Genomic DNA, 85,909 nt, shown 5'->3' with positions numbered 1-85,909 from the left:
CATCTCGAAGCGTGAAGAACGGCCGCCTCCGCTGTCCCGGAAAGAACCGCAGATCAGCAGGTCAGGTGACCAGCGAGGTTAAACAACAAGCTCAGAGATCTGGCGCCTGAGTTCTTCGGCCGTCCTTTCCGGGGAACCCCCGGCAACGATCTCCTCCAGGTTCTCGCGGAGCACGGCACACTCACGGCGGAACCCTGGCACCTGGCTGGCCTCGACTTGCAGGTCGGCGCCGGCCAGGACCGGAAAGAACTGCGCTCCCAGTGCACGGACCACCTCCGAGCCCCACACCGTGGTACGCCAGCGCTCGAATCCAGCCAGATCAGAGCATCCCTCCGGAACGTCCAAGATCTGTCTCTTGCCGTCCGCATCAACGACGAAAACATCCACCGACAAAACTCATGGTCGAAGTGGATCACAGTCGTCGAGCGGCGGTCCAGGTAATTCATCCCCCCTGGGCCAGGAGATCGGCGCATCGGTCGGCGCCTCCACGGGATCGCTCTCGCGGACGGTCGGCAAGAGGTCGCCGCCGCACTGACCCACCTGTTCGGAAACGCCCGGTGCACAGCTTGCGGGACGGACTCCTGAGTGGCTGACCGGGTGGGCTACTCCTAGGGCCTGCTGCGAAAGTAGATCAAGGACTTCCTTCGGGAAATGCCTGATCCGTCCAGCCTCGCGACAGTCCGAGATGGCCTGATCGCAAGGCCTCGCGCTGGTTGGCCACCCAGAGCTCCACCTGGTCGGCAGAGTCCGTGACGGACTGGTCCGTGCTGTCGATCAGGTGGGTGGACCATCGTCGGTCACTGGCGGTCCAGGCGGTCCAGCGGTCCCAGGACATTTCGGGCCAGCTGTCGTCGGTGATGACGTTGGGCCGGTACCGAGGGTCCTTGGCGTGCTCGCGGTGCCAGTCGGCCCAGCCGAGAAAGGCTTCGACAGCCGGGGTGTCCCACCGGCCCGGATCGCGTTCGGTGAGCCTGCGGCGCCGGATCTCGTCCGACACGTCGACCAGACACACCGCGATTCCCTCCAGCAGCGGTGCCGAAGGAACGGCCAGGACTTCACCGAGCGGAGACTGGCCGGTCAGCAGCAGATCGAGTCCGCGCCGCTGGTACTCCAGCGCACGGCACACCCACATCTCGGTCGTTCGGTTCCGCCAGATCCGGTCCGCGTCGTCCGGAACACCGAGTTCGTCGAAGTCGTGCACGACGATCCCGCCGAGCCGTTCACCCATGGCGCGGGCGATGGTGGTCTTCCCGGAGCAACTGGAACCCGTCAGTTTGAACAGCACCCGGCCAGAGTGGCAGGTCGCCGCAGGACATTCCATGTGTTTCCCGGCGCATCTCGGCTCCGCACCGTCCTGCTCACAGCCATTCGTTGATGGCCGCGACCAGGACCGTCACCTCGTAGCGCACGGCGAGCTTGTCGTACCGTGTCGCCACCGCACGGCGCCGTTTCAGGCGGTTGATCCCGCATTCCATCGCGTTGCGCTGCCGGTCCCAGGGACCGTACCGCTCGGGGACGTCTAGGGTCTGTGTGATGTCGTGATCAGTCGGCGGTCTTCAGGAGGTCGTCGATTCAGATCATTGCGGCGCGGAGGTGAACGCCTGCGAGATAGCTCTCGGGGGACTTGTCGTAGCGCACGACGCCGTCGGTCGCGCCCTCGACGTACCTCCGAGGACCGCCACGCCCCGTCCCCCGAGCCCGGCGTCCAGCCCCCTGCGCTCGGCCCTGCGGGCACGCGCGCGCCCGCCGCCACCTCGACGCACACATCACACGGCCCTTGTGCGACGAACACCCACATCACATTTCTGCAACTGTTCAGAAGGTTCCCCGCTGTTAGCCCAGCGCCCTGCTTGGCTGGGCCAGCACGGCGAACTCCCGTGGTGTAGTCCCTCGTTCACTGTCGCCCCGGCCCGCCGCTGGGCCGCGATTAAGGAACTCCATGCGATCACGCGCATTCTCCGTCCTCCTTGCCACGGCCGCACTGGTCGGTGGCGTGACACTTGGCGCAACACCGGCCCAGGCAGCAGGGGAAGACTGCCCGTCCGATTTCGTGTGCCTCTACGAAGACACTGGTTACAACGGTCTCAGGCACGACTTCCGGGGCAGGCTGGGCGCCATCCAGTTGAACGCGGTCCTGAACGGGATGGCGAACGATCGGACGTCCTCCATCGTCAACAACACCAACCTGGTCGAGCGCTTCTACCAGAACTACGACCAGGGCGGGAAATACATCAAGCTGTACCCCGGATGGGCCGCAGCCGACCTGCGGAGGGTGACGATCTACAACGCAGACGGCTCCTACTTCGGCGTAAACACCTTCAACGATCGCATCTCCTCGTTCAACGGGTCGTACAACTAGGGCCCGTGTGATGCCGTGATCAACTGCTGGGTTCTGGCCTGTTCGAGGCGTGGAATCCGGTACGACTGTGGTCGTGACGCGTAGGCAACTCACTCATGCCCAGTGGAAGTTCATCGAGCCGTATCTGCCGATTGGTAGGTACGGGCCGTATCCGGAGCGGTTGCGGCAGCAGTTCGAGGGGGTGATCTGGCGGTTCCGCTCCAGTGGGCAGTGGCGGGAGATGCCTGCCGAGTTCGGGCCCTGGGCCACCGTCTACGGACGCTTCCGCGTCTGGCGGGACGCCGGTGTGTTCACGGCCCTGCTGGAGGGCCTGATCGCCGAGGGTGCCCGGGCGGGAAGAACGGACTTGTCGCTGGTCAGCGTGGACTCCACCACGGTCCGCGCCCACCACGACGCCGCGGGGATGCAGGTCAGCAAGCACCTCATGAAGGCCCTGGAAGAAGCCGGGCAGGAGCAGGAGACAGCCCGGCAAAAGGGGGCGGCGCGGAGGAACAGAACGGACAGGACGAACGCCGGCCTAGGCCGTGTTTGAGATTGCGGCCTGGCAGGCGAGCAGCCGTCGGCTCGGGGTCGTGCCCCGGATGGGCCCAGGCCCGGTATGAGGTGCGATGCACGGCAGCACTCTTGCCTCCAGACTTTTGGTTGATCTTCACTCGAAAGAGTGAAGATCAACGGCCGGGCTCGGGCGCGGGCTGTACCAGCGGCCACCATGGGCTGGACCGCCGGGCGCGGTCGGTGCGCGCCCGGGGGGAACCGGCGGCTGCCCGCCAAGGTGCGGCAGGCCCCGGCGGATGCCTGCGCGCGGCCCGGCCGGTGCCCACCGAAAGGGACTGCGGCCGGTACCCCGCCTCTCGCATGGGACGGCCAAGTCCTCCTGGAAGGACACCGCTATGACCATGACCCCGACGCGCTCGACCCATCCCGTCCCGGGTGTGGATCCGCGCACCGGACAGGTCGGATTCCGCCTCGACCTGCCCTCCCCGGAGGGGGCTCGCATCGAGGTCGCTGTCAGCTTCGCCCCCGGCGCTCCCGACACCGGGTTCGGCAGCGAATGGGCCCTCGAACTGACCACCTACGACAGCGCGACGGGCATCCTCACCACACGTTCCGGCACGACCGAGCGCATCGGCGCGGACGGCTGGCCCACCAACGGGACGCGCGGGGTGCGGGTGACGCCGGCCGCCGACGAGGCGGGCGCCTACCAGGTGGCGTACCCGGACGGGATGGTCGAGGTCCTCGCCCCGGTCCAGGGCGCCGGCGTGCTGCTGCCCAGGCAGATCGGCCCCGGTGACCAGGGGCTGCGGTTCACCTACCGCCCCCACGGCCAGGGCCACGCCCTGCACGAGATCACCCGCGGCTCCCGTCCGGTGCTGCGCCTGGACCGGGCGCCCGGCAAGGTCACCATCACCTACCCCGACGACCAGGCGGCGGTCTTCACGCTCAACCTGGACAGCGACGGCCGTATCGCCGAGGTCACCTCCCCCTGGCCCGACGAGCCGCAGCGGCGGTTCGGCTACGTGAAATCTGGTGCCGTCTCCAGGATCACCACCCTCACCCGCACCGGCGCCTCCCGCGACAGCACCACCTCGTACGAGTACGAGCTCGCCACCCCGGGCGGGGCCTCGCCCCGGGCGCTGACCAGCCGCGAGGAGGAGAAGGGAGACGGTGGACAGGCCGTGACCGTGACGCGGTACAGCTACACCGAGCCGGGCTACAGCGGCCCCGGCGCACCAGTACAGACCCAGCCCGCTGACACCTTCCCGCCCATCGGCGACACCTCCTACACCTACGGCTCGACGGTCGTCGAAACGCGCGACCTCACGACAGCCCGCGGCAAGCTGACCCAGACGGTGACGGTGACCCGGCGCTACGACCACCTCCACCGCACGGTCCTGGAAGAGACCACCGGCGCCCACGCTGGCGTGCCCCGCGTCGTCAACCGCTACCTGCCGCCGCCGGCCAACGAGGTCATCACGACCGAGACGTGGACCCGCGGCACCGAGACCGAGAGCCAGGAGACGACACGCCGCTTCGACCCCCACGGCAACCTGTTGGAGGAACGGACATCCCACGCGGTCACCAGGTACGACTACGACTACGACGATGCGGACGGCTTCCCGCGCCTCAAGAGCAAGACCGAGATCCTGGACCCCAACGCAACTCGCAACACCGCCCAGTGAGGCGCCGGCCCGCCGCCGAAGTTCCCTCTACCGGCGGCGGGCCGCTCCCGCCGCGAGCCCAGCCCGCACGGGACGCCTCGTCCATCCCACCGCCACCACAGCGGTGCGCACAGCTGGCACCAGCGCCGCTCACAGCCACTCGTTGATCGCGGCCACCATGACGACGGCCTCGAACCGCACCGCGAGCTTGTCGAAGCGCGTCGCCAGGGCCCGGTTGCGTTTGAGGCGGCCGATCGCGCACTCCACCGCGTGACGGGCCTTGTAGTCCTCCCGGTCGAAGGCCGGCGGGCGGCCACCCGAACGGCCCCGCCGCCGACGGTTGCGGACCTGATCGGCCGGCTCGGCGATCGTGCACCGGATCCCACGCCTGCGCAGATACGCGCGGTTGGCCGCCGACGAGTACGCCCTGTCCGCCCGCACCAGCACCGGAGTCCGGCGCGGCCGGCCCGCCCCCAGGCGCGGCACCCGGATCGCCTCCAGCACCGGCACGAACAACGGACTGTCACCACGCTGACCCGCCGTCACCAACAACGACAACGGCCTCTGGCCCTGCTCACAGGCCAGGTGAATCTTCGTGCCGAACCCGCCCCGCGAGCGGCCCAGCCCGTGATCCTCCGGCTCACGGACCACACCGCCCGGCGGCTCCTTCTGCCCGGCCCCGTCCCGGCGGGCACCGGCCGCGTGCTGATGAGCCCGGCAGACCGTCGAGTCGACACTCACTTCCCACCTGATGAGCCCCGCCGCATCCGCACGCGCCTGCAACAACGTCAACACCCGCGCCCACACCCCCTGGCGCTGCCACCTGCGGAACAGCCCGTACACCGTCTGCCAAGGCCCGTACCCAGGCGGCAGGTCACGCCATGGAGCACCGGTCCGGACCCGCCACCGCACCCCATCCACCAACCGCCGCCGACTGCTCGACCTGCGCCGCACCCCAGCTGCAGGCAATACCGACTCCAGCACTGACCACTGCTCATCCGAGAGATCCCCGCGCCCCACGGCACGATCATCACGCCTCAGCCGACCCGGCGGATCGGAACCTGAAACGGCCTATGCCCTTCGGGAGCTCCAGCGGCACTCCGTCGACAACCAGGAGCGGACCTGGACATCGACTTCACCAAGCTCGACTCGCAGGACCAGACCACCACCCCCGAGGGGTAGCGCACGTGCTCTGGGGCGGCCGACGCCGGGCCTGATCGGCGTCGGCCACCCCAGCGAGGCGATGACCGTCAGACCCGGTTCGCCAGCCAGCCGAAGATGAACTTTTCGTTCTGGTCCCGGGATTCGGCGATCTCGATGTACCGCGCGCCCTGCAGGCTGGAGATCGCCTTGAGCAGCACCGTCTCGCCCAGTGGCTTCCGCTTGTCGATGAAAGCCCTGAGTGCCGTGACGGTCTTCGGGCCGATCGCGCCGTCCACGGTCATGTCCGGGTAGTCGGCCTGCTGCTGGTTCAGGGCGTTGAGGCTGCGCTGCAGGAACTTCGCCGCCGTCCCAATACCCATGTTGACGCCGGTGTCGAACAGCTTCAGGGCAAGCGGCTGGGACACCTCGGCGATGGCCTCCAGCCGCAGCGGCTTCCAGTAGCGGTCGAGGTAAATGGTCTTGGCAGTCTCCAGCGGGAGATCCGACATCGCGCCCGTGTACCCCTCCTTCCTGGCCACCGCCTCGGTGATGCCGTAGGCGGCACGGTCCCCGGAAGCGGCCTCCAGCTTCACCGTGGACTCAAACGCATCGTCGAACGCACTCATCACGAACTCCTCTTCACGCCTATGCACCGTGGACCGGATGCACCGAACCGACGCTAGTGATCACCAGAGCCGTATGCCGCAGGCGACATCGACTCCCACTCGAAGGAGTGACCACGCACTGTCCGCGCCCGAGACGGACACCCCGGGCGCCGGACATCCGCATCGGGTACGCCCGCTGCAGCCACCTCACCCAGGAGTTGCAGTCGCAGCTCCGTGGGCTGGACTCAGCAGCCGCGCGGATCCGGAACCTAAAACACGCCCTAGCCAGGGCGTGCCAGCCCGGGTCCGCCACCGTATCCCGTCGATCAGCTGCCGACGCGTCCACGTGCGAGGCCTCCCGGCTTCTTCCCCGTCGGCAGCAACGGCTCCAGCCGAGCCCACTGCCGGTCCGTCAGATCCCCTCGCGGCCACTCCATGGTCATCGCAACTCAAGATCCACTTTCGCAACAGACCCTGGTACTCCAGCCGCGGATCGTGATCGCGCTGAACCTGTGCCAGGCTGGGGATACAGTGCAGGGCTGGTGCGCCGGGGGGATCCCGGCCGCATCAGCCCTGTGCCGTGTGCGGATCGGCTCAGCCGAAGATGTGGATGTTCTCGTCGACCCAGTTGCGCAGGGTCAGCGGCGCCATGCCGGTGATCTGCTCGACGGACTCGAAGATGTTCCAGTCCCAGGCGGCGGACTGGCGCTTGAGTTCGAGCAGGGCCGCGAGGCGCGGGCCGCCCCAGCCGAGGCGGTCGAACTCCGCCTGGGTCTCGGCAGTTGTACGCTCGACGACCTTGACCTCTTGGCCGAGTGCCTCACCAATGATCTCGCCCTGCCGCTGCGGGCTGAGCGCCTCGCCGCCGGTCAGGGTGTAGGCCTGGCCCTCGTGACCAGAGGTGGTGAGCACTTTGGCCGCGACCGCGGCGATGTCGCGCGGGTGGATCATGGCGGAGACGGGGTCGCCCTCGGTCACGTACATGGTCCGCTCCTTGCCGATGGTGTCGGCGTAGCCGTGGAGGTAAACCATGAAGGTGCCAGGGCGCAGGATCGTCCAGTCGAGGCCGGACTCCTGGATGACCAGCTCGCCGGCACGGTGGCCGGAGGTGAGTGGGTCGGTGGCGCCGAAGCCGACACCGCTGGTGGAGAGCTTGACCATGTGTCGCACTCCGGCCTGGCGGGCGGCGGCGACAAGGGTGGCCTCCTGGACTGGGCCTTCGGGGCCGTAGCCCGGCGGGACGACGAAGACCCGGTCAACGCCCGTGAGAGCCGCGGGCAGGGTCTCTGGCTTGTCGAAGTCCCCGGCGACGACCTCGACGCCGGTGGGGAAGTTCGCCTTCCCTGGCGATCGGGTCATAGCCCGCACCGGCACGCCGTCGGCGGCGAGTTGGGCGATGAGTTCGCTGCCGACGTTGCCGGTGGCGCCAGTAACCAAGATCATGCGTGTCTCTCCTTGTCAGGGATGTGCTGCACTGTGGACACAGTGCAGGGAGGCCACTCCTCGAGTGGTGCGTCAGGAGGTGCCGCGAGCGGGCGAGCCGGAGTCGGCGGCCAGGGACTCGTCCGGCTTGGTCGGCGCGGGCCGGCCGACGAGCTTGACGTCCTTGAGGAACAGCGAGGCCACGAGTCCGATTACGGCTATCGGGACGACCGTGTAGAAGACGACTCGCATGGAGTCCGCGTAGACACTGGTGAGTTCGAGCCACAGTGGGATCACCGGGTCAAGGGCGCGGCGCTGCGACAGGATGAAGAGCGCCATGGCGATGACCGTTCCGGCGGCGAGGCCGAGGTTGACCGGGGAGCTCCAGGCGTACTTGACGCCGGCCCAGCTGGTGAGGAGGTTGAGGCCGACGATCGCCAGGACGAGAAGGATCACTCCCGCGTAGTCGATGTGTGCCTGTCGGCGGGCGGGCAGGTCCAGCGTCGAGGAGAGGACCACAAGGACTGAGGTAACCAGTAGTGACCCAGGCGAACTGGTAGAGGCCGCCCAGGTCGCTGACCATACGGGGCAATACCGTCGCGAGGATCCGGGTGTCGAGTAGGGAGAGGAAGACCGCGACCATCAGGGTCAGCACGACCGCGTTGGTCTTGGCCGGCAAGGCCGGTGCGGGTGCGTCGACGGCAGGCCCGGACGAGCGGGAAGCCATGAGGAGTCCTTGTAATCGAGGAGCAGCGCCGCGGTGCGGCGAATCGCCCGGAGTGGGAGTACGCGTAACGAACTCGGTGAAGAACACTGCTCGCTTCAGCAGTGGAGATGGGTGGTCGGATCCTGTGTCCGACTCCGGCCTTCATCGGCCCTCTCAACCGTCGATCAGTCCTCAACGGACTTGCTGATCGCGGTCCTTCGCAGGTCGCTTAGCCCTCGCCACTCCCTTTGTGTCGATTACAGACGCCGAACACGCTAGCGGAGGGTGCGGGAACCGCGCAACCTTGATCACGTCGATGCAGCGACCACGTCAGGGGAGCCGGGCGACCTTGCCCGCCTGGAGCTCCAGGCGGGCACGTGCCTCATGCGACCGCCCATGCCCCTCACCGCGCAGATCGTTCCCGCACCTCGTGCGGGCCGGACCGCAAGGGCGAACCGGTCCGCTTCGGCCGGCTCGCCCGGGTCCGCCGGCGGATCGAAGCGGTCGTCGGCGCCGTGAAGAGCCGGCTCGGCGTGGAACAGCACCCGGCGCCCGCACCGGGGCCGGCGTCTTCGCCCGCACGGGGTCGACGGCCACTCGCCCTCGCTACCGCGATCCGGTACGGCCACTCGCCCTCGCTACCGCGATCCGGTACGGCCACTCGCTCTCGCTACCCTGATCCGGTACGGCCGGGCCACCGGCGCCACGATCGAGCGACCACACCTCGCCCACGGCCACCGAGGTCCTCGGACTCGTTCCCCTACGGAGTGCTCCCCGGGCGGGCCTTGCTCATCTTCGCGGCCCTGGCCTGCGCCCAGCGCAGCAGCAGGACCGCAACCACGACCGCCATCAGGGCGGCCTTGCCGACCGGCACGATCGCCCCGCCGCGCAGCGCGGAGGAGAACATCGGCGTCAGCGCCGCCACCCCCACGGCGGGCCCGGCCGCGTACCAGGCGGCGAACAGCAGCGGGCCCGTCCCGCCGCCCGCGCCCTGGGCCGGGGAGAACATCAGGTCCTTGCGCAGCACCCCGCGGCAGGCGTTCACCAGCCCCGCCGCTACCAGGGCCGGTGCGGCAACCGGTGCGAGCCAGGCTGCCGGGCCCGCGCCCGCTGCGAGCAGCGCCCCGGCGCAGGCCAGCCCCAGCAGCACCCCGGCCAGCGTCGGAACGATCGCATGACGCAGCATCAGAGCGGCAAACGGATACGGTGACCAGGAGGCCCGCCGGACATCGTCCGTCTCGATCCGGGCCGGCTCCAGGAACTGTGCGACGGCCAGGTAGCCGAACACCAGCGAGACGGCGGTGGCCAGCCAGGCCAACCCGCCCGTGGCGCCGTGCGCGAGGACGGCGCAGAGCAGTGCGGGAACCGCCAGCGCCGCCGCGCGACCCAGCCGGGCGGGGGAGCGCAGCAGGGCGAGGGTGTCCCGCCACGGCACCACCAGCCAGGCCCGCCGGGGCGCAGGCAGCCGGACCCGGCGTTGCCGGGCGCTGCCGTTGGCGCTGTTCACCGCCAGCCGCGCGCTGCGCAGCTCGACCGTCCGGAGCGCGGCCAGCACCCCGGCGCCTGTCCTGGCCCGTTCCCGCAGCCGGGCCAGTGGCACCGTCGAAGCGGCCCGGTCGGCGAGTACCAGGGCGGCACCGGTCGACGCCAGCAGGAGTGCGGCGGCCACCCAGCTGCCCGCCGAAGCGGCCGGGGTCGGCGCCAGTGCGGCGATCGCGGCCCAGCCCCACGGCCCCGACCACATTTCCACCAGCTCCAACCAGTGCACCGGGTGACCGGCGACGGCCAGTGCGCTCTGCCCCGCCAGCGCGATGATCAACACTGTGAGATACGGGGTGAGCCGGCGCACCCAGCGGGCGGCGCGGTCGCCGCGCTCCACCACCAACGCGGCGCAGGTTGCCAGAAGCGGCACGCAGAACCCTCCGAGCAGGCACCAGCCGAGTGCGGCCGGCAGGCCGGCCCGGACGGTCAGCCCGAGCGCGACCATGCCGCCGACCGCCGCCACCAGGCCGGGGAACGCGGCCACGGTGCAGGACAGCCAGAACCACGGCCGGAGGACCGGGCGGGGCCGGACGGGGTGGACCAGCAGCCAGTCGGCCGCCGCCCGGGGTGGCACCACCGGGCCGCGCCACAGGCCGTCCCGGACCAGCAGGAGGAAGGTGAGCAGCCCGGCCGCGGTGATGCCGGCGGGCATTGCGGCGAGCAGGTCGCCGCCGTGGCCGGTGTAGTCGGCGCCCATGGACGCCTGCAGGAACAGGCCGAGGCTGGGTACGCCGCCCCAGATGATCAGGATGAGTACCACGCAGTAGACGGCGAAGCCGACCGACTTGGCGCGGTTGCGTCGGTGGGGGGCACGCAGGGCGCGTAGCAGGGCGAGTGTCTCGTCGGTCCAGTCGTCGTCGTCCGTCCAGGCCTCGACGGCGGGGCCGGCCTCCGGGTGGGCGGTGGTCACCGGGCACCCGCCGAGTCCGCGGCGGTGCGGGCCGCGTACTCCGCCGCCAGTACCTTGCGGGTCGCGCCCTGCTTCAGGATCCTGCCGTCCTCCAGCACCACGACCCGGTCGGCCACGTCCAGGGCGAGGTCGGTATGGTGGGTGACCAGCAACACCCCGACACCGTCGGCCAGTTCTGCCCTGAGGAGGTCGGCGAGGTGTCGGCGGGCGTCCGGGTCCAGGCGCTGCTCGGGCTCGTCCAGCAGCAGCAGATCGCGCGGGCGCACCAGCGCGCAGGCCAGCAGCAGGGCCTGCATCTGCCCGGAGGAGAGGGCGGAGGGCAGTGCGTCGGCCCGGGCCGTGAGCATCCGGTCGGCCAGTACCCGGGAGACCCAGTCGGGCGCATCGGCGACCCCGTGCGCAACCGCGACCAGAAGCAGGTGCTCACGGACGGTCAGGTCGGGGTAACAGGCGACGGTGTCGCCGACCACCGCCACCCGGGCCCGGACCCGGGGGTCGTTCTCGTCCATCGGGATGCCGTCGAAGAACACGGTGCCCTTGCTGGGTACGTCGCGTCCGGCCGCGACCCTGAGCAGGGTCGACTTGCCCGATCCGTTGTGTCCGAGCAGCGCCACGCACTCTCCGGCGGCCAGCGACAGGCTCACGGGGTGCAGCACCTCCCGCTCGCCGTACGAGCGGGTGACGCCGGTCAGCTGCAGCAGGGGCTTGCGGGCTACGGCACGCGGTTCGGCGGCGTTCTTGGCCATGGGGGAGGGCGCCTCTCGACGGGGTGTCCTGCCACAGTACCGATCCGTCCTCGGCCACCCGGGTGAGGGTGGCGCCGGCCGGTTCCGGTGGGAACGCAGGGGGCGGGACGGTGCCGGGCGAGGCCTCGGCGGCTACGGCGGGTTCGGAACGCGGTGGACGGGGCAGCGGTGGAGGGGGTACGTGAGGGGTAGGGCCGCGGTCAGTCCGACGGCTGGGCCGTGAGCGCCGTGCCGGTCCGGGTGCGCAGGTGAACGGCTGTACGACCCGTGCGGGAGGTCGTCACCAGCCCGGCGCCGCGCAGCGCGCCGAGGTGCTGGGAGACGGCGCCGGGCGTCACGCCCAGGCGGGCGGCGAGGTCGGGGGTGCTCAGCGGTTCGCCGAGTTCGGCGAGCAGGGCGGCGCGGGTGCGACCGAGGACGGCGGCGAGGCCGGCGGAGCTCGCCCGGGGCTGCTCCCAGAGCAGCCCGACACCGGGGACCGGGTAGCGGATGGAGGCGGCCGCGAGCGGGGAGTAGTCGACGATGACGTCGGGCCAGCCGAAGACGGACGGCATCAGCACCAGCCCGTGCCCGCCTGCCTCGACCGTCCACACCGCCCCCGAGCGGCGGCGCCCCTGGACGACCAACTCGCCCTCCCGCCAGACCACATCGGTGTGCAGCTGCGCGAAGAGCCCCTCCACCCCGCCGTCCACCAGCGCGACCGCCCGCCGACCCAGGTCCGCCTCCAGCACCGCCCGCATCCTCCCCCAGTGCGGGGCCACCAGCCGGACGTGGAAGCGCGTCAGCGCATCGGCAACCCGTCCCAACAGCACGGCCGGCCCCGGCAGTTCCCCGGCCCGGGCACCCAGCGCGGCAGCGCACTCCGCCGCGACGTACGCCGGGTCCGCCGCCCGCAGGCCCGCCAGCTCGGTATCGAACGCCGGCAGGCGCTCCTGCGGTACCGGGAACAGGAACGACGGCAGGCAGCCTTCGAGCAGTGTCCGCAGCAACGGCAACTCCGGCTCCTCTGCCAACACCCGCTGCGCCTCGCGTACCCACGGCCGGTGCACCTCGTGCCCGCCGACGCCGAGAGCTGCCCGCACCCCGAGCACCGTCTCGGCCAGCGGCGACACCGCGAGCCGCACCCGCGCCACCTCGGCCGCCGAGAGCCGGATCCCCACCGCCACGCCCGCCCCACCCTCTGATCGTTTAGCTGTGACTGAACGATAGTCGGCCCGGGCCACCGTCCCACAGGCTGCCCGCCATGGAGTTCATCACCTCGTACGACGGAACCGCGCTCGCCTTTCGTACCCTCGGCGACGGCCCGCCGCTGCTCTGCCTCCCAGGCGGCCCCGGCCGCGCCGCCGAATACCTCGGCGACCTCGGCGGCCTGTCCGCTCACCGCACCCTGATCCTGCCCGACACCCGCGGCACCGGCGCCTCCGCGACGGCCACCGACCCGGCCACCTACCGGGTCGACCGCCTGGTGGCCGACGTCGAGGCGCTGCGCCGGCATCTCGGCCTGGACCGCGTCGACCTGCTCGGCCACTCCGCAGGCGGCGGCCTGGCGATGCTCTACGCCGCCGCCCACCCCGACCGCCTGACCAGCCTGACCCTGGTCGACCCGTCCTACGCCGCCGTCGGACTACCCTCCGACACGGGCGCGGAGAAGGTGATCGCCTCCCGCGCGGCCGAACCCTGGCACACCGAGGCCGTGGCGGCGCACCGGCACATGATGACCGCGAACACCTTTGCCGAGGCCGCGCCGTACCGCCTCGCCTTCGAGCCGCTGATGTACGGCCGCTGGGACGACGCCGCCCGCGCCCACGCCGCCGCCGACCCCGCCCAGCGGGCGCTGCCCGTCAGCGAGCACTACTACAAGGACTACACACCCGACACCGGGGAACTCCGGCGCCGCCTCGGCGCCCTGCCCTGCCCGGTGCTGCTCCTCGTCGGCGAGGTGGACCTGTGGCCCACCGCCGAGTCCGCCGCCGACGCCGCGTCACTCTTCCCGGAGGTGCGGCTCGCCGTCCAGCCGGGCGCCGGCCACTACCCCTGGCTGGACGACCCGCAGGCGTTCACGGCAGCGGTAGAGGGCTTCCTCTCCAGGGTCGGCTGACAGCGCGCTCCGAGCAGCGTGCCACCGCCCTTCGAATCGAACAGCGACAGTCCAGGATGCTGTCGGACGTGCTGGACAACTGATGTCCGATATCTCGGGCCCTGTCTCAACTTGTGGGCTCTGCCGTTGGTTGAGGGGTCTTGGCTGATTGATCACGGTGATAGGAGGCCGGAGTCGGCCCGGGAGGGCGCCGGGCAGGGCACCCAAAACCCTCGGTCCGCTACGTTCCCGGAATCGAGATAGGCATGGTGGTCTCCGTGGACGCACACACCCACTTCCACCTGCTCGACCGGGCCGGTGAGACCCACCCCCTGCTCGCCGGGCAGATCGAGCTCGAAGGGTCCCAGAGCCTGCGCCTGGACTGGGACCCCGGCGGGCGCGGGGAGGACACCGTGATCATGCCGACGGGGAAGTCCCCGCTCGGCTGACCCCCGCGGGCGCGGGGGGATGGTTTCGAAAGGAGTCGATGAATCGCGGGCTGTCCACGTCCTGCGGCGATGCCTAGTAACGTTACCGGGTGCGTTGGCTCCTCCCAACGCCTCTGCACGCCGGGGCCGGCCCGGTGCTGTGGCCGTGGCAGCCAGGCCGCAGCAACCTACTGTCGCTGGTCCGCTCTGAGGATTGAGATCCGGACAGGAGAGCAGCACGTGAGCACAGCGCATGCCGGCCCGGGTGACTACAGTCGGGTGCCGAATCCGGAGCAGGCCCTGAAGTATGCGATTCAGCATATTGCGGGTGACCGCGTCGAGATCGTCGAGGGAGTCATCACCCCCGTTCACCGTCATGGGCTCACGAGAGCGCTGTCGATCTGATCCGCGAGCAGATCGGGCCCCGCATGCGCGAACTCGGCCTCCGTGCCGGCTCCGGGAACCTCGACCTGCCCGGTACGGAGAACTTCTACGTGCCGGACCTCGCGGTGGTACCCGCCGAGCTGGCGAAGACGGAGGGAGCCCTCCTCCCGGACCAGACCGTACTCGTCGTCGAGGTGACATCACCGTCGAACGGTGAAACCGACAGAACCGCCAAACGGCGGCGCTACTCGCAGTTCGGCGCTCCCGTCTACCTCCTGGTCGACCGGCAGGAACGCACCTGCACCCTGTTCTCCCAGCCGGGCCGGCTCGGCTACACGCGGGTCGAAGGACCTCACCCCTTCGGAACCTTCCTGCAACTCCCGGCCCCGCTGAGCCTCGAACTCGACACAGCCGGCTTTTGAGCACGGCCGTCACACTCCCCCCCCACGCCCCCGAAGGGACAGCAGGGGCGTGCCCGACAGCGACGGCCCCGCAGACTGACCCCCGCCTGCGCGGGGAGGACTGGCTGTTTCGCGACCCACGACTTCCGAAGGATCTTCGTCACCGGCACAACGCTCAACGGCCTTCCGCCGCACATCGGCCAAGTCATCTGCGGGCACAAGAACATCAACACGACGATGGGCTACAACACCATCTACCCAACCCAAGTCATCGAAGCACACCGGGCATTCATCGGTCGCCGCCGCAACTGGCGGACCTGCCCGACCAGAAGCTGTGACCACAGGGCTCGACGAACCGCTCGACGACGCATCGGCCGGCACCGCGCGGACTTGATCGCCGATACCTATGGCTTGATCAGGATCTTGACCAGGGGACCGTTGATATGCGGCATGTGGTTGCAGTGGTGGTGCGTCACCTATTTTCAGTGGCCGGTGTTCTGGTTGGTGCTGGTCGGAGCCATGAACCCGCTGAACTAACCCGGCTGCAGCGGGCCAAGAAGCCCTGGGACGACGGCAACGTCTTCCACCACGCCCAGTCGATGACCCTGACCTCCTGGCCGCACACGCAGAGCGATGTCGACCATCCGGTAAGCAGACGATATCGGGATGAAAGGTGTGAGTAAAGAGCTTAAAGTGACGACTTACCCGATCGCGGTTGGCCGGCCGGGCACCCTCGCAGGGGCCGGAGCGGGTTCGACGGACCGGGGGCGGCGTTCCCAGGTGTAGGCAGGTTTGTCGGGGTGTTCTCGTACTGATGCTGACTTTTGCTGACCTCGACTGACGGGCGGTCAGGTGAGATCCATCGTGTGCGGGCGCGCCGACCGCTGCGGCGGTCGGGCCGACCCCGACTGCACCAGGACCCTGGAGGCGATCGGCGCCGGCGCCACCCACCTCTTCAACGCCATGCCCGACATCGCTCACCGCACCCCCGGCCGGATCGTGGCCCTGCTCTAGGACGAGCGGGTCACCGTCGAGCTGATCAATGATGGCGTCCACCTCCACCTTCCGTGCTTGACCTCGCCTACGGCACCGCCGGCGCGCGACACCCAGTAGCTGTTGCGCCACGTCGGTGGGCCATTGGGTCTCCGTAGTCCAATGCGCGCCGACCAGGTGGGGGTCGGTCAGGGCGGCGTAGCTGATTGGCGCAGTTGACGTCCGGCACGAGCAGGGTGCCCGGTCACCGCACAGTGACCGGGCACCGAAGGGCGGCAATCAGCCCCAGTGGATCACGAGGTGCGGTTGGTTCGAACAGCGGCCGTTCCGAGGGGGTTGGCCGCAGCGGCCAAGGCCAGCGAGGACGGGCCCTGTTCCACGATGCCGAGAACGACGGCACCCAGAACGCAGGTGTAGAAGGCCGCCCACAGGAGCCACGGCGACCTGGTGGGTCTGCGGCCGGAGCCGTTCGGGATGGATGAGCTACTGTCGTCGTTCACGGGTGCCCTCCTGATCGAAGCACGGATGGACCCCGCGAGGAGGAGCTCGGCGGCTTGGCTTTCCTAGGGCGCGGCCGACGAGCCTCCTCCTCGATCGAGGCACGGGCAGGCTACAGCCGCCCTCGCGAACGAGCACGTTCGAGATTCGTTCGCTGATGCCCATGTCGAGCAGCCGTTCGGTCTGGGCGTCCGAGAGCCACCCGGATCCGCTGCGGTGAAACAGGATCGAGGCCTGTTGGACGGGTTGGCGGGTCCACCCAAGAGGACTTTTGTCGTGAGCTCGGGTGGCCCCGGGCTACCGACTTCTTCATCAGCTACTCACCTGCTGCCGAACGCTGGGCCTCCTGGATCGCCTGGACCCCTGGACGAGACCAGGCACCAGGCCTCTCCCTCGGGCATGGGACTTCGAGCTCGGCGCCAACTTCGTCGCTTCACGGTCAGCTGTGTGACCGAGTCCGCCGTCGCTATCGCGCAACCACGAGCGCGCCCGCCATGGGCGGATGGAGTGGCAGGCCGTGCCGCGCGCCGATTCGGACGGTGTTGAGCGGCGGCCGGAAACCGTCCCGGGGAGCACCTCACCCTCCTCGACCTGGCGAACCGGCAAGAAGATCTAGTTGGTCCTGTGCGCCACTGTCGACATCCCACGCCACTGGCGCCTCGAGCGCGAACCTACCCACGTCTCCACCTCGGAGTGTTTTCGTCAGCACACGGCAGTGCCGAACGGGGCTCCTCCTGTGGCTCGGGCTCGGTCGCATACCACCATGCCGACGGGACCATGCGTCGGAGCCCGAGCTGCCGATAGCGGTGCCGGATCTCGCGGTCGGGAGAGCACGGTGAGGTTTGAGTCCCGGCTTCACGCCCCGCCGGTCGGCGAGACCGGGAAGAAACCGGGGCGGCCCCCGCCAGGGCCGGTGAAGCGGTACGTCGTGGCGGAGGACAGCACGCTGCTCGGCGGGTCGCCGTTCTCGATGACGATGGCCTGGCCGGGGAAGGTCAGCATGTCCTGGTAGAAGTGGTCGACGACATTCGAGGTGATGTCGACGTCCTCCCCTACCGGTTCGCGGTAGGTGACCACTGGGGAGTCGAGGACGACGAAGCCGGGGTGGGGCAAGTCCCCACCGAGGCAGTACCGGGCGAGGGCGGTGGTGAACGCCGAGTGCAGGACCGAGCGCACGCCCTGGCCACGGCCGGATCGGGGTCGGCTGCCGGCCCTGACGTCCATGCCGTACTGGTCGTACTCGGCGAACTCGACAGAGGGAACGGACCAGGCCTCCAGCGTCCGCCTCAGGACAACGTCGAACCCGGAGAGCACCCGGGCGGGAATGTGGCTGGCGGGCCGCTGGGACCGGACTGCGCCTGTACCGTTGAGCTTGAACCTTCGATCGTCCAATTCCTCGATACGGGAGTGGAGTTCGAGCTCGCGCTCGGCGGTCGAGCGGGCCGACAGAAGTTCGTTCATGTGAGTCCGCAAAGGCGCGAGGTGCTCCTCGGCCCTGGAGATCTCGGTGTCGAGCTCTCTGGCCCGCAGGAGCAGGACGCCCCTTCGTCCGACGAGCTCGTCCAACTGGGACCGCAGGTCGGCGATGGTCGGGAGGAGGTCGGCAAGGAGTGAGCCGGTCTTGGCGGCTTCGGCGTCGACGGCCGCGTGAAGCTGGGTCGTCTCCTGCTCTCCGTGGCCGTGGTGCTGGTGTTGGGGTTCGGCACCGCAGAAGACGCAGGTGTCGACACGGAAGTAGCCGAGGATACTGCCGGCTTCGCCTACCATCGCGAGGCGGTCGAGGTCGGAGCGGTATTGCTGTTCCAGCAGCCCGAACCGGGTGAGCAAGTCGTGCACCTCAGCCAGGCGGGACTCGACGGCGGCTAGCTCCTGCGCGGCATTCATGCGATCGGAGACCGCGCCGACGTGCCGGTCGGTGATCACCCGCAGGGAACGGGACTGGCCGTCGATGGTGGCCTGGATCCGCGTCAGCCGTTCGCGCAGTTGGGAAGCGTTCTCCCGGGTCGTCAGCTTCGCAGAGAGTTCGAGGACGATCTGGTCGAGGAGCCCGATCTGGCCCTTGTGGACCCGGCGCTGTTCGGCGTTCGGCCCGGTGTCGACCACCGGGTCGTCCTCGCCGGTCAGCAGGTACTTCATCACCGAGGCGGCAGCGGTCTTGCCGTTCGCTGCGTTCGACCGCAGGACGGGGGAGAGCGGGTCGCCCATGCGGGTTTCGGTCACCAGGGACAGGTGCACGAGGTCGGTGAGGGACAGTCCGCGGGTACCGCCGGCATCGTTCTTGCGGATTCGGGCGTCGGCATAACCGAGCTCGGCGAGGAGTACGGCGGAGAGGCTGCGCGAGCTACCGGCGCGGTGGACCGCGGTCAGTTCCCGGTCGGACCTCCGGGTGACCAGGTCGCGCAGGTCCTCGTAGTGGACGGCGACGGTGCCGGCGCCCGGTCGCCGGACCAGGGTGATCGGCGCCCCATCCGGCAACCGCAGTCCGAGGAGGATCTGGCTGTAGCCCTCGGCTTCGGGGATGAGGGGCAGGCGCGCACCACCAAGCATGTACTCGATGGACTCGACGATGAAGGACTTGCCGGTGTCGGACGCGCCGTAGATGACGGTGAGTTCGGGGCCGAAGGCCACGTGTGCGTTGGGCTTTCCGGAGCCCGCGTACGTCAGGTGGGTCAGTCGCAGATCAGCCACGGTGGACCTCGGGGGGTAGGGGCGTCTCGGCGGGGCGGTTGAGCAGCGCACGGGTGGCAGCCCGCACGTCGGCGCCGGGCGCGTACTGGTGGACGACCCATTCGGCGCGCTCGCGCAGGCGCTCGACGTAGGGGGCTTCGAGGAGTTCGACGAACGCGGGCCCCCGCTCCGTCGCGCGGTAGACGAGGCCGTCGTCCGCGGGCTCCAGCCGGGCCAGCTCGGCGCGGATCAGGACGAGCAGAGCCTGCTCCAGCAGGCCTCGCTTCACGCCTAGTTCGCCGGACCGGGCGGGCAGGTCAGGGTGAAGGCTCGGCGGGCCGTCGAACTCTCCGCTGTGCAGCAGCGCGTAGTCGAGGAGGGTGATCTGGGCGAGGTCCAGGGGCTCGGGATGGCTCTCGGCGAGCAGGACCAGTGCGCGCATCCCGACCTCGAGGGGGCTGTTCAGCGGATTCACGCGGCACCTCCGCGACACCAGATCAAGCGGTCTGCGTTCGCCAGGTGGTGGCAGACCCCCTTGCGGTCCAATGGCCGCACGAACTCGGTGAGGATCGTCTTGGTGAGCTCGATGTTCCCGGAGGCGGCCAGGACCGCCTGCATACGGTCGTACCCGAACTGGAACCTGCCCGCCGCGACCTCGACCACGATGTCGTGGACGTCGTCGAGGACGGCGTCGAAGTGCCCGGCCGAGGTCGAGTCGCGGGCGAACAGACGCAGCGATTCCGCGCTGTAGAAGGCCTCTCGCTGCCTGCGCAGGTGATCGCGCGCCTCGTCGTGTTCGGCGACACGCTCAAGGGTGTCGGCCTGCTCGCCCCAGAGCTCTCCATAGGCCCGCACCAACTGCTGGATGTAGCGGGCCTCTATGGGGGTGTGGGCGTCAGGCGGAAGCATCCTCCGTGGACGCGGTGCCGGGGGTTGAGGGAAGCGCACCGCCCAGTGCGGGGTTGTCTGGTGCAACGACAACATGTCGTCCATGTCGAGGGTGGTGAACATGGAGAAGTCCGTGGCTTCGGCGAGTTCCTCGAGTTCGCGCCGCTTCCCGGGGGTGAGCGAGGTGATGACGGGATCGCGGGTGGAAGCCAGTTCTTTGAGGAACTCGGCTCGGGCCTCGGACCGCTTGGACAACCGCCGGACCAGGCTGGGGCTGATGATGGGCGCGACGAAGACGTACTTCTGGGGCACGGTGAAGTACCCGCCCACCACCGAAGCGAACATCTTGCGCATCTCGGGAGCGGCTTTCGACCACGTCAGGGCTTCCCCATAGTGCTTGCACTGGTAGTTGTGCCAGGCTCCCTCGAGCCCGTACGGGGTCAGGTAGCCGGCGACATCGACTCCGTGATCCCCGGAACCGCCGTGCCGTTGCACTGCGACGTACTTCGTCGTCAGGGCTGGGACCCACTCCTTGACGAACTCCTCGAACTCGTCGGGATCGTACGAGAAGACGATCTTCTTCGGGGATGGTACGGCGTGGGTTCTCAGCCAGGGACCGGTGAGGGTCAGGGGCGGCGGGTCGCTGTCGTCCGCCCCGATGGCGACACCGTCAGACACTTCTCCCAGCCCCCCGAGTCCCCTGTGCCCGTGACCAGTCGATCACTCGGGGTCAAGTGATATCACTGCTACCCCCGACGAGAGAAGAGTACGAACCAGGTCTGACCATACTGACGCATGGTCATGTCCATGCTGGGTGGCTCCGAAGAGTCGATGTCGCCCCGGTATGGGGGGTCTGCTGCCTCGTGGCGGTCCTGCGGTCATTCGGTGCGTTGTCGTCGCCAGTGGTCATCGGCGGCAGGCCACGTGGCGAGGCGGGCCTCGGCGGCTACGAGGCGAAGGTGGGCAGCGACGACCCGGCCGGATCCGTTGCGAGGCCGCGGTGGCGGGCCTTCCACTCCGTGCTGCAACGCCCGAGCTGCATCGCGCCGTACTCGCGGATGCGTCGGATGCTGACGTTTCGCCGACTGTGGATCGTCCGGCGAGTCTCTGGCCTTCGAAGAACCGGGAAACGAGTGGTATGTGGTGGAACTTCATCGGCCGATCCGGTGAGGAGATCGCACAAGCACGGAATGACTGGGAAAAGGGGTTTCGCGTCGGTGAAGTACACGGCTGCGACGGTGCTCGACTGCGGGCGCCGGAGCTCCCCGGCATCCCGCTGAAGGCCCGCGGGCAGGTGCGCTGACCTGGGAAGATGCATCGAAGGAAGCATCTGTTCCCGTCGCTGCCGACTGGACCGTTCCGGCATCGGAAGGGCAATGGCAGAACGAGTTCCGCTGCCCGCGCCTGTCTCCTCGGGGGGCAAGGCGCGGGGCGTGTCGATTCTCAGGTCTACGCGCGTTTCGCAAGGCCTGCTCGTATCGATGCTGACCTTTTGCTGACTTTTCTGACTGATCGTCAGTGACGGGTCGGCCTGGAAGGCCACCTCTTGATCAAGCCGGCCTCGCCGTGTTCGGGCTGGGCCACGATCATGTTGCTGATCCGACGGCCTGCGTTGGGTTGCAGAAGCGACACACAGTGCCCCGATGGGCGCGCGCTGCACAGGGAGGGGGGCGGCTTCCTGTCTTCGAACCGTGAGCGCCTTTTCGCGACAGCGAGGATCGGTCGTTGCCACTGAGGTTCGATTGGTTGGGCTTGAGGCAGTACCTGAGCGGCGGGACGGGACATGGTTCGTCTACCAGGTGATGAGGGCGTAGCAAGGGCCGCCGTTAGCGGTGGAGGAGGCGGCGGCACCGGCAGTGCCGGCGGAGCCCGCCTGGTTTCCGGGGCTGGGGTCGGGTCCGCCTCCATGGCCGCCGGTGCCACCCGCGCCACCGGCGCCGCCCACCCCCGCCCCGGCGGGCAGTGTGATCATTTCCGTGCCTGGTGCGCCGCCCGCTCCGGCGCTCCCGCCCGCTGCGCCGCTGCTGCCTGCTCCGCCGTCGCCGACGCGACCCTCGAAGCCGGTACCGCCGGCAGTCGCAGTGGTGCTGTTCGCTCCGGTTGTGCCGGTCTGGCCCGCCGGGCCGGCTTCCGCCGCGAGTTCTTCCCCGCTGAAGCACTCGCCTTCTTCTCCGCCGACACCGCCGCCACCCGGTTTACCGCCGGTTGCACTGGTGCCGCCGAGGCCGCCCACCCCGCCCCTCGTTCCTCCTGCGCGCTCGCCGCGCTCACCCCCACTGCCAGCCGCCCCGGGCGACGCGCTCCCCCCGGAGTCGCCCGCAAGGGCGGTCACGAGAAAACTCTGGTTGTCGGTGATCTCTGTGCGGATGGAGTCCGTGCCGGCGGCGCTGCCGCCGGTCCCGCTAACTGATCGTTTCAGTATGAGATGTGGGAAAAGTGGGGTCATTCGGTGTGGTGATGGTCATTCCGTTTGGTGTTTGGGTGTCTTGGCGCGGATCAGGGTGTCGTCGGTGGCGGGGTGGGCGAGGAGTTCAGCGGCCGGGCGGAAGCCGGCGAGCACGATGGCGAGGTGGCGGCGCCAGACACCGGGTACCTGGGCCTCGGTGTCGTCGATGAGGACGCGCAGCGCGAGGAGGCTCGCGTAGACGTCGGTGCGGGTGATTTCCTCGCGCACCCGGCCGGTGCGCTTGGCGCGGGTGAGGAGGTCGTCGACCAGGCCGAGCAGTTCCGCTCGGCGTTCGTCGGCCTCCGGGGGGATGGCCGCCCACAGGCGGGTGAGCCAGCCGTGGCGGACGGCCAGCACTGTGCCGGTGTCCCAGAGTGCCTGTTCCAGGGCCCGGTCGTCCGGCTGCTGTTCGGCCGCGCGGCGGAAGCAGTCGAGGATCGAGTCGAGGATCTCGTCGCTGAGCGCGGCGAGCAGGGACTCCTTGGTGGGGAAGCGGCGGTAGAGGGTGCCCATGCCGACGCCGGCGCGGGCGGCGATCTCCTCGACGCCGGCGTCGGGGCCGAGTTCGGCGAAGACCTCCCACGCGGCCCGCAGCAGCTTCTCCCGGTTCTGTGCCGCGTCGCGGCGCAGGGCCTTGGGCTTGGCAGGTGCGGGCCGGTGGGGGGTGGTCATCGCGGGGTCCGGTCCTTGTGCTCGGTCACCGGTCCACCATGGTGAGCCGGGGTGATCCCACGCTGTGGTCGCTCCGGCGGCGCCGGGCCGTCGGGATGGCGAGGGACGCGGCGGCGGCGAGCCCGGCGCTGATGGTCAGGAACCAGAAGGTACTGGTGTACCCAGAGTCCTGGGGGAACGGGTGGGTGGCCGTGACCCCGGAAGACAGGATACTGGCCGCCACCGCGCTGCCGATCGCGCCGCCGATGGTGCGGATGTTGGCGTTCATGCCGCTGGCCGCGCCGGTCTGGGCCGGGGGAACGGCCTCGACGACGATGGCGGACATGGCGGAGAAGGCGAGTCCGAGGCCGACGCCGATCAGGGCCGAAGCGGTGTAGATCTGCCAGGCGTGGTCGTGCTGCAGGGCGAGCATCGCGAACGGGGCGATGGTGATCAGGCTGCCGGCGATCAGTACGCGCTTGGAGCCGTAGCGGGCGGCGAGCTTGCCGGCCAGGACGCCGAGGGCGAACATGCCGCCCGTCATCGGCAGCATGTAGATCCCGGACTGGGTCACACTCGCGGTGAAGCCGTAGCCGGCCAGGTGCTCGGGCGTCTGGACCAGTTGCGGCAGGAAGGTCATCGAGGTGTACATCCCGATGCCGAAAAGCAGCGCGACCAGGTTCGTGGTCCAGACGGCCGGGATACGCATCACCCGCATGTCGATCAGAGGGGCGTCCGAACGCAGTTCGGTCACGATCCAGTAGCCGGCGAAGACCACTGCGGCGGCGAACAGACCCATGATCCGCAGGGAACCCCAGCCCCACTTCTGTCCCTCGCTGACGGCGAGCAGCAGGGCAACCAGCCAGACGGAGAGCAGCAGTCCGGCGCGCCAGTCGATCCGTCCGGGGACGCGCACGGGGGACTCGGGGACGAACAGGTAGGTGGCGATCGCTGCGGCGCAGATGAGGATCATCGGCGCCCAGAACAGCCAGTGGTAGTCCATGTGGTCGACGATTGGCCCGGCCAGGATCAGGCCGAGCCCGGCGCCGACGGCGGTCAGTGCGGCCGTGACGCCGACGGCGCTGCGGACCTTGTCGGGCGGGAACTCGTCGCGGATGATGCCGAACGCGAGCGGCACTACGGCACCGCCCGTGCCCTGGATGACCCGCGCGACGATCATCAGTCCGACGGAGTGGGAAGCGCCGGCCAGCGCGGACCCGGCGGCCAGGGCGACGAGCGTGACGATGAGCATCCGCTCCTTCCCGACCTTGTCGCCGATCCGGGCCAGGATCGGGGTCGCCACGGATGCGGACAGCAGGTAGCCGGTCATCAGCCAGGTCGCGGTGTCCTGGGTGGTGTGCAGGCGCTCCATCAGGGTCGGCAGGACCGGGACCACCAGTGATTGCAGCAGGGAGAACGCGCCGACGCCGAGCAACAGCACGGCGAAGGTCAGGTTGTAGTGGGGGCGTGAGGTGCTTGTTCGGGGCATGGGGGGCTCCAGCGGAACACGTAAGCGGAGATTTGATTCCGCATTCGAGCGTAGCAGAAGCGGAGAATGTGCTCCGCATAGCCGATTCGTGCTCGACTCGCACGCGGACCGGGTCCCGGCGGGGCGCCCGGCACGTCGCAGCACCCCGCGGGCAGGCCGCGTTGGGTGGCGCGGCCCCGCGATGGCGTGCGCAACGGGGGGTGCCGGGGGGAGGTCCGGCCCAAGCCGCGGCGGAGGCTGCGGCTGCCCCGCCGTGGGACCGAAGGGCTGCCTCGTCGGGCATTCGGGGGACTGCAGCCCGCGCATCAGGGGGTACCGCGCGACTGTGCGACCGAACGAGAGACCCGGGTGCTTTCTGCAGCCGCCGCAGGCAGATGATGCTGCAGGCGAGTTGGAGCAGACCCTGATGGGCCTCGGCCAGATACTGGTAGCGGATCCGAAGGCGCCTGAACTGGTGGAGTTGGCCCCTCGCCCGTGCCCGCCCCGCTGGCGGCAGGCCGTCGCTACGGAACAACCCACGATCTGGGCCGCAGGCAACACCGGTCCGGAGGGGGTACAGGATGCCGGCGAGGGCCGCCCGGTTTGGAGCCTGCAGTCGCCCCGGATAGCGCCGGCGCCGCTCGGGAGCCGGCGGCAGCATCGGAGCCACCCGCTCCCACAGATCGCCCGGAACAAGATCAGCACGCATCCGGGCACCCTGTCGACCAAGATCCCCCAAGCGCGAGGCCTAGGGCGTGTTTCAAAAGCCCGCTTCGAGTGAGCGGTCAGTCGGCAGCGAGGATGTCGGAAAGACTCACGGCGGGGCGGCCAAGCATGTCTGTCAGCGCGCGCTGTTGGCGCTCGGTCAAGGAGGCAACGAAGATCACTGCGTCAGCGTTGGCCTGGTCACAGGCCTGAGCCACCTCGCGGACCTTTCCGTAGCTCAGCAGAGTCCGCGAGGAGTAGGGCAGACCCATCTTCTGGACCCCGCCGTCCGAGACGCCCCGTCGTTGCACCATCTGCACGACGACCCGGGCGCCGCGCGCTGCCAGTTCTGTGGCCGCCGACGCCATGAGCGTTTCGAAGTCCTTCTGTTTCGCAGAGAAGTAGCCAACCAGGACAACATCGGCGCCCACGGCCGTGAATCGGAACGCCTGGCGCTGGGCCGGCTCCGACGGCACACGGCGAGCCAGGCGCCGGTCGCGCCTTCGGGGCTGATGCATGCGCCACAGGCTAAATGCCTGGCTACCTGCAGCGGTACCGCGTTTCTCGCTGACCGCGCTTGGCGAGCAAGGTCAGAGCCACTCGTTGATGACGGCGATCGTTACGGTGGCCTCGTAGCGGACGGCGAGCTTGTCGTATCTCGTGGCCACCGCCCGGTGGCGCTTGAGGCGATTGATCCCGTACTCGACCGCGTGGCGCTCGCGGTAGTCGGCCTTGTCGAACTTCGGCGGACGGCCGCCGCGGGCGCCCAGCTTCTTGCGGTTGCGGATCTGGTCGGACTTCTCCGGAATCGTGCAGCGGATACCGCGTTTGCGCAGGTAGTCGCGGTTGGCCCGGGATGGCGTCCCGCCGAGTGGTGTAGCAGGGATCTTGACGTAACCCCTGGTCATAAAGGAGCCATCGCGCAACTCTCCGAGTAGGCATGCTCGTTGAGTGAGAGGTGCGCGATGGCCTTGTCCCAGTCTGACCTACTCCGCCTCATGGAGTCACTGCGTACGGCAGACGGAATCGAGTTGATCAGGACCCTCGCCCAGCGGCTCCTGCAGGAGCTGATCGAGGCCGAGGCGACCGCCCGGATCGGCGCCGAGCCGGGCGAGCACACCGCGGACCGCACCACCTGGCGCAACGGCCACCGCGACAAGACGCTCACCACGCAGGCCGGCGACCTGGAGCCCGCCATCCCCAAGGTCCGCACCGGCAGCTTCCTCCCCAGCCTGCTGGAGCGACGCCGCCGCATCGACCAGGCCCTCTACGCGGTCATCGTGGAGGCATACGTGCCGGGTGTCTCCACCCGCTCGGTCGACGACCTGGTCAAAGCCCTAGGCGCGGACACCGGCATCTCCAAGAGCGAGGTCTCCAGGATCTGCGCCGACCTGGACGAACAGCTCGCCGCGTTCCGCGACCGGTCCCTCGACCACACCCGCTTCCCCTACGCCTACCTCGACGCGACCTACTGCAAGGCCCGGGTCAACCACCAGATCGTCTCCCGGGCCGTGGTCGTCGCGACCGGGATCACCGAGGACGGCGGCCGCGAGGTCCTCGGCGTGATGGTCGGGGACAGCGAGACCGAGGTGTTCTGGGCCGATTTCCTCCGGTCCCTGCGCGAGCGCGGCCTGACCGGAGTGCGGCTGGTCATCGGCGATCACCACAGCGGCCTGGTCAAGGCGATCCGCAAGGTCATGCTCGGCGCCGCCTACCAGCGCTGGCGCGTCCACTTCCTGCGCAACACCTTCGCGGTGATCCCGAAGGACGCCGGCGAGATGGTCGCCGCGACCATCCGCACGATCTTCGCCCAGCCCGCCGAGGCCGCGGTCCGGTCCCAGCTGGACACCGTCGCAGAGATGCTCGGCAAGCAGTTCCCCAAGGTCAGCCAGATGCTGCTGGAGGCCAAGGACGACCTGAGCGCCTTCGCGGCCTTTCCCGAGCGACATTGGAAGAAGATCCAGTCCACCAACCCGTTGGAGCGGATCAACCGCGAGATCAAGCGCCGCACCGACGTCGTCCAGGTCTTCCCCAACGACGACGCGCTCCTACGACTGGTCACCGCCGTGCTCTTCGAGATGCACGACGAATGGATCGCCTTCCCCCGCCGCTACCTGCCGGAGGCCGGCATGGAGAAGATCTACCCCAACGAGCCCGGCCGCAACGAACTCCCGACTACTTCATGACCGTTGGCCTACGACCACTACACCACTTCAGGGGACGCGACCCGGGGTCGACCTCGTCCCAGGTCAGGCCTGTAGGGGAGAGAACATTGAACACCCGGTCAGAGTGCCACGGAGGCCAGGGGTGTGAGCAACGCTATTGTGCGCAGGCGTACCGGGCTGGGGATAGACGTACTCGCTGAGGTACTCGCCACTGTAGAGGACGTGGGCGGGTGCCGACAGCCGCCCCGTCCGGCAGGTGTCGGTCTCCCCGCCGTAGAAGGGCCCGGGGACGTTGAGCCACAGCCGGTCTTCCCAACGGTCCCGAAAGGCACATCGGAGTCTCGCGCTGCCACCGCTTGTACTTACGCCGGTGCTGCTGTTCCTGCGGGCGCACGAGACCATTGCGGGTAAGGACCCGATGGACCGTGGCTCGCGACGGGGCGGACTCGGCGCCGGCCCGCTCGATCTCGAAGGCAATCCGTCGGGCTCCCCAGCGCGGGTGGGACCGGCGCATCTCGCAGACCAGGGCCTCCACCTCCGCCGGCAACCTGGTCGGACTGGTCCGCGGCCGACGGGACGCCTCCCGCAGCCCCTCGAAGCCACCCGCGGCGTGCTTCGCCTTCCACGTGTAGACCGACTGCCGTGAGACCCCGTATCGCTGGGCGACCTCCGTGATCGGCGAACCGTCGAGCACCTCCAGCACCGCCCGGTACCTCTGCTCGATCAACCAGTCGCCCTGCTGCTGGCCCTCTGCCTCCTGAGTCACACCCGAAGCATCTGAAGTGCCATCAGAAACTGTCAAGGGTGTCCCGAGAACATCATGTCAATGATGTCCTGAGCCCTCACATCACAGCTCCGTGACGTCAGCCGTCAAGCTGCGTGTGTTGTGACCGCTTCCACGGTGCCCAGGGGCCGGTCGGATCCGGGTCGCGCCCTGAACCGCGACCACACCCGGTGCCATCGGCTCGCGCGCGGACATGACGACCTGTCCGAGCCTGCGGGAGGAACGGCCCACGACGCGTGGTGATGGCCGGTGCCAGAGCCGTCCACGTCCTCGACTGACGGCAGGACCCGCGGTGCCGCTCGGCGAATCAAGGGAGCACCCGGATGCCCGGCATCCAGCGGCGAACCGTGCCGATGCGGCTGGAGCGCCGTTACGTTCCCGGCCGCGTCGGCGCCCGGCCACCAGCCCCGCCCCTCGTGCTGTGCCGGCCGTGGGTGCGCTGCGCCGGCATCGCCAGCCCGCCCGGGCTCGACGCCGCCTCGACCTGCTCACCCGCCGTCACTCGACTCTTGAGCAACCCGATTGGATCACTGTTCGCAAGCTCGGGTTCCGGGGCCTGTAGGGCTGATCGGGTGGCCGTTGTCCGTGTCTGTCGCGATGGGCGATGTGGGGTCCGGAGGGCGGGGTTTGATCTCCTGGACCCTGACGTGGCGAGGAGGAGGGTTCACGTGACAGACGAGGACATCCTCCTCGGCATCGCCCTGACCGTCGCCCTCGCGACCGGCTCGCAGGTGCTGGCGAAGAAGCTGCGGGTCCCCGCGCTGATCGTGCTGCTGCCGGTGGGCTTCACTGCGGGCGCCCTGACCGACGTCATCCACCCCGGCCAGCTCGTGGGCGCGGACTTTCCGGCGTTAGTCTCGCTGTCGGTCTCCGTGATCCTCTACGACGCCGGCCTGGGCCTGAATCCGCGCAATCTCACCGGCCGCACCCGCGGAATCGTGCTCAAGCTGCTGACCGTCGGGATCCTGGCCACCTTCTTCGCCGTCTCGGCCATCGGCCCGGCGCTCTTCGGTATCCCGCTCAGAGTTGCCGCCATGATCGCCACCATCCTGGTGGTGTCCGGCCCCACGGTCGTGGGCCCCCTGCTGGAGTACGTCCGGCCGACGGACCGGCTGCGGCGCATCCTCATCTGGGAGGGAACGCTGACCGACCCGATCGGAGGCATCCTCGGCGCCATCGTCTTCCACGCCGTGGCGACCACCGGCCGGATCGACATCGGACGGGGCTACCAGATCGGGCAGTTCCTGATCAGCATGGCCGTCGGCATCGCGGGCGGCGCGGTCGGAACCGCCCTCCTGTGGCTGGCCCTTCGCGTGCTCCGGCTCGGTGAGACGCTCGGCACGCTGGCACAGCTCGCGACCGTCGTCGTCGTCTCCGCGGGCTGCGACATCGCCCGCGACGACACCGGGCTGATCGCCGCCATCGTCACCGGGCTCGCCGTCACCAACCTGCCAGGTCTGGACATGCCGGCCCGCCGGCCTTTCCTAGAAACGCTCGTCCAGCTGATCATCGGGTTGCTCTTCATCTCGATCTCGTCCGCCGTGGCTCCCAAGTCCGTGGTGCCCGTGCTCGTCCCCTCGTTGATCCTGATCGCGTTCCTCGTCCTGGTCCTCCGGCCGCTCATCGCCTTCACCGCTGCCCGCCGCTCCGACCTGACCGCGGGCGAATGGGGCTTCCTTGGATGGATGGCGCCGCGCGGCATCGTCGCGGCATCGACCGCGTCCGCGTTCGCCGCCAGCCTGGTGCAGAAGGGGCTGCCCGGTGCATCCAAGATCGTTCCGATCACCTTCCTGGTGATCGTGGGGACGGTCCTGGTCTACGCGCTGACCGCCGCACCCGTCGCCCGTCGCCTCGGCGTCATCCGGCCGGCCCGAACCCGGCCGCTGCTCGTCGGCGGCGACGAGTGGGTGATCGGCCTGGGCAGGACCCTGCAGTCGATCGGACTCGACGTGCTGATGTGGGCGGGACTCGACGAGGAACGCCAGCGGATCACGAGGGCCGGCATCGAGCTCGCGCACGGCGAGATGCTGGCGACCGCGACCAATCCCCGAGCCCGCCTCGAGGGCGTCACGGCCGTGTTCCTGCTCACCGACGACGACGACTTCAACGCGCTCGCCTCCGTCGTCGTCAAGGACAACGTCGAAGGCCCCGTCTACCGCGTGGGCCCGCCGAAGGACAGTCACGGCGTGGTCGCCCCCTATACGGGAGGCGACATCCTCTTCGGCCGTGCACTGGTCCGGCACCGCCTGGCGGCCCGCTACGCGCAAGGCGCCCGCTTCCGCGTGCAGCCGGGATCCCTGCCGATCCCCCCGGACCACGACGTCCTCTTCGTCGTCAGCGCCGACGGCCGCCTCGCCCCGGTCACCGAAACGCAACCGATCACGCCGCTCCCGAACGAGACCGTCATCCTGCTGAGCCCGGCATGATGTCCTGGGCCACCCGCTTCCGGCTACAGCAGTACGCCAAGGCCAGCCTCTGGATCATCCCGCTGCTCGGGCTCGTGTTCGGCGTCGCCCTGGCCGAGGCGGCAGCCGCCGCGGAAGGAGCCTCCTGGCTGCCGAAGACCTGGGACTACTCCGCCACGACCGCCAGCACTGTCCTCAGCTCCGTGGTCGGCTCCATGGTCGCGCTGCTCGGGTTCGTCGTCACCATCGGCGTCCTCGTCATCCAGCAGGCCACTGGCACGCTCTCGCCCCGCTACATGCGGCTCTGGTACCGCGACCGGCTGCAGAAGGCCGTACTCGCGACGTTCATCGGCACGTTCGCCTTCGCCTACACCCTGCTGAGGAGCATCGAGGAGAACTCCGTCCCCAACCTCGGTGTCACCCTGGCCGGCGTCGCCGTCTCCGCCAGCCTCCTCCTTCTCCTGATCTACCTCAACCGCTTCACCCACAACCTGCGCCCGGTGGCCATCGCCGACATCGTGGGACGCCTGGGCGAAGGCGTCGTGGACCGTGCCTCGGCGCACGCGCGACGATCCGTCCTGCCCGGCGCGACGCCGCCGGCGGGCGCCCCGACGGGCCGGGTCCGCTCGGAACGCGGCGGCGTCATCCAGGCGATCAACGTCCCCGGCATGGTGTCGCTCGCCACCCGGCACGACTGCGTCCTGGTCCTGGCCGCCTCCATCGGCGACTTCGTACCGCCCGGCAGTACCGTCGTGGAGATCCACGGCAGTGCGCCGCTGCCGGATTCCGACCGGGTGACCGGGCTCCTCGCCCTCGGCGCCGAGCGGACGATCGAGCAGGATCCGGCCTTCGCCCTGCGCATCCTCGTGGACATCGCCATCCGGGCGCTCTCCCCCGCCGTCAACGACCCCACCACGGCCATCCAGGTCCTGAACCACATCGAGACCTTCCTGTACACCGTCGGCCGCGTCGGACTCCGCAGCAGCTACGTGCTGGCCAACGACCGCGGGCGGCCTCGGCTCGTCCTGCCCGGCCGGTCGTGGGAGGACTACCTGCAGCTCGCCGTCACCGAGATCCGCGACTACGGAGTGAGCTCCGTCCAGGTGTGCAGGCGCCTGCGGGCGCTCCTCGACGGCCTCCTCGCGGCGCTTCCGCAGGAGTGCCGGCCCGCCCTCCAGGTCGAACTGTCCCTGCTCGACCTCGCGGTCGACACGGAGTACGGCGACACGCCCCGCCGGGCCGCCGCGCGGACCGCCGACCCCCAGGGCATCGGCGGGGGACGGCACCGCAGGGACGCACCGCCCGACGGCCCCGCACCCGGCAGCACCGGCCGATAGACCGTCACGGCGGCCCGGCCCGCGCCCGGGTGCTCGGCCGCTCCGCTTCCCCGCGTCGGTGTCAGCCGGTCTCGGGGTCGCCGGTCCAGGGCCGCAGTCCCCAACGGAAGGTGTACAGGTCACCGGGGCCTTGTTCGACCGGCTCGGCCCGTCCCCGGAACGCGTCCGGCGGGCAGGACATCGGCTCCACCGCGATACCGCGGTGCCGGGCCGGCGCCGACAGCGTGTCTCCGGTGTACACCTGGAGGAATTCCGCCCTTCACCCAGCCGCAGGTCGGTGCCGTGCGAGCCGCCGGGATGTGCGAGCCGCACCACGGCGCGACTGCGGGAGTCCCGTTCCAGGTCGGTGAACGGGGGCGTCGAGCTGTTGCCCGCCGATCGTGCGCGGCGTGCGGGAAGTTGAAGGGCGAGCCCGCGACGGGCCGAGCGCGGATGCGTTCCGGTCGTTCGCCGAACGCAGCAGCAGAGCAGCGGAGTTGACAGCTCCGCAGGCCGCCACCACGATGTCGCCGCGGAAGCGGGCCGTGGAGCCGTCCGCCGGTTCCGCGACCACTTCGGTCACCGTGCGGCCGCCGGCGTCCGTCTCCAGCCTCCGGACGTTCGCGACGGTGACCATCGTGACGTTCTCGTAGTGCTCGGACTCGGCCATTGGTGGTCACCTCGGGTCGTGAGCCGAAGCCGGGCGCCGCGCGCCGGCGATCGGGGAGTCGGGCGGGTCAGAGGATGGCGATGGGGTTGACCGGCGAGCCGGTGGCGGCGGGCAGCCGCAGCGGCGCCACCACGCAGAGGAAGGACCAGCGGCCCTCCCGCTCGCACAGCGGCACCAGCTCCTCGAACTGGAGGTAGTCCATGAGATGGATGCCGAGGGCGTGGATCGCCAGGACGTGCACCGGGAAGTCGACGCCCTCGGTGGCGCTGGGGGCGGAGTCGTTGTTCCCGTCGCTCCCGAGCACGGCCACCCGGCGCTCGGCCAGGAACTCCACGGCCTCGGGGTGCAGGCCCGCCCGGGCCCGGGCGGCGTCCCACGGCCCGGTCTCGATCCGCCGGCGGCGGTGGCCGACCCGGACGAAGAGCAGATCGCCCGCGCCGACCCGGACGCCCTGCGCGGCCTCGGCGGCCCGCAGGTCGGCGGCGGTGGCATGGTCACCGGGTGCCAGCCAGTGCGTCCCGCGCAGCCGTGGGACGTCGAGGAGGACACCCCGCCCGACGATTCCGTCGCGGACCAGTTCGACCGACAGGGCGGTGGCTCCCTCGGCGGTCACGGTCGTGGCCGGGACTCCGCTGTACAGGGCGCCGTCGTAGACGACATGGCACAGCACGTCGAGGTGGTTGTCCGCGTCGCCGTGCACGTTCATCGAGAAGGCATCGGTAGCGAAGTGGAGTCCGGTGCCGTCGGCGTCGGCCTCGGGCGGGTTGGTGAGCCGGTGTCGGGAGGGGTGCGGGTCGTCGGGGGCGGGCTCGGTCTGCACGGGGGAGGCCAGGGACACCGTCAGCCCCGCGCGGACCTCGGCCGTGGCTGCACGGACCGTGGCCGGCGTGATCGTCGCCAGCGAACCCCGCCCGCCGCCCGGTTCCGGTCCCCCGACGGCCGGGGACCGCAGGCGGGCGTAGAGGCGGTCGAACGCGGCCCGGCTCTGCGGGCGCGCGGGCCCGGGCTCAGTCTCGCTGCCGCTTCCGGTCAATTGCCTCGTCCAGGGTGGAGGCCGCCATGATGAGCGACAGGTGCGTGAACGCCTGCGGGAAGTTGCCGAGTTGCTCGCCGCTCGGGCCGATCTCCTCGGCGAACAGCCCCACGTGGTTGGCGTAGGTGTGCATCTTCTCGAAGGTGTAGCGCGCCGGGCGGACGCGGCCGGCCCGCGCCAGGGCGTCGACGTAGAGGTAGGTGCACAGGCTGAAGGTGCCCTCGGAGCCGCGCAGGCCGTCGGGTGAGGCGGCCGGGTCGTAACGGTAGACCAGGCTGTCCGAGACGAGTTTGCGCTCCACCGCGTCCAGGGTGTTGAGCCACCCGGGGCCCTTCGCGGTGAGGAAGCCCAGGCGCGGGATCAGCAGCAGGGAGGCGTCCAGGACGTCGCCGCCGTAGTGCTGGACCAGGGCCTGCTCGGCGTGGCTCCAGCCCTTGTCCATCACCTGTTCGAGGATGGCGTCGCGGGCCTGGCGCCAGCGCGGGATGTCGGCTGGCCGGCTCAGCTCGGTCGCCATCCGCATCCCGCGGTCGAACGCCACCCAGCACATCACCCGGCTGAACGTGAAGTCGTTGCGCCCGCCGCGGGTCTCCCAGACGCCCTCGTCCGGACGGTCCCAGTTGTCGGCCAGCCAGTCCAGGGTCTTGGCGAGCCCCTTCCAGCCGTGGTAGCCCAGCTCCACGCCGACGTCCAGGCTCTCGGCCATCGCGTAGAGCGCCTCGCCGTAGATGTCGAGTTGCAGTTGGTCGGCCGCGGCATTGCCCGCGCGCACCGGACGCGAGCCGCGGTAGCCCTCCCAGTGTTCCAGGATCTCCTCGGTGAGATGCGGGTCCCCGTCGACCCGGTACATGATCTGCAGCCGCTCGCCTGGCAGGTCGGCCCGGTCGCGCATCCGGTCGCCCAGCCACTTCGTGAACGAGGTCGCCTCCTCAACGAAGCCGAGGTCGAGCAGTGCCCGCACCGAGAGCGAGCCGTCGCGGATCCACGAATACCGGTAGTCCCAGTTGCGCTCGCCCCCGACCTGCTCGGGCAGGCCCATGGTGGCGGCGGCGACCGGCGCCCCGGTGGGATGGTAGGTGAGGAGCTTGAGCGTAATGGCCGAGCGGTTCACCATCTCCGCCCAGCGGCCCCGGTAACGGGAAGTGTGCAGCCACTTCTGCCAGAAGTCCACCTCCGCCCACAGCTGCTCCGTGACACCCTCCACGGTGAGCGGGGGCGGCGCGGCGCCGTCGGCGGCGGACGTGGTGAACACCGCGGCGGCCGACTCCCCGACGTTGAGGGTGACTGCGCCGCTGACGTCGTCCCCGTCCCGCTCCAGCGGGAAGCTCGCCTGCAGGTGTCCGGTGATCCCTGGGGCGCGGAAGACCGCGTCCCGGGAGCTCAGTTCGAGCTCGTGGCCGGCCCGGCCGTAGTCGAACCGCGGCCTGCACTCCAAAGTGAACCGCACGGTGCCGCGCACGGCCCGGACGACCCGCATCAGGGCGTGGCGGTCGGTCGGGGTGCGGCTGGTGTTCGCCGGCATCCAGTCGATGACCTCGCCCACCCCGTCCGGCGACATGAACCTGGTCACCAGCACCCCGGTGTCCGGGTAGTAGAGCTGCTTGCACGACATGTCCGTGTGCTCCGGCGCGAGCCGGAAGTGCCCGCCGCGGTCGTGGTCGAGGAGCGAGGCGAAAATGCTGGGCGAGTCGAACCTCGGCGAGCAGAACCAGTTCACCACGCCCTGCGAGGACACCAGCGCAGCGGTCTGCAGGTCTCCCACCAGGCCGTGATCGGCGATCGGGGGATAGCGGTCCATGAGCGTCCAATCGCCAGGGTGACTACGCAGCATCCACTATCCGTTGCACTGCGCGACGCAAAACATCGACGCGCCGGTGGCGTCGATTCCCGTCCCGCCCGAGGTGATCTCCGGCAGCCCTGCCGAGCCCGCGTGGGGGAAGGTCCGCGCCGAGGATGCCGAAGCCCTGCGGGATCACGAGAGCACCGAACACCCCAGGGGCGAAGTCGTCGGTCCCGATCACCGACGGGATCCGCACCTGGCGTTAACGGTTTGGTATGGCCCCACTCTTCCGGTCTGAACTGGCTCCGGCTTGGTGCCGCAGGCTCTTTGTTCCGGCCCGGACTGGCCCCGGCTTCCGGTCCGTCGTGGCCCCACTTTGAAGCGGGCGGTGTCAGCCGTCGCCGGGCGTCATGTCGTATTCGTCGAAATCAAGTTCTGCGCCGGTTGCGGTGAGGAAGTCCACCACCGCGCGGTGCAGGCGCCAGCCGTAGAGGTTCGTGTCGTCCGGCGAGCCGCCCGGCTGCTCGTCACGCCGGTTGTAGTAGCGCATGACCTGCAGAATCACGCCCGCGGAGCCCTCCTCGGTTGCAAGACGGCTCGTCAGATTTGTGAGCGCTTCCATGTGAGGCCGGAGCCTGCCGATTACCAGGTCGAGCTGCTCATCGACCCGCAGGCCCGGCTCGCAGCAGAAGATCTTCCAGCAGTGACAGGACGGGATGATGTGAGGTGAAGTGGTCAAACTTCCCCGCACCGTGACCTCGTCCGGTTCCACGCCAAGCAGCTGGGTGATCTCATCGGCGGTGGTGCCCACGGTGGAGATCGCAAAGTAGACGTACTGAGTCAACGACACCCGCGGAGACTACCGACGCAATCGCACGGCCGCCTGACTATTTCCTCGCCTGCTGCCTGGCTTTGGTCTGCGCGAGGCGGTAGGACTCGGTGCCGGTCTCGATGATGGTGCCGTTGAAGGTGAGGCGGTCGACGATGGCCGCGCAGAGGCGGGGGTCGGTGAAGGTCTTGGTCCAGCCTCCGAACGATTCGTTCGAGGCGATCGCGACACTGTTCTTCTCCCTCCTTCTCGGTCAGAACCTGGAACAGCATCTCGGGGCCGCGGCGGTCCAGTTCGAGGTGTGTGGGTCGGGGACGGGACGCCGTGCACCCTCTCGGGTGTCGGTTTTCCCATCCCCGCCCGCCGAACCGGACGTGCCCGTTGGCCGAGCATCCGGCTCTCCACGTGATCCGATGGATCAGGCGAGGTATTCGCTGACCTGGCCGACGAAGGCCACATCGTCGTGGCTGGTCCGGCGGAAGCGAGCCCCGTCCGGATTGACCTCGTCGATGTTGTAGGGCGTGCTGATCTGCGCCCCGCGAAAGCGGTAACGCTCAACACGCATCTTCGCCGGGTTGTAGAGGACGAGACCGCCCTCCGCGATGCGGTCCGCTCCGAAGAAGCGGCGCCGCAGCTGTTTCCAGGTCGTCCGGGGGTGCTTGTAGCGAATCCACCGAAGCATCCGCCACCACGCGTACCAGCCGAGGTAGGCGAACGTCCTCTTCGAGACGCCATAGCGGAAGTAGGCAGCCCAGCCCCGAAGGACCGGGTTGACCGTCCGCAGCACCTCCTCCAACGAGAGCGAGGTCGTACTCCGCCCCGTCAGTTTCTTGATCTTGTGCATCACCGACGCCAAGGCCTGCTTGGACGGGATGGTGAGCACGACGCGCCGGCCGTCGCCCCAGGGTCTCCGCTGGATGTGGAAGCCGAGGAAGACGAAGCCGTCGTCGATGTGGGTGATGTGGGTCTTCTCGTCGGAGAGGGTCATCTTCAGCCTGCTGGCCAGCAGCTCACCGATCTCCGCCTTGATCGCTTCGGCCTCCGACTTCGTGCCGTGCACGAGCACGATGAAGTCGTCGGCGTAACGAACCAGACGGAAGTTCGGCCGCCCCATCCGGCGTCGATACTGCCGACGCCAGGGCGGGGTCATCTCCGCGTCCCAGATCCGGGAGAAGTGCCGGTCCAGGACGGAGAGATAGATGTTGGCCAACAGGGGGGAGGCGACTCCTCCTTGCGGAGTGCCCGTGAGGGTCTCCGCGAGTCCACCGTGCAACTCGACAACCCCGGCCCGCAGGAACGCGCTGACCAGCCGCAAGACCTTGCGGTCCTTGATGCGTTCGGCCACCAGGCCCATCAGGACGTGATGGTCGACGTTGTCGAAGCAAGCCTTGATGTCGCCCTCGATGACCCAGTCGTAGGTCGACGGCTTGCGGGTGAAGTGGTGAATCTCGGCGATGGCATCCTGAGCCCGACGACCAGGCCGATACCCGTACGAGGACGGGTAGAAATCGGCCTCGAAGATCGGCTCCAGGACCAGCTTGAGGGCCATCTGCGCAACGCGGTCGCGCAGGGTCGGGATGCCCAGATAGCGGACCTTGCCGTTCTTCTTGGGGATCACCGCCTGCTTGACCGGAAGTGCGGTGAACGACCCGTCCCTGAGCGAGGACCGCAGGTCCTCCAGGAACGGGATCACTCCCTGACGTTCCTCGACGTAGTAGCGGGTGACCGCGTCCACGCCCGCTGTCCTGGCACCCCGGTTGCCAGACACCCGCTCCCAGGCCATCAACAGCGTGGCCTGGTCGCAGATCAAGTTGAATACGTCATCGAACCGGCGAGCCGGTTCGTTCCGTGCCCATCGGTGCAGCTTGAGCTGATGATCGAGTACCCGTCGCTCGGCCGCGAAAATGCTCGGCCAAGGTGTCGACGGCGCGTCGTTGTTCAACAACGTTCCTCCCCGACAGCAGTCCTGCTGCCATCACGCTGTCGCCCTTCCCCATGTGACCGGCTTTCCCGGCCTCCGAGTACTACGGCGACTCCGCCACGATCTGGCGCCATCAGCGGGCGTCGCGCCTGCCCGCCGCCCGGCTGGAGGCCGGACGGGAAGGGCGATGCCAGATCGCTTCCCACGTTCACTGAGGATCTCTGTGACGGCTTCGGTGCCCAGCTATACCCCGGCAGCATCGCCACGGACCGCACATCGCAGTCTTGGTCCGGGCCTCCCAACGCCCATGGGCTCCAGGCGAGAGGAGAGGAGAGTCCATCGGCTACGGCTCTCTCCAGCACTGCAAAGCGGCCCATCCACCAGGTTCGGCAGGCCGCCGACGACTCACGGGACGTCAACCACTGGTTCAGTTTCCTTACACCCATTCCGTCTTCGCTTGCGGGCACGAACCGTCTGGTGGTGTCGGTCCGCCCCTACGTTGTCGAGGCTGCTTCCGGCTTCACCCCCAACCCGGGGGTCAGCCTGCCTCCAGCTTCAACCGGTCCCTGCGAGAACCAGCGGCGGGCCTTTCATCCCGCAAGATCCCTCAGCGCCTCGTGGCGCACAGCCCAGTTCGTCGATGCAGAGCAGGTCGACGCGACCGTAGCGGGCGATGGTCTTGTTCAGCTGCTTCTCGTCGGCGGCCTCCACCAGCTCGTTCACCAGCTTGGTGGCGAGCGTGTAGCGGACCCGGTAGCCCTGCATGGCGGCCTCGGTGCCCAGGGCGATGAGCAGGTGGGACTTGCCGGTGCCGGAGTCGCCGATCAGGCAGAGCGGCTGGCTCTTCTTGATCCACTCGCAGCTGGCGAGGGCGTTGATCACAGCGGGGTCGATGTTGGGGTTGGCGTCGAAGTCGAAGGTCCGCAGCGACTTGTCCCGCGGGAACCCGGCTGCCTTGATCCGCCGCTCCGAGCGGCGGCGGGCGCGGTCGTCGCACTCGGCCATCAGCAGCTCGGCGAGGAAACCGCGGTAGGTCATCTGCTCCTTGACCGCCCGGTCGGCGATGTCGGCGAACTCGCCTCGGATCGACGGCAGCCGCAGCGGCCTGCAGGCGGTGTCGATGGCCGTGGTGGCGGCCTGCTCGGTCAGGTTCCGCTGGCGGGGCAGCATGGCAGTCATGGCGCTTCTCCCTCTCGCAGGTCACCGCCGCCGACGACGCGGCGGTGTCGGAGCAACTGGTCGTAGTGGGTTACCGAGGGCAGCGGCCTGGTGTCCGGCGGAAGGTGGTTGAGCTTCCACTCGTGCAGGAACGTCACCGTCCCCGCTCCCGGCCCGGCAACCGGCCGCGGCGTGGGGACAGCGACGGCGGGCTCGTCGTCGGTCTGGGCGGCCTTGCGGGCCTCCAGCGCGACCGCGTCCGCGGTCAGGGCACCGGCTCGCAGGGCGGTGGCCAGGCCGGCGACGATGTGCTCGTGCGCTAGGTGCCGTCCAAGTAGCAGCACCTCGATCAGCGCCCGGGTGCCCTCGGCGTCGCCGTGGGCCCGGACCGCCGCGGTCCACCAGGCGTCGTGGACCGGGGTGAACTTGCCGGCAGAGCGGGCCTGGTCGAGCGCGGTCGCGCCGGGGAAGGCACCCGGCTTGCGGACCAGGGCCTCCAGGTAGTGGTCCAGCTCCAGCCGGCAGCCGCCCTTGGCGATCAGCCGCTCGTGCCGGGGTGATACGGGTCTCGGCCGGGCGGGTGGCGAGGGTGCGGTAGGCGGTGAGGCAGGCGGCGGCTGCGGCGGTGAGGACGGAGTCGGTGGTGTCCAGGGTGGCGCGGGCCAGACGGGTGCGCAGGGTGTCGGTCATTGAGTTGTCCTCCGAGGTGCGGGTGCTGGGTCGGCCGAGTAGTGACGCCGCGCACCACCGCGTCCCCGCCGCCCGGGCCTGGTTGGCTCGGCGGCGAGGACGCGGTGGTGCGCGGCGTCAGTGCCCGGTGCGGTGGTGGCGGATCTCGTCGAAGCCTTCGCCTTCGAGCAGGTGGTGGGCGTCTCGGGCCATGCGGTGCTGGTAGCGCAGGACGTCCTCCGGGACCCGCTGGTGGTCGGGCCTGTGTGGGTTCCGTGCGAGGCAGAGGGCGAGTTCTCGGGTGGTCGCCGATCCTGAGGCGGACTCCAAGTCGGGTCCTCGCAGCTCAGTGGCTATGACCAAGCAAGGTAGGCAGTGCAACAGGTGTGGCGCAAGGGATATGAGCTGGCTTCACTCGTCCGTGGTCGTCGGCTGAGTCGGCGAGATCGAGCCAGGCGAGGGCGGCCGCAGCCGGGTGGAGACGGACTGACACACCGGCGGCACGGCCCACGGCCAACATCCCCGTGCCAGCCGGACGGGCACCGCTCCACCCCGTCTTGGCGTGGCCGTGCCGCCGACCGGTGGCACCCGCCGACCGCCATCCCCGCCACCCCCGCTCCGCAGCGACGCTCTCCCCACTGCTCGCCACCCGCACACGCGCCGCCCGCTGCGACGTTCTGAGGTTCGGCAGACCTGTCCGACCGGCTCCAGATACGGCGAGGTCGCGGCGGCACACCGCGGTGATGGGGAGACCTGGTAGGCCCGGGTCGTCCTAGACGAGAACGTTCACAGGATGGGATCTCTGTGGGTGGCGTCCACCATGGATCCGTCCGCGCTTCCGGCCGGAATGAGGTTCGGAATGTTCTGCAGGAGGCTGGCGCTGTGTTCGTTCCCGGGATCGGGTTCGACCTTGACGGTCGCCTGGTAGGCAATTCTGGAGATTTTGGTGCGCAAGGCTCCGATGCGGACTTCCATGATGAGACACAGAGGCGGGCCACTGATACCCGTCATGCCTGGTTGTGTCCGAAGGTGCAACTCCGAGGAATCGATGAACGCCGTTACGTTGTCGTCCCCCGTCACTCTGAATCCTGCGAGCGTAGCCGTCACCGTCGATGCCGTCAGGACACTGCTGAAGTCCTGGACCTTTCCGGTGGTCGGCGGACTCACGGAGCCCGAAGCGCCGTAGGGGACGAAGGCGACCACGACATTGTCACCAAGCGGTCCGCCGCCCCCATCAAGGGCCAACGTGCCAGTGTGGACGATCTGCAGCGCGCCCGTTCCATCCGCTGTTCGGTAGGGGATGAACAGGTGCTGCGGTTTCACCACGTCCTTCGTCGAAATGAGTATCGCCATGACCGCTCCATGAAGGTTCTACAAACGGGCACCGGCGGGCAGGGCAAGTTCAGGTGAGCGACTGCCCAGCGCGGGTCGATAGCGGCCTTCCCCCCGGGCCGCGAATTCCATGCGCCAGGGGGTGGCCGCCGGGCGAAGTTCGGCCCGGAGCCGACGTGATAGCAGGTCGGGCCACTGGAAGGTCCGGTATTTCCAGTCTGACCGCACTATGCATGCTCGGCGAGCCGGAGAAGACGGTCGAGACCGACGCGCGCAAGTTCCGCAGGGCCCTCACTGTCCTCAACGATGCTGACTGCGTCCTACCCCGTGACCACCTCGTACGACAGCAAGGCCGCCGAAGGCACGATGTCAGGGGTCCTTGGGTAGTCCATGGATCAGAGGGAGCCGACGTCCGGCCGAGGGCCAGGGATCACGAGGGCACAGAAGCCCTCCACTGGCAGGCCGCCGACGCAAGGGAGCTCATCTCCCTCCAACCGGCCGCCGAAACGGCGTCCGGGCCGTCCAGCGTCACCCGGCTGCTCCCCGTCGAGCGGCCCCGTTCCTGGAGCCATTCTCCACAGAGGTGGTGCAGGCGACCGAGGAGCCGGCCGCCCGTCGCAGCCTCGGCCCCAGCGGCCTGCCCACCACCGCGCCCCACCCGACCGGACGGGGTGCTGGGTCATACGGTGCCTTCCGGGTCGGGTGTCGAGACAGGAGGTCAGGCCAGCTGCACGGTGACGGCGGCGGCCAGGCGCTCGCTGGCGCGGGCCGCCTCGGTGCGGGCCAGGTCGAGGACGTCGTGGTCGGCTGTGCCGCGCATGGATTGGTGGCGCGGGCGGCGTCGCCCGCGGGCTGAGCGAGGGCGGGGGCAAGGATGGAGAGGGTGACCAGCGGCGCGGTGATGTCGACCCGGGTTGGCGGCCGGAGCCGCTGTCAGCGCGGCGGTGCGGTGGCGGCGCCTGGGCGGGGCGGGGCACTGGGGGACGAGTTCGGCGGCCAGGCGCCAGCCGAGGTCCTCGGGCGGCACGGTGCTCACCTCACCGCCGCCCTCGTCGTGGGGGAGACGGGGGCGAGCAGAAGGCGGTGCAGGAGGGAGGCGTCGTCGCGGGTGTGGGTTGCGGGGCGCCCGCAGGACCAGCAGTCGGCCTCGGGGCCAGCCCACGCCACCGAGCAGCTGCCGCAGGCGTAGCGGAAGCGGTGCGGGCGGGGGGCGAGACGGCCGATGGAGCGGAGCGCGGCGGCGGCCTGGTGGCGCTGCTCGGGGGAGAGAGAGCGAGCGGGGGCGGTACGGGGCAGGAGTGCGGTCGCCATACTGGGGTGTCCTTCTGGTCTCGGATCGAGAGGGGCCCGGGTTGGCCGGTTTGCTGTGAGAGGCGTTGGCCGGCACCGGGGAAGGCCGCGGCCCGCCTGATGCGTCAGGCGGGCCGCGGTGCTGTGCGGGGCGGGAGATCAGCCCGGGTAGTCGTCCGCGTATCCGTATGGCGGGGCGCTGGCCCACGGGTCGTCCAGCGGCGGCAGGTCCGGCGGCGGCAGCCGGCCGCCGAGGCAGCGGTGCCGGTACCCGCCCTCGAAGGTGAACCCGGTGCCCGGCGGCACCGACCCGGAGGTCGACGACTACACCACCCGTACCGATCCGGCCGCCGACTCCGGAGACCGCGTCAGCGTCGTCTACCGCTACCACGAGGCCATGGCTTCGGTGTTCGTCACCTGGATCATCGCCGGGCCCTGACCTGGCCAGCAGCACCGCCCGAGAATCTAGCTGGCCCCTCACGCTCGAATAGCGAGGGGCCGGCCTTCAACGTACGCACCCCTTCCAGCCAGAACACGCGATCACCTCCCCTGCAGTCCTCGCGCCCGCCATCCTGGAGGCCGCTCTGGGAGGGGAGACGATGGACTTCGAGTTCGACTGCTGGAACTGCGAGGCGACGAACACCGTCTACGGCGAGCCGCTGGGCTTCTTCAGCGTCCACAGCTACCGGCTGCCCTACGACTGGACCTGCTACTGGTGCGACGCGATCAACATCACCCCTGATGACTGACCACGCGGACGCCTTCGCCAGCGCGGGGTGCGGCTACTCGACGTGGGTTCGGGAGTCCACCGGCAGCGGCGTAGCCTACGGTCCGACGGCACACCGACGATCTTGGGGGAGCCCATGGCCGAGACGGCCTCGCTGCTGGACTGGACCGACGACGAGATGCGCGGGGAGCACCTGCGCCGTACCGCCCGAGGAGGCTGGTCCCGGATCCGCCCCCTGGCGACGATGATGCTGCTCATCGGCGCCGGCATGGAGGGCGCACCCCTCACCCGCGAGGAGCTCGGCCCGTTCGTCGCCACGAAGGCCAACCCGAGCGGCCTGCTCACCCACTCCTGCTGGGACACCGGCGACGAGTACGACGAAGAAGAGGCCGCCGAGGCCGCCGAAGCCCTGCCCGGGCAGATCGCCGACGGCACCCGCTACGCCGCGCGGTATGGCCTGCCGCCGCTGGAGACCATCGACGACGTGATCACCCTGCTGGTGGCGGCCAAGGTGCTCCACGAGATCCCGGACGACGCCGGAGTACCGCGCCTGCACCCGGCCAGCCCTTTGCCGTTCCCGAGCGAGGTCCTGCCGCTGAGTACCGAGGAGGAGCAGGTGCAGCGCGAGCTGCGGATGAGCCTGATCTACTCCGACGACTCCTTCGAGATCATCGCCTGTTCGACCCGGAAGGGCGCCGCCTCGAGGAGGTCACCACCAGCCTGCAACGCCTGGCCAAGGCCATCGACGGCGACCCCCACGACGCCCGCCAGGCGGTCCTGCTACTGCTCGACCAGGGCGACTTCACCGCCACTGAGGACGTCGCCGCGATCCCGCCGCACAAGGTCTTCCGGCTGCGGTGCGACTGGGAGAAGTTCGAACAGAGCCGCATCTCCATTCACGGCGTCAACGACGACGGCCAGATCGTCGTGACGCTTCCGCAGGACTGAAAGTCTCCGCGATCGGCTGCGGCCGGTCAGCGCCGGTTCGAAGGGCTGGCTGTTGTCGGCAGCGGCAAGGATGATCTGCGATGGCGCTCCTCTACCTCTTCGGCAGCCGCTGACCACAATCAGCGAGAAACGCAAGCTATGTCGCGCATGTCCGAATCAGTGAAAGTGGACGAAACCCACGCCGTAGCCGGATAACACCCCAGGTCACACAGACTGCTCCCCGCGCCCGCGGGGATGGCCCCACCGCCTCGGCCGCGCCGATCGCACCCGGGCCCTGCTCCCCGCGCCCGCGGGGATGACCCCACCCCGAGGACGCGGGGAGCAGCTCGGTGAACTGCTCCCCGCGGCAGCGGGGAGGCGCCGACCCCCGATTCCCCGGGTTCGTTGACCTCGGCTGACCCCTGCGCCTGTTGGGAGGATTTGCTTCTCGGTGCCGGCAGGTGGCTGGCTCCCGTGGTGGGGGAGTGTTGTGGTTCAGCGGTACCAGGTGCGGATGGCGGTGGCGGTGTCGCGTACGTCCGCCTGTCCGTCGCGGATGCGGGCGGCGAGTTCGGCGGCCTGTTTCGGTTCGGCGGTGACGATCACCCCGGAGGCGCTGAGGTAGGAGGCGGCGACCACGGCGGCGAAGTGCTCGTTGGCGAACTCCAGAGCCGGGACGCGGATCAGCTGGTGCATGAGCGCGGCCGCGCGCTGGTGCACGCCGCCGTAGACCGGCACGTCCATGACCTCGTCGACGTGTCGGGCCACCGCGGCGGCGAGCGTCCCGTAGTCCGTGACGTCCGGATCCACGGGCAGGAACTGGTGGGCGAGGTCCAGCAGCCAGGCCCGGTCGACGTGCAGGATCACGCCGCGTCCGCCCCCGCCCGCGCACTCTGCGGATAAGGGCCGAACTCCGCCTCGAACGCCGGCGCCCACGCCTGCGAGAAGTGCGCGGCGGCCGTCAGGAAGCGCTCGCGCCGCTCGTCAGCCTCCTCGGCCAGCACCCTGCGCGCGTAGTCGGTCAGGCTCATCCCCGCGGCCTCCGCCCGCTGCTCGAGCGCCTGGTGGGCATCATCGTCAAGGCGAACGTTCAGCTGCTTCATGGCGGAAGCGTAGCGACCCGTAGACACCGCTACAAGACCGGCCGACAGCCCCCGCGCACACCCGACCACCAGCAGCCACAACCCCCGCGCCCGCGGGGATGGCCCTCCGACGTCCACACTCCTCCGGATCTCGGCCAGTTGCTCCCCGCGCCTGCGGGGATGTCTTCGCCCGTGGTGCCGGCGCTGCGGCGGGCTGCGACGAGGTCCGCCAGGTCCGAGCCCTGGTCGAGGCGTAGTAAGAGGTCATCGCCGGATACGAGGAGGAAGTCGTCGCCGGCGATCGACTCGGCGGCGCACATCGGTGGCAGGGCAGTGCCGTAGTGGCCGGTGTCGCGCGGTTGCTCGATGACGGTGATCTCGGAGGGGACCGGGCGGGCGATCGGTTCGTACTTGTGCTGCCAGCCGCGGGCGGCGAAGTAGCGTTCCATCTCCGGGTCAGGGGTGAGGAAGTGGCGGACCTGGCGGGTGCACTCGCCGGGGGCGGTGACGACGGCGATCCGGTCGGCGCCGGCGGCGATGCAGTCGGCGACGGTGCAGGACAGCCGGGGCCGGTTCCAGACCGGGAGCATGCGCTTGGGGGTCGTCTTGCCGATAGGGAAGAAGCGGCTGCCGACGCCGGCGGCGATGACGGCTGTGAGTCCGGGCATGATCCACCTCTCGTGGGGTCGAGCGGGTTTCGGGTGACCGTGCGCTGGTCGTCGGGACGGGGGCGGGTGTCAGCAGACCGGGTGGGCCGACGGGTCCAGCAGGAGCAGCGAGGGTGCGAGTTCCTCGAAGGAGCGCTCGCCGCCAGCCCGGGCGGGCAGGAGGGACCGGTTCGCTCCGGTGGCGCGCCAGCGGGTGTAGTCCTCGGTCAGGTAGTACCGGCCGGCCTGGGAGGCGTGGGTCTGCAGGGCCTTGACCTTGTCGTCGATGTAGGGGGTGATGTCGACGAGGACGGTGGTGGTGAAGTCGTGGTGGGGGGCGTGCGGCTTGCCGTGCAGGATCGTGGTGCAGGTCGGTACCCGGGCAGCGGCGTTCAGCGCGGCGCGGGCGACGGCCTGGTGGTCCTGGTGGTCGTTGCCGCGGTGGAGCGCGTGGATGAGAAGCACGGTGCAGCGCAGCCGGGTGAGAGCTGTCTCGATGGCGGTGACGAGCGTGTGGTCGGCCTCCAGGGCGCCGTCCTCGAAGCCCAGGCACTCCACGGTGATGCCGGTGTCCTGGTAGCAGGCCCGGAGTTCCCGCAGCCGCTGGGTGGTGGTCAGCGTGATCCCGGCGGCGCGGTCGGCGACGGACACGCCGTTGGCTCCGTGGGTGGCGACGATGACGGTGACGCTCGCGCCCGCGTCGCTCCAGGCACGCAGCGTGCCGTAGAACATCAGCACGTCGTCATCCGGGTGAGCGACAACGGCCACCACGCGGGCGTTGGCGGTCAGGGCGATCGACATGTCCACTTCCCCCCTTGGAGTCGCCTCAGGGCCCGAGGCGGCCGGGCGGCGTACGGGCCCCGGTGGTCGGATGCCATCACAGCGCAGAGCGGGGCGCCGGGGGGAGGGCCGACGAGGGGGCTGACAGGCGGCGCGGGGGGCTCACGCGGCAAGCCTGGCCGGCTTCTGTGGGCGGAAGGCTCCCGGGGACGGATTGTGGTTGGTGGGGCCGGTGGTACGGAAGGCATTGGGTGGGGTGGAGCGGGGCGGCCGGCGGGGCAAGGTAGCAGAGCCGAGCCGGATGCGCTGACGGGGTCGGATGGTCTGCCACGATGGTCGGGTGACCGATGCCGCTGTTGAGTTCTTCGACGCCCGGGCGCTGCGCCTAGAGCAGGTTGCCATCCCCTCGTTGTCGCCCGAGGAGCGAGCGGCCATGGACCGGTTCTGGGACGAGGCGGTGGCCCAGCAGCCTGCGCTGTTCGACGGCCCGGCGGTGGCCTGCGTCGGGGTCGAGGAGCAGGCCGACGGCTCCGCTCTGGTGCTGTCGTGGGCCCCGGCGACCTACCGCTACCGGGCGCTGCGCCGGGTCGAGGGCTGTTCCTGGCTGCCTGCGTCGATTTTCGTCACCGTGCTGCAGCCGGTGGAGGACGGTGGGCTGATCGTCGGCCGGAGCTCGGGCTTCACCGTGCATCCGGGACGGTGGGCCCTGCCCGGTGGGTCGGCGGAGCCGCCGGCCGAAGGACAGAGCCTCGACGTGGCGGCGCTGCGGCGGCACGCCGCGCAGGAGTTGCTGGAGGAGATCGGCGTTGTCGCCGATCCCGAGGACATGCGTGCGTGGGGCGTCACCCGCGGCGAGTACGGCAACCTCGGTGTCCACTTCCTGGCCCCGCCGGTCTCGGCCGCTCTGGGACTCAAGCACCACGAGGTCCTGGCCGAGGAGGAGCGCGCCCCTGGCGTGGAGCCCGAGCTGGACCGGCTCGCGGTCGTCCGCAGTGTGCAGGACGTGACCGGCCTCGGCCACTGCGTGGACTTCCTGCCGCTGGTCGTCTCCCGCTACGTCGACGGGCGCACCCTGACCTGAGCGCGCCTTCCCCGGGGCGGCCGGGCCCGGCCGCCCCGGGCGCGTGGGCCCGTCGTCGATCCGTCGGCCCCCTCGTGAGCCCTGCCGCTCTCGGTGCCCGCCGGGCTGTGATGGCCACCGGTGCAGAACTGCTGCACCAGGACCTCACACCTGGGGGACGCCATGTCCGCACGCTCCCAAGGCCCCTCCGCCTCGCCGCCCGGCACCCCGGACCGGCCGAGCGGCGGCGAGTCCGCCGGCCCTGCGCCGCTGCTGGCGAAGGTGGCCCGTCCCGGCGCCGCCCCCGGCGGGCGCGCCGTCCTCGTCGGCTGGGGCGCGGACGGCGCCGCGCCGGCCTGGACCGAACGGGAAGCCGCTGCCCTGTGGCAGGCCGAACGTGCCGCCGAGCCGATTGAGACGCTGGCCCTGCGCCACCCGGGCCTGGACCTGGCGGACGCCTACCGGATCCAGAGCGCCGGCCTGGCGCACCGGATCGCGGCCGGGGCCCGGCCGATCGGCCACAAGGTCGGTCTCACCTCCGAGGCGATGCGCCGGCAGATGGGCATCGACGAACCGGACTCCGGCGTCCTCCTCGACTACATGGCCGTTCCCCACGGGGCGACCTCGCAATGGCCGACCTGATCTCCCCGTGGGTGGAGAGCGAGTTCGCGTTCCGCCTCGGTGAGGACCTGGCCGGCGAGGCGGTCGACGTCGCCGCCACGCGCAGCGCGGTGTCCGAGGTGATGGTCGCCCTGGAGGTGATCGACACCCGCTACCGGGGCTGGCAGCTCACGCTGGCGGACAGCGTCGCGGACGTCGCCGAGCTCAAGGGTGGCCTGAGCGAACCCGGTTCGGCGTACACCGCCGCCGTACGCGAAGGCCTGCGGGCCCTCGTCGACACCAAGGAACTGACGCTGACGAAATGGCAACAGCCCACGGGGGTGCCGATGAGGCCGGCCGCCGCGCTGTACACCTACCTGGACCATGTCGACGATCCGGGACCCGCTCAGGGAGTAGACACCGTGTCCTGCTGCGCCGCGTTCGGCAGTGCTTCCAGACGCCGCGCACGGGCCCAGCCGGGCGGCCAGCTCAGGTCGTCCGTCGAGCAGTTCGGCGTAGGCGGCGGTCTGCGCGACCTTGTGCATGACGCCCGGTGCCGGGTCGGATCCGTCGCCGTGGAGACCGATGAGTGCCAGGGCGACGCGGTGGCGGACCTCCTGCGGGGGCAGCTCGCCGGCCTCGCCGGCGCCACCGCCGCTGCCGCCAGCAGCTGGTATCCGGAGGCGCGGCAGACCCCCACATGGCTCTGCAGCAGTTCCCGGGCTCCGGCGTCCGCCTGCTCGTAGCGGCCTTCGGCGAGGAGAACGCTCACCTCGGTGGCAGTCGCCGCCTGATCGACCGTTGCCTCGCCCGGACCGACCCGATCACGCGCCGCCGCCCCCGACAGCACCGGCATCACGCATCCAAGTTCATCAGCGGGCACTGAGGATCCTGGATGAATTCATGGCCCGGGTCTTCAGAAGGTCGGAAACCTCGCGGATGCGATGACCCTGCGAGTTGATCATCTCGTTCTCGTACTGAGCCATCAGGAACTTCGCGACTCCCGAGAAATTCGCCCTGTCCCGACAGTCCCTGTCCGCGACCGCGGTCTCGATCTCGTCCCGGGAAGGCGACTGGCCTGCGCCGTCCTCGCCGGTGCTCCACCGAGGATCGCTCATCGCCTGGTCGGGATTCTGATACCGGAATCCCCGGTCGCGCATGCACTCGCTCCATGACCGTACCGTGGAGGAGAACCGCGCGTCGGACCGCGCCCGGTCCCCGGCCTGAGCTCCCAGGACATGGAGCCATCGTTCGGGAGGAACGGTGGAGTCGAGTCCGTCGATCGGTATCGAGACCTCTCCGCCGTTGAGGGTGCGGCGGGTTTTCCCATCGCACCCTCCCTCGGGCACCGTCTCCCCCCGAAACCGGGGAACGCTCCCTTCGAATACCGCGATCTGGTCTTCGGGGACGACTATGGGTCTACTTCCGCGTCGGGCGGCTGCTGCCATGTCGTCCGCGAAGTTCGCCGGCCCTCGATATCCGTAGCGCTCGACCTCGTGGGCACCGAGCCAGCCGAGCGCGGTCGCATGCCTGGGGTACCGGGAAGCGGAGACCTCGGGAACGCTGAGAGTCAGTCCGAAAGAGGCCATGCAATCACGCAGCGAGTGCATGGTCGCCCGCTGCACCTGGAGGTAGTCCTCGTCCGGCAGTTCATAGGCGTCCAGGGGAAGCGCGAGAAGGCCTGCGGATCCCGCCCCTTGCGTGATCACGGGAGCGTCAGCCGCCGTCTCGGCCTTCGGCGCGGTGGTGCATGCGGCCGACACGAGAAGCAGGAGAGAGATCACTGTGGCCGGTAGTACCGATGAGACTCGCCGCTGCTTCACGGTCTCCTTCCGGTGCGGCATCGCAGGGTCGCGGTCGTCAGCGCCAGGAGCCGGTTCACGGACATCAGCGCCGACGAAACTCAGCTGCTCACGCGAGGGGGTCATCGGCTTCGCTCATCGCCAGACGACCGTCGGACCGTAGAACACGTTCGAGTGCTGGTACTTCGCCTGCACCTTGTAGGCGTGTGCGTCATCGACGCCGGCGGTGTAGTCCTGGGCCCACTCCCGTACGCCGTCCCGGTTACCGCACTGGTAGACCGCCTTGTCCGACTGGTTGACCCAGATCAGAGCCACGGAGTCGAGATCGTAGTTGTACATCTTGGCCCACGCGTACCACTTCCCGCCGTAGGTGCCCTGGTTGACGCGGATGTAGGTGGGTCCTCCGACGTTCGCGTACGTTCCGGGCACCGGGGAGACGTTTGTCGCCCTGGAGGGCTCCTTCAGCCAGCTCCCGCACCAAAGCGGGGCGGCGGAGGCCGCACCCGCGGATCCCATGAGGACCGCCCCGGCCGCCACTATGGTCACGGTCGCGCTAGCGATGATCTTCCTCAGCACTGGTTTCCTCCTACGACATGACTGATTCCCGTTCGGGGTTTCGGCCGGGCCCGGGTCGCGCACACACGGCGACGGACTGCATCCCGCGACCCGGCTCCTCGCAACACGTGCGCACCTTCCGGGCGGCGAACCCGCTACCGGTGGGGGGTTCGCGTCCCCCTTGCCGAAGCCGACGGCAACTGACTCTCCGTCGGGCCAGGGCGGCCGTCGTGTGCTACCGCCACACGACGGTCGAGCCGTACGAGACGGCGCCGTTGTGCCAGTGCTTGGCCTGGACCTTGTATGCGTGCGCATCGTCGACACCGGCGGTGTAGTCCAGGGAATAGTCGGTTGACCCGTCTCGAGAGCCGCACTGGTAGGTCGCCTTGTTCGACTGATTCACCCAGATCAGCGCGACGAGATCACCCTGCCAGCCGTTGTACAGCTTGGCCCATGCGTACCACTTTCCGCCGTACGTGCCCTGGTTGACGCGGATGTAGCCGTTGCTCGGGCTCGTGACGGACGCCTGCGTTCCGGGCACCGGAGAAATGTTTGTCGCCCTGGAGGGCTCCTTCAGCCAGCTCCCGCACCAAAGCGGGGCGGCGGAGGCCGCACCGGCGGACCCCATGAGGACCGCCCCGGCCGCCACGGTGGTCACGGTTGCGCTAGCGATGATCTTCCTGAGCATTCGGACTCCTCTAACGGGGCGTTCCGGGGGCGCCGTGTGGCGTGTGTCCAGATTGCTGCAGAGCCTGTTCCCCCGACTTGTACGAAGGCGCACTCTCTTCACCGGAGCGACGCGCACTCTCGCGTAGGGCCGCAGATGGAGGTTGAAACGGCCATGGAGTCGAGGAACACGGGCGGGTACGCGGAACGTCGCGCACCCGAGCGGTTACGCGCTCAGATCGTGATGTACCGAGGTCATCGCACTGCGGGGCCGAGACCGGTCAGGCTCACTCTCCCCTCCGCCACAGTCACGTTGATCCTGGGTTGGGGAGATCCCCTGCGCCTGCTCGAATGCACCCGGGGCGTCCTGGCGGAGCGGACTACGTGGCATGCGATGCTCGCCGGTCTGCAGACATCATCGGTGAAAGGGGGATACGAGGGCGTTGCGGAGTCGGTCGAGGTGGAGTTCACTCCGCTCGGCGCGTACATGTGCCTGGGGCTGCCGCTGCACCACCTGGCCAACCGCCACATGCACCCGGACGAGGTGCTGGGCACCGGCTGGTCAGCGAGGACCACCGAGCAGCTCATCGCCGTACCGGACTGGGAAGGGCGCTGGGCGGTCATCGACAGCGCCCTGACGCGGCGCATGGCGGACGCATCGCCGCCCTCGCCGGTCGTCGCCGAGGCGTGGAGTCGGCTGCGTGCCTGTCACGGGCAGCTATCCGCCAAAGATCTGGCTGTTGCCACGGGCCGCGGCAGCCGACGGTTGCAGGTGCTGTTCCGAGAGCAGATCGGACTGCCGCCGCAATCAGTCAGCCGGATCCTGCGGTTCCAGCGGGCGCTCACCCTGCCGTCCGGCACCCGCCGGTCGCTGGCCGATCTGGCGGCTTTGTGCGGCTACTACGACCAGGCGCACATGACCCGTGACTTCCGTGACCTGGCCGGGCTCACCCCCGCACAGCTGCGCACTCTCGCCGACCATGCCGCCGCCAGGGGCGGGTCTCCTGCTGACGGACGGCTGCCCCATGTCTTCAATCGCTGAACCACCGCTCTGTCGAGCTCGAACCGGTCCTTCCCAGCGCGTCCGTCCTCCGCCCGGCCGTCGGAAAAGGCGTCCCCGGCCCAGGGCACGCACCGCGAGATCGGCTTCGATGGGTACGCTGCCGGGCCTGATACTGGTGAGGTCGTCTATTCAACTGTCGCCAATTCTCGAGGCAGGGCACTACGACAGTGACCACCTGTAGTCGCCTGGACTCGTCTGGCGTGTCGGGAATCCCAGGGCCCTACGTGACACTGGCCCGTTGCCGCAGTGTCGTTGGCGGGGTGTGTACTGGTGCCCGACCTGCTGCGACCTGGAGGTGCCGATGGCTCGTTTGTACGTACGTTCCGGCCTGGACCCCGACGAACCGGACGTGCCCGTCGCCGTCCTCGTCGTTGATCCCGAGGGCACTCCCGGGGAGCGCGCCGTGGCCCGGCTCGATACCTACAGCCACGAGGTGAACGGGTGGGCCTGCCTGTTGCAGACCGACGGTTGGGTCGAGCACGTACGCGACGGCGGCCAACTGTCGGTCGCCGTCGCCCTCTACCCGGGCACATTGCTCGCGGTCCGCGTGGACCCCGCCGACTTCACCGACCGGTCGGCCGTCGACCCGGAGGCCGTGGTGGTCCTGCGTGCGCAGACAGCAGCCGCTCCGGATGCGTCCGTACGACTGTCCGAGGGGACCGCCGTCTTCGCCACCAGTCTGGACATTCCACTGGACGAGTTGATCGCGACCTACGACGACTGGCCGATGGTGCTCGCGCCCCCGCCCGAGGAGCCTTACGACGACGAGGAGGACGCTCCGTTGGAGGAGTAGGAGAGGTGGACTTCAACGGCTACCGTACTGGTGAGGTTGCCTATTCACCTGTCGTCAGTTCGTCGTGGTGTCCAGCCGGATGGTGACCGCAGGTGGTCACCAGCGGCGTAGCCGTGCTGCAGCAGCGGATCCGCCGTCGAGCATGCACGCAGAAGGCCCGCCACCGTTCCCCGGTGGCAGGCCTTCAGCCGTTGCGCGGCCGGCGCAGTCGGCCGGTATCCAGGAAGCGGCAGGTCCTGACGGCCTTCTCGCATTCCGTGCCTCGATGACCTGCGGATGCGAGGCGGCGAAGGCGTCGACCTCGGCCAGGGCTGACTCCTTGAGAGGCTGTCGCACGCGGTAGTACTGGCCGGGGTCTCCATCCTCGTGGGCACGCTCCCGTTCCCGGTCGTCGGCTTCGGCCACGGTAGCTGCCGCGTTTGCGAGGAGGGCACGCCCCCAGGCAAGGCCCGGTCCTCCGTTGCGCGCAGCACCGCGGTCTGGGTCATCTCCTTCGCGGTCTGGTCCGCCTGGTCCCGGCGCCAAGCCGCGACGCTGCTCGAGCTCGTCCTCGATATGGTCCCAGGCTCGGTAGAGCGAGGCCGGAGACCGGGAGATGCCGGCCTCGCGGGCGGTGGATGGCTGCGCGGATCCGCGGCTCGACCTTGTCGCGCTGGTTCTGGCTGAGCGCCATGCCATTCGGACGAGTCCGCCCACGAGATCCTGCTGACCCTGGACGCCCTGGTGATCGCGATCATCACCGACCGCTCCGCACGCTGACCGCATCCCCCGGCCTGCCGAACCGCCGAGCGCCGACAGATGCGCCAATCACCCCCGCTCGCAGGCATCAGAAGGCCACCATCGGTAGGAGCACACCAACGCGCCACGGCGCCCGGCCGGACCGGTCTCGCTGCCCGGCTCCGATATCACCATCCGGGACGACCACGCCCCGCGCCGTACAGAGAGGAATCGCAATGCCGACCCAGGACCAAGCCGCCCGCGACACCCAGCCGTACCTGCAGGGCACGGTCAACGGCCGCTTCCACGCCAACCCCGCCTTCGCCGACGCCATCAACAACGGCACCGTCGTCCACGAGCTGCCCTACCGAGGTGAGCTCACCCAGGTCGTGTCCACCGAACTCGGGCCGTTCGGCCGGCACAGCGTCTTCGGGGTCCTGCGCGAGACCTTGCTCGGGGACCAGAACAGCCAGTGGGTGGCCTTCCCAAGTATCGGCGCCGCCGAGGCCTGGAGCCGGTTCACCGTCGCCCACTGGCTGGCGAACCACAGCGGCGAGGAGAACCGGCACTTCTCGGTCTGGCGCGGTGAGGGCTGGACCGTGGAGATCGACCACCACCGCCAGCGCTACACCGCTGTTGTGGGGCTCGCCCCCGGCCTGTACGTCGAGTGCTACGACGCCGCAGCGGACACCCAGGAGGGGAGCGAGTCCCGGACAGTGGCCGAGTTCCGCGGCTGGGCCCGGCTGGTGGAGCTGCTCCCGGCCTGCAGGGCCGACTGGCCGTTGGGCATGGTGTGGGAGCACGAGCGGGTGCTGGCCGTTCACGCGGGCATGCTCGCCAAGCGCGACCGCAAGGCCGCAACTGCTGCCGCCGACCAGGCACACGAGGAGGCCGACCCGCTCACCACCGAGGCCGTAGCGTCCAACTGGTGGGTGCGCCTCCGCAAGCGAGTCGCAGCGCTGTTCACCACCTCGCCGTGACAGCTGCGTTCATCGGCATCCCTGCTCGCTGACACACCCGTCCCGACTGGGTCGCCGAAGGGCACCTGGCCGAACTCCGGGGCCGCCTTGCCGGGAGCCGGGAGGACCGGCACCTGGTCGACTGGGACCGTCGATGCGCTCGGCGGCATACTGGCGGGATGAGTTTCGGGGTGGGGTCCGGCGAGAGCAACTGGGGCGCCGAGGCGCTCCAGGAGATGTTGGGGCGTGCGGCGGAAGGCATCGGGGACGTCCTGCCAGAGCCGGATGGGCAGTGGAGCCGCATCGCGGTGTACCTCAACGCGGAGCTCGGCCGACGGGTGACGGTGCATCCGGCCGACGAGCAGCGTCGAGCCTTCCTGACGGAGCACGCCGTACGGATCGCCGTGACCTTCCCCGAGCTGGAGGGCGTGGCTCGCCGCCGCTCGGCGATCCGGCCACAGTCGGGCGATAGTCAGACAGTCCTGCACATTCGACCCCCGGGTTGGCGCGAGTGAATGTCATGTTTCCTTCATCCCACGATCTGGGCAACGGAAGGGCAACGATCGTGATCAAGAAGTTGGGACTCGTCGCGGCATCCCTCGGCATGGTGCTCATACCGCTGGCTGGCACGGCGTCCGCGAAGACCCTCGACGCGAAGCCGACCACGGACACGGCGGCACCGGCCGTCGCCGCTCTGAGTTGTGGGTCCGGCTACAAGTGCGACAACACCGACCCCGGAACCTTCTCCTTCGACCGCACAGACACCGACGCCGACAGGAACGACCCCGGGTGCGCGACGCTGCAACTCCGTTCGGGCCGTAACAGCGGCTACTGGTACGCGTGGGCACGCCTCCAAGTCGCCTCCGGCTGCGGTCTCTACCAGGGGTGGATAGACCGCTCGTACGACGGCGGCAAGACCTGGCAGCAGTGGCTCGGGCTCTTCCAAACCTACGGCTCCAATTACGGGAACATGTACTACTGGCCGGACACCGCGACGGTCCGTGCATGCGCGGTCCGGACCAATGGCGGCAAGACGATCTGCACGTCATGGCACTGAGCCCCCGCCGACCAGTCGAGGGACAGAGCTGGTCACGGTGCGATGGCTTCTGGCATTGCATGAGTGCGGAACGCCGTCGAATGGACCCAGAGACGGCGATCTGCGGCGGGAGTACCGATCGCAGCGAAGGCCCGGGCGTGCCGCACCGAGGCCGGCACGTTGGAGGCCGGCACGGATCTGGCCTGCTCCCTACTCTCTGGAACAGGCGAGGGAGCGCCGACAGGGCGCGGCGATCCGGGACCATCGCCTCGTACGAGGAGCACCGGCCGGCTGAGCACGTGCTGAGCGTCCAGCCCGCATTCCGGCAGTCCTGACCCGCCATCAAGGGGTCCGGCCCCGACATCAAGACATTCGTCAAGGCGTCCCGGGGCCATCTCCGAAGTTGGAGGCAGGGCAACAAGGTGTTTTCCAAGGCTGGAGGCTTGACGGCTTATCACCTTGGTAGCAGCCGCTACGTGATCGTTGCCGCAGACGGGTTGATCGCCAAGGGATCCGCCAAGGTGCGGGGGGTTCAGTTCGGCGACCGCGCGGAGCACCCGGCCCCGCGCCAGCCGAAAGGGCACCCCCGATGGCGACGGACAACAGCACCACGAAGAAGACCACGGCAAGGGCAAGGACGGGTGCGGAGCCGGACAGCGAGACGCGGGAGGTGGAGATCACCTGGGCCGTGGTGGCCTCGCTGTTCCAGTTCCGGATCGCCACCGCCGAGCAGCTGCGCCGCATTCACGCCCCGGACAGCGGCATCGAGAAGATGCGCAGCCGGCTGCGCAGGCTCCGCGAGCAGGGCCTGGCCGAGGAGCTGGTGCTGCCGCGGTCGGGGCGGGCGAAGGGCTGGTTCCTGACCGAGCACGGCGCGCGGATCGCGGCCGCGTTCCCCGAGCTGGCGGACATCCCCGCGCCCCGGCTGCCCGGGGACAGGGAGGCCTTCAAGTTCACGCTGTACCACCAGCTCGCCGTCGTCCGCACGCACCTGGTGTTCCTCGCCGACGCCCGCACCCGCGGTGACTCCTACGGGCCGTTCGACCTGGTCCCGGAGATCACCCACCGCTTCGCCGAGGGGAAGGAGGGCACCGTGCGCCCCGACGGCCTGCTCCACTACGGGAGCACCGCCCCCGACGGGGGACGGGTGTCCAACCGGGCGTTCGTCGAGGTCGACCGCGCCACCATGGGCGGGCCCCGCCTCACCGCCAAGCTGAACGCCTACGCCCGGTACCGGGCCACCGCCACGCTCCCGGCCGGGATGCGGGCCGGCACCATCGAGGCCGTCCAGGGCGGCCGCAAGCCGCTGTGGGAGCGCCGCTACCCGGCCTTCCCCGGCTATCGAACGGATACCTTGGAAGGCCATCAAGGTACGGAACGGCCCAGCGCGGAGACCACCAGGACGGCCCGCAGGCGGTCAGTGCGCAGGCGTGCCGTCCGCACCGCCGGGCAGGGTCGGCAGTGGCCAAGCCGGGTCGGGCAGCCAGGTGGTCCACGGGTCGGCGAAAGGGCCGGCCCGGTCCTGGAGGAGTCCGAGCGCGCGCTGGCGGGCCTGCTCGACCAGGGTGTGGAGGTCGTCGCCGACCAGGCCCAGGCGTCGGCCTTGCGCGTACTCGTCCTCGTCCTTCCACGACCAGGCCGAGAGGTCCGGCTCCACCACCAGGTCGACGAACAGGTCGAACGTGTCGATGCCGGCCGGGCCGCGGGTGTGGGGCAGCTCGAAGTTGACGTACCAGCGCAGCGGCTCACCCGTGCCGGCGTCCTGAAACCGGTGCACCGAGAAGTGTTCCCCGGTCAGGAAGGTGCTGCGCAGCGCGGTGCCGGTCCAGCAGTAGGGGGCGAGGGTCCAGGTGCCGGCGGCGAGGTGGTGCAGTCCGCTCTCGCGCAGCGCGGTGTCGCCGGTGCGCAGGGAGTCGATCCAGGTGGTCGGGGCGAGCGAGGTGATGCCGGGCCAGTAGGCGAGCTGGAGGATCTCGCCGGTGTCGTCGAGGACCCGCTGCGGCATCGCGGTCCAGACCCGGCCCGCGTAGACGTCGCGGCGCACCGCCGTGCTGCCGGGCTCGAACCGGTCGGCAGGGGCCTGCTCGGCGGGGGCGTTCACGGCCGGCTCCCGGTCGTGCAGGCGGGCTCGTGCCAGGTAGTCCGGACCACCTGGCCGCCCGGATAGATGTGTTCGCTGGACCAGGTCCGGCAGCACCCGCCCACGGCGCGCCGGCGGGCCGGGATCGGCGGCCTGGCGGCGCGGACCGCGGCAGCGGGAGCGGGAGCAGGCACGGCCGGTGCAGACGGACGGCGGCGACGGCGACGGTGGGGCCGGGTGGGAGTCGTCATGCCGAAGGCTCTGCCCGCCCGACCGCCGCGCCGAACCCGGCCGCCACTCGAACGGACCACGCCGGGGCGAAACTCACCGCCTCTGACCTGCGATGGAAAGTTTCCGAGCCCGGGGCAGTCGGCCCCTGGCGGGCAAACTCACCGGCAGCTCCGGGGTGAAACTCACCGGCCCGGGACGAAACTCCCCAGTGCAGGTCAGCGGCCTGCACCGGGGTGAGGGCGGGTCAGGACCGGCGCCACCAGGCGTGGGGGCGCTTCGCCTCCGCGGCCGCGGCTTCCCCGGCGACAGCGGTTCAAGCTGTGGCTGGCGGCTGCCCGATAGTGCCCAGGAGGCGGGCCTTTGCAGCGGCCAGCTCGTCCGGGGTCAGGGTGCCGGAGTCGGCCAGCCGCTGGAGCTTGGCCAGCTCGTCGGCGAGCGAGCCACCCGCGGTGCCGGTGGCCGCCGGGGCAGCGGGTACGGCAGGCGGCGCGAAGCGGTGGAGACTGGCGACCGCGTCCTCGACGGCCACGCGCAACTCCTCGAAGGCCGGTGCCTGGTTCTTCATGACGACCACGCTGTTCTCGTCCTTGACGGCGCTCGCGGTCTGGGCGCCGAACCCGGAGCGCCGTTCCAGCCCGCCGACCAGAGTGAACTGGATGAAGCCGTTGACGAGCACCCCGGGCGGCTTCCACTGGACGGCGACGATCTGCGAGACGTGGATGCGCTTCTCGCCCTTGCCCACCGACGCGCGTGCGAGAAACCCCTTGCGGGTGATCGTCACGTACTCCCCGTCGAAGCTGACCTGCCCATTGTGTCCCTTGGCCTCGATCACACACCCAGCATCGGTCGACCGTTGAACCGACGCATCCGGACACCGGTCGAGCCCGCCGGACCGGGCAGGACGCCATCCCCCCAACCAGTACAAATACCGGCCCGACTGCGGAAACGGGCCCGGGACGAAAGCCGGCCCCGCCCCGCAACAGCCCCGGCATCACAGGCCCCCGCCACCCCGCCGCAGCAACTCCCGCCCGCCGCCGTCGACGGGGCGGTGGCGGACCTGCTCCTGGCCGCCGAGGAGAACCCGGCCACCGCCGGGCTGTGTACGGTCCCGGACGCCCCGACGTGGCGACGCCGCGACACCCGGGCCTGCGGGGGTGTCCGAGCCGAACGCTGTGGAACAGCGGCTGGCCGGCGGAGGACGGTGCCGCGGATGTCGGGCCGGCGGCCAGCGGCGGACCTGCGGAACGAGCCGAGCCGGGAAACCGGACCGAGCGGCGACCAGCACCAGGCCGAGGGCGGCAGCGGACCGAACCGGGACAGGAGGCCGAGCAGCGCAGGGGGGCGAGCAGCACCAGGCCGGGACGGCTTCGAGAGCCCGGGGTCCGGCTCCCGGCGGCGGCCCCACCGTGCCGTGGCCGTCGCCCGGTTGTACGGTGGCGGGGCGACGAGGAGGCGGGGATGGTGCAGGGTGTGGGGCCGCTGGTGCGGGTGAGCGACGGGCCGGGTGGGCTGACGGTGTGGGGAGTGGCCGAGCCGGAGCGGTGGGCGGTGAACGTCAATGTGATGCTGGAGGCTGGCGAGGACGTCGGGGCGGTGGATCTCGACCTGCTCAGGGAGGTGCTGACGCACCTGGAGCAGGCGGTGGAGGAAGCCCGGCGGTTCGTCTGCGCAGCATGGGATATGACGGAGAATCAGGCCGGGTTGGACACACCGGAGGTGAACGTCTACGCCGACGGCTGGATGCTGCGGTTCGCGGAGGGGGCACCGCCGGCCTGCGAGCCCTTCGGGGTGGGGGTGTGGTTCGACGGGCTGCGGCCGGTGGGGGTGGAGGACCTCAGCGAGGTGGAGGAGGTCACGGACTGATCGCCCGCCACTGGGCCCGGCGCGTTCCAGGGGCGGTGTAGAGGGGGCCGACGGCGGGGCCGGTCAGGCGGCGGTGCGCGGCGTCGGCCACCTGGTGCTCAGACGGCTGGCCAGTAGGCGGCGAGCCGGGCCGCGAGGTCGGCGGTGATGTCGCCGACCTCCAGCGCCTCGGCCACCGCGTCCGGCAGCGCCTTTTCGGTCGGCGGGGTGTCGTCGGCGGTCTGCCGGTACCGCAGGCCGCCGGTGAACAGCTGCCGGACGGCCGCGGCGACGGCTTCCGGGGTCGGCAGCACTGCACCAGGGGCGAAGACCGGCTGGACGTGCTCGTAGCCGCCACGCCCGTCGTAGTCGCCGACCAGCCAGCCGGTGGTCTGCTTCCACGCCAGCCCGGCCCTCACGAGATCCTCCGGGTCGTCATCGTCGTCCTGATCGAACCCGGCGGAGCCGAGGTCGACGGACGCCTCCAGCCACATCAGCTCGCCGTCGGATCTGTCGTACTCGGTGAAGGAGTCCGGGCCCGTCGGGTAGCCGGCCTCACCGACCGCCCGGACCACCGCGTCGACGTACGGCTGGTGCGGCAGCTGCATCAACTCTGGTGGGGTCATGACCGGCCAACGACCGGCCCGGCCACGTGGACACGACGGCGCGGGCCGGTCCGGTCAGAGGCCGTGGAGGTGCGCCTGGAGGATGCTGCAGGCAGCGAGCTCCGGGGTGTCGTGGAGCACGGCCTGCTGGGTGGTCTGGTCGCCGAGGAAGTAGCCCTCGTATACCGCGACCCACCCCGCAGGGACAGGCTCCACATGACGGACGGGGCCGCCGGCGGGCAGCCCGGCGGACGGAACGAGCAGCCGGGCGGACGACCCGGGACGGCAGCGGATCGGGGCGTACGCCAACCTGCTCCAGCACGTGCACCGGGGCGTCGGCGATCCACTCGCCGACGGCCAGCAGCGAGGTCGCTCCCGCCAGCACGGCACATGCGGTGAACGCGAGCACGACGGCCAGCCGGTGTCGCACTCCGCGCGGATCGCGCGGGTCCGGCACCTCGGCCAGCCGATCAAGCAGGCCCGGGACTTCCTCAGGCACCACCTCGGGATGCTCGCGGAGCCGGTCAAGGGCAGGCGGGATCGGCGATGATGCGTCGGCAGGCACGGTCCTCCACTCGGATGACGGGGCGTCGAGAACTCCATGATCTTGGACGGCCGTGCCTGCCCTGCTGCCGGGACTACCACCAACTGTCGCATCGTCACAAACCGGACTGCCGACCTTGCCGAAGCCCTGCGACCACTGGGCTCAAGGGCCACTCGGTCGGGGAACAGGTCGACGCTGGTGGCGGAGGCCCCTGCTGCAGCAGCTTCGATCCGTACCGTCGTCAGGCGTTGTCAGACCAGATGTCTGAACGCATGGCATCCCTCGTCTGTAGGCGCAGGTCCAGGTACCTGCGTGTTAGTTCCTCGAACTGATCGCTGTCGATTCGCGCTCCGGCGCTAACGGCGTCACGCATCATTCGGACTGCCCCACTGCATTCCTCGGCTAGAGCGACGACGGCGCTGGGGCGAGAAGTTCCAGCTCGTGACGAGACGTGTAGCAGTGTGCGTAGGCCGCTCGTGTCTGCCGGTACCTCTCGCTCGCATCCAAGCCAAGCGTAGCGGCAATATTGCGCAGGTCACTGCCCGCCTGGGCATGGTCTGCGAGGAACCGCGCATAGAGCTGCCGTCGTGTTCTGCCCCACTCGACTGTCGTCTCTCGTTGCGTCTTCCTGCGCTCCACCAACAGCGCCGATCCCATCGCGATCACGGCACCGACCAGCGTGGCAAGCAGCGGTATCCAAGTCATTTCAGAACAGTAGGACACATTCGCGGCCAACTGACCTGGCGCGTTGGGTGTTTGCCGCCCTGTAGTCGACCAGGACGGGGGCGACCCGGGCCATGGAGTACTACCAGCGGCGGGCCTGACTGTCGTGGTCACGGGGCCATAAGCGGTGTCCCGGCAGACTGCTCCAGCAAGATAGACGAGTTCATCGCCGGGGCCGGGCGGCAAGTCCTCCTCCAGCGTCTCGGCCCGCACCCACCTGCCGGTCGCAGGCGAGAACGCAGGCTCAATACACTACAAATGGGACGAGGCCTCACTTTGTCGAGGCCCTGGGCTGCCAACCCCCATCTGCACCTCGAAAGAGGACAGCCGCTTCCCCGGGGGTCAGCTGCTCGGCAACGTGGCGGGCGGTCATCACTAGGCCCTCGCCGTCCTTAAGTAGGAAGGCGGTTCCAGCGAAGCCCTCGTTCCGTACGGTGTTGTCCGGCATGGCCCGGACCTTCATCACAGGGACGACGATGTTGTAGAGCTTGTCGTAGTCGCGCTCAGTCATGGCGCACCTTATCCCGTGGATGTATATCACTGACCCTGGTTCCACGGCGCCCCTGTATCGAGCGCCGCGCGCCCTCGCGATCTCAACACGCTGACTTGACAGACATCCCATGAGCTGGAGGGTCAAACGGCGAGTACGTGAGCCCACGGAGACCAGACAGTCCCCTTCCCATGGGCAGTCCGTCGTTCAGCTCGAACGGATGCCCTAAAGGCTGTCCCGTCAGTGATGTCGGCCTCTCGGGCATACTGACGGTCGTTGCCGTGGTGGCGCGGCTCTGGAATGGGGGCCGAGTGCCTGAGTTGCGCTGCGAGGCGGTTCGCTGGGTGGACGATGAGCCGTTCCCCGGCATCGTGGAGGTCCGGTTCATCGATGCAACGGGACGCTGCTGGTCCTTGATCGACAAGTGTGCGACTTTTGCCGCGCATCTCGGCGCGGAAGCGCAGCTCACGGTGCCCGACGCCGCCTGGTCAGTACGACAGCTCAGCGTCGTCCGTCTCGCCTTCCTCCTGCTCCTGGCCGGCCTCGTCGGTCCAGGTGCCGAACGGTCCGGGCAGGCCGGGCTCGTCGGCGCAGACTGGAGGGCGCCGCCCTTGAGCCAGTGCGGGCCGGGGATCACCTGGGGTTCTTTGAAGGACTGTCGGACGAGCCGTTGCCGTCCGGCCCTCACTTTGCGTGATTGAAGGCAAGGCTGAGTGTCTCTGTGCTTGTAGTACCACCCCATGTGACCGTCTGGAGGACTGCAGAGGCTTGCCGAAGGACGGCCTCTCGTGCCTCCTGAGCCAGATCCATCACTGTCACGAGGGGGTAGGGACTGGCCGTGATTCCGTTGGCCAGCAGGCGAGCGAGCACAGCGGTAAACGTCCCTTCCCCGCCAATGCCTGACGTGTCGTATGCCAACCCGTTCGCCTCCGTTGCAGCGAGGACGAACCAGTGCTTCAGCGTCAGCGGAGCACTGGGGAGCACGGCACCGGCGAACGCGGTGTCCACGATGAGGATCACTGCTCGTTCTTGTGAATGCTGTCCCGCCTGTGTCAGTAGGCCCTCAAGGTCGAGGGATGTCTGCAACAGGTTGTCCTCTTGGGAGTCCTCCATGATCAAGGAAAGGCGCGCGGACTCGTTGAGGTAACCGTGCCCGACGACGTGAACCACCAGAAGCTCCAAGGGGGCCGCCAGGGCTTCGCGGATCGCACGGTGTGCCTCTTGGTTTGTCGGATCGAGCATGACGGTCAAGGACATCCATGGTGCGGCGCTGACCACCGCCGCGGCCATGCGCTCGCAGTCGCGACGAACGCCGGGCAGCATGTGGAAGGGAGTGCCGGGGGTACTGCTGCCGATCAGCAGGTAGGAGCACCTTCGGCGTTCCGGGATCCACCACTGGTTTCGTCGGGGGGAGTGGCCACCACCGTGCAGAGTTGGGACGGACAGGGTGTGCGGCGTGGGTTCCCCAAGACGTTCCAACTCTTTGAGTCCCGCCGCCCATGCCTTCGCCCAGGCGTCCTGCCAGGAGTGCACCTCTCGGGCGCGGTCGGGTACGGGGATCCCGTTCTTCTCCGCGTAGTGTCGACAGGCAATGACGAACGCGATGACCACGTTCGACTTCGGCGGGAGCCGACGACCGCGAACGAGATCTGATGCGGTGGTGCGTGGCAATGGTCTTCCCACCTTGTCCGCGCAGGACTCCAGGTCGCGGAACGACGGCTGGCCAACATCTTGGCGTAACTGCCGAAGATCCTCCGCGAATGCCTCAATCAGCTCCTCTCTTGCCCCCATAGGAACGCTCCTCTCCTCTGTCCTTCGACGCTGGCCGTCCGAAAGTGGCCGAGCATGGCCGACTCTGGCCGCACGCGGCCGGGCCTGTCCGAGACTACTGACGCGCTGATCTGGTCTGTTGTCGAATCCGAGTATCGGATTCTTCAACGAGAGGAGAGGCCTAATGGGGCGGGAGACGGGCAAGAAGAGGATCGTCCGACGGCTCGGCCGCGCAGCGATGTTCAGCGCAGTCCGGGGGCTAGCGTCGGCGGGCGGGGCCGCGATTCTGGGATGGATCACCTGGTGGATCCAGAATCGCTGAGTGAGGCGCTCGGGGCGAGCGCATTCGCCTCGGGCCAGCGCCGTGGCGGGAGTCCCGGGGGTGCTTGAGAGAGACACTCCCGGGAGCCGGCCTACTCGGGGTCCAGTACTGGTAAGGATCTGTGATCGGGTGATCTGAGTTCCCCGTGCTGATGGCTGCTGATGTCACCGTGAGTGGTCACCGGGGGCGTAGTGCTTCCAGGTTCCTCCGGCTTCTGCGGCGATGGCCTCGGCGTGGACGGAGTGGTAGCCGAGCATCCCTGCGACCACCGAGGGTGGGGCCTGGAGGACGAGTTGGCGCATGGCGGCGGTGCGGCCGCGCAGGGCGGGGATGCCTGCGGCGGCGAGTCTCCCGACCTTGTGCCGCGGCTCCAGGAACAGGAAGTACGTGCTCAGCGCCTGGGAGCGGGCCAGGCGGGTGCCGCTGGGCGAGCCTCGCAGCACCCGCCCAAAGTACGCGTCCGCGTCGGCCGGCTCCATGTCCCACAGCGGTCGGCCGAACCACGGTCGCACTTACTCCAGGTGCCCGACGTCGCCACGGATCGTGCCGTCCGCCAGCCCGGCCGATGCCCGGGCCAGGACGAACCCGGCCAGCACGTCGGTCTCGAACCGCTCCAGCTCCTCCGCCGAGACCGGCTCCCGGTACTCGCGCAGGTCCCGCACCACCGCCAGCGCCACCAACTCGCGCCTCCTCGCCTTCGACCGGACCGCAGATCGGTCGGACGAACTGAGAACGCTTCAGGAATCCCGAAGTTACGTCACAGGCCGGCAGAACACCCGAAGGAGGAAGAAGCCCCTGGCCACGGCCTCAACCACTCAGCGGGGCTCAGGAGAACTCGCGGGATGTCGCACAGTGGGCGGGAGGCCGTCCCCGCCTGCTCAGTCCTGACGACGAGGACTTCGTCGTCTCGACGGCCACCACCCGCCCGGCCAAGCTCAGCCAGCCCTTCACCCGCTGGTCCATCCGCAAACTGCTGGCCTACCTGCGCCGGGTCCACGGCCGGGTGATCCGCATCGGGCGCGAGGCCCTGCGCTGCCTGCTCGCCCGACGCGGCGTCACCTTCCAGCGCACCAAGACCTGGAAGGAGTCCACCGACCCCGCGTACGACGCCAAACTGGACCGGATCGAGCACGTCCTGGAGCACTTCCCGGACCGAACGTTCGCGGTCGACGAGTTCGGCCCGCTCGGCATCCGCCCCACCGCGGGCAACTGCTGGGCCGAGCAAGGACAGCCGGGGACCGGCTCCCGGCGACCTACCACCGCACCCACGGCGTGACCTACTTCCACGGCTGCTACTCGGTCGGCGACGACACCCTGTGGGGCGTCAACCGCCGCCGCAAGGGCACCGCGAACACCCTGGCCGCACTCAAGTCGATCCGGGCCGCCCGCCCGGACGGCGCCCCGGTCTACGTGATCCTGGACAACCTCTCCGCCCACAACGGCAAGAAGATCCTCCGCTGGGCGAAGAACAACAACGTCCACCTCTGCTTCACCCCCACCAACGCCTCCTGGACCAACCCGATCGAGGCGCACTTCGGACCGCTGCGGCAGTTCACGCCGGCGAACTCGAACCACCCGAATCACACGGTCCAGACCCGCGCGCTGCACGCCTATCTGCGGTGGCGCAACGCCAACGCCCGCCACCCCGACGTCCTGGCTGCCCAACGCCGCGAACGCGCCCGCATCCGTAGCGAGAAGGGCCTCCGCTGGGGCGGACGCACCGTCGCCTTCGCAGCCTGACCAGCCCGCCGACCCTCCTGGGCACGGCATGGGCGATCACTTCACAGGACACTATCCGGAGTGACCGCGGCTTCCTTGGACTTCGGCGCGGAGTTGACTGCGAGTGCGCATCAGGATCCGACCGAGCATGTTCTTGCCGGTACCGGTCCTGCCCCGGCCCCAGTAATGGTCAGTGGTGGTGTCCTCAACGATCTCTTCGTCGGCGGTGGACAACAGGATGTCGCGGATGTCCGCATGCGCTCGGAACTTGGTCGCCACGGCACGACGCATCACGTCGTCCTTGACGCGGTCCCAGTCCCGCCGCAGCGGCTTGGACGGGTCACGGCCCAACTCAGCGGCACGCAACGGCGTGCGGGCCCGACGGATGAGATCGGCATGGCGGGTGCCGACGAACTTCTGGGCCTGGAAGTAGTGCTCCGAGGTCGGCCACACGTGCCCGTCGAGGTCCAGGCTATGCACAGAGAAGTTGGAGAAGCAGCCGTACGGGACTTCGTCGGCACCGTAGAAGTAGATCGTCATCCGAGCCTCGTGGCAGTAGCGGGAACCCGCACGGTCTCAGGCACCGGGCTGCGCCCGCAAACGGTTTTGCTCGCCCGCCCCTCGGCCTTCGTCACATTGCGGCCACTCCGAGCGGCAACCCGGCGAACCATCCCGGTCAGAGCACTAGTGTGATGCGCCACAAATCACGAGGGTAAGTTGATACCCTTTTATGGTGTCGCATCCTGGGCCTTCCGCCGTGGTGATCTCGCTGTCTGAGGACGAGCGTGCCGAGTTGCTGCGTCGGGCCGGGCCCTCGGACCGAAGAGCCGCTGAACGGGCCCGGATCATCCTGGCGTGTGCTGACGGTATGTCGAATGCCGCTGCCGCGAAGCTCGTTGGCGTTCAGGACAAGACGGTGCGCAAGTGGCGTGGCAAGTTCGCGGCCGAGGGGCTGGCCGGCCTGCAGGATGCCGGTCGCATCGGCCGCCCGAAGCCCGACCTGGTCCTGAGCGAGGCGGAACGGGACCAACTGATGCGCTGGGCCAGGCGGGCGAAGACAGCGCAGTTCCTCGCGCTGCGGGCCAGAATCGTGCTGCGCTGCGCGGAGGGCGGGACGAACCGGCAGGCCGCGACGGACCTGGGCGTCGACGAGTCCACCGTGGAGCGCTGGCGGGCCCGGTTCATTGGCAAGCGGCTGGACGGCTTGCAGGACGAGCCCCGTCCGGGCAGGCCGCCCTCGATCCTGCTCGACCAGGTCGAGGACGTACTGGTGGCGACACTGGAGTCCACGCCAGGCAACGACACGCACTGGTCACGGACTTCGATGGCCGCCCGCACGGGGCTCTCGAAGTCGACCATCGGGCGCATCTGGAAGAAGTTCGACCTCAAGCCGCACCTGCAGGACAGCTTCAAGTTGTCCACCGACCCGCAGTTCGTGGCCAAGGTGGTTGATGTCGTCGGCCTGTACCACAACCCGCCCGAGCGGGCTGTCGTGCTCTGCGTGGACGAGAAGAGCCAGATCCAGGCGTTGGACCGGTCCCAGCCGGTCCTGCCGATGATGCCGGGCATGCCCGAGCGCCGAACCCACGACTACCTGCGGCACGGCATCACCAGCCTGTTCGCCGCCTTCTACATCGCCGACGGCACCGTCATCAGCGAACTGCACCGCCGCCACCGGGCCCTGGAGTTCAAGAAGTTCCTGGTCACCATGGACAAGGCCGTCCCCACCGAACTCGACGTGCACCTGGTGTGCGACAACTACGCCACCCACAACACCGCCGAGATCAGAACCTGGCTCAGCCGGCACCCGCGCTTCCACGTCCACTTCACCCCGACCGGCTCTTCCTGGATCAACCAGGTCGAGCGCTGGTTCGGCCTGCTGACCGACAAGCTCATCCGCCGCGGCGTCCACACCTCCGTCAAAGCCCTCGAAGACGACATCAAGGCCTGGATCGACACCTGGAACGAGAACCCCAGACCGTTCACCTGGACCAAGACCGCCGACGAGATCCTCAAGTCCCTCGCCGACTACCTCGCCAAGATCAACCCACCAGATGCCACAGCAGAGTAGAACTTACCCTCGTGATTTGTGGCGCATCACACTAGGCTGACCGCGGCCAAGAGCACCCGAGGACACCAGGAGTCAGACAATGGCGATACTTCGTGACGCCCTCCTGGGCCTACGCCAGGCCGCCTTGGCGGGACTGCTCGATCTCGACGGGTCCGACCCCGCCTCGCGCGATGCGGTGCGGGCGCGGGAAACCCTCCTGGAGCCGCACTTCGGCACCGTCGCCTGGTCTGTTCCGCCGAGCTACCGGGCGCTGCTGGCGGAGCACAACCGGCTGCACTGCCGTCGGGAGGAGGATGATCGCGAGCGTGAGTTCGTTCTCGTGGACGAGGGGGAGCTCGTCGGGTTGAACGCCGAGCTGGTGCACATGCCCGAGGGGGTCGGTCGCGAGCCGGGGCGGTACCTGTCGACCAATCACCTGGTCGGGTTCGCCGAAGCCGGTTACGAGGCGGTGTGGTGCTTCGATGTCGCGCAGCCCGGCGGCGACGGCGAGTACCCGGTCTACTACCACCATCAGGATGAGCCGCGGGCACGCTGCCTCGCGGACGGCGCGTGGGAGGTGAAGGCCGACGCCGTGCCCGACTTCCCGTCGTTCACGGCCTGGTTCGAGGCGATGGCCGCGGCCTTCACCTCCGCGCGGCCCCCGGCATGGTTCGACGAGATGGGCACCCCAGCGCTGGTCTGGCTCGGCCGTGACGGGATCTTCCAGGCCGGCGGCCAGCACTGACCGGAGCCCTGACCGGCAGCGGCGATGCCGCGCGCGGTCGTGTACTGCACTGCCCACCCCGGCTGGCTCGATGTGTCGAGGCCGCACGCTTCGCTCACTCGCAGCCCGATCTGGGACATCAGCTTCGCGGCGGGGTAGTTCCGCGCGGTCGGGGCGAACCTGCGGCAGGTCGCCAGCTCGCTGCCCCAGTCGGTGAACAGCCGGCCGACCTCCGGCAGCGGTCGGCGGGATCCGCAGCGGGTGTCCTTGGAGCCACGCAGGCGGTTCATCTCGTCGATCGGGCACTCGACGACCCGCCCGGCCATCGGGTGGATCTCGACCTTGTGCTGCAGCTCCAGGAACAGGAAGTACGTGCTCAGCGCCTGCGAGCGGGCCAAACAGGTGCCGCTGGGCGAGCCCCGCAGCACCCGCCGGAAGTAGGCGTCCGCGTCGGACGGCTCCATGTCCCACAGCGGCTGAACCAGATCCTCACTCCGCCGAGACCGGATTCCGGTACTCGCACAGGTCCCGCACCACCGCCAGCGCAGACAACCCGCGCCTCCTCGCCTTTGACCAGACCGCAGATCGGTCGGACGAGCTGAGAACGCTTCAGGAATCCCGAAGTTACGTCACAGACTGACAGAGCACCGGGAGGAGGAAGAAGCCCCTGGCCACGGCCTCGGTCACTCAGCGGGCCTCAGGAGAACTTACGGGATGTCGCACATCCCTGTCGTAGATCGGGCGGTCGGCTGCGTGCACCACGAACAGCGGGGAGCGGTCCTCCTCCAGGACGGGACGTCGGATCGGCCGGGGCTCGCGGGCGTCTCTCCGGACCAGGAGGCGATGTAGGGGACGGGCAGTCCTCGGTCGGTGAGTTGGTCGGTCACGGGGCGGGTTCGCTGTTCGTGTCGGCGGGCAGGCCGGTGGCGGTCGGAGGCGGCTTGCCGGCCGTGGCGCCGGTAGGCGCAGGCTCGGCGGTGGTGAGCTGTGCGCGGATCCGGGCGGCGAGGGCGGCCATGTCGGCGGGGAACCGGGCTTCGAGGTCGATGCCGGTTTCCTCCGCGATGACGAGGAGGGAGAACAGGCAGTCCGACAGTTCATGGGCGACCCGCGCGCGGTCGGCCGTCACGTCGATGCGGTGCCCTTCGTGGGCCATGACCAGCTTCGCGAGGTCGCCGACGTCGCCTGCGAAGCCGAGCGCGTAGTCGGTGAGGTCCCAGCGCCGCCCGATCCGTTGGTCGTTGAGCTGGTCGTAGGCGTCGCGGACGGCGTGGACGGCGTCGTGCAGCCGCTTCTGGTCGGACATCGCGTGCTCCAATCGGTGGTGGACGGGTCAGGCAGGCCCGGCGGCCGGTTCGTTGTCGCGTTTGCGGGGGACGGCGGTGGCGTACTGGGCGGGCCAGGCCGTCACCGACGCGTAGCGGCGCCGGGCGGAGCGCACGGCGCCCCAGCCCTTCGGGGCGGCGATCAGCGCCGGCATGGGCATCAGCACCGGGTCGAGGGTGAGCAGGACCCTTCCCGGGGGCGACCAGGCCGAGCAGGGCGGTGAGGACGGAGATGCTCTGGCTGATGAGGCGTCGTAGTGCCGCGGTGCCGAACCGGGTGGACTCCAGCAGCCGGCTGAACTCCGGGTCCTCCAGGAAGGCCAGCTCCACCCGCGCGGCGCGGCCGACCTCGGCGACGACGATGACCACCAGGGCGGCGCGGTCGGCGTGCCACGCAGGGCCAGGGCGGTGCGGAGCATGCCGGGGATCTGGCGGGCGGCCGTGAGAAAGTCGATCTTGAGTATGGCCTGCTCGTGGGAGGTGAAACCGTAGTCGTAGCGCAGCCGGCCGCCGAACAGGAACTGCTCACTGGCGGAGGCTCTCTCGTCGGGGTCCGTCTCGGGCGGGCGGGTCTTCAAGCGCTCTCCTCTGGGTGGACGCTGCGGGGAGGGCCGGTCATCCGTGTCGGTCGGCCTGCGGGGCTCGGAGTCCAACCAGGCGGAGGACACCGCGGGGCAGGGTGGGGAGGCGTCCGTGGTCAGGTGTCCCGGTGGTCGGGGCCGCCCAGCCGGGTGCGCAGATCGGCGGCGAGGCCTTCGTCCCGCTCGGGGTCGTCCGGAAGGACGCCCGCGCCCTCGGTCATCAGGGCATGGAACTGCTGCTGCTCGTAGGGGACACCGGGCGGCAGGGCAGCGACGTGCCAATGGACGTGGGAGTTTCCCTGCATACTGCCCAGGCTCAGCACGTACACCCGCTCGGTCGGGACAGCCGCCTTGAGCGCGGTGGCGACCCGGTGGACCGTCCGCTGCAGGGCGAGGTACTGGTCGGTGCTGAAGCCGCCGATGGTGTCCTCGACGTGGGCGCGCGGGGCGACCAGCACCTTGCCGGGCAGGGTGGGGTAGCGGTCGAGGAAGGCGACGTGGAGGCCGTCGTCCAGGACGACCCGGTGCTCGTACCCGGGAATGCCGTCGAGCATCGAGCAGATGAAGCACGGCCCGTTGCGGGTCCGCTCGTTGTAGGCGTCGAGATCGAAGGCGGTCAGCGCACCCACCCGCCTGGACCAGGGCGCAGCACCATAAAGCCGTCCAGGGCCTCGAAGCCGAGGGTACGGTACAGGCCGGCGCCCGCCTCGGTGGCCCGCAGCTCGACCGACCCGCAGCCGCGCTCCTTGAACGCCTCGACCAGGGCGTGGGTGACGCCGCGGCCGTGACCGAGGCGCCGGTGCGCGGGGTCGGTGGCCACGGTGTGGATCCGGCCCCAGAGGCCGGTGGGAAAGGCTGGGCCGAGGTAGCCGCGGTAGACGATGCCGATGGCGCACGCCGCGAGGCCGCCCTCGGTGGGGGCTACGTAGGCGAGCAGGTTCGGGTCGGTACCCAGGCGCTCGCGGATGTCGTCGCGGAAGGTGCTGCGCCATTCGTCGGTGAGCGGGCCGCCGTCGAGGACGGCGACGCGCAGACGCAGCAGCTCGTCGGCGTCCTCGGGGTCGGCGGGGCGCACGGGAAGACCGGGCACGGGGGTTCCTCCATGGGGTCAGTTGGGCAGGTGCGGCGGCAGGGAGCGGCAGGGAGCGGCAGGGAGCGGCAGGGATTCGAGGCGGGCGAGGTGGCGGTCGACGCCGCCGTCCGGGCGGTGGACGCTGGGTAGGCGTACGGGACGGTGCTGTCCGGGAAGACGACGACGCCTTCTTCCACGACTTCCTGCCGGTGGTCGAGAGCGGCGAGTCGGGCGTCGGCCGGCAGCGTCGGGTCGGGCGGTCGCCGGTGGCGTCCCACCGTCCTTACGCCCCGAGCAGCGCGCGCGGGTCGAACCCACCGCCCCAGCCGTGGGTGGACAAGCCGCGCCCGCCGGCTCGCCCGATCTCGGCCGAGAACGGGTCGGTCACAGCGATCGGAGAGCGGAGCTGATGAGGGTGTGGGCATCGTTGCCGTACGCCGCGGACTCGTGCAGCCGGTCGAAGGCGCGGTGGAAGAGCGGGACGCGCTGGTCGGTGATCGTCTCGCCCCCGCGGTAGCCCTCGACCTCCACACGGGAGCCGTCGAAGATCCCGAAGCCGTCACCGGGGTAGACCGTGAGCCGGGCCCGGGCGGGGATGACGCCGAGGGTCAGGCCGGGCCAGGACAGCGCGTCCAGCAGGTGTTCGAGCTGCGGTCGCAGGACCTCGGGGCCGCCGATGCCGGTGAGCAGTGCCTGCTCGCCGAGCAGGACGTGGTAGGTCCGGCCGTCCTGGCCGATGTACTGGGCGCGTGCGACCCGCTCGGCCGCGCCGGCCTCGATGTCGCGGGGGATGCCGTGCAGGTCGACGACCAGGCGAAGGACCTCCTCGGCGTACGCGCGGGTCTGGAGATTGCCCCAGACGAGGTCGGGGCTGAAGCCGTGGTAGTGCCGCGTCTGTTCGACGAGCTTGCGGAACGCGGCCTGGACGGGGCCGGTGCCCCGCCGGAGCAGGCTGCTCCAGTCGGGGCCGGGTACGGCTGGGGCATGGCCGGCGTGCTCGGGCTGCGGCGCGGCGGTGTCGGACATGGAGACCTCCTGGGTCGGGTGCGCGGGCGGGTCGGCGGGCGGGGTGTCGGTGGACCGGTGCGACTGGGACCGGCTGGGGGGTGGAGTCGTGGTCACCGAGCCGGGCCGGTCCCGCGCAGGGGGATGCTCGTGACCTTCTCCCACGACAGCTCCCACGCGGTCCGACCGCCGGGCCGCGGCTGCCGGCACCACAGCACGTCGAGCAGCTCCACGCTGTCGAAGGTGACGGGGGCGTGGCTGGGAGAGATGCGGCGCAGCTCGGTCTGCAGGGCGTCGGAGGAGGCTGCGTCGTAGGCGTAGCCGAGGGAGATGTGGGGTCGGCCGCCGTCGTGGAGCAGGGCGCCCGGGCCGCGGACTTCGCTGACGGCCGCGCGGACACGGGTACGCAGGGCGGTGAGGTCGCCGTCGGGGTGGACGTCGAGGAAGGCGCCGGCCTTGTTGGCGATCGGGCTGCCGACTGTGGCCTGGATCGGCGTGGTGTCGGCGAGGTGCCTGTGGAGGGCGTCGGCCAGGGCCTGCCGTTCGGCGGGCGTGATCGTGTCACTGGTGGTGTCGGCGACCATCTCCACGGTGCAGTGCAAGGTGGTGTCCATCGGTGTGATGGGGAAGGGGGCCATGGCTGTGTGGCAGGTGGTGACGAGGCGGGCGAGCGCCGGGTGGGCGGTGAGGTCGGGTACGGCGTAGACGTGCAGGACGCGGGCGCCGCTGTCCGGCCACGGCGATCCTTGGAACCTCGGTACGAATCGCTCCATGGTGTCTCCCGTGCTTGATCGGGTGGTGGCGCGCCGCCGGGCGGGGGCGCGGGTCGGTCAGGCCTGGCGAGGTGGAGCTCGTGGATGCACTCAAAGGAGTACCGGGCCTGCTCGGGGTGCCGGCATTCCCAAACCGGCCAAACGCGTGCCGGCGCTGGTGTGATGCCCGGCTGGATGCCGGAGCTGCCCGTCGGGCAGGACGAGGCGGAGGCCGACGACCAGGGTCACAGGGGTCCGCCCCGGCGGTGTGGGGCGTGGTGGTGTGCACGTTCACGCTCTCCTCCCGGACGGGAGGCCGGCCGCGTCGGCGATGAGCGGTAGGTAGTGGTGCATGTAGGGCGGGACCTTGAGCCGCAGGACTTCGTCGAGGGGGACCATGCGCACGGCCAGGCCTTCGTCGCCGAGCCGCAGGTCGCTCTCGGGGCCGTCCCAGACGGCGTGGAGGACGCGGGTGAGCGGGAGGCCGAGGTCGTGGTGCGGGTCGGGGAGGGGTCGCAGCCCGGAAATGGTGATTCCGGCCTCCTCCAGGACCTCCCGCTCCGCGGTCTCCTCGGACGTCTCGGTGCCCTCGCGCCAGCCGCCGATCGGAGTCCAGTAGCCGGGCCAGGCCATGCCCGTCGGCCGTTCTTCGCGCTGGTGCATCAGCAGTCGGCCCTCGCGGTCGGTGACGAAGACCAGGACGCCCTCGAAGTCGTCACGATCCGGGGTAGGACGCTCCAGGTAGAGCGGGACACCGGACCGGTGGGCGCGTAGGACCTGCCGGAGGCGCTGGTAGTGGGAGGGATCCATGAACCGGCGCCAGTCATGCGCGCTCTCGAAGCGCCACTCGGTGTGCTCGGCGGGGTCGAGGCGGATCCGGGACTGCTGCTCGGCGTTGAGGACGCCGCCGTCGAAGACGTAGCCACAGACCGCTACGGGATGCTCGGCACCGGCCTGCTCGTGGAGGACCGCGATCAGGCGCCTGCGGGCGATCACGTCGGGGTTCTCGACGGCGAGGTCGAGGCCCAGCTCCTCCTCGGCCTCGATCAGCGCGGTGGTGAACGGAGTCGCGCCGTGCTCGACGTCGCCGCCGGGGAGGTTCCACACCTCCGGGTTGATGGTGGAGCGCATGCCGAGGATGCGGCCGGCGGGGTCGGTGATCAGGAAGCTGCCGAAGGAGCTGGGCCGGGAGATGGTGGCGAGGTAGCCGCCGACGGGCCGCCAGCGGGGAATGGCGAGGCGCCGGGTGATCCAGGTGATGACGTCTCGCTGCCCGTCGCCGGTCGGCGGCAGTGCGTCCGTGCAGGCCCACTGGTGGCCGTCGTGTTCCGGGGAGAGGACGACCTCGGTGCCGTCCGGCACGACCGTGGTGAAGACGAACTGCCGTATCCGGTGGCCGTACCGGCTGGTGAAGTCGAGATGCCGCACGTACTCCAGCGGGCATCCGGTGAGTCCGGTCTCCTCGGAGAGTTCGCGTGCCGCACCGGCCTCCATGTCCTCGCCGTCCTCCCGTCCTCCGCCCGGGTACTCCCACAGGCCGGGCAGGACGTCGTCGTCGGCGCGGCGGATCATCAGGATGCGGCCCGAGGCGTCGCGCACCACGACGCCGACGTCGATGTGCTGGATGCCCTCGCGGAGGGCGAGTTCGGTGAGTACCCCGAAGTCGATCATTGGTGGCTCTCCTTGGTCGTCTCTGTCGCGCGGGTCCGTTGTCCGAGGGCCCCGGCCTTCCGTAGGCCGTGCTGCGTGCGGCCCGACTTCTGAGTGCGGGTTCCGCGCTCCCGCCGGGCGTAGTTGTGCAAGTCGGGCTTGGGCGGTCAGGCCGGGGGCGGAGCCGGGCAAGGGTTGCCCGGTCCGCTTCGGCCGCCGGGACAGTGTCAGGCCGCGTCGACGTCTTGCGGGCCGCCACCTCTCGTGTTGCGGGCGGCCACCGCACGCAGATGGTCGTCGAAGAACCGGCGGGGGTCGCCGCCCATGCGGGCGAGCATGACCAGCGCGGAGAGCGCCACGTCGCAGGTCTCCTTGCGTACGTCGTCCCAGTCGTGGGAGAAGCCCTTGCGGGGGTTGGCGCCGAGCGCGCCGATGACCGCCTCGGCGACTTCCCCGGCCTCCTCCTGCAGCTTGAGGGCCTGCAGCGTCCAGCGCTGTTCGTCGCTGCGCTCTTGGTACTTATCGAGCGCTCCGGCAAGGGAGTTGACGATTTCCCAGGTCTCTTCCATGGGCGAGGATCCTGTCCGTGTTCGAATGGCTCGATCAAGCCGCGCGGCAATCCCGGCGAGCCTGGGTCATTTCGATTCCCAGCCCGGTCGGGGACATCCGGGGCTGTGCGGGCGTTCGGCCCCGGCCAGGGCGTCGATGACCTTCTCCGTGTCGTCGAGTGCGCTCTCCGAGATGAGACGGAGCAGGGTGTCCCGGCACGTGGTCGTGGCCAGGCGCCCGGAGATCCGGGCGCCGGCCCTCCGCCCAAGGACAGCGCGATGTCGGTGAGCTGAGCGGTGGGCGCGGTGGTGCGACGCGTGTGCCGGGACGTCAGAACCGGGGCCTGCTCGGCTAAGTGGTCGGCTCCGGAAGTCCTTCGGGGGTTGATCACGCCGCCGGCGCGATGGAGGATTCTCCTGGGTGATCGGCCGTTTGCCGGTCGAGCCTGGCCAGCAGATCGTCCAGGTCGGAGGTGGTGAACTTCCACTGGAACGGCTGTGCCGTGGCGTTATAGCGGTCTTCGAAGGCCCGGAGCCGGTCTCGGACTTGGTCGAGGTCCGTGAAGTCGTTGGGTGTCACGACTTTGCGTTGGACGACGGAGAAGAAGATCTCGACCTGATTGGTCCAGGAGGCGTGGACGGGAGTGTGCACCATGACGGCGTTGGGAAACGCCTTGGTCAGGCGGTCGATGGCGGCCTTCCCCCGGTGGGAGGAGCCGTTGTCGACGATCCAGAAGACGCGTTTCGCGCTGGCATAGGGCTCGGTGGTCATGACCTGGGTGACCAGGTTCATGAAGGGCACGATGCCGGTGGTGGGCTCGCAGCGTCCGAAGACGCGGGCTCGGTGGACGTCGTAGGCGGCGAGGTAGGCCAGTGCGCCACCACGCCGATACTCGTGGTTGACCCGCATTGCACGGGCCTGGCCCGGGGCCAGGGTGGGATGGCAGCGGCAGCGGGCTTGCACGGACGTCTTCTCATCGCTGGAGATCACGTAGTCGTCCTCGTTCAGCGGGACGCCGTCGAAGGCGCGGGCGTACAAGTCCAGGATGCGGGCGGCCTTGGGCTGGAAGTCCGGGTCTCGGATGAAGATCCAGGACCGGTATTGCCAGGGCTTGAGCGCGTCGCCCTTGAGCCAGCGCCGCACGGTGGAGGCGGAGATCGAGCCGGCGATGGCGCGAACCACGACCTCGCGCGCCAGTTCCGGACACGACCAGCGAGACAGCGGGGTGCCGGTCTCGGCGGGCAGTTGGCAGGCCAGCGCCTTGACCTCGGCGACCTGCACCGGGGTGAAGCGGCGCGGGCGCCCTGAGCGCCTGCGGTCGGCCAGCGCGGGCAGGCCGCCTTCGGCGAACCGGGCACGCCAGGTGCGTACCGTGTCGACGTGCATGCCCGTCGTGACGGCGATCCTCGCGTTCGAGCGGCCCTGGGCCGCGAGCAGCACGATTGTGGCCCGCTGCCGGTCCTGATGCGGGGTCTTGTGGCCGTAGGCCATCTTCTTGAGTCGGTGGCGCTGGGAGGCGATCAGGACTATCGGGCAGGCAGCGGTAACGGGCATGTTATTGCGAATATCAGGTAGCGATGGCCACTTGTGCGGCCAGGCACGGGGCTGAAAGTAGAGCACTGCTCGGCGTGTGCGGTGCGGCGCGGCCATGGGGCTCTACAGTGAGCACGGAGCTCGCTCGAACGGACCATCCACCATGCGGGGGAACTGACTTGGCTGTCCCATGGGACCTTCTGATATCCACTGTGGGTGCCCTCACCGCCACTGTCGTGGGCGTCATCGCAGGCGGGATCGTCGGGCGACGCGGCCAGAATCGCCAGTGGCTGCAAGGGACACAGACCGCCGCCTACGAGAGGTTCCTGCAGGCGTTCGGCGCTGTGGAAGCCGAGCTCCGGGAAGCGTTCCTTGAGGAGCGCCAGCCTGCCCCACATATTTGGGGGCCGTTCAACGCCGGAGTGCAGTCGTTGAGCCTGGTCGCAACTCGTGAGGCCGCCGCCGCGGCTATCGAGCTCTGCGAGGTCGTGGAGGATTTCACCATCCTGTTCCACGGTCGCCGGCCCACCGACCTTGAGAAGCTTCGGCCGATCCACAGCGCGCTGGAGGAGGCACACCTGAAGTTCGTCAACGCGGCCCGACGCTCGCTCGACCCGTCACAAGAGCACTTCGTCCGAACGCTGGGCGGCCCACCACCGTGGCGCGGCGTCGTCTCCTTCCACGCCCGAGGAGCCATTCCCGACAGGGCCGAGTAGAAGCGCGCTTGTCGGCATCACGCGCCACCCAGCGTGCTCTGTACTGAGGTTGGCGCTGGTCCACCAGTGAGAGCGGTGAGCGGGATGAACGCCGTCCGTGCGCCGAGCTTGCTTGGCGTCGGGCGGGGTCAACCCCCGAAGGACGTCCGGAGCCGACCACTAAGGTCCGTCGCCCGCACCAGTCGATCCCGCGCACGAGACGACGCGCCCTCAGGTCCAGCCGCACCCGCCGACCTGCCACCGGACGGTCCGCAAGACGCCGCCGGTAGTGGCAGTGCAGCCGCGGTGATCCCCGCTCGCACCCCGGGCAGACGGCCGAGGCCGCCACCGACCGCACGGCGAGACGAACCTCGCCATCCCCAGGATCCATCTCCTCGACCTCCACGCCGATCCCCGGGAAGAGAAGGTCCGCCACACGCGCCGAATCCATCACTCCGAGGTCATGCCCACCACCCGTGCACGGTCGGCACGAACCCCTCAATCAGCGACAGAGCCCAGGAGGGGTGTGTCGGTGGTTGAGGGGGGCCGGCTGTCGGTGAGGTGTCTGACGGTGACCTCCATCTCGCCGGTGTTGTCGGCCAGTGCGGTGTCGTTGATCCTCAGGCGCAGCTCGCCCGGGGGCCCGGTGTGGTGGAGGGTGTGCTGTGCGCCGACGGCGAAGGGGCGGTCGTTGCCGATAATGGCGATGAGGCCGGCGTGTGCGGTGCAGCAGATGTTGTTCGGCTGGTTGGGGTCCTGGGAGCAGACGGCGGGGTCGGTGCATCCGTCCGGTCCGACGGTGTAGGCGTTTCCGAAGGGGTGCCATTGCCCGGTGGCGGTGATCTCGAGGTCCTCGCCGGTTGCGACCAGGACTGCGGAGCCCTGCCATCCAGCGCCGGCCGACACCGACACTGAGACCGTGGTCGCGGTGGCTGTGGTCGTGGCGGCGGGGGGTGGTGCGGGCCGGGTGCCCGCGGTCGCCCAGAACGCGAGGCCGGCGGCGGCGGTGGAGGCCAGGGCCGCGACCGCGAGGCAGAAGGTCATCCGGTCCGAGGCCGTGGCTCCGGGGTGCTGCGGCACTCCCCACCGCCTGGTCGCCAGCTGCGCGGTGAGGTAGGCGGCGGCGAAACCCGCCACGGTTGCCGCGGCCACGGCCAGTGCCTGCCCTGCTGGGGACAAATCAGACTCCCTGGACATCTCCTGTTGTGATGGTGATGTCGCTCAGCGTAGTCATGGTGGATGGAGGGGTGGTGGAGGGACGGGCTGCGGGTGGGCGGGTCGTGGGTGGGGCGCGGGTGGCGGTGGCGCGGGTGGAGGGGCCCGGTGGGGGCGGGGGCGGGCGTGCGGTGAGGCTCGCCGCCGCCCGGAGGGTACGTGGCCCGACGCGCCGTCAGGGGCAGGCGGTTCGTCAGGGGCGCTCGGGGTGCGGGCGGTGCCCCGGTGCTCCGGTGCTCGGGGTGCGGGCGGTGCGGGTGGCGCGGGTGGTGCGGGTGGTGCGGCCGGTGGGTGGGTGGGTGGTCAAGGTTTGCTTGAGGGTTGGTGTACGCCTGCTGGAGGGGGTCTGTCACCGGTGGGTGGTGCGTGCTTTGATCGTGGGAATTGAAGCCCTGGCCGTATGTCCGTCCGTGTCCGTGTGTCTCGCGGTGCCTGTGTTGGGGTGTACTCCGTCCGGCATCGGTGAACGCCCTTTCGTAGGGGCCGTAGACGCGCGGACATGGACCTGAGCTCGGCGGCTATGGCCTGTCCTCTCAGAGTGGATTTGACTGGTTGCCATGACACAGAACCCGCAGAACATCCCGTCCCCTGTCCGTAGCGTTCTGGTGATCGGGGGGAGTGGTAAGACCGGGCGCCGGGTGGCCGAGCGCCTGGCGGCGCGCGGCCACAGCGCCCGGATCGGCTCGCGTTCGGCGCCGGTGCCCTTCGACTGGAACGAGCCCGGGACCTGGCCGGCCGCTCTGGCCGGTGTCGACGCGGTCTACATCACCTACTACCCCGACCTCGCGTTCCCGGGTGCGGTGGAAGCGGTGGGGGCCTTGTCCCGTCTGGCGGCCGGACTCGGCGTCGAGCGCCTGGTCCTGTTGTCGGGGCGCGGTGAGGAGGCCGCCGAGGCGGGCGAGCGCGCGGTCCAGGACGCCGGTACCCGGTGGACGATCGTGCGCTGCGCCTGGTTCAACCAGAACTTCAGTGAGAGCTTCTTCCTCGACCCGGTGCTGTCCGGGGAGTTGGCGCTGCCCACCGGTGACGCGGTCGAGCCGTTCGTCGACGCCGACGACATCGCGGACGTCGCCACCGCGGCCCTGACCGAGGACGGCCACCACGGCCAGGTCTACGAGCTGACCGGTCCGCGCCTGCTGTCCTACGCCGATGTCGCCGCCGAGCTGTCCAAGGCCACCGGCCGCGAGATCCGCTTCAACGCCGTCACCGTCGAGGAGTACCGCGAGGTCCTCGCCCGGGCCGGCCTGCCCGGGGAGTTCGCCGACCTGTTCACGATGATCCTCGACGGCCGCAACGCCCACCTGTCCGACGGGGTGCGCCGCGCGCTGGGCCGCGAGCCCCGGGACTTCAGCGACTTCGCCCGCGAGGCCGCCGCCACCGGCGTCTGGAACACCTGACCCGCCCGCAACGCGCGCCCGCAACGCAGGTACCGCAGGCACCACCGGCCGGGCCCTGCCGGTGCGCCCGCCCCGCCCCGCCCCCGACACGGACGCGGCGCGGCCGCACCGGCCCCGACCCGCCACCGCCCAACCACCGTCCGACCGCCGGTACCCGGCCGCCGACCCGCCACCGCCCAACCACCGCACCGCCACCGCCCGACTGCCGGTACCCGGCCGCCGACCCGCCACCGCCCAACCACCGCACCGCCACCGCCCAACCGCCACCGTCCGACTGCCGGTACCCGGCCGCTGAACCGTCACCGCCCAACCGCCGCCCGACTGCCGGTACCCGGCCGCCCAACCGCCACCGACCCGCCGCCGCCGCCCAACCGCCGCCGTCCGACTGCCGGTACCCGGCCGCCCAACCGCCGCCACCGCACCGCCCAACCACCGTCCGACTGCCGGTACCCGGCCGCTGAACCGCCACCGCTCAACCGCCGTCCGACTGCCGGTACCCGGCCGCCCAACCGCCACCGCCCAACCACCGCACGGCCACCGCCGACCCGCCACCGCCCAACCACCGCCCGACTGCCGGTACCCGGCCGCTGAACCGCCACCGCTCAACCGCCACCGCCGAACCGTCGAACCGCCACCGTCGAACTGTCGCCGCTGCCCTTCGCCGCGCATGCGCGGTGCCGGTTGTGTTGGTGGCTTCCTGTCCGGCCCGTCCGTCGTATTCAGCCCTGAAGGGGTGAGGGAGCGTCATGTCGCCCGAGAGCGCCCGTCTGTCCAGTGAGCACGGTCTGGGCCGTCTGCCCGAGCACATCCGGGGCTTCGCCCTCATGCATGTCGCGATGCGTCGTGACGGCGCCCGTCTGCTGGCGGCGGCCCCCCGTGCCACCGCCGTCACCGCTGCGGCCCTGGCCGTCTGGTTCGGCCGTCTGCGCGCCGTCATCGACTGGCACCACCACAGCGAGGACGACCTGCTGTGGCCTGAACTGCTGCGCCGCTCACCCGGGTTCGCGGGCGCGGACCGCGCTCTGGTGGAGGACCACGGCGCCCTGGACGAGGCGATGGAGCGCGTCGCCGGCGCCCTGGCGGCCCGCGGTGCAGGTCCCGCGCCCCTGGTGGAGGCGGCCGCGCGGTTCGAGGCCCTGATCCGCGAGCACCTGCGCCAGGAGGAGTCGCTGGTCTTCCCCGTCATCGCGGCGATGCCCACGGGCGCCTACTTGGCCCTGGAGCGGCGCATCATCGCCAGCGCCCCCGCCGCGGTGCGCACCTACCTGCAGCCGTGGATGTTCGACGGCGCCGACCGCGCCGCCACCGCCGCGGTGGCCGCCACCATCCCCGCCCCGGTGCGCCTGCTCGGCAACACCGTCCTGGCCCGCCGCTACCGCCGCACCCTGGCCCCGGTCCTCTGAACACCCCGCACCACCAGCACCACCCCGCACCGCCCGTACCGCCAGCACTACCGCACCGCTCGTACCGCCCAGCACTTCCCGTACCGCCCAGCACTTCCCGTACCGCCCAGCACTTCCCGTACCGCCCAGCACTTCCCGTACCGCCCAGCACTGCCCGCACCGCTCGTACCGCCCAGCACTTCCCGTACCGCCCAGCACTGCCCGCACCGCCCAGCACTTCCCGTACCGCCCAGCACTGCCCGCACCGCCCAGCACTTCCCGTACCGCCCAGCACTGCCCGCACCGCTCGTACCGCCCAGCACTTCCCGTACCGCCCAGCACTGCCCGCACCGCTCGTACCGCCCAGCACTTCCCGTGCCACCAGCACTGCCCGCACCGCCCAGAATCACCAGCACCGCCCGTACCGCCCAGAACCACCAGCACTGCCGCACCACCAGCACTACCGCACTGCCCGTACCGCCCGGCACTGCCCGTACCGCCCAGCACTTCCCGTGCCACCAGCGCCATCAGCACTGCCCAGCACCGCCCGCACTGCCGCGCCACCAGAGCCCGCACTGCCGCGCCACCCGTACCGCCAGCACTGCCCAGCACTGCCCGTACCACCAGCACTACCGCACTGCCCGTACCGCCCAGCACTGCCCGGCATTGCCCAGTTCCGTCCGATAGCCCGGCGTTCCCGTTGCGGTTCGTGACGGGGGGACACGACACCGAAGGAAGACCTGATGCGCTCCGAGCCGACCGCTCCCGCTTACTACGCCGCTCCGTCCGCCGCCCACTTCGGCTCTGGAGGTCCGGTGCCCGGTGCCCGTCCCGGCCGGGGCGGGGCCGCCGGCCCCGTCCTGGTGGCCGCCACCATCGCGATGGGCCTGATGGCCGGCCTGTTCTTCGCCTTCGACGTCTCGGTGATGCCGGGTCTGGCCAAGGGCGACGACCGCACCTACGTCACCGCGATGCAGAACATCAACAAGTCCATCGAGAACGGCCTGTTCGGCCTCGTGTTCGTCGGCGCGTTCGCGGCCACCGGTATCGCCGCCTACCTCGAGCACAAGGCCGGCCGGCGCTCCGCCGCGTTCTGGGCCGCCGCCGCGACCGTCGCCTACGTCGCCGCGCTGATCGTCACCATGGGCGTCAACATCCCCCTCAACAACCAGCTCGCCCAGGCCGGAGACCCCTCCCGGATCCAGGACTTCGCCGCCGTACGCGCCCATTTCGAGAACACCTGGGTCGCCACCAACATGCTGCGCACCGCGCTGTGCACGGCGGGCCTGGCGGCGCTGACCCGCGCCCTGCTCCTGCACTCCCGCGCCTCCCGCTGACCGGCGCCCGGCCCGGTGCCGCTCCCGTGCTTCCCGCTGACCGGCGCCCGGCCCGGTGCCGCTCCCGTGCTTCCCGCTGACCGGCGCCCGGCCCGGTGCCGCTCCCGTGCCTCCCGCTGACCGGCGCCCGGCCCGGTGCCGCTCCCGTGTTTCCCGCTGACCGGCGCCCGGCCCGGTGCCGTTCCCGCGCTTCCCGCCGGCCCGGGTCCGGCCTGGTGCCGTTCCCGTCCCGCGCGGCGCGTGCCGGGGCCTGTTGCCCCGCCCCCCGGGGCGGACGGGCGCCGGCACGCCCGCTGCGCCCCGGCGGCGTACACCGGGGTCCTCGTGCCGCGAGAGCCGGGCCGGCGCGGCGGCGCGGCGCCGCTCCTGCATCCGGCCCGGGCCGCGGACCGGCGAGGGCGGCACGGCCGGGTCCCTCTCCACCTCGGCCGGCGCGGGCGGGACGTCCGACCGCCCGTGCGGGTGCCCGTGCGCAGCGCCCGCGCCTGCGGCCGGGCCGCAACCCGGCTCCCCCTGCTCCAGCGCGTCGGCCGAGGCCGGCAACTGCAGCCCGCAGCGCGCCCAGCCCGCCCTCTCCGCGGGCGGGCTTGTCTGCCTGGCGGTGGATCGGTCCGTCGCGCGTGGGCAGCCGCCGGGGCGAAGACTGCGTGCGCAGCCTTCGCCCCGGCGGTTGAGGTCAGGCGGATTCGGTGGGGAGGCCGGCCTCGGCCCAGTCCTGGATGCCCTCGCGGTACTTGCGGACGTTGGTGTAGCCGAGGGCGGTGAGTCGGTCGGCGACCTGGCCGCTGTTGGGGCACGCCGGGTTGGAGCAGTAGGTGACGATCGCGGCGTCGCGGTCGGGGAGCGCGGCGGGCGCCTGGGCGTCGACGTCGGCCGGGACCAGGGCCAGGGCGCCGGGCAGGTGCTGTTGGGCGTAGTACTCGCCGCCGAGCGTGTCGACGACGGTCACCGCGCCGTTCCTGATCGCTGCTGCCAGCTCGTCGCGGGTGATGAGTGCGGTCATGCCACTGCCTCCAAGGGAATCGGACTACAGTCCTGTTATGGCTCACGACAGTAACGGACTGCGGTCCGGTTCGGCAATGCCTCTCGAACTGCTGCGGACGCCGCCGCCCAGGGAGCGCGCGGACGCGGCCCGAAACCGGATCGCGGTGCTGGAGGCGGCCGCCCGGCTGTTCGCCGAGCAGGGCGTCGAGGCGGTCTCCATGGATCAGGTGGCCGCAGCCGCGGGCGTCGGCAAGGGCACCCTGTTCCGCCGGTTCGGCGACAAGTCGGGGCTGGCCGCTGCACTCCTGGACGCCCGCGAGCACGTGCTGCAGGAGGCGGTCCTGCACGGGCCGCCCCCGCTCGGCCCCGGGGCCCCGGCCGGCGAGCGCCTGGCCGCGTTCCTCAACGCCTACCTCGACTACCTGCTGGAGCATCTGGCACTGGTCCGGATGTCCGAGACCGCCACTCCCGGCGCCCGGTACAGGATCGGGGCCTACCGGTTCTGGCACCGCCATGTGGCGATCCTGCTCGCCACCGCGCCCGACCCCGACCACGCCGCCCACGCACTGCTCGCCGCCCTGGCGGCCGACCACGTCGCCGCACTCCTGCCGGAACTCGGCGAACAGCGGATACGCACCGGCCTGCTCCACCTGGCCCGGTCCGCGATGTGACGATCCCCGCCGACCAGGGCTCGACCCGCCCTCCCGTCCCGCCTGTCCGCGCGAGTTCTCAGGCGGTTGGGCCTTGTCGGGTTTGCGCCGCGGCACCCGCACGGGGCGGTTGGGCCGGCCTTCGACGGGCTCGTGACGCGGATCCGCTCCACCCTCCTTGGCCGCGGCGGCCGGCGCGGCGGCCGGCGCGGCGGCCGGCGCGGCGGCCGGCGTGGAGGGGAAGGCGTGGGCGGCGGTGCGGGTGCGGCGCTCCGCACCGGGCCACAAGGCTCCCGCTCATGTCGAGATCGCCACACGGTGAACCCCGTTGCCGGCCTCCGTGGCCGCAGCGGCCGGCGCCTTCCCGCGGGCCGCGCGGCGCCCTGCTCCCGGCCTTCGCGGACAACACCTCCACAGGCGCCCGCGCGGGCGGGTCGGCCTGTGGCGGGGGCGGCGAGGTCGGCCGCCACCACTTCGGCGGCCCGCAGCGGGCCGCCGCCGGCGCGGGTGGGCAGGGCGCCCGCCTCGTACGCTGCGCCGGACCCCTGGCGGTGGGTCACCTGCGTCCGGTGCACCGACTCCTAGCGCGGCGGGCTGGGCGCCGCGCCGACGCCCGGGTACAGCCGCCCCCCCCCCCCCCCCCCCCCCCCCCCCCCCCCCCCCCCCCCCCCCCCCCCCCCCCCCCCCCCCCCCCCCCCCCCCCCCCCCCCCCCCCCCC

The 85,909-nt window shown here is 70.1% G+C and carries 86 protein-coding genes and 11 pseudogenes; 36 read left to right on the top strand and 61 right to left on the bottom strand.

Annotated features, from left to right (window positions below):
* Positions 1 to 78: 78 nt before the first annotated feature.
* Positions 79 to 387: a hypothetical protein gene (locus tag ACIGZJ_RS32215; protein WP_396460604.1), complete on the bottom strand. Its 309-nt coding sequence runs from the start codon at positions 385 to 387 to the stop codon at positions 79 to 81.
* A gap of 244 nt (positions 388 to 631) precedes the next feature.
* Positions 632 to 1,285, bottom strand: coding sequence for a hypothetical protein (locus ACIGZJ_RS32210; protein ID WP_396460603.1), 654 nt, complete (start codon positions 1,283 to 1,285; stop codon positions 632 to 634).
* Positions 1,286 to 1,939: 654 nt separating this feature from the next.
* On the opposite strand from ACIGZJ_RS32210, the gene ACIGZJ_RS32205 reads away from it, so the two are divergent.
* From ACIGZJ_RS32205 to ACIGZJ_RS32195, 3 genes and pseudogenes are all read left to right on the top strand, one after another.
* Complete coding sequence (locus tag ACIGZJ_RS32205) at positions 1,940 to 2,359, top strand: peptidase inhibitor family I36 protein (RefSeq protein WP_396460602.1); 420 nt, start codon at positions 1,940 to 1,942, stop codon at positions 2,357 to 2,359.
* Between the two features lie 73 nt (positions 2,360 to 2,432).
* Positions 2,433 to 2,899, top strand: a pseudogene (locus tag ACIGZJ_RS32200) (transposase); the annotation flags it as partial.
* A 350-nt stretch (positions 2,900 to 3,249) separates the two neighbouring features.
* Positions 3,250 to 4,539, top strand: a complete 1,290-nt coding sequence (locus tag ACIGZJ_RS32195) for a hypothetical protein (RefSeq protein ID WP_396460601.1) — start codon at positions 3,250 to 3,252, stop codon at positions 4,537 to 4,539.
* Positions 4,540 to 4,668: 129 nt separating this feature from the next.
* Here ACIGZJ_RS32195 and ACIGZJ_RS32190 read toward each other — a convergent pair whose 3' ends face one another.
* The 7 genes from ACIGZJ_RS32190 to ACIGZJ_RS32160 form a co-directional block, all read right to left on the bottom strand.
* Entirely contained in the window at positions 4,669 to 5,538 is an 870-nt protein-coding gene (locus tag ACIGZJ_RS32190) for an IS5 family transposase (RefSeq protein WP_396460600.1), read from the bottom strand.
* 230 nt (positions 5,539 to 5,768) lie between these two features.
* The gene (locus ACIGZJ_RS32185; protein WP_396460599.1) at positions 5,769 to 6,287 is read right to left on the bottom strand and encodes a glycoside hydrolase family 108 protein; all 519 of its coding nucleotides are present in this window, start codon (positions 6,285 to 6,287) and stop codon (positions 5,769 to 5,771) included.
* 573 nt (positions 6,288 to 6,860) lie between these two features.
* On the bottom strand, positions 6,861 to 7,709 hold the full coding sequence (locus ACIGZJ_RS32180) for an SDR family oxidoreductase (protein WP_396460598.1): 849 nt from the start codon (positions 7,707 to 7,709) through the stop codon (positions 6,861 to 6,863).
* Positions 7,710 to 7,781: 72 nt separating this feature from the next.
* Complete coding sequence (locus ACIGZJ_RS32175) at positions 7,782 to 8,207, bottom strand: hypothetical protein (RefSeq protein ID WP_396460597.1); 426 nt, start codon at positions 8,205 to 8,207, stop codon at positions 7,782 to 7,784.
* Between the two features lie 947 nt (positions 8,208 to 9,154).
* The gene (locus ACIGZJ_RS32170; RefSeq protein ID WP_396460596.1) at positions 9,155 to 10,846 is read right to left on the bottom strand and encodes a hypothetical protein; all 1,692 of its coding nucleotides are present in this window, start codon (positions 10,844 to 10,846) and stop codon (positions 9,155 to 9,157) included.
* A complete protein-coding gene (locus ACIGZJ_RS32165) occupies positions 10,843 to 11,592 on the bottom strand; it encodes an ABC transporter ATP-binding protein (RefSeq protein WP_396460595.1) in 750 nt (249 codons plus the stop codon). Before ACIGZJ_RS32165 ends, ACIGZJ_RS32170 begins: the two co-directional genes overlap by 4 nt.
* 200 nt (positions 11,593 to 11,792) lie before the next feature.
* On the bottom strand, positions 11,793 to 12,758 hold the full coding sequence (locus tag ACIGZJ_RS32160; protein WP_396460594.1) for a DUF5937 family protein: 966 nt from the start codon (positions 12,756 to 12,758) through the stop codon (positions 11,793 to 11,795).
* A gap of 77 nt (positions 12,759 to 12,835) precedes the next feature.
* On the opposite strand from ACIGZJ_RS32160, the gene ACIGZJ_RS32155 reads away from it, so the two are divergent.
* The 6 genes and pseudogenes from ACIGZJ_RS32155 to ACIGZJ_RS32130 form a co-directional block, all read left to right on the top strand.
* Complete coding sequence (locus ACIGZJ_RS32155) at positions 12,836 to 13,690, top strand: alpha/beta fold hydrolase (protein WP_396460593.1); 855 nt, start codon at positions 12,836 to 12,838, stop codon at positions 13,688 to 13,690.
* 257 nt (positions 13,691 to 13,947) lie between these two features.
* Positions 13,948 to 14,118: a hypothetical protein gene (locus tag ACIGZJ_RS32150; RefSeq protein WP_396460592.1), complete on the top strand. Its 171-nt coding sequence runs from the start codon at positions 13,948 to 13,950 to the stop codon at positions 14,116 to 14,118.
* A 219-nt stretch (positions 14,119 to 14,337) separates the two neighbouring features.
* Positions 14,338 to 14,903: pseudogene (locus ACIGZJ_RS32145) on the top strand (Uma2 family endonuclease).
* Positions 14,904 to 15,119: 216 nt separating this feature from the next.
* Complete coding sequence (locus ACIGZJ_RS32140) at positions 15,120 to 15,419, top strand: hypothetical protein (protein ID WP_396460609.1); 300 nt, start codon at positions 15,120 to 15,122, stop codon at positions 15,417 to 15,419.
* Complete coding sequence (locus ACIGZJ_RS32135) at positions 15,326 to 15,565, top strand: BBE domain-containing protein (RefSeq protein WP_396460591.1); 240 nt, start codon at positions 15,326 to 15,328, stop codon at positions 15,563 to 15,565. Before ACIGZJ_RS32140 ends, ACIGZJ_RS32135 begins: the two co-directional genes overlap by 94 nt.
* Positions 15,566 to 15,800: 235 nt before the next feature.
* Positions 15,801 to 15,982 (top strand): annotated as a pseudogene (locus ACIGZJ_RS32130) (N-acetylglucosamine-6-phosphate deacetylase); the annotation flags it as partial.
* A 186-nt stretch (positions 15,983 to 16,168) separates the two neighbouring features.
* On the opposite strand, the gene ACIGZJ_RS32125 reads toward ACIGZJ_RS32130, so the two are convergent.
* From ACIGZJ_RS32125 to ACIGZJ_RS32110, 4 genes are all read right to left on the bottom strand, one after another.
* Positions 16,169 to 16,375: a hypothetical protein gene (locus ACIGZJ_RS32125; RefSeq protein WP_396460590.1), complete on the bottom strand. Its 207-nt coding sequence runs from the start codon at positions 16,373 to 16,375 to the stop codon at positions 16,169 to 16,171.
* A gap of 853 nt (positions 16,376 to 17,228) precedes the next feature.
* Entirely contained in the window at positions 17,229 to 19,061 is a 1,833-nt protein-coding gene (locus ACIGZJ_RS32120; protein ID WP_396460589.1) for a hypothetical protein, read from the bottom strand.
* Complete coding sequence (locus tag ACIGZJ_RS32115) at positions 19,054 to 19,515, bottom strand: ABC-three component system middle component 2 (protein WP_396460588.1); 462 nt, start codon at positions 19,513 to 19,515, stop codon at positions 19,054 to 19,056. Before ACIGZJ_RS32115 ends, ACIGZJ_RS32120 begins: the two co-directional genes overlap by 8 nt.
* Complete coding sequence (locus tag ACIGZJ_RS32110) at positions 19,512 to 20,606, bottom strand: ABC-three component system protein (protein ID WP_396460587.1); 1,095 nt, start codon at positions 20,604 to 20,606, stop codon at positions 19,512 to 19,514. The genes ACIGZJ_RS32115 and ACIGZJ_RS32110 overlap by 4 nt, the downstream gene beginning before the upstream one ends.
* Positions 20,607 to 21,066: 460 nt before the next feature.
* On the opposite strand from ACIGZJ_RS32110, the pseudogene ACIGZJ_RS32105 reads away from it, so the two are divergent.
* Positions 21,067 to 21,231, top strand: a pseudogene (locus ACIGZJ_RS32105) (pirin family protein); the annotation flags it as partial.
* A gap of 1,158 nt (positions 21,232 to 22,389) precedes the next feature.
* Here the strand turns inward: ACIGZJ_RS32105 and ACIGZJ_RS32100 are convergent.
* The 5 genes and pseudogenes from ACIGZJ_RS32100 to ACIGZJ_RS32080 form a co-directional block, all read right to left on the bottom strand.
* Complete coding sequence (locus ACIGZJ_RS32100) at positions 22,390 to 23,046, bottom strand: TetR/AcrR family transcriptional regulator (RefSeq protein WP_396460586.1); 657 nt, start codon at positions 23,044 to 23,046, stop codon at positions 22,390 to 22,392.
* A gap of 25 nt (positions 23,047 to 23,071) precedes the next feature.
* Entirely contained in the window at positions 23,072 to 24,514 is a 1,443-nt protein-coding gene (locus tag ACIGZJ_RS32095) for an MFS transporter (RefSeq protein ID WP_396460585.1), read from the bottom strand.
* 349 nt (positions 24,515 to 24,863) lie between these two features.
* A pseudogene (locus tag ACIGZJ_RS32090) lies at positions 24,864 to 25,202 on the bottom strand (hypothetical protein); the annotation flags it as partial.
* A gap of 76 nt (positions 25,203 to 25,278) precedes the next feature.
* On the bottom strand, positions 25,279 to 25,716 hold the full coding sequence (locus ACIGZJ_RS32085) for a hypothetical protein (RefSeq protein ID WP_396460584.1): 438 nt from the start codon (positions 25,714 to 25,716) through the stop codon (positions 25,279 to 25,281).
* A 72-nt stretch (positions 25,717 to 25,788) separates the two neighbouring features.
* On the bottom strand, positions 25,789 to 26,106 hold the full coding sequence (locus ACIGZJ_RS32080; RefSeq protein WP_396460583.1) for a hypothetical protein: 318 nt from the start codon (positions 26,104 to 26,106) through the stop codon (positions 25,789 to 25,791).
* Between the two features lie 57 nt (positions 26,107 to 26,163).
* On the opposite strand from ACIGZJ_RS32080, the gene ACIGZJ_RS32075 reads away from it, so the two are divergent.
* Positions 26,164 to 27,384: an IS256 family transposase gene (locus ACIGZJ_RS32075; RefSeq protein ID WP_396460582.1), complete on the top strand. Its 1,221-nt coding sequence runs from the start codon at positions 26,164 to 26,166 to the stop codon at positions 27,382 to 27,384.
* Positions 27,385 to 27,517: 133 nt separating this feature from the next.
* Here the strand turns inward: ACIGZJ_RS32075 and ACIGZJ_RS32070 are convergent, their stop codons facing one another.
* Entirely contained in the window at positions 27,518 to 28,057 is a 540-nt protein-coding gene (locus tag ACIGZJ_RS32070; protein ID WP_396460607.1) for a helix-turn-helix domain-containing protein, read from the bottom strand.
* 758 nt (positions 28,058 to 28,815) lie between these two features.
* Here ACIGZJ_RS32070 and ACIGZJ_RS32065 point away from each other — a divergent pair.
* Positions 28,816 to 30,573: a cation:proton antiporter gene (locus ACIGZJ_RS32065; RefSeq protein ID WP_396460581.1), complete on the top strand. Its 1,758-nt coding sequence runs from the start codon at positions 28,816 to 28,818 to the stop codon at positions 30,571 to 30,573.
* On the top strand, positions 30,570 to 31,889 hold the full coding sequence (locus tag ACIGZJ_RS32060) for a DUF2254 domain-containing protein (RefSeq protein ID WP_396460580.1): 1,320 nt from the start codon (positions 30,570 to 30,572) through the stop codon (positions 31,887 to 31,889). The genes ACIGZJ_RS32065 and ACIGZJ_RS32060 overlap by 4 nt, the downstream gene beginning before the upstream one ends.
* 61 nt (positions 31,890 to 31,950) lie before the next feature.
* Here ACIGZJ_RS32060 and ACIGZJ_RS32055 read toward each other — a convergent pair whose 3' ends face one another.
* From ACIGZJ_RS32055 to ACIGZJ_RS31995, 13 genes and pseudogenes are all read right to left on the bottom strand, one after another.
* Positions 31,951 to 32,130: a hypothetical protein gene (locus tag ACIGZJ_RS32055; protein ID WP_396460579.1), complete on the bottom strand. Its 180-nt coding sequence runs from the start codon at positions 32,128 to 32,130 to the stop codon at positions 31,951 to 31,953.
* 18 nt (positions 32,131 to 32,148) lie between these two features.
* Positions 32,149 to 32,538: a hypothetical protein gene (locus ACIGZJ_RS32050; RefSeq protein ID WP_396460578.1), complete on the bottom strand. Its 390-nt coding sequence runs from the start codon at positions 32,536 to 32,538 to the stop codon at positions 32,149 to 32,151.
* Between the two features lie 67 nt (positions 32,539 to 32,605).
* Positions 32,606 to 33,571 carry a cyclase family protein gene (locus tag ACIGZJ_RS32045; RefSeq protein ID WP_396460577.1) on the bottom strand — a complete coding sequence of 322 codons (966 nt, stop codon included), beginning with the start codon at positions 33,569 to 33,571 and terminating at the stop codon, positions 32,606 to 32,608.
* Positions 33,546 to 35,369 (bottom strand): glycoside hydrolase family 15 protein, encoded by a 1,824-nt coding sequence (locus ACIGZJ_RS32040; protein ID WP_396460576.1) that lies wholly within the window; start codon positions 35,367 to 35,369, stop codon positions 33,546 to 33,548. Before ACIGZJ_RS32040 ends, ACIGZJ_RS32045 begins: the two co-directional genes overlap by 26 nt.
* A gap of 373 nt (positions 35,370 to 35,742) precedes the next feature.
* Complete coding sequence (locus ACIGZJ_RS32035) at positions 35,743 to 36,201, bottom strand: DUF4279 domain-containing protein (RefSeq protein ID WP_396460575.1); 459 nt, start codon at positions 36,199 to 36,201, stop codon at positions 35,743 to 35,745.
* A gap of 37 nt (positions 36,202 to 36,238) precedes the next feature.
* A pseudogene (locus tag ACIGZJ_RS32030) lies at positions 36,239 to 36,482 on the bottom strand (ATP-binding protein); the annotation flags it as partial.
* Positions 36,483 to 36,598: 116 nt separating this feature from the next.
* Positions 36,599 to 38,122, bottom strand: coding sequence for a group II intron reverse transcriptase/maturase (gene ltrA, locus ACIGZJ_RS32025; RefSeq protein WP_392941500.1), 1,524 nt, complete (start codon positions 38,120 to 38,122; stop codon positions 36,599 to 36,601).
* Between the two features lie 606 nt (positions 38,123 to 38,728).
* Positions 38,729 to 39,271: pseudogene (locus ACIGZJ_RS32020) on the bottom strand (ATP-binding protein); the annotation flags it as partial.
* 5 nt (positions 39,272 to 39,276) lie between these two features.
* Positions 39,277 to 39,603 carry a hypothetical protein gene (locus ACIGZJ_RS32015; RefSeq protein WP_396460574.1) on the bottom strand — a complete coding sequence of 109 codons (327 nt, stop codon included), beginning with the start codon at positions 39,601 to 39,603 and terminating at the stop codon, positions 39,277 to 39,279.
* A 463-nt stretch (positions 39,604 to 40,066) separates the two neighbouring features.
* Positions 40,067 to 40,258 (bottom strand): hypothetical protein, encoded by a 192-nt coding sequence (locus ACIGZJ_RS32010; protein WP_396460573.1) that lies wholly within the window; start codon positions 40,256 to 40,258, stop codon positions 40,067 to 40,069.
* A 456-nt stretch (positions 40,259 to 40,714) separates the two neighbouring features.
* Positions 40,715 to 41,281 (bottom strand): hypothetical protein, encoded by a 567-nt coding sequence (locus tag ACIGZJ_RS32005; protein ID WP_392941503.1) that lies wholly within the window; start codon positions 41,279 to 41,281, stop codon positions 40,715 to 40,717.
* 1,011 nt (positions 41,282 to 42,292) lie between these two features.
* Positions 42,293 to 42,571, bottom strand: a complete 279-nt coding sequence (locus ACIGZJ_RS32000) for a hypothetical protein (RefSeq protein ID WP_396460572.1) — start codon at positions 42,569 to 42,571, stop codon at positions 42,293 to 42,295.
* 138 nt (positions 42,572 to 42,709) lie between these two features.
* Positions 42,710 to 42,856: a hypothetical protein gene (locus tag ACIGZJ_RS31995; RefSeq protein ID WP_396460571.1), complete on the bottom strand. Its 147-nt coding sequence runs from the start codon at positions 42,854 to 42,856 to the stop codon at positions 42,710 to 42,712.
* Between ACIGZJ_RS31995 and ACIGZJ_RS31990 the strand changes: the two genes are divergently transcribed.
* The 4 genes and pseudogenes from ACIGZJ_RS31990 (at position 42,843) to ACIGZJ_RS31975 (ending at position 44,225) form a co-directional block, all read left to right on the top strand.
* The gene (locus tag ACIGZJ_RS31990; protein WP_392941509.1) at positions 42,843 to 42,989 is read left to right on the top strand and encodes a hypothetical protein; all 147 of its coding nucleotides are present in this window, start codon (positions 42,843 to 42,845) and stop codon (positions 42,987 to 42,989) included. The two genes, ACIGZJ_RS31995 and ACIGZJ_RS31990, sit on opposite strands and share 14 nt — an antisense overlap.
* Before the next feature lie 160 nt (positions 42,990 to 43,149).
* Positions 43,150 to 43,299: a hypothetical protein gene (locus ACIGZJ_RS31985; RefSeq protein WP_396460570.1), complete on the top strand. Its 150-nt coding sequence runs from the start codon at positions 43,150 to 43,152 to the stop codon at positions 43,297 to 43,299.
* A gap of 114 nt (positions 43,300 to 43,413) precedes the next feature.
* A pseudogene (locus tag ACIGZJ_RS31980) lies at positions 43,414 to 43,923 on the top strand (DUF6042 family protein); the annotation flags it as partial.
* Between the two features lie 29 nt (positions 43,924 to 43,952).
* On the top strand, positions 43,953 to 44,225 hold the full coding sequence (locus tag ACIGZJ_RS31975; RefSeq protein WP_396460606.1) for a DUF6042 family protein: 273 nt from the start codon (positions 43,953 to 43,955) through the stop codon (positions 44,223 to 44,225).
* A gap of 474 nt (positions 44,226 to 44,699) precedes the next feature.
* Here ACIGZJ_RS31975 and ACIGZJ_RS31970 read toward each other — a convergent pair whose 3' ends face one another.
* From ACIGZJ_RS31970 to ACIGZJ_RS31955, 4 genes are all read right to left on the bottom strand, one after another.
* Entirely contained in the window at positions 44,700 to 45,071 is a 372-nt protein-coding gene (locus ACIGZJ_RS31970; RefSeq protein ID WP_396460569.1) for a fic family toxin-antitoxin system, toxin component, read from the bottom strand.
* Positions 45,068 to 45,307 (bottom strand): plasmid mobilization protein, encoded by a 240-nt coding sequence (locus tag ACIGZJ_RS31965; RefSeq protein ID WP_396460568.1) that lies wholly within the window; start codon positions 45,305 to 45,307, stop codon positions 45,068 to 45,070. The genes ACIGZJ_RS31970 and ACIGZJ_RS31965 overlap by 4 nt, the downstream gene beginning before the upstream one ends.
* 29 nt (positions 45,308 to 45,336) lie before the next feature.
* Entirely contained in the window at positions 45,337 to 45,954 is a 618-nt protein-coding gene (locus ACIGZJ_RS31960) for a sugar phosphate nucleotidyltransferase (RefSeq protein WP_396460567.1), read from the bottom strand.
* 69 nt (positions 45,955 to 46,023) lie between these two features.
* Positions 46,024 to 46,734 carry a PIG-L deacetylase family protein gene (locus tag ACIGZJ_RS31955; protein WP_396460566.1) on the bottom strand — a complete coding sequence of 237 codons (711 nt, stop codon included), beginning with the start codon at positions 46,732 to 46,734 and terminating at the stop codon, positions 46,024 to 46,026.
* A gap of 319 nt (positions 46,735 to 47,053) precedes the next feature.
* Here ACIGZJ_RS31955 and ACIGZJ_RS31950 point away from each other — a divergent pair, with 319 nt between their 5' ends.
* The 3 genes from ACIGZJ_RS31950 (at position 47,054) to ACIGZJ_RS31940 (ending at position 49,119) form a co-directional block, all read left to right on the top strand.
* Complete coding sequence (locus ACIGZJ_RS31950; RefSeq protein WP_396460565.1) at positions 47,054 to 47,794, top strand: NUDIX domain-containing protein; 741 nt, start codon at positions 47,054 to 47,056, stop codon at positions 47,792 to 47,794.
* Positions 47,795 to 47,956: 162 nt separating this feature from the next.
* Complete coding sequence (locus tag ACIGZJ_RS31945; protein ID WP_396460564.1) at positions 47,957 to 48,415, top strand: hypothetical protein; 459 nt, start codon at positions 47,957 to 47,959, stop codon at positions 48,413 to 48,415.
* Positions 48,403 to 49,119, top strand: coding sequence for a hypothetical protein (locus tag ACIGZJ_RS31940; RefSeq protein ID WP_396460563.1), 717 nt, complete (start codon positions 48,403 to 48,405; stop codon positions 49,117 to 49,119). The genes ACIGZJ_RS31945 and ACIGZJ_RS31940 overlap by 13 nt, the downstream gene beginning before the upstream one ends.
* 126 nt (positions 49,120 to 49,245) lie before the next feature.
* Here ACIGZJ_RS31940 and ACIGZJ_RS31935 read toward each other — a convergent pair whose 3' ends face one another.
* The 3 genes from ACIGZJ_RS31935 to ACIGZJ_RS31925 form a co-directional block, all read right to left on the bottom strand.
* Positions 49,246 to 50,301 (bottom strand): hypothetical protein, encoded by a 1,056-nt coding sequence (locus ACIGZJ_RS31935; RefSeq protein ID WP_396460562.1) that lies wholly within the window; start codon positions 50,299 to 50,301, stop codon positions 49,246 to 49,248.
* A 9-nt stretch (positions 50,302 to 50,310) separates the two neighbouring features.
* Positions 50,311 to 50,751, bottom strand: coding sequence for a hypothetical protein (locus tag ACIGZJ_RS31930; RefSeq protein ID WP_396460561.1), 441 nt, complete (start codon positions 50,749 to 50,751; stop codon positions 50,311 to 50,313).
* A gap of 214 nt (positions 50,752 to 50,965) precedes the next feature.
* Positions 50,966 to 51,418 (bottom strand): hypothetical protein, encoded by a 453-nt coding sequence (locus ACIGZJ_RS31925; protein ID WP_396460560.1) that lies wholly within the window; start codon positions 51,416 to 51,418, stop codon positions 50,966 to 50,968.
* Positions 51,419 to 51,790: 372 nt separating this feature from the next.
* On the opposite strand from ACIGZJ_RS31925, the gene ACIGZJ_RS31920 reads away from it, so the two are divergent.
* The 6 genes and pseudogenes from ACIGZJ_RS31920 to ACIGZJ_RS31895 all read left to right on the top strand — a co-directional run.
* The gene (locus ACIGZJ_RS31920) at positions 51,791 to 52,438 is read left to right on the top strand and encodes a helix-turn-helix domain-containing protein (RefSeq protein ID WP_396460559.1); all 648 of its coding nucleotides are present in this window, start codon (positions 51,791 to 51,793) and stop codon (positions 52,436 to 52,438) included.
* 322 nt (positions 52,439 to 52,760) lie between these two features.
* Positions 52,761 to 53,252, top strand: a complete 492-nt coding sequence (locus ACIGZJ_RS31915; RefSeq protein ID WP_396460558.1) for a hypothetical protein — start codon at positions 52,761 to 52,763, stop codon at positions 53,250 to 53,252.
* Between the two features lie 953 nt (positions 53,253 to 54,205).
* Positions 54,206 to 54,949: a hypothetical protein gene (locus ACIGZJ_RS31910; RefSeq protein ID WP_396460557.1), complete on the top strand. Its 744-nt coding sequence runs from the start codon at positions 54,206 to 54,208 to the stop codon at positions 54,947 to 54,949.
* Positions 54,950 to 55,107: 158 nt separating this feature from the next.
* The gene (locus tag ACIGZJ_RS31905; protein ID WP_396460556.1) at positions 55,108 to 55,443 is read left to right on the top strand and encodes a hypothetical protein; all 336 of its coding nucleotides are present in this window, start codon (positions 55,108 to 55,110) and stop codon (positions 55,441 to 55,443) included.
* A gap of 50 nt (positions 55,444 to 55,493) precedes the next feature.
* Positions 55,494 to 55,985: a hypothetical protein gene (locus ACIGZJ_RS31900; RefSeq protein WP_396460555.1), complete on the top strand. Its 492-nt coding sequence runs from the start codon at positions 55,494 to 55,496 to the stop codon at positions 55,983 to 55,985.
* A gap of 568 nt (positions 55,986 to 56,553) precedes the next feature.
* Positions 56,554 to 57,147, top strand: a pseudogene (locus ACIGZJ_RS31895) (replication-relaxation family protein); the annotation flags it as partial.
* A gap of 234 nt (positions 57,148 to 57,381) precedes the next feature.
* On the opposite strand, the gene ACIGZJ_RS31890 reads toward ACIGZJ_RS31895, so the two are convergent.
* Together ACIGZJ_RS31890 and ACIGZJ_RS31885 are read right to left on the bottom strand one after the other, a co-directional pair.
* Positions 57,382 to 58,065 carry a DUF402 domain-containing protein gene (locus tag ACIGZJ_RS31890; RefSeq protein ID WP_396460554.1) on the bottom strand — a complete coding sequence of 228 codons (684 nt, stop codon included), beginning with the start codon at positions 58,063 to 58,065 and terminating at the stop codon, positions 57,382 to 57,384.
* 523 nt (positions 58,066 to 58,588) lie between these two features.
* Complete coding sequence (locus tag ACIGZJ_RS31885; protein ID WP_396460553.1) at positions 58,589 to 59,107, bottom strand: DUF4429 domain-containing protein; 519 nt, start codon at positions 59,105 to 59,107, stop codon at positions 58,589 to 58,591.
* 626 nt (positions 59,108 to 59,733) lie between these two features.
* Between ACIGZJ_RS31885 and ACIGZJ_RS31880 the strand changes: the two genes are divergently transcribed.
* Positions 59,734 to 60,138 carry a hypothetical protein gene (locus ACIGZJ_RS31880; RefSeq protein WP_396460552.1) on the top strand — a complete coding sequence of 135 codons (405 nt, stop codon included), beginning with the start codon at positions 59,734 to 59,736 and terminating at the stop codon, positions 60,136 to 60,138.
* Positions 60,139 to 60,236: 98 nt separating this feature from the next.
* Here the strand turns inward: ACIGZJ_RS31880 and ACIGZJ_RS31875 are convergent, their stop codons facing one another.
* The 5 genes and pseudogenes from ACIGZJ_RS31875 to ACIGZJ_RS31855 form a co-directional block, all read right to left on the bottom strand.
* A complete protein-coding gene (locus tag ACIGZJ_RS31875) occupies positions 60,237 to 60,743 on the bottom strand; it encodes a hypothetical protein (RefSeq protein ID WP_396460608.1) in 507 nt (168 codons plus the stop codon).
* Between the two features lie 54 nt (positions 60,744 to 60,797).
* Positions 60,798 to 60,938, bottom strand: a complete 141-nt coding sequence (locus ACIGZJ_RS31870; protein ID WP_392941598.1) for a hypothetical protein — start codon at positions 60,936 to 60,938, stop codon at positions 60,798 to 60,800.
* Positions 60,939 to 61,011: 73 nt separating this feature from the next.
* Positions 61,012 to 61,221 (bottom strand): annotated as a pseudogene (locus ACIGZJ_RS31865) (transposase family protein); the annotation flags it as partial.
* 447 nt (positions 61,222 to 61,668) lie between these two features.
* Positions 61,669 to 61,971: a hypothetical protein gene (locus ACIGZJ_RS31860; protein WP_396460551.1), complete on the bottom strand. Its 303-nt coding sequence runs from the start codon at positions 61,969 to 61,971 to the stop codon at positions 61,669 to 61,671.
* Between the two features lie 289 nt (positions 61,972 to 62,260).
* Positions 62,261 to 62,500 (bottom strand): hypothetical protein, encoded by a 240-nt coding sequence (locus ACIGZJ_RS31855; RefSeq protein WP_396460550.1) that lies wholly within the window; start codon positions 62,498 to 62,500, stop codon positions 62,261 to 62,263.
* Positions 62,501 to 62,823: 323 nt separating this feature from the next.
* On the opposite strand from ACIGZJ_RS31855, the gene ACIGZJ_RS31850 reads away from it, so the two are divergent.
* Entirely contained in the window at positions 62,824 to 63,180 is a 357-nt protein-coding gene (locus ACIGZJ_RS31850; protein WP_396460549.1) for a hypothetical protein, read from the top strand.
* Here ACIGZJ_RS31850 and ACIGZJ_RS31845 read toward each other — a convergent pair.
* From ACIGZJ_RS31845 to ACIGZJ_RS31835, 3 genes are all read right to left on the bottom strand, one after another.
* Entirely contained in the window at positions 63,164 to 64,270 is a 1,107-nt protein-coding gene (locus ACIGZJ_RS31845) for a hypothetical protein (protein WP_396460548.1), read from the bottom strand. The genes ACIGZJ_RS31850 and ACIGZJ_RS31845 overlap by 17 nt on opposite strands.
* Positions 64,271 to 64,735: 465 nt before the next feature.
* Entirely contained in the window at positions 64,736 to 65,050 is a 315-nt protein-coding gene (locus ACIGZJ_RS31840; RefSeq protein ID WP_396460547.1) for a hypothetical protein, read from the bottom strand.
* 33 nt (positions 65,051 to 65,083) lie between these two features.
* Entirely contained in the window at positions 65,084 to 65,251 is a 168-nt protein-coding gene (locus ACIGZJ_RS31835; protein ID WP_396460546.1) for a hypothetical protein, read from the bottom strand.
* A gap of 170 nt (positions 65,252 to 65,421) precedes the next feature.
* Between ACIGZJ_RS31835 and ACIGZJ_RS31830 the strand changes: the two are divergent.
* A pseudogene (locus tag ACIGZJ_RS31830) lies at positions 65,422 to 66,311 on the top strand (IS630 family transposase); the annotation flags it as partial.
* 51 nt (positions 66,312 to 66,362) lie between these two features.
* Here ACIGZJ_RS31830 and ACIGZJ_RS31825 read toward each other — a convergent pair.
* Complete coding sequence (locus ACIGZJ_RS31825; RefSeq protein WP_396460545.1) at positions 66,363 to 66,830, bottom strand: NADAR family protein; 468 nt, start codon at positions 66,828 to 66,830, stop codon at positions 66,363 to 66,365.
* A 217-nt stretch (positions 66,831 to 67,047) separates the two neighbouring features.
* On the opposite strand from ACIGZJ_RS31825, the gene ACIGZJ_RS31820 reads away from it, so the two are divergent.
* Entirely contained in the window at positions 67,048 to 68,361 is a 1,314-nt protein-coding gene (locus ACIGZJ_RS31820; RefSeq protein ID WP_396460605.1) for an IS630 family transposase, read from the top strand.
* 79 nt (positions 68,362 to 68,440) lie between these two features.
* Complete coding sequence (locus tag ACIGZJ_RS31815; protein ID WP_396460544.1) at positions 68,441 to 69,085, top strand: SMI1/KNR4 family protein; 645 nt, start codon at positions 68,441 to 68,443, stop codon at positions 69,083 to 69,085.
* Positions 69,086 to 69,947: 862 nt separating this feature from the next.
* On the opposite strand, the gene ACIGZJ_RS31810 is transcribed toward ACIGZJ_RS31815, so the two are convergent.
* The 9 genes from ACIGZJ_RS31810 to ACIGZJ_RS31770 all read right to left on the bottom strand — a co-directional run bounded on the left by ACIGZJ_RS31810 (position 69,948) and on the right by ACIGZJ_RS31770 (position 77,552).
* Entirely contained in the window at positions 69,948 to 70,370 is a 423-nt protein-coding gene (locus ACIGZJ_RS31810) for a nucleotide pyrophosphohydrolase (protein ID WP_396460543.1), read from the bottom strand.
* Positions 70,371 to 70,397: 27 nt separating this feature from the next.
* A complete protein-coding gene (locus ACIGZJ_RS31805; RefSeq protein ID WP_396460542.1) occupies positions 70,398 to 70,967 on the bottom strand; it encodes a hypothetical protein in 570 nt (189 codons plus the stop codon).
* A gap of 119 nt (positions 70,968 to 71,086) precedes the next feature.
* On the bottom strand, positions 71,087 to 71,599 hold the full coding sequence (locus ACIGZJ_RS31800) for an HIT family protein (RefSeq protein WP_396460541.1): 513 nt from the start codon (positions 71,597 to 71,599) through the stop codon (positions 71,087 to 71,089).
* Positions 71,587 to 72,060, bottom strand: coding sequence for a GNAT family N-acetyltransferase (locus ACIGZJ_RS31795; protein WP_396460540.1), 474 nt, complete (start codon positions 72,058 to 72,060; stop codon positions 71,587 to 71,589). The genes ACIGZJ_RS31800 and ACIGZJ_RS31795 overlap by 13 nt, the downstream gene beginning before the upstream one ends.
* Positions 72,061 to 72,426: 366 nt before the next feature.
* A complete protein-coding gene (locus tag ACIGZJ_RS31790; protein WP_396460539.1) occupies positions 72,427 to 73,068 on the bottom strand; it encodes a DUF5753 domain-containing protein in 642 nt (213 codons plus the stop codon).
* Positions 73,069 to 73,160: 92 nt separating this feature from the next.
* Complete coding sequence (locus tag ACIGZJ_RS31785) at positions 73,161 to 73,820, bottom strand: 2'-5' RNA ligase family protein (protein ID WP_396460538.1); 660 nt, start codon at positions 73,818 to 73,820, stop codon at positions 73,161 to 73,163.
* Positions 73,821 to 74,090: 270 nt separating this feature from the next.
* On the bottom strand, positions 74,091 to 75,470 hold the full coding sequence (locus tag ACIGZJ_RS31780; RefSeq protein ID WP_396460537.1) for an NUDIX domain-containing protein: 1,380 nt from the start codon (positions 75,468 to 75,470) through the stop codon (positions 74,091 to 74,093).
* Positions 75,471 to 75,676: 206 nt separating this feature from the next.
* A complete protein-coding gene (locus ACIGZJ_RS31775) occupies positions 75,677 to 76,018 on the bottom strand; it encodes a MazG-like family protein (protein WP_396460536.1) in 342 nt (113 codons plus the stop codon).
* 367 nt (positions 76,019 to 76,385) lie between these two features.
* Positions 76,386 to 77,552 carry an IS630 family transposase gene (locus tag ACIGZJ_RS31770; protein WP_396460535.1) on the bottom strand — a complete coding sequence of 389 codons (1,167 nt, stop codon included), beginning with the start codon at positions 77,550 to 77,552 and terminating at the stop codon, positions 76,386 to 76,388.
* A 191-nt stretch (positions 77,553 to 77,743) separates the two neighbouring features.
* Between ACIGZJ_RS31770 and ACIGZJ_RS31765 the strand changes: the two genes are divergently transcribed.
* Positions 77,744 to 78,247, top strand: a complete 504-nt coding sequence (locus ACIGZJ_RS31765; protein WP_396460534.1) for a hypothetical protein — start codon at positions 77,744 to 77,746, stop codon at positions 78,245 to 78,247.
* A 477-nt stretch (positions 78,248 to 78,724) separates the two neighbouring features.
* Here ACIGZJ_RS31765 and ACIGZJ_RS31760 read toward each other — a convergent pair whose 3' ends face one another.
* The gene (locus ACIGZJ_RS31760) at positions 78,725 to 79,378 is read right to left on the bottom strand and encodes a hypothetical protein (protein ID WP_396460533.1); all 654 of its coding nucleotides are present in this window, start codon (positions 79,376 to 79,378) and stop codon (positions 78,725 to 78,727) included.
* A gap of 620 nt (positions 79,379 to 79,998) precedes the next feature.
* Here ACIGZJ_RS31760 and ACIGZJ_RS31755 point away from each other — a divergent pair.
* The 3 genes from ACIGZJ_RS31755 to ACIGZJ_RS31745 all read left to right on the top strand — a co-directional run bounded on the left by ACIGZJ_RS31755 (position 79,999) and on the right by ACIGZJ_RS31745 (position 83,557).
* Positions 79,999 to 80,838 (top strand): NmrA family NAD(P)-binding protein, encoded by an 840-nt coding sequence (locus tag ACIGZJ_RS31755; RefSeq protein ID WP_396460532.1) that lies wholly within the window; start codon positions 79,999 to 80,001, stop codon positions 80,836 to 80,838.
* Between the two features lie 746 nt (positions 80,839 to 81,584).
* The gene (locus ACIGZJ_RS31750; RefSeq protein WP_396460531.1) at positions 81,585 to 82,241 is read left to right on the top strand and encodes a hemerythrin domain-containing protein; all 657 of its coding nucleotides are present in this window, start codon (positions 81,585 to 81,587) and stop codon (positions 82,239 to 82,241) included.
* 722 nt (positions 82,242 to 82,963) lie between these two features.
* Positions 82,964 to 83,557 carry a DUF1772 domain-containing protein gene (locus ACIGZJ_RS31745; protein WP_396460530.1) on the top strand — a complete coding sequence of 198 codons (594 nt, stop codon included), beginning with the start codon at positions 82,964 to 82,966 and terminating at the stop codon, positions 83,555 to 83,557.
* A 676-nt stretch (positions 83,558 to 84,233) separates the two neighbouring features.
* On the opposite strand, the gene ACIGZJ_RS31740 is transcribed toward ACIGZJ_RS31745, so the two are convergent.
* Entirely contained in the window at positions 84,234 to 84,560 is a 327-nt protein-coding gene (locus ACIGZJ_RS31740) for a rhodanese-like domain-containing protein (protein WP_396460529.1), read from the bottom strand.
* A 37-nt stretch (positions 84,561 to 84,597) separates the two neighbouring features.
* On the opposite strand from ACIGZJ_RS31740, the gene ACIGZJ_RS31735 reads away from it, so the two are divergent.
* Positions 84,598 to 85,212 carry a TetR/AcrR family transcriptional regulator gene (locus ACIGZJ_RS31735; RefSeq protein ID WP_396460528.1) on the top strand — a complete coding sequence of 205 codons (615 nt, stop codon included), beginning with the start codon at positions 84,598 to 84,600 and terminating at the stop codon, positions 85,210 to 85,212.
* The last annotated feature ends 697 nt before the right edge of the window (positions 85,213 to 85,909 follow it).

The organism is Kitasatospora sp. NPDC052868 (genome assembly GCF_044547105.1).
In the GTDB taxonomy this organism is placed as follows: Bacteria; Actinomycetota; Actinomycetes; order Streptomycetales; family Streptomycetaceae; genus Kitasatospora.
This window is presented reverse-complemented; position numbering and strand designations above follow the sequence as displayed.

What these genes read in the sequence shown, in the direction of transcription:
- ACIGZJ_RS32165 (WP_396460595.1), bottom strand. Translation starts at nt 11,592, where the DNA reads ATGGCCAAGAACGCCGCCGAACCGCGTGCCGTAGCCCGCAAGCCCCTG.
- ACIGZJ_RS31945 (WP_396460564.1), top strand. Translation starts at nt 47,957, where the DNA reads ATGTCCGCACGCTCCCAAGGCCCCTCCGCCTCGCCGCCCGGCACCCCG.
- ACIGZJ_RS31925 (WP_396460560.1), bottom strand. Translation starts at nt 51,418, where the DNA reads ATGCTCAGGAAGATCATCGCTAGCGCAACCGTGACCACCGTGGCGGCC.
- ACIGZJ_RS32085 (WP_396460584.1), bottom strand. Translation starts at nt 25,716, where the DNA reads ATGCATCAGCCCCGAAGGCGCGACCGGCGCCTGGCTCGCCGTGTGCCG.
- ACIGZJ_RS31920 (WP_396460559.1), top strand. Translation starts at nt 51,791, where the DNA reads ATGCTCGCCGGTCTGCAGACATCATCGGTGAAAGGGGGATACGAGGGC.
- ACIGZJ_RS32205 (WP_396460602.1), top strand. Translation starts at nt 1,940, where the DNA reads ATGCGATCACGCGCATTCTCCGTCCTCCTTGCCACGGCCGCACTGGTC.
- ACIGZJ_RS31775 (WP_396460536.1), bottom strand. Translation starts at nt 76,018, where the DNA reads ATGGAAGAGACCTGGGAAATCGTCAACTCCCTTGCCGGAGCGCTCGAT.
- ACIGZJ_RS32100 (WP_396460586.1), bottom strand. Translation starts at nt 23,046, where the DNA reads ATGACCACCCCCCACCGGCCCGCACCTGCCAAGCCCAAGGCCCTGCGC.
- ACIGZJ_RS31910 (WP_396460557.1), top strand. Translation starts at nt 54,206, where the DNA reads ATGCCGACCCAGGACCAAGCCGCCCGCGACACCCAGCCGTACCTGCAG.
- ACIGZJ_RS31860 (WP_396460551.1), bottom strand. Translation starts at nt 61,971, where the DNA reads ATGACTTGGATACCGCTGCTTGCCACGCTGGTCGGTGCCGTGATCGCG.
- ACIGZJ_RS32180 (WP_396460598.1), bottom strand. Translation starts at nt 7,709, where the DNA reads ATGATCTTGGTTACTGGCGCCACCGGCAACGTCGGCAGCGAACTCATC.
- ACIGZJ_RS31780 (WP_396460537.1), bottom strand. Translation starts at nt 75,470, where the DNA reads ATGATCGACTTCGGGGTACTCACCGAACTCGCCCTCCGCGAGGGCATC.
- ACIGZJ_RS31955 (WP_396460566.1), bottom strand. Translation starts at nt 46,734, where the DNA reads ATGTCGATCGCCCTGACCGCCAACGCCCGCGTGGTGGCCGTTGTCGCT.
- ACIGZJ_RS31905 (WP_396460556.1), top strand. Translation starts at nt 55,108, where the DNA reads ATGAGTTTCGGGGTGGGGTCCGGCGAGAGCAACTGGGGCGCCGAGGCG.
- ACIGZJ_RS32060 (WP_396460580.1), top strand. Translation starts at nt 30,570, where the DNA reads ATGATGTCCTGGGCCACCCGCTTCCGGCTACAGCAGTACGCCAAGGCC.
- ACIGZJ_RS31810 (WP_396460543.1), bottom strand. Translation starts at nt 70,370, where the DNA reads ATGTCCGACCAGAAGCGGCTGCACGACGCCGTCCACGCCGTCCGCGAC.
- ACIGZJ_RS31770 (WP_396460535.1), bottom strand. Translation starts at nt 77,552, where the DNA reads ATGCCCGTTACCGCTGCCTGCCCGATAGTCCTGATCGCCTCCCAGCGC.
- ACIGZJ_RS31880 (WP_396460552.1), top strand. Translation starts at nt 59,734, where the DNA reads ATGGTGCAGGGTGTGGGGCCGCTGGTGCGGGTGAGCGACGGGCCGGGT.
- ACIGZJ_RS31875 (WP_396460608.1), bottom strand. Translation starts at nt 60,743, where the DNA reads ATGACCCCACCAGAGTTGATGCAGCTGCCGCACCAGCCGTACGTCGAC.
- ACIGZJ_RS31790 (WP_396460539.1), bottom strand. Translation starts at nt 73,068, where the DNA reads ATGTCCGACACCGCCGCGCCGCAGCCCGAGCACGCCGGCCATGCCCCA.
- ACIGZJ_RS31985 (WP_396460570.1), top strand. Translation starts at nt 43,150, where the DNA reads ATGGACTTCGAGTTCGACTGCTGGAACTGCGAGGCGACGAACACCGTC.
- ACIGZJ_RS31825 (WP_396460545.1), bottom strand. Translation starts at nt 66,830, where the DNA reads ATGACGATCTACTTCTACGGTGCCGACGAAGTCCCGTACGGCTGCTTC.
- ACIGZJ_RS31735 (WP_396460528.1), top strand. Translation starts at nt 84,598, where the DNA reads ATGGCTCACGACAGTAACGGACTGCGGTCCGGTTCGGCAATGCCTCTC.
- ACIGZJ_RS31755 (WP_396460532.1), top strand. Translation starts at nt 79,999, where the DNA reads ATGACACAGAACCCGCAGAACATCCCGTCCCCTGTCCGTAGCGTTCTG.
- ACIGZJ_RS31845 (WP_396460548.1), bottom strand. Translation starts at nt 64,270, where the DNA reads ATGGGGGCAAGAGAGGAGCTGATTGAGGCATTCGCGGAGGATCTTCGG.
- ACIGZJ_RS32040 (WP_396460576.1), bottom strand. Translation starts at nt 35,369, where the DNA reads ATGGACCGCTATCCCCCGATCGCCGATCACGGCCTGGTGGGAGACCTG.
- ACIGZJ_RS31960 (WP_396460567.1), bottom strand. Translation starts at nt 45,954, where the DNA reads ATGCCCGGACTCACAGCCGTCATCGCCGCCGGCGTCGGCAGCCGCTTC.
- ACIGZJ_RS32185 (WP_396460599.1), bottom strand. Translation starts at nt 6,287, where the DNA reads ATGAGTGCGTTCGACGATGCGTTTGAGTCCACGGTGAAGCTGGAGGCC.
- ACIGZJ_RS31855 (WP_396460550.1), bottom strand. Translation starts at nt 62,500, where the DNA reads ATGACTGAGCGCGACTACGACAAGCTCTACAACATCGTCGTCCCTGTG.
- ACIGZJ_RS32075 (WP_396460582.1), top strand. Translation starts at nt 26,164, where the DNA reads ATGGCCTTGTCCCAGTCTGACCTACTCCGCCTCATGGAGTCACTGCGT.
- ACIGZJ_RS32195 (WP_396460601.1), top strand. Translation starts at nt 3,250, where the DNA reads ATGACCATGACCCCGACGCGCTCGACCCATCCCGTCCCGGGTGTGGAT.
- ACIGZJ_RS31740 (WP_396460529.1), bottom strand. Translation starts at nt 84,560, where the DNA reads ATGACCGCACTCATCACCCGCGACGAGCTGGCAGCAGCGATCAGGAAC.
- ACIGZJ_RS31965 (WP_396460568.1), bottom strand. Translation starts at nt 45,307, where the DNA reads ATGAAGCAGCTGAACGTTCGCCTTGACGATGATGCCCACCAGGCGCTC.
- ACIGZJ_RS32155 (WP_396460593.1), top strand. Translation starts at nt 12,836, where the DNA reads ATGGAGTTCATCACCTCGTACGACGGAACCGCGCTCGCCTTTCGTACC.
- ACIGZJ_RS32000 (WP_396460572.1), bottom strand. Translation starts at nt 42,571, where the DNA reads ATGGCGACCGCACTCCTGCCCCGTACCGCCCCCGCTCGCTCTCTCTCC.
- ACIGZJ_RS31840 (WP_396460547.1), bottom strand. Translation starts at nt 65,050, where the DNA reads ATGGAGCCGGCCGACGCGGACGCGTACTTTGGGCGGGTGCTGCGAGGC.
- ACIGZJ_RS31745 (WP_396460530.1), top strand. Translation starts at nt 82,964, where the DNA reads ATGCGCTCCGAGCCGACCGCTCCCGCTTACTACGCCGCTCCGTCCGCC.
- ACIGZJ_RS32140 (WP_396460609.1), top strand. Translation starts at nt 15,120, where the DNA reads ATGGGCTACAACACCATCTACCCAACCCAAGTCATCGAAGCACACCGG.
- ACIGZJ_RS32050 (WP_396460578.1), bottom strand. Translation starts at nt 32,538, where the DNA reads ATGGCCGAGTCCGAGCACTACGAGAACGTCACGATGGTCACCGTCGCG.
- ACIGZJ_RS31915 (WP_396460558.1), top strand. Translation starts at nt 52,761, where the DNA reads ATGGCTCGTTTGTACGTACGTTCCGGCCTGGACCCCGACGAACCGGAC.
- ACIGZJ_RS31815 (WP_396460544.1), top strand. Translation starts at nt 68,441, where the DNA reads ATGGCGATACTTCGTGACGCCCTCCTGGGCCTACGCCAGGCCGCCTTG.
- ACIGZJ_RS32135 (WP_396460591.1), top strand. Translation starts at nt 15,326, where the DNA reads ATGCGGCATGTGGTTGCAGTGGTGGTGCGTCACCTATTTTCAGTGGCC.
- ACIGZJ_RS32005 (WP_392941503.1), bottom strand. Translation starts at nt 41,281, where the DNA reads ATGGCGATACTCATTTCGACGAAGGACGTGGTGAAACCGCAGCACCTG.
- ACIGZJ_RS31935 (WP_396460562.1), bottom strand. Translation starts at nt 50,301, where the DNA reads ATGACCCCCTCGCGTGAGCAGCTGAGTTTCGTCGGCGCTGATGTCCGT.
- ACIGZJ_RS31785 (WP_396460538.1), bottom strand. Translation starts at nt 73,820, where the DNA reads ATGGAGCGATTCGTACCGAGGTTCCAAGGATCGCCGTGGCCGGACAGC.
- ACIGZJ_RS32095 (WP_396460585.1), bottom strand. Translation starts at nt 24,514, where the DNA reads ATGCCCCGAACAAGCACCTCACGCCCCCACTACAACCTGACCTTCGCC.
- ACIGZJ_RS31940 (WP_396460563.1), top strand. Translation starts at nt 48,403, where the DNA reads ATGGCCGACCTGATCTCCCCGTGGGTGGAGAGCGAGTTCGCGTTCCGC.
- ACIGZJ_RS32080 (WP_396460583.1), bottom strand. Translation starts at nt 26,106, where the DNA reads ATGACCAGGGGTTACGTCAAGATCCCTGCTACACCACTCGGCGGGACG.
- ACIGZJ_RS31750 (WP_396460531.1), top strand. Translation starts at nt 81,585, where the DNA reads ATGTCGCCCGAGAGCGCCCGTCTGTCCAGTGAGCACGGTCTGGGCCGT.